The 113,799-nt window shown below is 71.0% G+C and carries 103 protein-coding genes and 1 pseudogene (2 of these 104 only partly in view); 43 read left to right on the forward strand and 61 right to left on the reverse strand.

Going from position 1 to position 113,799, the window contains the following annotated elements:
* Positions 1-315: the end of an NAD(P)/FAD-dependent oxidoreductase gene (locus HNR01_RS05820; RefSeq protein ID WP_183667078.1), read on the forward strand. It extends 594 nt beyond the left edge of the window; the window shows 315 of its 909 coding nt (coding positions 595-909); its start codon lies off the left edge, out of view; its stop codon occupies positions 313-315.
* A 244-nt stretch (positions 316-559) separates the two neighbouring features.
* On the opposite strand, the gene HNR01_RS05825 is transcribed toward HNR01_RS05820, so the two are convergent.
* The 7 genes from HNR01_RS05825 to HNR01_RS05855 form a co-directional block, all read right to left on the reverse strand.
* On the reverse strand, positions 560-2,011 hold the full coding sequence (locus HNR01_RS05825; RefSeq protein WP_183667079.1) for a diguanylate cyclase domain-containing protein: 1,452 nt from the start codon (positions 2,009-2,011) through the stop codon (positions 560-562).
* A gap of 312 nt (positions 2,012-2,323) precedes the next feature.
* Positions 2,324-4,681 (reverse strand): PAS domain-containing protein, encoded by a 2,358-nt coding sequence (locus HNR01_RS05830; protein WP_183667191.1) that lies wholly within the window; start codon positions 4,679-4,681, stop codon positions 2,324-2,326.
* A gap of 107 nt (positions 4,682-4,788) precedes the next feature.
* Positions 4,789-5,517, reverse strand: coding sequence for a glutathione S-transferase (locus HNR01_RS05835; RefSeq protein ID WP_183667080.1), 729 nt, complete (start codon positions 5,515-5,517; stop codon positions 4,789-4,791).
* Between the two features lie 25 nt (positions 5,518-5,542).
* On the reverse strand, positions 5,543-6,211 hold the full coding sequence (locus tag HNR01_RS05840) for a YidB family protein (RefSeq protein WP_183667081.1): 669 nt from the start codon (positions 6,209-6,211) through the stop codon (positions 5,543-5,545).
* Between the two features lie 178 nt (positions 6,212-6,389).
* Positions 6,390-6,704, reverse strand: a complete 315-nt coding sequence (locus HNR01_RS05845; protein WP_183667082.1) for a hypothetical protein — start codon at positions 6,702-6,704, stop codon at positions 6,390-6,392.
* A gap of 155 nt (positions 6,705-6,859) precedes the next feature.
* Positions 6,860-9,619, reverse strand: a complete 2,760-nt coding sequence (gene uvrB, locus HNR01_RS05850) for an excinuclease ABC subunit UvrB (RefSeq protein WP_183667083.1) — start codon at positions 9,617-9,619, stop codon at positions 6,860-6,862.
* A gap of 103 nt (positions 9,620-9,722) precedes the next feature.
* Positions 9,723-10,655: a LysR family transcriptional regulator gene (locus HNR01_RS05855; protein ID WP_183667084.1), complete on the reverse strand. Its 933-nt coding sequence runs from the start codon at positions 10,653-10,655 to the stop codon at positions 9,723-9,725.
* A gap of 159 nt (positions 10,656-10,814) precedes the next feature.
* On the opposite strand from HNR01_RS05855, the gene HNR01_RS05860 reads away from it, so the two are divergent.
* The 9 genes from HNR01_RS05860 to HNR01_RS05900 all read left to right on the forward strand — a co-directional run bounded on the left by HNR01_RS05860 (position 10,815) and on the right by HNR01_RS05900 (position 19,151).
* On the forward strand, positions 10,815-11,216 hold the full coding sequence (locus HNR01_RS05860; RefSeq protein WP_026105461.1) for a DoxX family protein: 402 nt from the start codon (positions 10,815-10,817) through the stop codon (positions 11,214-11,216).
* A gap of 23 nt (positions 11,217-11,239) precedes the next feature.
* Positions 11,240-11,722, forward strand: a complete 483-nt coding sequence (locus HNR01_RS05865; RefSeq protein WP_183667085.1) for a VOC family protein — start codon at positions 11,240-11,242, stop codon at positions 11,720-11,722.
* 78 nt (positions 11,723-11,800) lie between these two features.
* Positions 11,801-12,454: a hypothetical protein gene (locus tag HNR01_RS05870; RefSeq protein ID WP_153874259.1), complete on the forward strand. Its 654-nt coding sequence runs from the start codon at positions 11,801-11,803 to the stop codon at positions 12,452-12,454.
* Entirely contained in the window at positions 12,441-12,863 is a 423-nt protein-coding gene (locus tag HNR01_RS05875; protein ID WP_153874260.1) for a transcriptional regulator, read from the forward strand. The genes HNR01_RS05870 and HNR01_RS05875 overlap by 14 nt, the downstream gene beginning before the upstream one ends.
* Positions 12,864-12,927: 64 nt before the next feature.
* Positions 12,928-13,638 (forward strand): di-trans,poly-cis-decaprenylcistransferase, encoded by a 711-nt coding sequence (locus tag HNR01_RS05880; RefSeq protein WP_017484101.1) that lies wholly within the window; start codon positions 12,928-12,930, stop codon positions 13,636-13,638.
* A gap of 373 nt (positions 13,639-14,011) precedes the next feature.
* Complete coding sequence (locus tag HNR01_RS05885; protein ID WP_183667086.1) at positions 14,012-14,530, forward strand: ankyrin repeat domain-containing protein; 519 nt, start codon at positions 14,012-14,014, stop codon at positions 14,528-14,530.
* Positions 14,531-14,622: 92 nt separating this feature from the next.
* On the forward strand, positions 14,623-16,128 hold the full coding sequence (gene glpK, locus HNR01_RS05890) for a glycerol kinase GlpK (RefSeq protein ID WP_183667087.1): 1,506 nt from the start codon (positions 14,623-14,625) through the stop codon (positions 16,126-16,128).
* Positions 16,128-17,300, forward strand: coding sequence for an alpha/beta fold hydrolase (locus tag HNR01_RS05895; RefSeq protein WP_183667088.1), 1,173 nt, complete (start codon positions 16,128-16,130; stop codon positions 17,298-17,300). Before glpK ends, HNR01_RS05895 begins: the two co-directional genes overlap by 1 nt.
* 165 nt (positions 17,301-17,465) lie before the next feature.
* The gene (locus tag HNR01_RS05900) at positions 17,466-19,151 is read left to right on the forward strand and encodes a methyl-accepting chemotaxis protein (RefSeq protein ID WP_017484097.1); all 1,686 of its coding nucleotides are present in this window, start codon (positions 17,466-17,468) and stop codon (positions 19,149-19,151) included.
* A 55-nt stretch (positions 19,152-19,206) separates the two neighbouring features.
* On the opposite strand, the gene HNR01_RS05905 is transcribed toward HNR01_RS05900, so the two are convergent.
* The 4 genes from HNR01_RS05905 to HNR01_RS05920 all read right to left on the reverse strand — a co-directional run bounded on the left by HNR01_RS05905 (position 19,207) and on the right by HNR01_RS05920 (position 23,993).
* Positions 19,207-19,968, reverse strand: a complete 762-nt coding sequence (locus HNR01_RS05905; protein ID WP_183667089.1) for a glycerophosphodiester phosphodiesterase family protein — start codon at positions 19,966-19,968, stop codon at positions 19,207-19,209.
* Positions 19,965-20,438: a RidA family protein gene (locus HNR01_RS05910; RefSeq protein ID WP_017484095.1), complete on the reverse strand. Its 474-nt coding sequence runs from the start codon at positions 20,436-20,438 to the stop codon at positions 19,965-19,967. The genes HNR01_RS05905 and HNR01_RS05910 overlap by 4 nt, the downstream gene beginning before the upstream one ends.
* 79 nt (positions 20,439-20,517) lie before the next feature.
* A complete protein-coding gene (locus HNR01_RS05915; protein WP_153874266.1) occupies positions 20,518-22,689 on the reverse strand; it encodes a peptidase domain-containing ABC transporter in 2,172 nt (723 codons plus the stop codon).
* Positions 22,686-23,993 carry an HlyD family secretion protein gene (locus tag HNR01_RS05920; RefSeq protein ID WP_017484093.1) on the reverse strand — a complete coding sequence of 436 codons (1,308 nt, stop codon included), beginning with the start codon at positions 23,991-23,993 and terminating at the stop codon, positions 22,686-22,688. Before HNR01_RS05920 ends, HNR01_RS05915 begins: the two co-directional genes overlap by 4 nt.
* A gap of 476 nt (positions 23,994-24,469) precedes the next feature.
* On the opposite strand from HNR01_RS05920, the gene HNR01_RS05925 reads away from it, so the two are divergent.
* The 4 genes from HNR01_RS05925 to argF all read left to right on the forward strand — a co-directional run bounded on the left by HNR01_RS05925 (position 24,470) and on the right by argF (position 28,437).
* Positions 24,470-24,688, forward strand: coding sequence for a hypothetical protein (locus HNR01_RS05925; RefSeq protein WP_017484092.1), 219 nt, complete (start codon positions 24,470-24,472; stop codon positions 24,686-24,688).
* A gap of 379 nt (positions 24,689-25,067) precedes the next feature.
* Positions 25,068-26,009: a helix-turn-helix domain-containing protein gene (locus tag HNR01_RS05930; RefSeq protein ID WP_183667090.1), complete on the forward strand. Its 942-nt coding sequence runs from the start codon at positions 25,068-25,070 to the stop codon at positions 26,007-26,009.
* Between the two features lie 176 nt (positions 26,010-26,185).
* Positions 26,186-27,376: an aspartate aminotransferase family protein gene (locus HNR01_RS05935; RefSeq protein ID WP_183667091.1), complete on the forward strand. Its 1,191-nt coding sequence runs from the start codon at positions 26,186-26,188 to the stop codon at positions 27,374-27,376.
* A gap of 110 nt (positions 27,377-27,486) precedes the next feature.
* Positions 27,487-28,437, forward strand: a complete 951-nt coding sequence (gene argF, locus HNR01_RS05940; protein ID WP_183667092.1) for an ornithine carbamoyltransferase — start codon at positions 27,487-27,489, stop codon at positions 28,435-28,437.
* A 49-nt stretch (positions 28,438-28,486) separates the two neighbouring features.
* Here argF and HNR01_RS05945 read toward each other — a convergent pair whose 3' ends face one another.
* Together HNR01_RS05945 and HNR01_RS05950 are read right to left on the reverse strand one after the other, a co-directional pair.
* Positions 28,487-28,957 carry an SRPBCC family protein gene (locus tag HNR01_RS05945; protein WP_183667093.1) on the reverse strand — a complete coding sequence of 157 codons (471 nt, stop codon included), beginning with the start codon at positions 28,955-28,957 and terminating at the stop codon, positions 28,487-28,489.
* A 32-nt stretch (positions 28,958-28,989) separates the two neighbouring features.
* Positions 28,990-29,416 (reverse strand): annotated as a pseudogene (locus HNR01_RS05950) (VOC family protein).
* Positions 29,417-29,686: 270 nt separating this feature from the next.
* Here HNR01_RS05950 and HNR01_RS05955 point away from each other — a divergent pair.
* The 4 genes from HNR01_RS05955 (at position 29,687) to HNR01_RS05970 (ending at position 35,294) form a co-directional block, all read left to right on the forward strand.
* Positions 29,687-30,493: an SDR family NAD(P)-dependent oxidoreductase gene (locus HNR01_RS05955; protein WP_183667094.1), complete on the forward strand. Its 807-nt coding sequence runs from the start codon at positions 29,687-29,689 to the stop codon at positions 30,491-30,493.
* Positions 30,494-30,496: 3 nt separating this feature from the next.
* Positions 30,497-31,873: a dihydrolipoyl dehydrogenase gene (locus HNR01_RS05960; protein WP_183667095.1), complete on the forward strand. Its 1,377-nt coding sequence runs from the start codon at positions 30,497-30,499 to the stop codon at positions 31,871-31,873.
* Between the two features lie 228 nt (positions 31,874-32,101).
* A complete protein-coding gene (locus HNR01_RS05965) occupies positions 32,102-34,729 on the forward strand; it encodes a histidine kinase dimerization/phosphoacceptor domain -containing protein (protein ID WP_183667096.1) in 2,628 nt (875 codons plus the stop codon).
* A gap of 7 nt (positions 34,730-34,736) precedes the next feature.
* Positions 34,737-35,294, forward strand: a complete 558-nt coding sequence (locus HNR01_RS05970; protein WP_183667097.1) for a biliverdin-producing heme oxygenase — start codon at positions 34,737-34,739, stop codon at positions 35,292-35,294.
* A gap of 107 nt (positions 35,295-35,401) precedes the next feature.
* On the opposite strand, the gene HNR01_RS05975 is transcribed toward HNR01_RS05970, so the two are convergent.
* A complete protein-coding gene (locus tag HNR01_RS05975; protein ID WP_183667098.1) occupies positions 35,402-36,538 on the reverse strand; it encodes a lysylphosphatidylglycerol synthase domain-containing protein in 1,137 nt (378 codons plus the stop codon).
* Positions 36,531-36,992: a (2Fe-2S) ferredoxin domain-containing protein gene (locus HNR01_RS05980; protein ID WP_183667099.1), complete on the reverse strand. Its 462-nt coding sequence runs from the start codon at positions 36,990-36,992 to the stop codon at positions 36,531-36,533. Before HNR01_RS05980 ends, HNR01_RS05975 begins: the two co-directional genes overlap by 8 nt.
* A 268-nt stretch (positions 36,993-37,260) precedes the next feature.
* Here HNR01_RS05980 and HNR01_RS05985 point away from each other — a divergent pair, with 268 nt between their 5' ends.
* The 3 genes from HNR01_RS05985 to HNR01_RS05995 all read left to right on the forward strand — a co-directional run bounded on the left by HNR01_RS05985 (position 37,261) and on the right by HNR01_RS05995 (position 40,265).
* Positions 37,261-38,607, forward strand: coding sequence for a KpsE/RkpR family capsule polysaccharide export protein (locus HNR01_RS05985; RefSeq protein ID WP_183667100.1), 1,347 nt, complete (start codon positions 37,261-37,263; stop codon positions 38,605-38,607).
* A 118-nt stretch (positions 38,608-38,725) separates the two neighbouring features.
* Entirely contained in the window at positions 38,726-39,010 is a 285-nt protein-coding gene (locus HNR01_RS05990) for a hypothetical protein (RefSeq protein WP_017484079.1), read from the forward strand.
* Positions 39,011-39,452: 442 nt separating this feature from the next.
* Positions 39,453-40,265 (forward strand): phosphatase PAP2 family protein, encoded by an 813-nt coding sequence (locus HNR01_RS05995; protein WP_246417399.1) that lies wholly within the window; start codon positions 39,453-39,455, stop codon positions 40,263-40,265.
* A 35-nt stretch (positions 40,266-40,300) separates the two neighbouring features.
* Here the strand turns inward: HNR01_RS05995 and flbD are convergent, their stop codons facing one another.
* The 8 genes from flbD to HNR01_RS06035 form a co-directional block, all read right to left on the reverse strand.
* Entirely contained in the window at positions 40,301-41,671 is a 1,371-nt protein-coding gene (flbD, locus tag HNR01_RS06000) for a sigma-54-dependent transcriptional regulator FlbD (RefSeq protein ID WP_183667102.1), read from the reverse strand.
* A 150-nt stretch (positions 41,672-41,821) separates the two neighbouring features.
* On the reverse strand, positions 41,822-42,169 hold the full coding sequence (fliN, locus tag HNR01_RS06005; RefSeq protein ID WP_017484076.1) for a flagellar motor switch protein FliN: 348 nt from the start codon (positions 42,167-42,169) through the stop codon (positions 41,822-41,824).
* A 5-nt stretch (positions 42,170-42,174) separates the two neighbouring features.
* Complete coding sequence (locus tag HNR01_RS06010) at positions 42,175-42,801, reverse strand: FliH/SctL family protein (protein ID WP_183667103.1); 627 nt, start codon at positions 42,799-42,801, stop codon at positions 42,175-42,177.
* Positions 42,798-43,853, reverse strand: coding sequence for a flagellar motor switch protein FliG (gene fliG / locus HNR01_RS06015; protein WP_183667104.1), 1,056 nt, complete (start codon positions 43,851-43,853; stop codon positions 42,798-42,800). Before fliG ends, HNR01_RS06010 begins: the two co-directional genes overlap by 4 nt.
* Positions 43,854-43,896: 43 nt before the next feature.
* A complete protein-coding gene (gene fliF, locus HNR01_RS06020) occupies positions 43,897-45,519 on the reverse strand; it encodes a flagellar basal-body MS-ring/collar protein FliF (protein WP_017484073.1) in 1,623 nt (540 codons plus the stop codon).
* Positions 45,520-45,758: 239 nt separating this feature from the next.
* On the reverse strand, positions 45,759-46,034 hold the full coding sequence (sciP, locus tag HNR01_RS06025) for a CtrA inhibitor SciP (protein ID WP_009865968.1): 276 nt from the start codon (positions 46,032-46,034) through the stop codon (positions 45,759-45,761).
* Between the two features lie 141 nt (positions 46,035-46,175).
* The gene (locus HNR01_RS06030) at positions 46,176-46,847 is read right to left on the reverse strand and encodes a flagellar hook assembly protein FlgD (protein WP_017484071.1); all 672 of its coding nucleotides are present in this window, start codon (positions 46,845-46,847) and stop codon (positions 46,176-46,178) included.
* Between the two features lie 9 nt (positions 46,848-46,856).
* The gene (locus tag HNR01_RS06035) at positions 46,857-48,236 is read right to left on the reverse strand and encodes a flagellar hook-length control protein FliK (RefSeq protein WP_183667105.1); all 1,380 of its coding nucleotides are present in this window, start codon (positions 48,234-48,236) and stop codon (positions 46,857-46,859) included.
* A 334-nt stretch (positions 48,237-48,570) separates the two neighbouring features.
* Between HNR01_RS06035 and mnmA the strand changes: the two genes are divergently transcribed.
* The 6 genes from mnmA to HNR01_RS06065 all read left to right on the forward strand — a co-directional run bounded on the left by mnmA (position 48,571) and on the right by HNR01_RS06065 (position 53,747).
* On the forward strand, positions 48,571-49,728 hold the full coding sequence (gene mnmA / locus HNR01_RS06040; protein ID WP_183667106.1) for a tRNA 2-thiouridine(34) synthase MnmA: 1,158 nt from the start codon (positions 48,571-48,573) through the stop codon (positions 49,726-49,728).
* Between the two features lie 110 nt (positions 49,729-49,838).
* On the forward strand, positions 49,839-50,495 hold the full coding sequence (locus HNR01_RS06045; RefSeq protein ID WP_003606502.1) for a class I SAM-dependent methyltransferase: 657 nt from the start codon (positions 49,839-49,841) through the stop codon (positions 50,493-50,495).
* 38 nt (positions 50,496-50,533) lie between these two features.
* Positions 50,534-51,373, forward strand: coding sequence for a TVP38/TMEM64 family protein (locus HNR01_RS06050; RefSeq protein WP_017484068.1), 840 nt, complete (start codon positions 50,534-50,536; stop codon positions 51,371-51,373).
* 123 nt (positions 51,374-51,496) lie between these two features.
* Entirely contained in the window at positions 51,497-53,053 is a 1,557-nt protein-coding gene (locus HNR01_RS06055; protein WP_183667107.1) for a sensor histidine kinase, read from the forward strand.
* Positions 53,054-53,160: 107 nt separating this feature from the next.
* A complete protein-coding gene (locus HNR01_RS06060) occupies positions 53,161-53,448 on the forward strand; it encodes a type II toxin-antitoxin system RelE/ParE family toxin (protein WP_183667108.1) in 288 nt (95 codons plus the stop codon).
* Positions 53,448-53,747, forward strand: coding sequence for a helix-turn-helix domain-containing protein (locus HNR01_RS06065; protein WP_183667109.1), 300 nt, complete (start codon positions 53,448-53,450; stop codon positions 53,745-53,747). Before HNR01_RS06060 ends, HNR01_RS06065 begins: the two co-directional genes overlap by 1 nt.
* 7 nt (positions 53,748-53,754) lie before the next feature.
* Here HNR01_RS06065 and HNR01_RS06070 read toward each other — a convergent pair whose 3' ends face one another.
* Together HNR01_RS06070 and HNR01_RS06075 are read right to left on the reverse strand one after the other, a co-directional pair.
* The gene (locus HNR01_RS06070; RefSeq protein ID WP_183667110.1) at positions 53,755-55,332 is read right to left on the reverse strand and encodes a DHA2 family efflux MFS transporter permease subunit; all 1,578 of its coding nucleotides are present in this window, start codon (positions 55,330-55,332) and stop codon (positions 53,755-53,757) included.
* 206 nt (positions 55,333-55,538) lie between these two features.
* Positions 55,539-56,771: an HlyD family secretion protein gene (locus HNR01_RS06075; RefSeq protein ID WP_183667111.1), complete on the reverse strand. Its 1,233-nt coding sequence runs from the start codon at positions 56,769-56,771 to the stop codon at positions 55,539-55,541.
* Between the two features lie 134 nt (positions 56,772-56,905).
* On the opposite strand from HNR01_RS06075, the gene HNR01_RS06080 reads away from it, so the two are divergent.
* A complete protein-coding gene (locus tag HNR01_RS06080) occupies positions 56,906-57,580 on the forward strand; it encodes a TetR/AcrR family transcriptional regulator (RefSeq protein ID WP_183667192.1) in 675 nt (224 codons plus the stop codon).
* Between the two features lie 6 nt (positions 57,581-57,586).
* Here HNR01_RS06080 and HNR01_RS06085 read toward each other — a convergent pair whose 3' ends face one another.
* Positions 57,587-59,350, reverse strand: coding sequence for an acyl-CoA dehydrogenase (locus HNR01_RS06085; protein ID WP_183667112.1), 1,764 nt, complete (start codon positions 59,348-59,350; stop codon positions 57,587-57,589).
* Positions 59,351-59,458: 108 nt separating this feature from the next.
* Between HNR01_RS06085 and HNR01_RS06090 the strand changes: the two genes are divergently transcribed.
* Positions 59,459-60,448, forward strand: a complete 990-nt coding sequence (locus tag HNR01_RS06090) for an L-threonylcarbamoyladenylate synthase (protein WP_183667113.1) — start codon at positions 59,459-59,461, stop codon at positions 60,446-60,448.
* Positions 60,449-60,618: 170 nt separating this feature from the next.
* On the opposite strand, the gene HNR01_RS06095 is transcribed toward HNR01_RS06090, so the two are convergent.
* From HNR01_RS06095 to kaiC, 4 genes are read right to left on the reverse strand one after another with little or no spacing between them, the layout of a single operon-like run.
* Complete coding sequence (locus HNR01_RS06095) at positions 60,619-62,376, reverse strand: ATP-binding protein (RefSeq protein ID WP_183667114.1); 1,758 nt, start codon at positions 62,374-62,376, stop codon at positions 60,619-60,621.
* Complete coding sequence (locus HNR01_RS06100) at positions 62,366-62,731, reverse strand: circadian clock KaiB family protein (RefSeq protein ID WP_183667115.1); 366 nt, start codon at positions 62,729-62,731, stop codon at positions 62,366-62,368. The genes HNR01_RS06095 and HNR01_RS06100 overlap by 11 nt, the downstream gene beginning before the upstream one ends.
* Complete coding sequence (locus tag HNR01_RS06105; protein WP_183667116.1) at positions 62,728-63,075, reverse strand: circadian clock KaiB family protein; 348 nt, start codon at positions 63,073-63,075, stop codon at positions 62,728-62,730. The genes HNR01_RS06100 and HNR01_RS06105 overlap by 4 nt, the downstream gene beginning before the upstream one ends.
* Positions 63,072-64,772, reverse strand: a complete 1,701-nt coding sequence (gene kaiC / locus HNR01_RS06110) for a circadian clock protein KaiC (RefSeq protein ID WP_183667117.1) — start codon at positions 64,770-64,772, stop codon at positions 63,072-63,074. Before kaiC ends, HNR01_RS06105 begins: the two co-directional genes overlap by 4 nt.
* A gap of 477 nt (positions 64,773-65,249) precedes the next feature.
* Here kaiC and HNR01_RS06115 point away from each other — a divergent pair, with 477 nt between their 5' ends.
* Positions 65,250-65,636: a response regulator gene (locus tag HNR01_RS06115; protein WP_183667118.1), complete on the forward strand. Its 387-nt coding sequence runs from the start codon at positions 65,250-65,252 to the stop codon at positions 65,634-65,636.
* Positions 65,637-65,658: 22 nt separating this feature from the next.
* Here HNR01_RS06115 and HNR01_RS06120 read toward each other — a convergent pair whose 3' ends face one another.
* Genes HNR01_RS06120 through HNR01_RS06130 form a run of 3 tightly spaced genes read right to left on the reverse strand, consistent with a single transcriptional unit; the run spans position 65,659 to position 68,030 of the window.
* Positions 65,659-67,017, reverse strand: coding sequence for an ATP-binding protein (locus HNR01_RS06120; protein ID WP_183667119.1), 1,359 nt, complete (start codon positions 67,015-67,017; stop codon positions 65,659-65,661).
* On the reverse strand, positions 67,014-67,688 hold the full coding sequence (locus HNR01_RS06125) for a response regulator transcription factor (RefSeq protein ID WP_017484055.1): 675 nt from the start codon (positions 67,686-67,688) through the stop codon (positions 67,014-67,016). The genes HNR01_RS06120 and HNR01_RS06125 overlap by 4 nt, the downstream gene beginning before the upstream one ends.
* 24 nt (positions 67,689-67,712) lie before the next feature.
* Positions 67,713-68,030 (reverse strand): PepSY domain-containing protein, encoded by a 318-nt coding sequence (locus tag HNR01_RS06130; RefSeq protein ID WP_017484054.1) that lies wholly within the window; start codon positions 68,028-68,030, stop codon positions 67,713-67,715.
* Positions 68,031-68,178: 148 nt separating this feature from the next.
* Here HNR01_RS06130 and HNR01_RS06135 point away from each other — a divergent pair, with 148 nt between their 5' ends.
* The gene (locus HNR01_RS06135; RefSeq protein ID WP_183667120.1) at positions 68,179-68,805 is read left to right on the forward strand and encodes a thermonuclease family protein; all 627 of its coding nucleotides are present in this window, start codon (positions 68,179-68,181) and stop codon (positions 68,803-68,805) included.
* On the opposite strand, the gene HNR01_RS06140 is transcribed toward HNR01_RS06135, so the two are convergent.
* From HNR01_RS06140 to HNR01_RS06165, 6 genes are all read right to left on the reverse strand, one after another.
* Complete coding sequence (locus tag HNR01_RS06140; RefSeq protein WP_183667121.1) at positions 68,789-69,103, reverse strand: hypothetical protein; 315 nt, start codon at positions 69,101-69,103, stop codon at positions 68,789-68,791. The genes HNR01_RS06135 and HNR01_RS06140 overlap by 17 nt on opposite strands.
* Positions 69,103-69,453, reverse strand: coding sequence for a DUF3325 domain-containing protein (locus HNR01_RS06145; protein ID WP_017484051.1), 351 nt, complete (start codon positions 69,451-69,453; stop codon positions 69,103-69,105). Before HNR01_RS06145 ends, HNR01_RS06140 begins: the two co-directional genes overlap by 1 nt.
* Before the next feature lie 7 nt (positions 69,454-69,460).
* The gene (locus HNR01_RS06150) at positions 69,461-71,074 is read right to left on the reverse strand and encodes a PepSY-associated TM helix domain-containing protein (protein WP_183667122.1); all 1,614 of its coding nucleotides are present in this window, start codon (positions 71,072-71,074) and stop codon (positions 69,461-69,463) included.
* Complete coding sequence (locus tag HNR01_RS06155; RefSeq protein ID WP_183667123.1) at positions 71,071-71,373, reverse strand: iron transporter; 303 nt, start codon at positions 71,371-71,373, stop codon at positions 71,071-71,073. The genes HNR01_RS06150 and HNR01_RS06155 overlap by 4 nt, the downstream gene beginning before the upstream one ends.
* A 10-nt stretch (positions 71,374-71,383) precedes the next feature.
* Positions 71,384-73,726 (reverse strand): TonB-dependent siderophore receptor, encoded by a 2,343-nt coding sequence (locus HNR01_RS06160; RefSeq protein WP_183667124.1) that lies wholly within the window; start codon positions 73,724-73,726, stop codon positions 71,384-71,386.
* Positions 73,727-74,104: 378 nt separating this feature from the next.
* Positions 74,105-74,374: a hypothetical protein gene (locus tag HNR01_RS06165; RefSeq protein WP_017484047.1), complete on the reverse strand. Its 270-nt coding sequence runs from the start codon at positions 74,372-74,374 to the stop codon at positions 74,105-74,107.
* A 554-nt stretch (positions 74,375-74,928) separates the two neighbouring features.
* Between HNR01_RS06165 and HNR01_RS06170 the strand changes: the two genes are divergently transcribed.
* The gene (locus HNR01_RS06170) at positions 74,929-75,120 is read left to right on the forward strand and encodes a hypothetical protein (RefSeq protein ID WP_183667125.1); all 192 of its coding nucleotides are present in this window, start codon (positions 74,929-74,931) and stop codon (positions 75,118-75,120) included.
* 37 nt (positions 75,121-75,157) lie between these two features.
* Here HNR01_RS06170 and HNR01_RS06175 read toward each other — a convergent pair whose 3' ends face one another.
* A complete protein-coding gene (locus HNR01_RS06175) occupies positions 75,158-75,829 on the reverse strand; it encodes a class I SAM-dependent methyltransferase (protein WP_183667126.1) in 672 nt (223 codons plus the stop codon).
* A gap of 267 nt (positions 75,830-76,096) precedes the next feature.
* Between HNR01_RS06175 and HNR01_RS06180 the strand changes: the two genes are divergently transcribed.
* The 4 genes from HNR01_RS06180 to HNR01_RS06195 all read left to right on the forward strand — a co-directional run bounded on the left by HNR01_RS06180 (position 76,097) and on the right by HNR01_RS06195 (position 86,260).
* Positions 76,097-80,821: a malectin domain-containing carbohydrate-binding protein gene (locus tag HNR01_RS06180; RefSeq protein WP_183667193.1), complete on the forward strand. Its 4,725-nt coding sequence runs from the start codon at positions 76,097-76,099 to the stop codon at positions 80,819-80,821.
* Positions 80,822-80,898: 77 nt separating this feature from the next.
* Entirely contained in the window at positions 80,899-82,422 is a 1,524-nt protein-coding gene (locus HNR01_RS06185; RefSeq protein ID WP_153874297.1) for a phosphomannomutase/phosphoglucomutase, read from the forward strand.
* A gap of 572 nt (positions 82,423-82,994) precedes the next feature.
* The gene (locus tag HNR01_RS06190; RefSeq protein ID WP_183667127.1) at positions 82,995-84,461 is read left to right on the forward strand and encodes a calcium-binding protein; all 1,467 of its coding nucleotides are present in this window, start codon (positions 82,995-82,997) and stop codon (positions 84,459-84,461) included.
* Positions 84,462-84,829: 368 nt separating this feature from the next.
* Positions 84,830-86,260, forward strand: coding sequence for a calcium-binding protein (locus HNR01_RS06195; protein WP_183667128.1), 1,431 nt, complete (start codon positions 84,830-84,832; stop codon positions 86,258-86,260).
* 136 nt (positions 86,261-86,396) lie between these two features.
* Here HNR01_RS06195 and HNR01_RS27495 read toward each other — a convergent pair whose 3' ends face one another.
* From HNR01_RS27495 to HNR01_RS06225, 6 genes are all read right to left on the reverse strand, one after another.
* Positions 86,397-86,717, reverse strand: coding sequence for a hypothetical protein (locus HNR01_RS27495; RefSeq protein WP_246417401.1), 321 nt, complete (start codon positions 86,715-86,717; stop codon positions 86,397-86,399).
* Positions 86,717-88,945, reverse strand: a complete 2,229-nt coding sequence (locus HNR01_RS06205; protein ID WP_183667129.1) for a GumC family protein — start codon at positions 88,943-88,945, stop codon at positions 86,717-86,719. The genes HNR01_RS27495 and HNR01_RS06205 overlap by 1 nt, the downstream gene beginning before the upstream one ends.
* A 76-nt stretch (positions 88,946-89,021) precedes the next feature.
* Complete coding sequence (locus tag HNR01_RS06210) at positions 89,022-90,557, reverse strand: exopolysaccharide biosynthesis polyprenyl glycosylphosphotransferase (RefSeq protein WP_183667130.1); 1,536 nt, start codon at positions 90,555-90,557, stop codon at positions 89,022-89,024.
* Positions 90,558-90,606: 49 nt separating this feature from the next.
* Positions 90,607-91,617 carry an NAD-dependent epimerase/dehydratase family protein gene (locus tag HNR01_RS06215; protein WP_183667131.1) on the reverse strand — a complete coding sequence of 337 codons (1,011 nt, stop codon included), beginning with the start codon at positions 91,615-91,617 and terminating at the stop codon, positions 90,607-90,609.
* Between the two features lie 180 nt (positions 91,618-91,797).
* Entirely contained in the window at positions 91,798-92,592 is a 795-nt protein-coding gene (locus tag HNR01_RS06220; RefSeq protein WP_183667132.1) for a WecB/TagA/CpsF family glycosyltransferase, read from the reverse strand.
* A complete protein-coding gene (locus tag HNR01_RS06225) occupies positions 92,589-93,590 on the reverse strand; it encodes a UDP-glucuronic acid decarboxylase family protein (RefSeq protein ID WP_183667133.1) in 1,002 nt (333 codons plus the stop codon). The genes HNR01_RS06220 and HNR01_RS06225 overlap by 4 nt, the downstream gene beginning before the upstream one ends.
* Before the next feature lie 398 nt (positions 93,591-93,988).
* On the opposite strand from HNR01_RS06225, the gene HNR01_RS06230 reads away from it, so the two are divergent.
* The 3 genes from HNR01_RS06230 to HNR01_RS06240 are packed head-to-tail and all read left to right on the forward strand — an operon-like array spanning position 93,989 to position 97,352.
* Positions 93,989-95,431 (forward strand): polysaccharide biosynthesis/export family protein, encoded by a 1,443-nt coding sequence (locus tag HNR01_RS06230; RefSeq protein WP_183667134.1) that lies wholly within the window; start codon positions 93,989-93,991, stop codon positions 95,429-95,431.
* A gap of 59 nt (positions 95,432-95,490) precedes the next feature.
* Complete coding sequence (locus HNR01_RS06235) at positions 95,491-96,900, forward strand: mannose-1-phosphate guanylyltransferase/mannose-6-phosphate isomerase (protein WP_153874305.1); 1,410 nt, start codon at positions 95,491-95,493, stop codon at positions 96,898-96,900.
* An 11-nt stretch (positions 96,901-96,911) separates the two neighbouring features.
* Positions 96,912-97,352 carry a hypothetical protein gene (locus tag HNR01_RS06240; RefSeq protein ID WP_017484031.1) on the forward strand — a complete coding sequence of 147 codons (441 nt, stop codon included), beginning with the start codon at positions 96,912-96,914 and terminating at the stop codon, positions 97,350-97,352.
* A 33-nt stretch (positions 97,353-97,385) separates the two neighbouring features.
* Here the strand turns inward: HNR01_RS06240 and HNR01_RS06245 are convergent, their stop codons facing one another.
* The 14 genes from HNR01_RS06245 to HNR01_RS06310 all read right to left on the reverse strand — a co-directional run bounded on the left by HNR01_RS06245 (position 97,386) and on the right by HNR01_RS06310 (position 109,823).
* Positions 97,386-98,063, reverse strand: coding sequence for a response regulator transcription factor (locus tag HNR01_RS06245; RefSeq protein WP_183667135.1), 678 nt, complete (start codon positions 98,061-98,063; stop codon positions 97,386-97,388).
* Positions 98,060-98,620 carry an MxaH protein gene (locus HNR01_RS06250; protein ID WP_183667136.1) on the reverse strand — a complete coding sequence of 187 codons (561 nt, stop codon included), beginning with the start codon at positions 98,618-98,620 and terminating at the stop codon, positions 98,060-98,062. Before HNR01_RS06250 ends, HNR01_RS06245 begins: the two co-directional genes overlap by 4 nt.
* Positions 98,617-99,573 (reverse strand): YncE family protein, encoded by a 957-nt coding sequence (locus HNR01_RS06255; protein WP_183667137.1) that lies wholly within the window; start codon positions 99,571-99,573, stop codon positions 98,617-98,619. Before HNR01_RS06255 ends, HNR01_RS06250 begins: the two co-directional genes overlap by 4 nt.
* Positions 99,570-100,100 (reverse strand): SRPBCC family protein, encoded by a 531-nt coding sequence (locus HNR01_RS06260; protein WP_183667194.1) that lies wholly within the window; start codon positions 100,098-100,100, stop codon positions 99,570-99,572. Before HNR01_RS06260 ends, HNR01_RS06255 begins: the two co-directional genes overlap by 4 nt.
* Entirely contained in the window at positions 100,100-101,083 is a 984-nt protein-coding gene (locus tag HNR01_RS06265) for a vWA domain-containing protein (protein ID WP_183667138.1), read from the reverse strand. The genes HNR01_RS06260 and HNR01_RS06265 overlap by 1 nt, the downstream gene beginning before the upstream one ends.
* On the reverse strand, positions 101,080-101,703 hold the full coding sequence (locus HNR01_RS06270; RefSeq protein ID WP_183667195.1) for an MxaK protein: 624 nt from the start codon (positions 101,701-101,703) through the stop codon (positions 101,080-101,082). The genes HNR01_RS06265 and HNR01_RS06270 overlap by 4 nt, the downstream gene beginning before the upstream one ends.
* A complete protein-coding gene (locus tag HNR01_RS06275; protein ID WP_183667139.1) occupies positions 101,703-102,767 on the reverse strand; it encodes a vWA domain-containing protein in 1,065 nt (354 codons plus the stop codon). Before HNR01_RS06275 ends, HNR01_RS06270 begins: the two co-directional genes overlap by 1 nt.
* 4 nt (positions 102,768-102,771) lie before the next feature.
* Positions 102,772-103,695, reverse strand: coding sequence for a nonribosomal peptide synthetase MxaA (locus HNR01_RS06280; RefSeq protein WP_183667196.1), 924 nt, complete (start codon positions 103,693-103,695; stop codon positions 102,772-102,774).
* Between the two features lie 5 nt (positions 103,696-103,700).
* Positions 103,701-104,582 (reverse strand): DUF58 domain-containing protein, encoded by an 882-nt coding sequence (locus tag HNR01_RS06285; protein WP_183667140.1) that lies wholly within the window; start codon positions 104,580-104,582, stop codon positions 103,701-103,703.
* Positions 104,579-105,610 (reverse strand): AAA family ATPase, encoded by a 1,032-nt coding sequence (locus HNR01_RS06290; RefSeq protein WP_183667141.1) that lies wholly within the window; start codon positions 105,608-105,610, stop codon positions 104,579-104,581. Before HNR01_RS06290 ends, HNR01_RS06285 begins: the two co-directional genes overlap by 4 nt.
* A 93-nt stretch (positions 105,611-105,703) precedes the next feature.
* Positions 105,704-105,991, reverse strand: coding sequence for a methanol dehydrogenase [cytochrome c] subunit (locus HNR01_RS06295; RefSeq protein WP_183667142.1), 288 nt, complete (start codon positions 105,989-105,991; stop codon positions 105,704-105,706).
* A gap of 161 nt (positions 105,992-106,152) precedes the next feature.
* Positions 106,153-106,746, reverse strand: a complete 594-nt coding sequence (gene moxG, locus HNR01_RS06300; protein ID WP_183667143.1) for a cytochrome c(L), periplasmic — start codon at positions 106,744-106,746, stop codon at positions 106,153-106,155.
* Positions 106,747-106,790: 44 nt separating this feature from the next.
* Positions 106,791-107,669: a methanol oxidation system protein MoxJ gene (gene moxJ / locus HNR01_RS06305; RefSeq protein ID WP_153874311.1), complete on the reverse strand. Its 879-nt coding sequence runs from the start codon at positions 107,667-107,669 to the stop codon at positions 106,791-106,793.
* A 273-nt stretch (positions 107,670-107,942) separates the two neighbouring features.
* Positions 107,943-109,823, reverse strand: coding sequence for a methanol/ethanol family PQQ-dependent dehydrogenase (locus HNR01_RS06310; protein WP_183667144.1), 1,881 nt, complete (start codon positions 109,821-109,823; stop codon positions 107,943-107,945).
* 370 nt (positions 109,824-110,193) lie between these two features.
* Here HNR01_RS06310 and HNR01_RS06315 point away from each other — a divergent pair, with 370 nt between their 5' ends.
* Together HNR01_RS06315 and HNR01_RS06320 are read left to right on the forward strand one after the other, a co-directional pair.
* Positions 110,194-111,099, forward strand: a complete 906-nt coding sequence (locus tag HNR01_RS06315) for a S1 family peptidase (RefSeq protein WP_183667145.1) — start codon at positions 110,194-110,196, stop codon at positions 111,097-111,099.
* 159 nt (positions 111,100-111,258) lie between these two features.
* Positions 111,259-111,456: a hypothetical protein gene (locus tag HNR01_RS06320; protein WP_017484016.1), complete on the forward strand. Its 198-nt coding sequence runs from the start codon at positions 111,259-111,261 to the stop codon at positions 111,454-111,456.
* Positions 111,457-111,491: 35 nt separating this feature from the next.
* On the opposite strand, the gene HNR01_RS06325 is transcribed toward HNR01_RS06320, so the two are convergent.
* Complete coding sequence (locus HNR01_RS06325) at positions 111,492-112,229, reverse strand: DUF4336 domain-containing protein (RefSeq protein WP_183667146.1); 738 nt, start codon at positions 112,227-112,229, stop codon at positions 111,492-111,494.
* A gap of 355 nt (positions 112,230-112,584) precedes the next feature.
* Here HNR01_RS06325 and HNR01_RS06330 point away from each other — a divergent pair, with 355 nt between their 5' ends.
* Together HNR01_RS06330 and HNR01_RS06335 are read left to right on the forward strand one after the other, a co-directional pair.
* Positions 112,585-113,484, forward strand: a complete 900-nt coding sequence (locus tag HNR01_RS06330; protein ID WP_183667147.1) for an MBL fold metallo-hydrolase — start codon at positions 112,585-112,587, stop codon at positions 113,482-113,484.
* Between the two features lie 11 nt (positions 113,485-113,495).
* Positions 113,496-113,799: the 5' portion of a DUF2243 domain-containing protein gene (locus HNR01_RS06335; protein ID WP_183667148.1), read on the forward strand. Its footprint extends 230 nt past the window's final position; only the first 304 of its 534 coding nucleotides appear in the window; it begins with the start codon at positions 113,496-113,498; the stop codon falls past the right edge of the window.

Raw genomic sequence — 113,799 nt, forward strand, 5'->3', positions numbered from 1 at the left:
CTCGCGGGCGACGGCCGGGCCCTCTCGGCCCTCGTCATGGCGGATGGCCGGGCGGTCCCGCTCGATGCCCTCTTCGTCGGCCCCCGGTATCGCCTGAACAGCCCGATCGCCGAGGAGCTCGGCTGCGCCCTGGACGAGGGGATGCTGGGGCCGACCATCCGCACCGACGCGATGAAGGAAACGACGGTTCCCGGTGTCTACGCGGCCGGGGACGCGGCCCGCTTTCCCCACAGCGTGGCCTGGGCTTCGGCCGACGGCGTGACGGCCGGTGTTTCGCTGCATCAGGCGCTGGTGTTTCCGCGCATGGCGGCGTGAGACGCGAGGTGGGACCAGCAGCGGAAGGTTGAAACGCAATCAGCCTGCCCTTCTGGAAGGCTGCTGAGGATGGGGAGCGGGCCTTGATACGGTGCCCGCGAGCGGACGTTCCGCCGTCGACTCACCTGAGCCTTAGGCGTTGTCGAGGCATCGCACCGGAAGCGGACGCGCCCCCGAGATGGGCTGCTATATCGAATGACGACATGACGCGCTCGTTCACAGCATCGTCACGGCGAGGACATGCTCAACCAGCCTGCCGGTGGTCTGCACCGCCTTGATAGGTCTGCGCCGTTCCCTTCCGGGTCCGCTTGGCGGCGTAGAGCGCGGCATCGGCCTGACGAAGGAGCACGTCGCGGTCGTGCGCGGCCGCGCTCGACCACGCGATTCCGATCGTTCCCGTCACGCGACTGATTTGACCTTGTCCGTCCGCGACGATCTCGAGGTCGTGCAGGAGGCGCCGCACCCGGCGATCAAGTCCCACGCGATCGAGATCGGCAGACATCACGACCGCGAACTCGTCGCCCCCCAGCCGTGCCGGAAGACACCCGTTGTTGCAGGAGGCGCGCAACCGATCCGCGACACGGCGCAGCACCGCGTCGCCCGCTGCGTGGCCGAGGACGTCGTTGACACCTTTGAAGCCGTCGAGGTCGATCAGAAGCACCGCCACGTCGCCGTCCGCACTGCGCGCCTCGCGCAGCCGCGCATCGAGAACACGGTGGAACTCGGCTCGGTTGGCCAGTTGGGTCAGGTCGTCGGTGCGGGCTTGGTGGCGCAGGCGCTGCTCCAAGTCGTGCCGTTCGGTGATGTCCTGGATCAGACCGATGAGGGCGACGGGCTTGCCCTGGGCCAACTCGATCTCGCACGAGCACCGTACGCGCCGGGCGTTGCCCTTCGCAGTCACGAAGTCGGCGTCCATCTCGAACGGCTCACCCGTGTCCAGCGTGCGCATCACCGCATCGTTGAACGCCTTGCGGTCGGGCTCGGGGAAGTACCTCATGATCTCGCCGTTCGGCACGCCGCCGCTGACGGGCAGTTCATGGATGGCGAAGACGCCGTCCGACCAGGCGGTGGACTGCTTCGCGATGTCGTACCGGTACGATCCCATGTCGGCCATGCGCTCGGCCTGCTTGAACTGACGCCGTTCGCGCTCCAACCGCACAACGGTCAATCGGTGCTCTTCGGCGGCCTCGGCGGCGCGAAGGGCGACGGCCCGGGACTCGATCAGAGCCTCGGCGACGCTGGCCAATTCCTCTAGAACCTCCAGGTCGGTCGGCGTCGGCTCGCGCGGCCGCTCGTCGAGGACGCAGAGCGTGCCGACGGTGACCGGATCACCGTCAGGCCGCCGGACGCGAACCGGGACGCCCGCGTAGTAGCGGATGTTCGGAGCGCCTGTGACGAACGGGCTCTCGGCAAAGCGAGGGTCGAGGCGAGCATCCGCCACAGTGAGCGGCGCCTCGGTCTCGGCCACGATCGGGCAGAACGCCTGAGCCCGCGCGGTCTCCGGTGCCAGGGGCCCGCAGCGTGCCTTGAACCACTGGCGCTCTGGGGCGATCAGGGTGATCGAGGACATGCCGGTGCCAAGTATGCGTTGTGCGAGCTTTGCCAGCACATCGAACTCGCGTTCGGGCGGCGTGTCGAGGAGGGCGATCTCGGTCAACGCTTTCTGGCGAAGCGCCTCGCGCTGATTGTCCGACATGTGCCGCGCCACCCCCTATAGCCTCGCCGAGGCGAGAACACGGTGATGGCTGTATGACGATTGGGTTTAACCGCCCGTGACGTTGCCGAACGTCTCATCGTCCCCGTGACGCTCGGACGGCGCGATCACCGCTTTTTCCGTCGGTGATGCGAAGGGGCCGCTGACGCCTCACGTCCCATGGAGCTGTCAGACGACCCTCCGCCCGATCCGGATGCGCGCCTCGTCCTTATCAAGCACCTGTAGCCGGGCCTTTCCAGCGCCAGGAACGGGCCGAAGGAAGCCCGGTCCACCGTCGAACGGTTCGCGTTGCGCCTAGGCCGGCGCCGGTTCCCGTATCGGCCGCCGCCTCGCCATCTCACGCAGCACGCGCGCCAACTCCTGCGCCGAATACGGCTTCCTCAACAATTCGAATCCGTGCGCGTCGTCCTGCGCCAGCACGTGGCTGTAGCCGGAGGTGAGGACCACCGGCAGCTCCGGCCGGCGCTCGCGCAGGAGGCGGGCCAGCGCGATGCCGCCCATGCCGGGCATCACGACGTCGGAGAACACCGCGTCGAATGGCGTCTCGGTGCGGTCCAGTTCGACCAGGGCGGCCTCGGCGTTCTCGGCCCAGACCGGATGGTGGCCGAGCTCCTCCAGGATCTGCGTGCAGAAGCGCCCGACCTCGAGATTGTCCTCGACCACGAGGATGCGCAGCTGCGCCTCGGCCCCCGCCTCCGGGGCCGGCCCGGCGGGGGCGGGGGCCGCCAGCGGGGCGGCGACCTCGGGCAGGTAGAGGGTGAAGGTGGTGCCCTCGCCCGCGCGGCTCTTCACGTCCACGTCCCCGCCCGACTGCTTGGCGAAGCCGATCACCTGGGAAAGGCCGAGCCCGGTGCCCCGGCCGACCTCCTTGGTGGTGAAGAACGGCTCGAAGATGCGGATAAGGTCGGCGCTGGCGATGCCGGTTCCGGTGTCGACGACCGAGACCGCGACGAAGGGGCCGGCCGCGCCGGCATGGCCGCGGATCGGCGGCATCGGTGCGCCGCCGTCGAGGCGGAGCGTCAGCCGGCCCTCGCCGTCCATGGCGTCGCGGGCGTTGACCGCCATGTTGACGAGCGCCGTCTCGAACTGGCTCGCATCGGCGCGCACGTAGCAGGGCGTGCCGGGCATGTCGGTGACCACGCGGATGCGCGCGCCGGTCACCGAATCGAGCATCTCCGAGATGCTGCGCAGCCGCTCGCCCACGTCGAAGGTCTCGGGCTTGAGCGCCTGCCGCCGGGCGAAGGCGAGGAGCTGGCCCGTCAGCTTCGCCGCCCGGTCCACGGTGTCGGAGACGGCGTCGAGGTAGCGCGCCTTGCGCTCGGGCGCGAGGTCGGGCCGTCGCAGGAACTCCACCGAGGAGCGGATGATGGTGAGCAGGTTGTTGAAGTCGTGGGCGACGCCGCCGGTGAGCTGGCCCACCGCCTCCAGCTTCTGCGACTGGCGTAGCGCCTCCTCCGCCTGGCGCTGCTCGGTGATGTCGCGGCCGAAGCCGTAGAGCAGCCCGTCGGCGGGTACGATGGTCCAGAGCACCCGGCGGGTGCCGCCGTCCCGGGTCAGGCAGGTCAACTCGAGGTCGGTCGAGTCGCCCGCCGCGAGCCGCTCCAGCGCCGCCTCGGCGGCCGCGCGCTCCTCGGGCGCGAAGAAGTCGGGCACGCAGCGGCCCACCGTCTCGGCCGGGGACCAGCCCAGGGTCCGGCTCCACGACGGGTTCACCGCGCCGATCCGCCCGTCGGGCGAGGCCACGACCTTGAGCACCGGCGAGAGCGTCCAGACGCGGTCGCGGTCGCGCCTTTGCGCCACCACCTCCGCCTCCAGGTCGGCGGCCTTGGAATGGAGCAGGTGCTCCACCCGCCGCCGCGCCGTGATGTCCTGGAACAGCACCGCGACCTGCCGGCGCGACGGCGGCTCGATGCGGAAGGCGGCGAGTTCCAGGTAGCGCCCGGTGGCGACCAGCTCGCGCTGGAAGCGGATCGGCCGGCCGGTGCGCAGGACGTCGCCGTAGAGCGCGAGCCAGCCCTCGGCCTCCGCGCCGACGATCTCGCGCAGGCGTTTTCCCGCCACGCTCTCGATGCCGGCATGCTGGGCGTAGGCGCGGTTGGCGGTGACGTGGACGTAGTCGCTGAGCGGCCCGTGCGGGCCGTCGATGAACTCGATGACGCAGTAGCCCTCGTCCATCTGCTCGAACAGCGTGCGGTAGTGCTGCTCGCTCTCCGCGAGCACCGTGCGCTGGGCTCGCTGCTCGGTCACGTCGCGGGTCACGCCGGTGAGCCGCAGGATCGCCCCGCCCGCGTCGCGCTCGACCTCGAGGGTGCGGGCGATCCAGCGCGGCGCGCCGGTCAGGGAGTCGCGGACGCGGTAGACCGTCTCTTCGGCCGGCGTCTCGCCCGAGGGGACTGCCGCCGCATCCTCCGCCCCGAGCCGCTCGATCAGCGCGGCGAGGGGATAGGCCTCGCGCAGCTCCAGGCCGTGCAGGCGGCAGAAGGCGGGGTTCGGATGCAGGACGCCCGCCTGCAGGTCGAGGGTGAACACGCCGATCCCGGCGGCGTCCTGCGCCCGAGCGAGGGCATCCTGCGCCGTGCGCAACGGCTCCGCGACCCGGAAACCCGTCGGTTCGACGCTCGGCTCGCCGAGGGTGGGGAGGCTCTCGATGATGCTCACGCTGCCACGTGTAGCACGCCGTAGGGCGGCACAAGCGCGACCGTTTCGCCGGAAGACAGCTTTCCCGACGATGTTACAGGTCACGCGGTGAGCGTCGAGGTTCAGCCGAGATCGAGTTCCGGGTAGTGCCGGAAGATGCCCTGTTCGTTGAAGGGAAGGCACCGCTCGCTGGCACGGTAGGCCGCGATGCGCGGCAGCCTCCCGATTCGCTCCGCGTGGGCGGCGACGCGCGGCGCCTGCGCCAGGGCCCGGGCCGCGGCGTTCGGGTAAGCGTAGCGCAGGCCCGCCACGAGCTGGAACAGCGAGGTGTCGGCGTAGCTGACTTGCCCGCCTACCAAGTGCCCGGCCCCCGCCGGGTTGCCGGCCAGCACCCGCTCGAACCAGGCCAGGAACTTCGGGATCCGGTTCCGGCAGAAGTCCTCGGCCCGGCGGCGCGCCTCCGGCCGCTGGTCCTCGTAGTACAGGCCGACGCCGACGGGATGATGGGTGTCGTGCGCCTCCGCCACCATGTCGGCGATCGTCAGCTGGATCTGATGCGTCCAGATCCGGTCGGTCTCGTCCGCTCCAACGAGGCCGATGCGCGGCCCGAGATAGAGCAGGATCGCCGCGGTCTGACCGATCACCCGGTCGCTGTCCCTGAGGAAGGGCGGGGCGAAGGGCGGGCGGACCGGCTCGTCCTCCAGGCGGTCCATCATCGCCGCGATCCCGCCGCCGTCCTCTTCGGGCCGCCGGGCGACATCGACATAATCCGCCCCGGCCTGTTCGAGGGCGAGCCGCACGAACTCGCCGCGACCGGGAATCATCGGCCAGTAGTGCAGCTCGTAGGCCATGGCGGGTTCCTTCTCGCGGGAATCCTTACCAGCCGCCGCGTTCCTCGCGGCTCGGAGCGCGGCCCTGGGGCGTCAGGGCGTCGATCACGCCGGGCAGGGCCTGCGACAGCTGCGCGAGCAGATCCTCGCGCGGCAGGCCGGTCTCGCGGCCCAGCGTGTCGAGGGTGTCCGGGCCCAGGGCCTCGGCGAGGCGGTTCGGGGCGATCTCGCGGTTGGGGCCGTGGCCGATCCACGAGCCGATCACGTCGCCCAGCCCGCTGCGCTCGAAGCTCTGGATCAGGCCGTCGAGGCCGCCGGCGACCGCGCCGCTCTCGTCCTGCGGCTCCCGGTCGAGCCCGGCATAGGGCCCTTCGCCGGGCGAGCGGTGCCCGGAGGGGCCGTCCCCCGGACCGTCGAGCATGCCGGCGAGATCGCTGAAATCGCCGCCGGGATCGCCCGCTTGGCCCGGCGGTCCGCTGCGGCGGCCCTGGTTGAAGCCGCCGAGATCGCCGTCGTCGGCGCCCGGGCCGGGCAGGGGGCGACCGCCGGACCCGGGCGATCCGCGGCCGAGAATGTCGCCGAGGCCGCCGCTCGCGCCCTTGGCGAGCAGGAGCATGAGCAGCGCCTTGACCACCGGCGAGGCGAGGGCGCCGCCGCGCCCGCCCCCCAGTACCTGTCCCACGACTCCGCCGATGACCTGATCGAGCAGCCCCATCTCGTCTCCTCCCGCCGGTTCACGCCGCCTCTGGAGTCCTGCCCGAAGGCGATGCGTTCGGGCAGGACTCCAGATCCTCGCTTCGGTGCGCGCTCCGCCGAACCGGTGTTCCACTTCGGCGGAGCGCGCTCAGGCAGCCGTGCCGGTCCAACGGCGGGGGGCGGGATGAGGTTGCGGATCAGTTCTCGTAGCTCGAGCGGAACGGCTTCGAGAGATGGTCGGAGGGGTTGGTGCGCACGGTCTTCCCGCTGCTCCGGCCCTCCGGCATGACCGAGGTCGAGGAGCGGATCGCGCTCGGAAGCGACACCTCGCCGGTCGCCCGCTCGGCGGTGCGCGCGTTGCCCCGCACGGTGTCGGTGCCGGAGGGCAGGGTGCCGGCGGTGGGCTGGTCGTTGGGATTGGCCACGCTCTGGGCGAGCGCCGGCGCCGACAGGATCAGGCTGCCGAGGAGGGCGCTCAGAGCGGCCCGGCGGAGGGGAGAGGGGGATCGCATCGGTCGGCTCCTTCGAGACTTCCCGCAGGCTTCGGCCGCCGGCCGGGCTCGCGGCGGGGCCACCCGGCGGTTGCAGGATCTGAAGGGCCAATCCCAGCCGATGGCCAAGGTTCCCCTTGTCGAGCCTCCCCTCGTCGGGGATTTGCGCGGAGGCCTCAGCCGCGCTTGCGCCCGCCGCCCCCCTTGTAGCGGGGCTTCTGACCGCCGAGCCCCTGCGTCGAGCGCGCCTTCGGCCGCTCCTGCCAGGGCACGGCCCCGGCCGGCAATTCGCGGTCGGTGCCCGGCCCCATATTGTCCAGCGACGGCTTCGAGATCCGGCTGCCCTTCTGCCCGTAGCGCCCGGCCTCGCGCTCGACGTCGCTCTGGCGGGCCATGGGATCGTCGGAGACCAGGAGCTCGGTGGCCTGGAGGCGCTTGAGCTCGTCGCGCAGCCGCGCGGCCTCCTCGAAGTCGAGATCGGCGGCCGCCGCGCGCATCCGCTTCTCGAGATCGGCCATGACGGCCTTGAGGTTGTGGCCGACGGTGATCGCGTCCTTGGCCAGCCCCGTATCGACGCGGACGTGGTCGCGCTCGTAGACGCTCTCGAGGATGTCGCTGATGCCGCGCTTGACCGATTGCGGCGTGATGCCGTGCTCGGCGTTGTAGGCGAGCTGCTTCTGGCGCCGCCGCTCGGTCTCCGCCATCGCCCGCTCCATCGAGCCGGTGATGGTGTCGGCGTAGAGGATGCAGCGGGCCTCCGCGTTGCGGGCGGCGCGGCCGATGGTCTGGATCAGCGAGGTCTCGGAGCGCAGAAATCCTTCCTTGTCGGCGTCGAGGATGGCGACCAGCGCGCATTCCGGGATGTCGAGGCCCTCGCGCAGCAGGTTGATGCCGATGAGGACGTCGAAGGCGCCGAGCCGCAGATCGCGGATGATCTCGATGCGCTCCAGGGTATCGATGTCGGAGTGCATGTAGCGCACCCGCACCGAGTTCTCGTGCAGATACTCGGTGAGATCCTCGGCCATGCGCTTGGTCAGCGTGGTCACCAGGGTGCGGTAGCCGGCCTGGGCCACGGCGCGGACTTCTCCGAGTAGATCGTCGACCTGGGACCGCGCCGGGCGGATCTCGATCACCGGATCGACGAGGCCGGTGGGGCGGATCACCTGCTCGGCGAACACGCCCGCCGTGCGCTCCATCTCCCACTTGGCGGGCGTGGCCGAGACGTGGATCGATTGCGGACGCATCGCGTCCCATTCCTCGAACCGCAAGGGGCGGTTGTCGAGGCAGGAGGGCAGGCGGAAGCCGTACTCGGCGAGCGTCGCCTTGCGGCGGAAGTCGCCCCGGTACATGCCGCCGATCTGCGGCACGGTGACGTGGCTCTCGTCGGTGAAGACGAGGGCGTTGTCGGGCAGGTACTCGAACAGGGTCGGCGGCGGCTCGCCGGGCTTGCGGCCGGTGAGGTAGCGCGAATAGTTCTCGATGCCGTTGCAGGCCCCCGTCGCCTCGATCATCTCGATGTCGAAGGTGCAGCGCTGCTCCAGCCGCTGCGCCTCGATGAGGCGGCCCATCCGGGTCAGCTCCTCGACGCGCTGTTTCAGTTCGGTCTTGATGCCCTTGATCGCCTGCTGGAGGGTGGGGCGCGGGGTGACGTAGTGCGAGTTCGCGTAGACTTTGACGAACTTCAGCTCGTTGAGCTTCTTGCCCGTGAGCGGGTCGAACTCGACGATCGATTCCACCTCGTCGCCGAACAGGCCGATGCGCCAGCCGCGATCCTCCAAGTGGGCCGGCCACAGCTCGATGACGTCGCCGCGCACCCGGAACGTGCCGCGGGCGAAATCCGACTGGATGCGCTTGTACTGCAGTGCCACGAGGTCGGCGATGAGCTGGCGCTGCTCGATCCGCTCGCCGAGCGAGACGGTGAACGACATCGCCGTGTAGGTCTCGACCGAGCCGATACCGTAGATGCACGAGACCGAGGCGACGATGATGACGTCGTCGCGCTCCAAGAGGGCGCGGGTGGCCGAGTGGCGCATCCGGTCGATCTGCTCGTTGATCGAGGATTCCTTCTCGATGAACGTGTCGGATCGCGGCACGTAGGCTTCGGGTTGATAATAGTCGTAGTACGAGACGAAGTACTCGACCGCGTTGTCCGGAAAGAAGCTCTTGAACTCGCCGTAGAGCTGCGCGGCCAGCGTCTTGTTCGGAGCCAGGATCAGGGCAGGGCGCTGCGTCTCCTCGATGACCTTGGCCATCGTGAAGGTTTTTCCGGAGCCGGTGACGCCGAGCAGCACCTGATCGCGCTCGGCGGTTTTGACGCCCTCCACCAGTTCGGCGATGGCCCTGGGCTGGTCGCCCGCCGGGGTGAAGTCGGATTTCAGCGTGAATTTGACGCCGCCCTCCGATTTGGCCGGGCGCTCCGGCCGATGCGGTACCCAGGCCTCGCCGTTCTTGAACAGCGGGTTGCCCTCGGTGAGGAGCTTTTCCAGCGCCTCGACGGTGGCCGAGACGCCCTCGGTGGCGAGGGACGGCGCCTCGGGCGCGGCCTCCGGCGCCGGGCCGTCGTCGGGCGGGACCAGGCCGAGCGCCTGGGCCAGCCGCGGATCGACGTCGGCGGCATCGCCGATGGCGAAGCCCGCCTGCGGCGCCTCGGCGAAGCCGTCCTGCGCGATCCTTTTGTAGGCCTGCACCTCGCCGGGCTCGGTCTTCCGGCCACGACCCTTCCGGGCCGGCTCCGGCTGCGGCGCCGGCTCGACGGCCTTCGGGCGGTTGCGGTTGAGGGCGGGGTTGAGCAGGGCGGCGAGATGCTCGTCGAGCGGCATCAGCTCGGGCCGGTCGGCCTTCGCCGCCGTCTTCGAGGTTGCCTTCGATGTCGCCTTGGAGGCCGGCTTGGCCGTCGCCTTGGCCGGGCTCACGCGCGGATTCTTGGATGCGGGCATAGCGGCAATATGGGCCCGTCGGGCGGTCTCAGGAAGAGTTCGAACGGCCCGAGATGGCCGAGACTTGCGGCCGATCGAGGTCGGGACGCGCGTCGGGGCGTTCTCATGACGGGAGACTGTTGGCGCCCGCACTTCGCACCGCCGGCAGATCCCGTTCCCAGGCCGGCTCGCCCGCGAAGCGCTCCGCCAGGTAATCGACGAAGGCGCGGGTCTTGGCCGGGCGCCGGCCCGGCGGCATCAGGGCGTGGATCGGCAGGGTCGGGCAGGGGGCGCCGAGATCGAGGGCGACGAGGGTGCCGGCGCGCAGGGCCTCCGCCACCAGGAAGGTCGGCTGGTAGACGAGCCCCAGACCGGCCACGGCCGCCGCCACCAGGGCGGCGCCGTTCGGCGCCCGCAGGGTGCCCGAGACCGGATAGGCCTGATCGCCGAAGCGCCAGCCGCTCGCATCGGACAGGGTGTAGCCGAGGCAGTTATGGCCCTTCAGTTCCTCGGGCCGACGCGGCGTGCCATGCCGGTCGAGATAGGCCGGCGCGGCGCAGACCACGAGCCGGCTGGAGGCGAGGCGCCGCGCGATCAGCCCGGAATCGGCGAGCGACCCAATCCGCACCGCGAGGTCCCATCCCTCCTCGATCAGGTCGACCCGCCGGTCGTTGAGGCCGAGCTCGATCGTCAGCGCCGGGTGCGCGGCGGAGAAGGCCGCGAGCGCGGGCGCGATCTCCCGCACGCCGAAGGAGAGCGGCACGTTGAGCCGCAAGGTCCCGTGCGCCTCCACCCCTTCGGCCCCGACCAGGGCCTCGGCCTCGGCGATCTCGGCGAGGATGCGCTCGCAGGCCTCGAGATAGCTGCGGCCGGTCTCGGTCAGCGTCAGGCGGCGCGTCGTCCGGTGCAGGAGCCGCGTGCCGAGCCGTGCTTCCAGGGCCGCCACGTGCTTGGTCACCCCGGTCTGCGACAGGCCGAGCGCGCGCCCGGCGGCCGAGAAGCTGCCGAGCGCCGCCACCCGCGCGAAGACCTGCATTCCCGTCACGCGGTCGAGCACGGCTCACCTCACTCTCTCAGAGTGAGGTGAATGGCAGCGAACGCGGATTATCGCAATCGCCTGGGGCGGGCATGGTCCGGTCATCGCGAACGCCGCCACCGCGGCGCCGATCGAAACGACCGAACCGAGATGACCATGACCGCGACGACCCCGACCGCGATGACCTCGACCGACCCTCGCACCGCTCCCTACGCCGCCCTGCTGCTGCGGCTCACCCTCGGCGGCCTGTTCCTGGCCCATGCCGGGCTGAAGCTGTTCGTGTTCACGCCCGCGGGCACGGCGGCCTTCTTCGGCTCCCTCGGCCTGCCGCCCGCCCTCGGTTACGCGGTGATCGCCGTGGAAGCCGTCGGCGGCCTCGCCCTGATCCTCGGCCTCTATGCCCGCCTCGTCGCCCTGGCTCTGGTTCCGGTGCTGATCGGCGCCATCGTCACCGTGCACGGTGCCAACGGCTTCTTCGCGCAGAATCCCGGCGGCGGCTGGGAGTTCGCGGGTTTCTGGGCGGTGATGCTGCTGGTCCAGGCGGGGCTCGGCGACGGCCCCTATGCCCTGCGGCGCGCGTGACGCGCCAGGCGAGGAGAGAGCGCGTGAGCCAACCGATCCATCCGGGGGCCCGCATCGGCCACGTCCACCTCAAGGTGGCCGACCTCGAACGAGCGCTGGCCTTTTACTGCGGCGTGCTCGGCTTCGCGCTGACGCAGCGCTACGGTGCCCGGGCCGCCTTCGTCTCGGCCGGCGGCTACCACCACCATATCGGCCTCAACACCTGGGAGAGCGCCGGCGGTTCTCCGCCGCCGCCCGGCCATACCGGCCTCTACCACCTCGCGATCCTCTACCCGAGCCGGGCGGCCCTGGCCGATGCCCTGCGCCGGGTCGAGGCGGCCGGTCTCCCACTCGACGGTGCCAGCGACCACGGCGTGTCCGAGGCCCTCTACCTGCGCGATCCGGACGGGAACGGGGTCGAGTTGTACCGTGACCTCCCGGAGGCCGCGTGGCCGCGGAACGAGAAGGGCGACCTCGCCATGCTCACCCGTCCCCTCGACCTCGCCGGTCTCCGGGCTGAAACCTGAACCCTTCCCGCTTGACGGCTCTGTACCCGCGTGTACTTTGCAATGCAAAGCACGCCTCGATGCGGGAAGACGGACCCCATGCGTGACAGCCAGGGCGACCTCGACAAGGCGCTCGCCGACATCGTCGCGATCCGGATGCAGATCGCCCGGGACACCGCCTTCCGCGGTCTCGGCGCGGCGACCCTCGCGGCGACCGGGCTCCTCGCCCTCGTCGTCGCGGGCGCGCAAGCCCTGCTGCTCGACGATCCGACCGCGCGGCCGGTCGTCTTCTTCGGCCTCTGGGTCGCCGCCGCCGTCACCGCCTGCGCCCTGATCGGGTTCGAGGCGGTGCGCCGCTCGCGCCGGGTCCATTCGGGGCTGGCCGACGCGATGGTGTTCAGCGCCATCGAAGGGTTTCTGCCCGCGGGCGGGGCGGGGTTGTGCCTCGGGCTCGTCTTCGCCCGCTTCGCACCGGACCAGCTCTGGATGCTGCCGGGCCTGTGGCAGGTTCTGGTCGGGCTCGGCCTGTTCGCGTCTGCCCGCATCCTGCCCCGCACCGTGCCGCTGGCGGGGGCCTGGTACCTGCTCGCCGGGCTCACGGTGCTGGCGTTCGCCAGCGAGGCCCGCCACCTCTCGCCCTGGCTGATGGGTCTGCCCTTCGCGGTGGGCCAGGGGCTGCTCGCCGTCATCATCCATCGCCATTCGGGCCACGCCGACGGATCTGACGACGGAGACGCCGATGCCGACCTCTGATCGCCCTGACGCCCGCTTCTCCTACGAGGGGCTCGACCGGATCATCCACGAGCGGGCGCGGCTCTCGGTGCTGACCTCGCTGGTCTCGCATCCCCGCGGCCTCGCCTTTCCCGACCTCAAGCGCCTGTGCGGGCTCACCGACGGCAATCTCAGCCGCCACCTCGCCGTGCTGCAGGAGGCCGACCTCGTCAGCCTGGAGAAGGGCTACGACCAGAACCGGCCGCAGACCCTCTGCCGCCTGACGCCCTCCGGCCGCACCCGCTTCCTCGACTATCTCGGGGTGCTGGAGCAGGTGGTGCGCGACGCCGCGCAAGCGGCGGGCCGCTCGCAGGGTGCGGCCGGCCGGTCCCAGGCTGCCGAAGAGCGGCCCACCGGCCACGATCGCTCCGGCCTCGCCGAACCGGTCTGACGGCCGCTCCCGACATCCCATCGAACGCCCCCGCACGTCCCGCATCTCGCCCGGAGACTTTACGATGCAAAGCCCTCTCGATCGCAGATCCGGTCTGCACGCGGCGATCATCATGGACGGCAACGGCCGCTGGGCGAGCGCCCGCGGCCTGCCCCGGAGCGCGGGCCACCGGGCGGGCGTCAAGACGATCCAGCGGGTGGCGGAGGCGGCTCCCGGCCTCGGCGTCGGCACGCTGACGCTCTACGCCTTCTCCAGCGACAACTGGCGCCGCCCCGCCGAGGAGGTCGGCGGGCTGATGCGCCTGCTGCGGGCCTATCTGCGCGGCGAGACCGAGCGGCTCGCCCGCAGCGGCACCCGCCTGACCGTGATCGGCCGGCGCGACCGCCTGCCCGCGGGCATCCCGGAGGCGATCGCGCGGGCCGAGGCCGCGACCGCCGCGGGCGACCGGCTGCACCTGCGCATCGCCGTCGACTATTCCTCGCGCGACGCGATCCTCGCCGCCGCCGCCCGGCTCGGGCCGGAGGACCTGAGCCGCGAGGCCATGAGCGGGGCTCTGTGCGGGGACGGCGACGTCGATCTCCTGATCCGCACCGGCGGTGAGAAGCGGCTCTCCGACTTCCTGCTCTGGGAGGCGGCCTACGCGGAGCTGCACTTCACCGAGCGGATGTGGCCTGATTTCAGCGCCACCGACCTCGCCGCGGCGGTCGCCGACTTTTCCGCCCGCGACCGGCGGTTCGGGGGGCTGAACCCGCCCGTCCTCACCGTAGCGGCCTGATCGTCCGGCCCGCGCGCCGGGAAGAAGCCGCTCGGCGCGCGGGCTCCGGTAGCTTCGGCATGGCCTCGGCCGAGGGCATGCAATTCGTTCAGATGACCGTCCGGGTCGCGATGGTCGGGCTCCTGCCGGTCGTGCCCGTTTTCGCGATGCTTCCCGCCTTCGAGGCGGCAACGGGGTTGCGCATCCACCTTGTGCCATACGTTCGCGTCGGGATCGCCATGGCGCCGTCGCTCCGGCTCGACTGGACCGGTCCGCGCGCAGCAGGGGCCGAGGCCCGGCTGGCCGGGCCGCCGGGCAGCGCTACCTACCCGCGCCATGCACAGAGCCGCCCTGAGGCGGACCTCCCAACCATCGAAGCCGCGACGCGAAAACCATGTCCGCTGACCGCCCCGCCCTCGACGACGAGACCCTCGCCTTCGCCGCCCGCGTCTTCCAGTACGCCCGGATGGGCCATGCCGAGGAGTTGGCCGAGCTGTTCGGTCAGGGGCTTCCGGCAAACCTGCGCAACGACAAGGGCGACAGCCTGTTGATGCTCGCCGCCTATAACGGGCAGGCGGCGGCGGCCCGCGCGATCCTGGAGGCCGGGGGCGACCCCGAACTCGCCAACGACCGCGGCCAGACCCCGCTCGCCGGGGCGGCCTTCAAGGGCGATGCCGAGATCGTCCGGCTGCTCCTGGAGCACGGGGCGCAGGTCGACGGGGCCGGCGACGGCTCCCGCACCGCGCTGATGGTGGCGGCGATGTTCGACCGCACCGAGATCGTCGATCTGCTGCTGGCCCACGGCGCCGATCCGGCCCGGCGCGACGCCTCCGGGATGAGCGCCGCCGACATGGCCCGCCAGATGGGAGCCCAGAACACTCCGGCCCAGTTGGAACGCGCAGGGGCGGGCTGACCGGTTCCGGCAGGCGGCGCCTCGTGTAGGATCGCCCTCTCGCGCCGGGCGACATCACGATTCCGGACGTGAGGAACGCCGGGAGAGGGGCCATGCCGGACGCGATCGGGGCGATCGACCAGGGCACCACGAGCACGCGCTTCATCGTGTTCGACCGCCGGGGCACCATCCTGGCGCAGGCCCAGCGCGAGCACGAGCAGATCTTTCCCCGTCCCGGCTGGGTCGAGCACGACCCGCGGGAGATCTGGCGCAACACCCACGCGGTGATGCGCGAGGGGCTGGCCCAGGCCGGGCTGGAGCCGCGGGATCTGGCCGCCATCGGCCTCACCAACCAGCGCGAGACGGCCCTGCTCTGGGACCGCCGCACCGGCGAGCCGCTGCACCACGCCCTCGTCTGGCAGGACACCCGCACCGACCGGCAGGTGGCCGCGCTCGCCCGCGACGGCGGCCGCGACCGCTTCCGCGGCGTGACCGGCCTGCCGCTGGCGAGCTACTTCTCCGCCTCCAAGCTCGCGTGGCTGCTGGACCATGTCGACGGGGCGCGGGCGCTCGCCGAGGACGGAACCGCCCTGTTCGGCACGATCGATTCCTGGCTCGTCTGGAACCTCACCGGCGGCCCGGACGGCGGATTGCACGTCACCGACGTCACCAATGCCAGCCGCACGCAGCTGATGTCGCTGGCGACCCTCGACTGGGACGAGGCCATGCTCGGCGTGTTCCGCATCCCGCGGGGGGTGCTGCCGCGGATCGTCTCCTCCAGTGCCGTGCTCGGCGAGACCCGCGACCCGTTCCCCGGCGTGGCGGTCGGCGGGATTCTCGGCGACCAGCAGGCCGCCCTGTTCGGGCAGACCTGCTTCTCGGCGGGCGAGGCCAAGAACACCTACGGCACCGGATGCTTCGCGCTGATGAACACCGGCCCCGAACCCGTCGCCTCCACCGCCGGGCTCGTCACCACCGTGGCCTATCAGCTCGACGGAGGCCCGCCGGCCTACGCCCTCGAAGGCTCCATCGCCATCACCGGCGCCCTGGTCCAGTGGCTGCGGGACAATCTCGGGCTGATCGGCGCGTCGAGCGAGATCGAGGGGCTGGCCCGCAGCGCCGAGGACAATGGCGGCGTCTACGTGGTGCCGGCCTTCTCCGGCCTCTACGCTCCGCACTGGCGGGACGACGCCCGCGGCCTGATCATCGGCCTGACCCGCTTCGCCCACCGCGGCCATATCGCCCGCGCCTGCCTGGAGGCCACCGCCTACCAGACCCGCGAGGTGCTCGAGGCGATGGAGCGCGATTCCGGCTGTCCGATTCCCGAACTGCGCTGCGACGGCGGCATGACCGGCAACGACCTCCTGATGCAGTTCCAGGCCGACATCCTCGACCGGCCGACCCTGCGCCCCAAGGTTTCGGAGACGACGGCGCTCGGCGCGGCCTACGCCGCCGGCCTTGCCACCGGGTTTTGGAAAACGCTCGAGGATCTTCGCGATAACTGGGCCGTGGACAAACGCTGGCATCCGCGTATCGAGGCGGAGGAACGTCGGGCACTCTTCGCCGGCTGGGGGCGAGCGGTGGAACGCTCGTTCGGATGGGTTGAGGAGAACGCTTGATGGCTGCTCGGATACGCTCGCTTCGCACGGCTCTGCTGGTCACGACGATGGCGCTGGCCCCGCTCGCTGCCGGCCTCTCTGCGGGCCTCGCGCCGGCCCCGGTCCGCGCCGCGCCGGCCGCCTATCCGGGCCAGCAGGAGGGCGACCACGTCGTCGAGAACTTCAAATTCGCCAGCGGCGAGAGCCTGGACCGGGTCAAGCTGCACTACACCACCCTCGGCACGCCGCACCGCGGTGCCGATGGCGAGATCGACAACGCCGTGCTCGTCCTGCACGGCACCACGGGCACCGGAAAGAGCTTCCTGATCCCGACCGTCGGGCCGGAGCTGTTCGGCGAGGGCGCGCCCCTGGACGCGAAGCGCTGGTACGTGATCCTGCCCGACGGGCTCGGCCGCGGCGGCTCCTCGAAGCCCTCCGACGGCCTCAAGGCACGCTTTCCCCGCTACGGCTACGCGGATGTGGTGGAGGGCCAGCACCGGGTCGTCACCGAGGCGCTCGGGGTCAAGCACCTGCGCCTCGTGCTCGGCACCTCCATGGGCGGGATGCAGGCCTGGATGTGGGGCGAGCGCTACCCCGGCAGCATGGACCTGCTGATGGCGGTGGCGAGCCAGCCGATCCCGGTGAGCGGGCGCAACGCCCTGTGGCGGCGCCTGCTGATCGAGGGCATCCGCACGGATCCCGACTGGAAGGGCGGGGACTATACCGAGCAGCCGCGCCATTTCGGGCGCATCCTGCCGATCTTCAACATCATGACCGAGAGCGTGCTCGGCCTGCAGAAGCAGGCGCCGACCCGCGCCGCGGCCGACAAGGCCTACGACAAGATGATCGCCGGCTACGAGAACAAGGCCGACGCCAACGACTGGATGTACTGGTTCGACTCGTCCTACGACTACGACCCCTCGCCGGACCTGGAAAAGATCACCGCCAAGGTGCTGGCGGTGAACTTCGCCGACGACGAGCTCAATCCGCCTCAGCTCGACGTGATGAACGCGGCGTTCGCCCGGGTGAAGGACGGCCGCTTCGTGCTGGTCCCGACCTCGCCCGAGACCCACGGCCACCAATCCCTGCGGTTCGCCGGCCTGTGGAAGGGCTACCTCGCCGAGTTTCTGGGCCAGCCCGAGGCGACGACCGAGAAGAAGAGTTCGTCGGAGCGGCCGGAGGGCAGCCGGTAAGCCGCCGGGCGGAGGGCCGGCCCCCTTCGGTCCGGCTCTCGGCCCTGCCCGCGCCAGCACCCGACGGCAGCGGAATGTGCATTTTCTTGCAGAAATCGATAGAACCTTAAGTATTCCGGTGCAGGGTAGCGGGACTGAGCGTCTCCATCCCTTCCCGGACTCATCATGCGCGTTTCCCTCAAGGCAGCCCTGGCGGGCTCGTTCAGCCTTCTGGCCGTGGTTGCTGCGGTTCAGGGCGGTCTCAGCGTCGTCAAGCTTTCGGCCATCGACCACGAGGTCCGCGACATCGCCGACAACTGGCTGCCCTCGGTCGGACTGCTCGGCGACATCAGCACCGCGACCCGCGACGAGCGGGTGAAGACCTACCGCTACGTCGCCGCCTCGCCGACCGCCGCGCTGCGCGAGGAGAACGAGAAGAGCGTGCGCACGAGCCAGGCCGCCCTCGAGGCCCTGCGGCGGGCCTACGAGCCGATGATCACCTCGCCCGAGGAGCGGGCGCTGTACCAGCGCTTCTCCGAGACCTGGGCGACCTACACGCAGCGGGTCGAGACGATCGTCGGCCTGATGCGGGAGGGGCGCCAGCCCGAGGCCCTCGCCCTGCTGACCGGGCCGGAGGCCCTGGGCCTCGCACAGTCCGCCACCAAGGTGCTTCAGGAGAACCTCGCCCTCAACAAGCGCGGGGCCAAGGCCAGCGTCGAGGGGGCCGTCGGCAGCGCCGCCTCCGCCACGGCCGCCGCCTGGATCGCCATGGCCGTGACGCTGCTCTCCGCGCTCGCCGCCGCCCTGTTCGGCTGGTTCGGGATCTCGCGCCCGATCACCCGGATGACCGGGGCGATGGGCGCGCTCGCGAGCGGTGACGCGGCGGTCGCGGTGCCGGGACGGGAGCGCGGCGACGAGATCGGCGCCATGGCCGCGGCGGTGCAGGTGTTCAAGGACAACCTGATCCGCACCCGCGCCCTCGAGGAGGAGACGCGGGCCGCCCGCGCCGGCGCCGAGGCGCAGCGCCGGGCCGCCGCGAGGGCCCTCGCCGACGACTTCCAGCGCGCCGTCGGCGGTATCGTTCAGGGCGTGACCGCCGCCGCGACCGAGCTGCAGGCCACCGCCCAGCAATTGACCGCCAATGCCAGCCAGACCGCCGGCCAGTCCGGCACGGTCGCCGCCTCCGCCGAGGAGGCCGCCTCCAATGTCGGCACGGTCGCCGCCGCGGCGGAGGAGCTCGGCGCCTCGGTGCAGGAGATCGGCCGGCAGGTCGACGGCTCGGCCTCGCTGGCGCAGGCGGCCGTCGCCGAGGCCGGGCAGACGGCAATCCTCGTGCGCGACCTCTCCGAGGCCGCCGCGCGCATCGGCGACGTGGTGGCGATGATCTCGACCATCGCCGGCCAGACCAACCTTCTGGCGCTGAACGCCACGATCGAGGCCGCCCGCGCCGGCGAGGCGGGCCGCGGCTTCGCCGTCGTCGCGGCGGAGGTGAAGGAACTCGCCAACCAGACCGCCCGGGCGACGGAGGAGATCACCGGGCAGATCGGGCGCATCCAGGGCGCCACGGGGCAGGCGGTCGGCGCCATCGACAGCATCGCCGGGCGCATCCGCGAGATCAGCGGCGTCGCCACCGGCATCGCCGCCGCGGTCGAGGAGCAGGGGGCGGCGACGCAGGAGATCGTGCGCAACGTCGCCCAGGCTGCGGGCGGCACGGAGGCGGTCACCCGCACCATCGCCAGCGTGGCGGGTGCCGCCGAGGAGACCGGCGCGGCGGCGGCCCAGGTGCTGTCCTCGGCGACCGAACTGTCGCGCCAGTCCGAGCACCTCTCGGCGGAGGTCGCCCGCTTCCTCGACACCGTGCGCGCGGCCTGAGCGTCAGCAGGGCTCTGCCCTGCACCCGCCAAAGGACTTGCCCTTGGGGAGCCCGTTACGGGCGAAAACCCTCGAAGACCATCTGGTCGGCGTGCTCCTGCGCCAGCGCCCGCTGCGCCTGCGTGCGCACGGTCCAGGTCATCACCGGCATCTGCCCGAGCCGACGGCAGAGATAGGGGACGGGGCCCGGCAGGTCGCCGACGCGCCACGACAGGAAGTGCGGACGGCTCACATGCAGGTGGAGCAGGCCCGACAGCTCGGCCCGCACCGACGGCGCCAGCAGGGCGTAGTGCGGATCGTCCTGGCTCGCCTCCGCGACGATGCCGCGGGGCCGGTCCGGGGCGATCTCGGCGAGCGTGGCGACGATGCCCGGATCGAAGGATTTCAGGGCCACCGGCGCGTCGAGTTCGGCGACGATCTCGGCGGTGCGGCGGGTCAGGCGCCGGTCGCCGTCGAAGCGCGACTTGATCTCGACGACGACGGGGACGCGGCCCGCGACCCGCTGCAGGAACGCCGCCAGGGTCGGGATGCGCTCCGCCGTGCCGGCGACGGCGAGCGCGCCGAGTTCGGCGGCCGTGCGGGCTTCCACGGGCGCGGAGGCCTCGGTGAGGCGCCCCAGGGCCTCGTCGTGGAACACCATCGCCTCGCCGTCGGCGCTGAGCTGCACGTCGCATTCGATGGCGTAGCCGCCCGCGACCGCGGCCTCGGCCGCCGCCAGGGTGTTCTCGGGCAGGCCGGCGGCGCGATCGTGCAGGCCGCGATGGGCGATCGGACGGGCGGTGAGCCAGTCCGGCGCCCGATCCAGGATCGCGCTCACGCGACCTCGAACATCGCCTCGACCTCGACCGCGGCGTCGAGGGGCAGTTCGGCGACGCCGACCGTCGAGCGGGCGTGGCGGCCGCGGTCGCCCAGGATCTCGACCATCAGGTCCGAGGCGCCGTTCATGATCGGGGCGAGCCCGGCAAAACTCGGCACCGCATTGATGAAGCCGCCGAGCCGCACGCATTGCACGACGCCGTGGTCGAGATCGCCGATCGCCGCCTGAAGCTGGGCGAGCACGTTGAGCGCGCAGAGCCGGGCCGCCGCCACGCCCTGCTCGGCCGAGACCTCGGCGCCGAGCTTGCCCTTGTGGGCCGGGTCGAGGGTACCGTCCGGCCCGAAGCAGATCTGGCCGGAGATGACGACGAGATTGCCGGTGCGGATATAGGGCACGTAGTTCGCGACCGGGGCCGCCGCCTTCGGCAGCGTCAGGCCGAGCGCCTCCAGACGTTCCTTGACCGAGTTCATCACCGACTCTCCTTGATGCTGCGGGGCTCTGAGCACGGGCGCGGGGCGATCCGCAAGGGGGAGGGCGGCGAGGCCGCCCTCAGCCGGCGGTCTCCGTCGCCGGCGCCGCCACCCGTGGCGCGCCGGCCGAAAAGTCGTAGCGCAGGTCGGCATGGGCCACGGTCGCCGGGCGGTGGGCGACGATGACCCGCGTCATCTTCAGGTCGCGGAGCGCGGCGGCGATCACCGCCTCGGTCGGCTCGTCGAGGGCACTCGTCGCCTCGTCCAGAAAAAGAATCTCCGGGCGCCGGTAGAGGGCGCGGGCCAGGATCACCCGCTGGCGCTGACCGCCCGAGAGGGTCGAGCCCATGTCGCCGACCAAGGTCTCGAATCCCATCGGCGTGCGGGCGATGTCGTCGAGGATCGCGGCGCGGGCGGCGCATTCGCGGATCCAGCCGGGATCGGGCCGCTCGTCGAAACAGGCGATGTTCTCGGCGATCGAGCCGGCGAACAGCCCGTCATCCTGCATCACGCCGGCGATGCGAGCGCGGTAGGCGGCGAGCCCCCCGGCACGGATATCGCGGCCATCCACCAGCACCGCGCCCTCGCTCGGCGGCAGCAGGCCCATCAGGATCTTCATCACCGAGCTCTTGCCGCAGCCGGACGGGCCGGTGATCGCGAGACTCAAGCCCGGCGGCACCTCCAGCCCGAGATTGCGGAAGACCCAGGGCTCGTCGGCGCCGTAGCGCAGGGACAGGCCGACGGCGCGCAAGGCTGCTCCCCGGACCCGGGGACGGTCGCCGGCGGGGAGGAGCGCGGGGGCCGCGACCGGCTCCACCGCGGCGGGCATCGGGGCTGCGGCCTCCTCGGGCTCGGTCATGACGATGTCCGAGAGGCGCTCGGTCTGCACGTTGAGCATCCGCAGCTGGAAGCCCGACTGGATCAGGTTGCCGATGCGGGTCGAGAACTGGTCGCGATAGGCGAGGAAGGCCACCAGCATGCCGAGCGTCATCGACTGGTCGATGACCGCGCGGGCCCCGAGCACCAGCAGGATCAGCCGGTCGGCGCCGAACAGGAACTCGTTGCCGCGCCCGAACACGAGGTCGAGCCGCTGCAGCCGCAGCCGCGCGTTCAGCGCCTGGACGAACTGGTTCATCCAGGTGCCGCGGCGGCGCTCGCGCAGGTTCAGGAGCTTGACGCTCGCCATGCCGCGCACGGTCTCGATGAAGTGGCTCTGCTGGCGCGCCTCCGCGACGATCGCCTCCTCGGTGCCCTCGCGGTAGGCCTTGTAGGCGGCGATCCGTAAGCCCGCATTGAGGGCGGTGGCGGCGAGCGCCACCAGGGCGAGCCAACCGCCGTAGAGGAACAGCATGATCAGCATGCCGACCGACATGATGCCGTCGAGGAGCGCCTGGACGAGATCGGTGGTGATGCCTTTCTGGATCGTGGCGAGCGTGCCGAAGCGGGAGATCACGTCGCCGACATGCCGCTTCTGGAAGTAGTCGAGCGGCAGCCGGGAGAGGTGGTCGAACAGCGAGCCCGACCACTGATAGTTCAGCTTGGTCCCCGTGAGCATGATCGCCCAGCTCCGGGCGACGCCGAGACCGAGCTGCAGGACGAGCAGCAGGGCGAGACCGAGGGCGACGACGAGCAGCAGGTCGAGGTCGCCGTTCACGATCACCTCGTCGATGACGATCTGCGAGGCGATCGGCATCAGGATGGCGACGAGCTCGATCCCGAGCGACAGGACCATGATCTGCGCCATGGCCGAGCGGATGCCGGCCATGCCGCGGAACAGGTCGGACAGGGTCAGGCCCTGCACCGCCCGCTCGCGCACGAAGCTCTGGTTCGGGCTCACCTCCAGGGCGACGCCGGTGAACTCGCGCGAGGCTTCCGCGAGGCTCAGGGTGCGGCGCCCGCGGGCGGGATCGTGGATCACGATCTCCCTTCGCCCGACACGCGCCAGCACGACGAAGTGATTGAGCCCCCAATGCAGGATGCAGGGCAGGCGCAGGCGGCCGAGATCGGGCAGTTCTACCCTGAGCGCCCGCGTCGAGAGCCCCATCGTTCCCGATAGGTCCATCAGGTTGCGCAGGGTCATGCCCTTGAGTGAGAGGGCGTGGCGGGCGCGCAAGCTTCCGAGATCGACCCCGCGTCCGTGATAGCCCAGCACCATCGCGAGGCAGGCCATGCCGCATTCGGCGGCCTCGGCCTGGAGCACGACCGGCAGGCGCCGCCGGAAACCGAACTGAAGATCCGACAGCAGACTCAACGCTCCCCTCCTTCCGTGACGAGATCGACGCTGCGCTTGACGTGGTAGAGGGGGTCGAGGAGCCAGCGGTAGAGCGGGCGCTTCTCCAGCGCGATGTCGGCCTCGACCCGCATCCCGGCCTCGAGCCGGCGCTGCTCGCCGTAGGCCGTCACGCTGTCGGCGTCCGGCCGCACGACGATGCGGTAGACGCCGCCGTTGCCCGCATTCCTGGCCGCGCTTTTGGCCGCGTCGCGGGCCGCCTCGGGCTGGGCGCTGCCGTCGCCCTCGAGCGGCGCGCGGGTCACCTCCGTCACCGTGCCCCGGTGCAGGCCGAAGCGCTGGAACGGGAACGCGGCGTAGCGCAGCATCACGCTGGCGCCGGGCTCGATGAAGCCGATGGCCGAGGAATCGACGAATAGGTTGGCCTGCATCCGCCCGTCGCTCGGCAGCAGGGTGAGCAGGCTCGCCCCCGCCGCCACCGTCTGCCCGGCCTGCGCCCGGATCGAGGTGAGGATGCCGCGCTCCGGCGCGCGCACCTCGATGGCCCGGCGCGCCTCGCTCTCGGCCCGCTGCTGCTCGAGCTGGGCGGCGCTGCGGTCGAGTTCGGCCAGATCGCGCGCCAGCGTCTCGTCGAAGGTCGAGAGCTTGGCCTTGAGATCCCCGAGCTTGCCCTCGACCTGCAGACCGCCCTGGCGGAACTGCGCCAGCTGCGAGGTCGCCTGGAGATAGAGGTAGTTCTGGCTCTGGAAGTCGGCCGCGCGGGCAAATCCCCGGGTCACGAGGTCGGCGAGTTCGTCGGCCCGCGCCTTGAGCGGCGGCACCAGCTTCTCCTGGAGCGCGAGCTGCTCGTCGATCTTGGCGCGCTGGGCCTCCAGGTTGGCGATCTGCTCCCTCAAGCCCTCCTTCTCCGCCGCGGCCATGGCGGCGCGCGCCGCGCGCTGGCGCTCGACGCTCTCGCGCTGGCGCCCGAGCTGGGCGATCACCCGCTCCTGCGTCGGGCCGCTCGCGGAGACCGCGTCGAGGTCGATGGTGAAGAGGAGCTGGCCGCGCTCGACCCGGTCGCCCTCCTTGACGCCCGAGGCGCTGACCCGCCCCGCCAGCGGGCTCGCCACGGTGATGAGCCCGATATCGGGCGCGAGCAGACCGTTGGCATGGACCCGGCGCGTGTAGCTGCCGAGCCAGGCGTAGAGGCCGACCAGGACGACGAAAGCGAGGCAGAGGCCGACCACGACGCGGATCGAGAGCGGCTGCACCACCTGGGCCTCGCCGAGCCAGGCGCTCCGACGCGCCTCGACGACCTCGTGACGGAACAGCGGCGCGTTCACGGCGAAGCCTCCCCGGAGCCGGTCGGCCGGCCTGCGACAGTGCGGCAGGGTGCGTTATTCTGACGCATATGTGTCGTAATCCGCAATTATTTCAACTTTTTACCAGGCCGCGCGAATGAGCTGGCATCCCCGTTCCGGACCAGGGCAATTTTTGGCCCCGCGGCCTCGGACCGGCCGACGGTCCGTCCGGGCCGTGCCCGACGGCCGTCGAACGGCGTAGGACGATGGAACGATCCCGCCCGCAGGGGTCCGCCGCGACGCTGTCACGACCAATGGTGGTGATTTCGAAGGGCAAGATTTGTCCATCCGCGCGGTTTCGCTCCCATCCGTGCCGAGCCGCCAGCGCAAACCGGGTTGCCTGCCGGAATAATATCCGTACCTTATCCAGCAGAGGGGCGCAGCAACGCCGCTCTTATTCCACGGGAAGACATAAATACAGAACGATCTTCCAATATCGTACGGACTAAGGAGAACACATGCAGCAGAACATTGACACCATCCGTGAGCTGAACGCTGCGGAGCTGGATCAGGTCGGCGGCGGTCTGTCTCTCGGCGTCGGCGTGGAACTCGATCTCAGCCAGGAACTCGGTGCCGTCTCCGGCACGATCGATCAGGTGGGCGGCCTCGTCGGCGGCACGCTCGACACCGTCCTCGGCGCGGTGGGCGGCCTGCTCGGCGGCGTCCTCGGCAAGTAGCCTCCGCAAAAGTCCGGTCAGCCTCGAAACCGGGGCTGGCCGTCCCGTGGAAGCGGTCGACCCCGCCGCTTCCACGGGGCTCGCCGATCCTGCGCGCCCTCGGACGCGCGCAGGATCGGCGGGACGCGCCGCGCGAGCGCGGTGTCACGGTCGAGCGCGATCCGTGGCTCGACCGCCGCGTCTCGGCTGCCTCCGGGTCTTGGCGTGCCTCCGCGTCTTGGCCTGCAAAGGAACAGGGTCGGCCTCGCGTCGTTTGCCAAGCCGAGCGCAAGCCTGACCGTTCGATGGACCGCTCGCCCGCGTCGAGCGATCGGCCGAGACGGCGGGGACGGAGGGCGCGGCGCCGCGGGGGATACAGACCGGGAGAATCCAACGGCCGATGAGCGTTCCGTTCGTCAACGCCTCCGTGCAGGGCGAGCTCTCCGCCCCGCCCGACCAGATCTTCGGCCAGATCCCGGCAAGCGGCCTCGACGGCATCGCCTTTCTCGATTTCGCCTACGAATCGGCGGGATACAGCACGCACCGCGTGGACGGACTCCTCGTCGGTACATGGCAGGGCACGCGGCAAGGTACGCATCACGACACTCGGCACGACACTCGGCCCTCCGCCGGTCCGCACGACCGTGACGGCGACCGGGCGACCCGGCTGACCTTCTGCGAGGGCGGGGTGCCGGACGAGCGGACCGACGACGTCTTCGTGCTGCGCGGCCCCGGCTATGTCGGCAGCACGCGCTGGAGCGGCCCCTGCCGCGGGCGTTATCTCGCCTACATGCCGGCGGCGGTCGAGCGGATGATCGAGGCGCCGCTCTCCCAGACCGAGATCGCGACGCTCACCAGCGACCTGTCCGAGCGGATGAGCGTGTTCCACCTGCTCGCTGCCCTCGGGCAGGAGGCGGCCGGGCACGACACCGCCGCGGACGCGCTGCTCGTGGACAGCGTGGCGCTGGCGGTGCTGCGCGCCTCCGGCGCGCTGACGCTGCCCGGCCCGCGCCGGAGTGCGGCCCTCACCGCCCGGCAGGCGCGGCGGGTGCGCGACCTCGTCGCCGAGCGGATCGATGCCCCCCTGTCCCTGCGGGAGATGGCGCAGGCGGCGGGCCTCAGCGAGAGCTACTTCGTGCGAGCCTTCAAGGGCAGCTTCGGGCTGACACCCTATCAATATGTCCTGCGCGAGCGCGTGACCCTGGCCCAGTCGCTGATCCGCTCCGGGACGGTTTCCCTCGGCGAGGCGGCCAAGCGCGCGGGCTTTCCCGATGCGCGGCGGATGGGGCGGACCTTCCGCAAGGTGATCGGGCGCTCGCCGACGGAGGCGGCGCGACTCTAGCGGGCGCAAGGCCCGACGGCGTCCGGATGAGGCCCGCTCCGGTCCGATAAACCTCGGCCCGAGATTGACAGGAGCGCTCTCTTTCATAGTAATCGCGCGCGTGCCGCCCGTCCCCCGAGGCGGCACTTTCTTTTGGCGGCTTTGCCACTGGATCGAGCCCGAGGAGACGGACCCGCGTGACCTCCGCCCTGCTGCCGACCTATGCCCGCGCTCCGATCGCCTTCGAGCGAGGCGAGGGCGCTTGGCTGGTCGCCGAGGACGGCGACCGCTACCTCGATTTCGGCGCCGGCATCGCCGTCAACGCGCTCGGCCACGCCCATCCGCATCTCGTGGACGCGCTGACCACGCAGGCGCAGAAACTCTGGCACACCTCGAACCTGTTTCAGATCCCGGAAGGGGAGCGCCTGGGCCGGCGGCTCGTGGACGCGACGTTTGCCGACGTCGCCTTCTTCGCCAATTCCGGCGCCGAGGCCAACGAGGCCGCCATCAAGATGGCGCGCAAGTACCACGCCGCCGGCGGCCATCCCGAGCGCTACCGCATCGTCACGTTCGAGGGCGCCTTCCACGGCCGCACCCTCGCGACGATCGCCGCGGGCGGACAGCAGAAGTACATCGAGGGCTTTGGCCCGAAGGTGGAGGGCTTCGATCAGGTGCCCGTCGGCGATTTCGCCGCGCTGGAAGCCGCGATCGGCCCGGAGACCGCCGCCCTGATGATCGAGCCGATCCAGGGGGAGGGCGGCCTGCGGGTGATTCCCGGCGAGATGCTGCGGCGCCTGCGCTCGCTCTGCGACGCGCACGGCCTGCTCCTCATCATGGACGAGGTGCAGACCGGCGTCGGCCGCACGGGCAAGTTCTTCGCGCACGAGTGGTCGGGCGTCACCCCCGACATCATGAGCGCGGCCAAGGGTATCGGCGGCGGCTTTCCGCTCGGCGTCTGCCTCGCCACCGCCGAGGCCGCCCGCGGCATGACGGCGGGCACCCACGGCACCACCTTCGGCGGCAACCCGCTCGCCATGGCGGTCGGCAACGCCGTGCTCGACGTCGTGCTGGCGGACGGCTTCCTCGCGCATGTCGAGCGGATGGGCCTGCTGCTGACGCAGAAGCTCGCCGGGCTGATCGACCGCCACCCCCACGTCTTCGCCGAGCTGCGCGGGCAGGGGCTGATGCGCGGCCTGAAGCTCAACCTGCCGAACACCGAGTTCGCGGCGGCCGCCCGGGCGCGGCACCTGCTGGTGATCCCGGCCGGCGACAACGTTGTCCGCTTGCTTCCGCCGCTGATCATCGGCGAGGCGGAAGTGGACGAGGCCGTGGCCCGGCTCGAGGCCGCGGCGACTGATCTGGAGGCGCAGATGCGCGGCGCCGCCTGAGTGCCTCTCACGAATTGCCCGTCCCGCCACCGCGCCCGAATCGGGCACGGCGGGGGCTCGGGCATCTCGTGAGCCACTCTGAGCGCGGTCCCGCGAGCGAAGATTGTGAAATGACCACGACCCTGAACGGCGGCGGCCCGCATGTCCGCCATTTCCTCGATCTGAAGGACTTTTCCGCGCAGACCCTGCGCGGCGTCCTCGACGCCTCCGCCGCGATGAAGCGGGCGCGGGTGAAGGGCCAGCCCGCGGCGGAGCGACCGCTGACCGGCAAGATGCTGGCGATGGTGTTCGACCGGCCCTCGACCCGCACCCGCGTCTCTTTCGACGTGGCGATGCGCGAGCTCGGCGGCGACACCCTGATGCTGACGGGCAAGGAGATGCAGCTCGGCCGCGGCGAGACGGTGGCCGACACCGCCCGCGTGCTCTCGCGCTTCGTCGACGCGATCGTGATCCGCACCCTCGACCACGGCTTGGTGATGGAGCTCGCCGAGCACGCCGAGGTGCCGGTCATCAACGCGCTGACCAAGGCCTCGCACCCGTGCCAGATCATGGCCGACGTGCTGACCTTCGAGGAGCATCGCGGGCCGATCAAGGGCCGCACCATCGCGTGGTCGGGCGACGCCAACAACGTGCTGGCGAGCTGGGTCCACGCCGCCGCCCGCTTCGATTTCACCCTCAACGTCGCCGCCCCGAACGAGCTGGCGATGCCGCCGGCCCTCGTCGCCTGGGCCGAGCGCGAGGGGGCGCGGGTCAACGCCACCACCGACGCCTACGCGGCGGTCGAGGGGGCGGACGCCGTCGTGACCGATTGCTGGGTCTCGATGGGCGACGACGACGAGCATTTCCGCCACAACCTGCTCTCGCCCTACCGGGTCGATGCCACGCTGATGGCCGCCGCCGCCAAGGACGCGATCTTCATGCACTGCCTGCCGGCCCATCGCGGCGAGGAGGTCACGGCCGAGGTGATCGACGGTCCGCAATCGGTGGTGTTCGACGAGGCCGAGAACCGGCTGCACGCGCAGAAGGGCATCCTGGCCTGGTGCCTGGGCGAGGCGGCCTGACGAAACGGCACAACCCTCCCCCTTGGAGGGGGAGGGTTTCCGGAAGCCGTCAGCCCAGCCCCCGGACCAGCTCGGTGAGCTGGTCGGCGCAGATTCCCCATCCTTGCGCGAACCCCATCGCCTCGTGCCGGTCGCGGTCTTCCATCGTCCAGTGCCGGGCCCGGGCGGTGTAGCGGGTGCCGCCCGCCTCGTCGGCGAAGGTGAGGATCACCGTCAGGAACGGCTTGTCGGAGGGGATCCAGGCCGCGCTGTAGGCGTCGGTGACGACGAGGCGCGTGTCGGGCACCACCTCGAGGTAGACGCCCCGATTGGGCAGATCCTGTCCCTCGGGGCTGCGCATCACGATGTGGTTCGACCCGCCCGGCCGCACGTCGAGTTCGGCGACCGGCGTCGTGTAGGGGCCGGGCGCGAACCAGCGCTTCAGCAAGTCCGGCTCGGTCCAGGCCCGCCACAGCGCCCGGCGGGGAACCGGGATCAGACGGGTGAGGACAAGGTCGCGCGGATCGTCGGCGTCGCTCATGGTCTGTCTCCCGGCACGGATCGCGGATCGGATCAGGCGGCGCGCTTGGGCTGGTTCATCGCCCAGATCACGCCGAACGGGTCGCGCAGCTGCCCGTAGACGTCGCCCCAGAACATCTCCTGATAGGGCGTCACCACCTCGGCGCCCGCCGCCACTGCCCGGTTCCACCACGCGGCGATGTCCTCCACCGGCAGGAGCAGGCTGAAGGATTGCGGCGCCTAGCGGGTGGCCGTATTCGGGAAAGGCGTCGGAGAGCATCACCGAGGTGCCGTTCACGAGGAGGTGGACATGCATGGTCCGCCCCTTCTCGTCCGGGGGAACGGAGGCGAGGATTTCGGCGCCGAAGGCGTTCCGGTAGAACTCCGCCGCCCGTAGGGCGCCGTCGAGGGTCAGGTAGGCGACCACCCCGCCCCTGGGCGGCACGGCCGTGGTCGGTGGCGTCGCGTCGCTCTCGCTCATCGGGGTCTCCCTGGTTCGCTCCGGAGCCGTCGCGATTCGGAGGGTGCCGTGCGGCGATGCCCCGCGCAAAGCCTTTTTGTTTCGAAGCGGCCGCGCCGTTACGTGCGGCCCCGGCCGCTCCGTCCCGTCCCCGCGCCGGTCGGATCGACGCAGCCTCCGGTTAGGTTGGAACGATCCCCCACGCCCCCCGTTGGCCCGCGGTTTTTATCAAATGGTCGCTGCCGAAGCCGAAGGGCCGAACCGGACGCCGCCAACGAGGAGGGTCGTTTCATGGATCTCGGCATCAGCGGCCGCGTCGCGGTGATCACCGGCGGCGATTCCGGCATGGGCTACGCCAGCGCGGAGTACCTGCTGCGCGAGGGCGTCAAGGTCGTCCTCTCCGACCTGAAGGAGACGGAGCTTCACAAGGCGGCCGGGCGGCTCGCCGCCCTCGGTCCGGTAAAGGCGTGCCAAGCGGACCTCGCCACCGAGACGGGTGCGCGCAAGCTGCGCGACTTCGCCGACCAAGCCTTCGGCGAGACCCCCACCATCCTCGTCAACGCCGCCGGCGTCACCGGCGCCACCGGCGACTTCCTGGAGATCGACGACGAGGGCTGGATGTCGACGATCCAGGCCGACCTGATGGCGGCGGTGCGGGTGGCGCGCGCCTTCATCCCCGGAATGCGGGCGCAGAAATGGGGGCGGATCGTGCTGTTCACCTCCGAGGACGCGGTGCAGCCCTATGTCGAGGAACTGCCCTACTGCGCCGCCAAAGCCGGCCTGATGAACCTGACCAAGGGCCTCTCCAAGGCCTACGGCCCGGACGGGGTGCTGGTGAATTCGGTGGCCCCCGCCTTCGTCGCCACGCCGATGACCGACGCGATGATGGAGAAGCGCGCCGGGGAACTCGGCGTCTCGTTCGACGAGGCGATCGAGAGCTTCCTCGCGGAGAAGCGCCCCGGCATCGTCGCCAAGCGCCGTGGCCGGGTGGAGGAGGTCGCCTCCGCGGTGGCCTTCCTGTGCTCGGAACAGGCGAGCTTCATCACGGGCGAGAACCTTCGGGTCGATGGCGGCGCCGTCCTCACCATGGCCGCCTGAGCGATGCGGGAACGCTCCTGCGACGTCGCGGTGATCGGAGCCGGCACCGCCGGCATCGCCGCCCACCGCGCCGCCCTCGATGCGGGCGTCCGGGCCGTGCTGATCGAGCAGGGCCCCGGCGGCACCACCTGCGCCCGGGTCGGCTGCATGCCCTCGAAGCTGCTGATCACCGCGGCCGAGGCCGCGCATCAGGCCCGCGCGGCGCATCGGCTCGGCATCGATCTCGGCGCGGTGCGGGTCGACGGCCCGGCGGTGCTGGCCCGGATGCGGGCCTTGCGCGACCGCTTCGTGCACGCCGTCCTCGAGGGGCTCGACGGGCTCCCGGAGGAGATGCGCCTGACCGGCCGGGCCGTGTTCGAGGGACCGGACTCCCTGCTCATCGACGATCACACCCGCCTGCGCTTCAAGGCGGCGGTGCTGGCGACCGGCTCCAGCCCGAGCGTTCCCGAGCCGCTGCGGGGGCTCGGGAAGCGGGTTCTCACCACCGATAGCGTGTTCGAGATCGAGACCCTTCCCGCCTCGCTCGCCGTGCTCGGGGCCGGTCCGGTCGGGCTGGAACTCGCGCAGGCCATGGCCCGTCTCGGCGTGGCGACCAGCGTGTTCGATCCCGGCGACAGCCTCGGGGGCCTCGGCGACCCCGAACTGAAGCGGGCGGCCCGCGAGATCTTTTCGGGCGCCTTCGACCTGCATCTCGGCGCCAAGGTCGAGAGCGGCGCGGCCGAGGGGGAGGGCGCGCGCCTCGGCTGGAGCGGCGAGGAGGGGACGGGAGAGAGGACGTTCGATCGGGTGCTCGCCGCCGCGGGCCGTCCGCCGAACGTCTCGGGGATCGGCCTGGAGGAGACGGGCGTCGCCCTCGACGACAGGGGCGGCCCGGTCCACGATCCGCGCTCGCTGCTGTGCGAGGGCGCGAAGATCCTGATCGCGGGCGATGCCAACGCCGATCGTCCGGTGCTGCACGAGGCGAGCCGCCAGGGCCGCATCGCCGGGCGCAACGCCGCCCGGCTCGCCCGCGGCGAGGCTGCGGCGCGGCCGGAGCGCTGGGTGGCGCTCGCCATGGTGTTCAGCGATCCGCAGATCGCCGTGATCGGCGGCGGCTTCGACCCCGAGGCGGATCACCGCGTCGGCCGGGCCGATTTCTGCGACCAGGGCCGGGCCCGGGTGATGGACCGGGCGCAGGGCGGCATCCGCCTCTACGCGGAGGCCGACGGGCGCCTCGCCGCCGCCGAGCTGGTCGGCCCGGAGGTGGAGCATCTCGCCCACCTCCTCGCCTACGCGGCGCAGGACGGTCTCGACGTGCGGCGCCTGCGCGACCGCCCGTTCTACCATCCGACCCTCGAGGAGGGGCTCGAGACCGCCCTGTCCGACCTCGCCGACCGGTGAGGCGAGACGCCCTGCCGTGGGGATGCGGCACCCGTCCGGAGCGAGCGGCGCACCGACCGTCGCGGCGGCTCGGGGCGGCCCACGCACTGTGTCGCGGAGTCTGTATGGTTTCAGACAAAGCCGGGACCTGTCAGACACTTGGTGCGACTTCGCGGTGACCGGAAACGTGAGGCGAGGACTGTCCCGGCATTGCGTAACCGGAGCGCGGCAGGCATACCGGCTGCCGTAATGGTCGATCCGTCGCAGATGCACGCCGCAGGGCCGAACGCTGGTCCGATCGACCTTCCGGTCGATTTCGACACGTTGACGCCCGAGCAGCGGGACGAACTCGGCGCGGGTCTCCTGGCTCTCGACGCCGCAGGGAAGGTGCTCGCCTGCAATCGTGCGGCGGGAACGCTGTGCGGCCTCTCGCCCGAGGCGATGATCGGGCGCAACTTCTTCCGCGACCTCGTGCCGAGCGCCCACGTGCCCGGCTTCTACGGCCGCTTTCTCGCCGGCCGGCGCCGGGCCCTGGCCGGACAGGCCTTCGAGTTCGTGTTCGGCCGCATCCCGGCCCCGTTGCGGGCGCGCATCGGCCTGTGGGCGGGCGCGGACGGCTGCACGTGGCTGACGATCAGTCCCCTGGAGCAGATCGCCGCCGGCCCCTCGCGCGAGGCGGTGCTGGCCGCGATCTCGCAGCGCAGCCGCGCCGAGCCGGTCGATCCGAGCCTGTGCGAGCGCGAGCCGATCCACATCCCCGGCTCGATCCAGCCGAACGCGGTGATGCTCGCCGCCGACGCCGCGAGCCTGGAGATCCTGGCCTTCAGCGCCAACGCCGCCGACGTGCTGGCGCCCGCGCAGTTCCCGCCCGCCGGCCTCAACCTGGAGGCGGTGCTGCCGGCCTCGGTCGTCTCGGCGATTCGTGACGGGCTCGCCGCCCACACCCTGACCGACGGACGGCTCCTGCGCCGCACGCTGGTCCTTCCGCCGCGGGAGGAGCGCTTCCACCTCGTGGCGCACGCCCATCTCGGCCGGGTCATCGTCGAGCTGGAACTGGCGCCGGAGCGGCCCGAGGACTTCCTCGCCGCGAGCCCGCTCGACGCCGAGCTCGCCATGATGCGGCTGCGCGCCGCCGAGACCCTGACCGAGGCGGCGCAGATCGCCGCCCTCGAAATCCGCGCCATGACCGGCTTCGAATCGGTGCTCGTCTACCGCTTCGACGCGGATTGGAACGGCGAGGCCATCGCCGAGGACATGGTGCCGGACTGGCAGCGCCTGCTGATCGGCCTGCGCTTTCCCGCCTCCGACATCCCGGCGCAGGCCCGCGCCCTCTACACCAAGGCCAAGAGCCGCTTCGTGATCGACCGGGACTGCGTGCCGGTGCCGCTGGTCGCCGACCGCGCCGCGGGCAACGCGCCGATCGACCTCACCTTCGCGCAGAACCGCACCCTGTCGCCGATCCACCTCGAATACCAGCGCAACCTCGGCGTCGACGGCTCGATGTCGATCTCGATCATGGTCGAGAACCGGCTCTGGGGCCTGATGATCGGGCATCATCGCCGGCCGCACTACGTCGCGCCGGAGACCCGCGCCGCCGCGACCGTGCTGACCGACGGCTTCGCCATGCGGGTGCAGGAGATCGAGGGCAAGGCGCTGTGGAGCGAGCGGCAGCGCCATCTCGACGTGCAGGGCCGGCTGGTCCGCGGGCTCACCCGCTCCGACGACTTCGTCGGCTCTCTGACCCAGGGCAGCCCGACGCTGCTCGACCTGTTCGGGGCCACCGGCGCGGGCATCGTCTCGGACGAGGCCGTCTGCCTCGTCGGCACCACGCCGGAGGCGGCGAAGGTGCAGGCCTTGGCCGACTGGCTGCGGGAGAGCCTGGCCCCCGGCGAGACCACCTTCGTCACCGACACGCTGGTGCTGCATCACCCGGCGGCCGCGGCCTATACCGAGATCGCCAGCGGCCTGCTCGCGGCCTTCGTCGGCTCTTCGCGCCAGCATCTGCTGTTCTGGGTCAAGCCGGAGGTGCCGAGCACCGTGACCTGGGGCGGCGATCCCCGGAAGCCCGTCCTGCCCGGCAGCGGCCCGGTGGCGGTGCTGCCGCGGCGCTCGTTCGAGCGCTGGATCGAGGAGCGGCGCGGGCATTCCGCGCCCTGGGCGAGGTGGAAGGTGGCACTTGCCGCCCAGCTCGCCGATGCCGTCGAAGGCGTGGTGCTGCGCCAGCGCCGCAAGATCGACGAACTCACCGGACTCCTGGCCGACAAGGAGCGCCTGCTGGAGCAGAAGGATCTGCTCACCCGCGAGATCGACCACCGGGTGAAAAACTCGCTGCAGATCGTGACCGCCTTCCTGCACATGCAGCGCCGCCAGATCGCCGATCCGGAGGCGCGGCAGGCCTTCTCCGAGACCTCGGCCCGGGTGATGAGCGTCGCCCGCGTCCATGACAGCCTGTATCAGGGCGAGAGCATGGAGCAGGTCGATCTCGGCCAGACCATCCAGACCCTGTGCAGCGACCTCGCCGGCATGGCCGGCGACGAGCACAGCGTCGAGCTGACCGCCGAGCCCGGCCTGATGGTGCCCTACCGCCACGCGGTGGCGCTCTCGCTGATCACCACCGAACTCGTCACCAATGCGTTCAAGTACGCCGGCCGGCCCGACAAGGGCGCGCGGGTCAGCGTCACCGTGGCGGGCGGCGAGGGGGCGGCGGTCCGGCTCAAGGTCTGCGACGACGGCGAGGGCATGCCGCTCGGCTGGGAAAGCGCCAGGGCGCGCGGCACCGGGCTCGGCATGAAGCTGATCCGGGCCATGCTCGACCAGATCGGCGCCCGTCTCGACGTCGAGAACGCCGACGGCGCCTGCTTCACCGTTCACGCCTGAGCCCTCCTTGAGCGACAGCCTGCACGCCCGCCTGCGGGAGGCCACGGCCGCGGCCCATGAGGCACTGGAGCGCGACCTCGACTGGGAGGCGCGGGTGGCGACGCTGCCCGGCTACCGCGACCTGCTGGTCCGCCTGCGCGGCTTCCACGCCGCCTACGAGCCGGCGATTGCCGCCGCGCTCGCCGACGCGCCCTTCTTCGATCCCCGCCGCCGCCTCCCGGCCCTCGATGCGGATCTGGACGCCCTCGACGGGGCGGCGCCCGATGCCCTGCCGGCGCCCGCCGCGCCCCGGCTCGACGGGCCGGGCGCGGCGCTCGGCGCGCTCTACGTGCTGGAGGGCTCGACGCTGGGCGGCGCCGTCATCGGCCGCCACGTCGCCCGCCTGCACGGCGAGGGGGTGCCGCTGGCCTATTATGCCGGGCGAGGGCGGGCGACCGGACCGCTCTGGCGGGCGTTCCGCGAGCGCCTGGACGGCCTGCCCGAGGGGCAAGCCGCGGCGGCCTTCGCCGCCGGCATCGCGACCTTCGAGGCGATGCGGGGCTGGCTCGTGTCAGGGCCGGGCTGAACCGGTGGTCTTCCAGGGCCCTGCCCTGGTCCCCGTGATCCCGGCCCGGTGATTCCGACCCCTGTGGCAGGGGCTTGCCCATTCGAAGCCCGGGACTCGGCGGGAACTCAGCGCGGTGCCAGCACCTGCGTCCGCTTCGCCTCCAAGATCTGCCAGACGATCAGCGAGGGCAGGCCGAGGACCACGTCGGGGACGCGCTTGGCCAGTGACAGGGCGATGGCGGTGCCCGCATCGAGCCCGAACAAGGCGCCCACCACCACGAAGCCGCCCTCCTGCACGCCGAGCCCGCTCGGCACCGCGAAGGCCGCCGACTTGATCGCCTGCGACAGCGATTCCAGCACCAAGACCTCGGTCAGGCTGACCTCGACCCCGATACAGGCGAGCACGATCCAGATCTCCGCCGCGCCGAGCCCCCATGCCACGGCGTGCAGGGCGACCGACTGGGCGATGCGCCCGCGCCGGCCCCGCACCCAGACCGCGTCGAGGGCCTCCTGCACCGAGAGGATGCTCGCCGCGCCCCCCTCCGGCTTCGCCCCCTCCGGGGCCGCCGATCGCAGGAAGCGGCGGCCGAGGCCGGCGAGGCGCCGCTCCAGTCCCCGCGCCGCGCCCAGGGTCTGCAGGGCGAAGAAGGCGGCGACCGCCGCCACCGCTACCGCTGCGGCCTGCGTCGTCCACCACGCGAGCGCGGCGGCGGCCTCGCCCGGCAGCCGCCAGAGCAGGGCGGCGCCGAGCCCGGTGAAGGCCACCTGCGTCGCGACCTGGATCAGCATGTCGGCGAGCAGCGAGGCCGCCGCGAGGCTGCCCGCGACGCCCCAGAAGGTCAGCAGGCGCCCGCCCACCACCTCGCCGCCGACCGAGGCGACCGGCAGCAGCACGTTCACGCCCTCGCGCACGAAGCGCAGGATCACGAAGGCGCCCGTCTCGACGGGCGGCTCGGCCGATTCTGCCGCCGTCCGGGTTCGGCCGGAGGGGGGGATGCCGGCCAGCACGCTCGCCCAGGCGAGGCCGCACAGCAGCACGATGACGGCCCGCACCCCCACGATGGCGGCCAGGCCCGCCACCCCGATCCGCCCGAACGCCGCCCCGATCGCCGCGAGGTCGTTGGTGGTGACGAGCCAGACGCCGAGCCCCAGTCCGACCAGGGTGCCGATCAGCGGCAACCGGCGCAGCAGCCCGTGCAGGAGGCGCTGCGGCCGCGGCCGTTCGGCGGGGCGCAGGTCGCGGCGAGCAGGGGCCTCAGCCATTGCCCGCTCCGTCGTCCGGGCTCGCCGCAGCCGGCGCCGTGCTGGCCGCCTGCGGGGACAGGGGCGCGAGGACGAGGGCCTCGGCGGCGAGGGTGTCGAGCGCCGGATCGACGAGGATGACGCGGCGGCGAGCTAGGGAATCCGGCGTGGCCAGCGTCAGCATCCGCTTGGGGCAGGGCCCGAGACAGCCCGTCTCCAGCAGACGGACCTTGCCGGCCGGCTTCGCGGACCCGGTGTCGCGCACAGCCTGCTTGAGCGCCCGCTTGACGGCACGGCCGATCCGCTTGCGGTCCACGCCCTGGCGCTTGGCACATTTGCGGCAGACCAGCACGAGATCCGAGAAGCCCGCCTTCGCCGTCCTGACCTTGACCATGCCGGTTCCGGTCGCCCCGCCCCGCGCCGTCTCACCCTGGGTCTCGCGGGCCGCCCCGCCCGGATCCTGCCGCCGTCCCACATCCCCTCCCGTCGACCCGCTCGCTTCGGGCCCCGCCCCGATGTCGGGGGCGGTATCGCAGTCCCCCCGCCCGGCGCGCAATCCCGGCGGATCGCCGCGCCTTAAAAAGGGCCGAAAAGAACGTGACCTGAACCCCGAGACTGGATGCCGCCCGAGCTTGCCGAAGAGCCTTGCCCGTGCATCTTGCCCGAGCCTATCGCGAGGGGACGGGCGCGAGGCATTTCGTGCAGGCGCGCTCCGGCCGCGGATCCGTGAGGACCCCCATTCGATGAGTTCCGACGACGAGGTCAAGCAGGCGACCAGGGTCCGGCCGAGCCCGAGCGTCCAGTCGCTCATGGATCTCGCCCGGCGCTCCGTGCCGGATCTGCGGCGCAACGCCGAGACGATCGAGCCGGTCGCGCCCGGCAGGGGCCGCGCGCTCGGCGGGGCCCTGGTCGAGCGGGCGCGCCGCACCCTCGAATGGACCCGGCTGCCCGGCCTTCGGCCGCGGGAGGCGCGCCCGCCCGAGCGGATGGTCAAGCGGCTGTTCCGCAGCTACGCCCTGTTCGCGCTGCTGCCGACCGCGGTGGTCGGGCTCTACGTCTTCGTGATCGCCTCCCCGCAATACATCGTCGAATCGCAGTTCGCCGTGCGCGGCAACGTCGAGCCGATGGCCAGCGCCGATCTCGGCCTACACACCGACCTGATCTTGAAGCACAACAGCCAGGACAGCTTCATCCTGCGCGACTTCATCGGCAGCCGGCCGATGGTGGAAGCGGTCGATGCCAAGCTCGGCCTCGCGAAGATGTTCTCGGAAGGCGGGATCGATTTCTGGGCCCGCTACGACGACAGTCAGCCGGTCGAGAAGCTGGTGCGCTACTGGCGCCGGCACGTAATTCCGCAGATCGATGCGATCTCCGGCGTGATCCACCTGAAGGTGCGCGCCTTCAAGCCCGAGGATGCGGTCGCCATCTCGCAGGAGGTGATCGCCCGCTCCGAGACCCTGGTCAACGGCATCTCGCGCCGGGCCCAGGACGACATGATCACGAACGCGAAGAAGGAGGTGGAGCAGACCGCCGAGCGGCTCAAGCAGGCGCGGGTCGCTCTGCAGGAGTTCCGCAACCGATGGGGCATCATCGACCCGGTCAAGTCGGCCGAGGCCGCCGTCACCACGATCGAGCTCCTGCGCAAGGACAAGATCAAGGCGGAGAACGACCTGCGCGTCCTGCGCGACTCCAAGCTCGACGAGAAGAGCCGCAGCATCCAGGTGCTCGTGGCCACCGTCGGCGCGCTGGACGGACAGATCAAGGACCTGCAGAGCCGCCTCACCACCGACGGCATCGTCTCGAATTCCGAGCACAACCTGACCCAGGCGCTGCTCGAATACGAGAGCCTGATGGTCGAGCAGACGGTGGCGGAGAAGCTCAACGCCTCGATGCAACTGATCCTCGACCGCGCCCGGATCGCGGCGGCCAAGCAGCAGATCTATCTGGCGACCTTCGTGCCGCCCCTGCTGCCGACCTACTCGGAGTACCCGGCCCCGTTCTACGCCCTGTTCGCGGCCCTGTTCTGCTTCACCGTCCTGTGGAGTTCGGTCTCGCTCGTGGCCGCGGCGGTCAACGACAACCGGCTGTGAGCGGCGGCAGGCGAGGGGCTTCCCATCGACGGACTTGCCACCGACTGTCTTCCCGCAGACCGGCGATCATCGAACGACGTCCTCTCAACGAACGACTCCCTTTCAACGAACGACTTGCATGGCGGATTTCACCGACCTCATCGCCCGCGCCGTCAGCCCGTCCATGAGCCGGGAGGAGCGCGAGCAGGTCTACACCGTGGTCCGCCAGGCGGTGCAGCGGCTCCAGGATCGCGAGAACCTGGCCGGGGACGATCCCCGCATCCTGCTCCAGCGCCACCTGATCGAGGAGACGATCCGCGACGTCGAGTTCGACATCGTCCGCTTCCTCACCCTGCGCCGGATCGAGCAGGCGCGGGCGGCGCAGAACGCCGAGTACGAGGCGCAGTTCGCCAAGAAGCGGTGAGGCGTCGGCGGGTGTCGAGTCTTCGGTGCCGAGTCCCCAGCGCCAAAGTCCTCCTCGCCGGCGCGTCGGACACGGCGCGGCGACAGGGTTGTGCTGTCCCCTCGCGCCGGTGCTCTCGTGCCGCCCTTGGGCGCCGGAACCCCGATATTCGTTGTCCGAGCGCGTCCCCGGCGCTCTGGGCGACGGCAAAATTAAAAAATGTTACGATCCGGAAGTTGTCTTCATGTGATGGAAACGTCTCGCGCGTGGAATCCCGGGGTCCCGCGAGCGAGCGACGATGCATCTCCTGCGCACCTCTCCGATCAGGATGGTGGAGGCTACCGGCCTCTCGATACCGACCTGTGCACTGATGTGCCTATCGGTTTCCGCGGCCCTGTGTGTTCAGAGCCTGACGGGGGTCTGGATTCGTATATCTCATATTCAGTGGCTCGCGCCCGCATCGATGCTGGCCGGCGCTCTGTATTTCGGCCTCGGTCCGCAGGCACGGCCCCGCTTCAATGCGGCCATCGCGCTTTCCGCCGTGATGATCATCCAGCTTCCCGCCACCTGCGCTCTTGCTTACGGCGTGCAATCCTTCGGCCTGCCGCTGCGTGACGATGTGTTCATCGGCATCGACCGCGCTTTTGGTTTTGATTGGCTGATCCTCCAGTCTTTCATGGTCGAGATGAAAGTCGCGATGGAGATCTTGAGTCGGGCTTACGAGACCTTCTTCCTGCAACTGAGTGCGGCGCCCGTCATTCCCGCGGCCCTCGGTGAGGTGCGCCGGGCCGATCGATTCGTATCGTCCTTCATCCTCTGCGTGTTGATGACGGTGGCCGTCAGCGCCCTGCTGCCGGCCGAGGGCGCCGCAGGGCTCGTCGGGCCCGACAAGGCGCATCTGCTGTTCCAGGGCGCGACACCGCTGGCGGAGCTGCACGCTCTGCGTGACGGTACGCTGCGGACCGTCGCCCTGGAGGCGGTCGGGCCCGTGATCTCCTTTCCGTCGCTCCACTGCGCGGTCGCCTATCTCGTCACGGCCGCGTTCTGGCCGCTCAAGCGGCTGCGTTGGGCCGCCCTCGTCCTGAACGCCGTGATGACGGTCTCGGCGGTGACGCACGGCGCCCACTACGCCTGCGACTGCGCCGCCGGCCTGCTCACCGCCGCCGTCTCGTTCCATCTTGCCGGGCGGCTGAGGCCGTGGAGCGAGCGGATCCTCGCCGGCCAGCGCGGTACGGCGGTGCTGCCCACCCCCGCTCCGGCGGCACTCCTGTCATAGGGCCGGTTCGGCCGGCCGGATCGATCCGATCGGCTTCAGCCGTAGGCCGCGACCGCCCGCACCCCGCCGGGCTCGGCCACGGGCACGCCCGCATCGACATATTCGTTGAGCTTGTTGCGCAGGGTCCGGATCGAGATGCCGAGGATCTTCGCGGCATGCGTCCGATTGCCGAGGCAATGGTCGAGGGTGTCGAGGATCAGGTCGCGCTCGACATCCGCCACGGTGCGCCCGACGAGACCGCGGGTCGCCGCCTCCGCCGCGCTCGCCGCCCGCTCGACCGGGCCGGGGGCGGAGGGGGCCGCGAGCGAATCGCCTTCCGGGCTCAGGATCGCCTCCGGGCCGATCTCGGACCCCTGGGCCAGCAGCACCGCGCGGTGGATCGTGTTCTCGAGCTCGCGCACGTTGCCGCGCCAGGGGTTGCGGGCGACCAGCGCCTGCGCGTCGCGGGCCAGCGGACGCAGCGGCAGCCCGTTCAGCTCGGCGTATTTGCGGGCGAAATGGGCGGCGAGTTCGAGGATGTCGGCCAGCCGCTCGCGCAGGGGCGGCAGGCGCAGGTGCACGACGTTGAGGCGATAGAACAGGTCCTCCCGGAACGTGCCCTTCTTCACCTCCTCGGCGAGGTTGCGGTTGGAGGTGGCGAGCACGCGGATATCGACCTTGACGGGCGCGGCGCCGCCGACCCGGTCGATCACCCGCTCCTGCAGCGCGCGCAGGAGCTTGGATTGCAGCCGCACGTCCATCTCGGAAATCTCGTCGAGGAGCAGCGTGCCGCCGTTGGCCTCCTCGAACCGGCCGATGCGCCGGGCGACCGCGCCGGTGAAGGCGCCCTTCTCGTGGCCGAACAGCTCGGATTCGAGCAGGGCCTCGGGGATCGCCGCGCAATTGACCGAGACGAAGGGGCGGTTTCCCCGGTTCGACTTGGCGTGGACGTGGCGGGCGAGAACCTCCTTGCCGGTGCCGCTCTCGCCGGTGATGAGCACCGAGGCCTCCGAGCGGGCGACCTGCTCGGCGAGCCGCACCACCCGCTCCATGGACGGATCGCGCCAGACGAAGCTGCGGGCGTCGGCCGCCACCGCCTCCAGCACCGCCGCGATCATCTCCGGATCGGGGGGGAGGGGGATGTATTCCTTGGCCCCCGCCTGGATCGCGGCCACCGCGGCGCGGGCGTCGGAGGCGATACCGCAGGCCACCACCGGCGTGCGGATGCGCTCGTCGGCGAGCGCCTGCACCAGCCGGCGGATGTCGAGGCCGACATCGACCATGACGAGGTCGCCGCCCTTGGCACGCAGGGCCGCGAGGCCCTGGTCGATCCCGTCCGCGTGGGTGACCGAAGCCCCCCGGTGCATCGCGATCTTCGAGGCGGTGACGAGTTCGCCCGAGAGCCGTCCGACGATGAGCAGCCGCATGGCGTGGTGTCTCCGAAATTCTTCCGCTTCAGGTGGTCCGCCCCGGCCCGCGATGATCGCTCATCGCAGGCCGCCCCCGCGACAGCGGGGCGGCGGCCGTCCGCCGGACGTGCCGTTCCCGGCCGCGGCCGGGAACGGCACACCAAAGGATCAGTGATCGTTCTTGATGATCTCGGTCATGGTCACGCCGAGGCGTTCATCGACCAGCACGACCTCGCCGCGGGCGACGAGGCGGTTGTTGACGAAGACGTCGATGGCCTCGCCGACCTTGCGGTCGAGCTCGAGCACGGCGCCGGGGCCGAGCCGCAGCAGGTCGCCGATCGGCATGCGCGACGAGCCGAGCACCGCCGAGACCACCACGGGCACGTCGAAGACCTGTTCGAGGTCCGCCGCGCTCTTCGGGCTCGTCGGCGCGTCGCGGACGGAGGCCGCGCCGCCCTCGTCGTAGGGCAGGTCGCCCTCGTTGAGCTGGGGCAGGCTGAAATCGTCGCTCGACATCGGGCTCAGGCCTCTGGACTTGCGAAATTGGGGGAGAGGGCGGACTCAACGGCCGCCTCGATGCGGGCGCGCTCGCGCACGACGCCGCCATCGGCCCATTCGAGCCGGGCATCGCCCGGCGCCATGTCGGGTTCGCCCAGCACCACGAGGCGGCCCTCGAAGCCGTGCTCGCGCGACAGGCGCCGCATCAGCGTCTCCGCCTCGTCGACCAGGGTCTCGTTCACCCGCAATACGAGGTGAGGCACGCCGCGCAGGTGCCGCAGCGCCGAGCGGGCCGCCTCCTCCACCGCCGCCAGCGGGCGCGCGTCGAGGGCCTCGCCCGCGATCCGGCGGGCCAGCGCCTGCGCGAAGGCCAGCGCCTGCGCCTCGCGCTCGCCGTCGCGGAGGTCGGACTGGTTGAGGAGGCCGGCGGCGGCGAGCCCGACCCGGGTCAGGGCGTCGGCGAGCCGGGCCTGTTCCTGGAGCGCGGCCTCCGAGCGGCCGTCCTGGAGGCCGCGGGCATAGGCGGCCGCCTCCCCCGCCGCGCGCTCGGCCTCGGCCCGGGCCGAGGCCTCCGCGTCGGCGGGGGAGGGGCCGCGCGGGCGGCCGAAATCGGTGTCGAACAGGAAGGGGCGGGAGGCGCGCGCGCTCAATAGACCAACTCCTCCTCGCCGCCGTTCTTGGCGATCATGATCTCGCCCTTCTCGGCCAGATCCTTGGCGAGTTCCGTCATCTTGGCCTGCGCCTCATCGACCTCCTTGAGGCGGATCGGCCCCATCGAGCCCATCTCGTCGTTGAGGTTCTTGGCGGCGCGGGTCGACATCTGGCTCATGAAGAAGGCCCGCACCCGCTCGTCCGCGCCCTTCAGCGCGCGGCACAGGGTGTCGTTGTCGACCTTGCGCATCAGGGTCTGGACGGAGCCCGGATCGAGCTTCAGCAGATCCTCGAAGGTGAACATGAGCTGGCGGATCTTCTTGGCCGAGCCGCGGTTGGCCTGGTCGATCGCTGCGAGGAAGCGGGTCTCGGTCTGCCGGTCGAAGGCGTTGAACACCTCGGCCATGAGCTCGTGCGCGTCGCGCCGCGTGGTCTGGGCGATGGTCGAGACGAATTCGGTGCGCAGCGTCTCCTCGATGTGGCGCAGGGCCTCCTTCTGCACCGTCTCCATGCGCAGCATCCGGTTGAGCACGTCGATGGCGAACTCCTCCGGCAGGATCGTGAGCACCTTGGCGGCGTAGTCGGCCCGCACCTTCGACAGCACGACGGCGACCGTCTGCGGGTACTCGTTGCGCAGGAAGTTCGCGAGGATCTCGGGATCGATCTGGGTCAGGCTCGCCCAGACGCGCTTGCCCGACGCGCCCTTGATCTCCGCCATGATCGAGGAGACCTGCTCAGGGGGGAAGATCTTGAGCAGGAGCGACTCGGTGCGCTCGAAGTTCGAGGTGATGCCGCCGCCCGAGGACAGCCGCGAGACGAAATCGACGATCAGTCGCTCGACCGTGGCGGCCTCCAGCGAGCCGAGCTGCACCATGGCGTGGCTGACGAGCTTGATCTCGTCCTCGTCGAGGCGCTGCCAGATCGGCGCGCCCTCCTCCTCGCCGAGCAGCAGCAGCAGGGCGGCGGCGCGCTGCGGGCCCGGCATCTCGGCGAACGCCTTCGAGGCGTCGACGCTCTCCATGGCGGCGGTGAAGTTTACGCCCGCGGACACGAACCCTCTCCTCTCTCCCGGCTATGGGGGGTCTCGGCACTCATCAGGAATCGTGGATCCAGTTGCGCAGCACCTCGACCGTCTCGGTCGGGCTCGCCCGCACCATGTCGACCACGCGCTCCACGGTCTCGGCCTGGATCTGGCCGTTGATCTTCGCCGATTCGAGGAACCGGTTGGTGCTGTTCTCGCGCACCGCGATCTCGGCCGGTCCCTCGCCGGCCGCCCCGGCCAGCGCCAGCGCTCCCGCCGGGCCGGCCAGCGCCGCCACCGGCGCGTCCGATTCGAGCACGCGGCGCAGGAGCGGGCGCACCACCGCCATCAGCACGACCAGGGTGAGCAGGCTCAGAACCGCGAGCTCGACGAGGCGCATCACCTCCTCCTTGGTCGGGCTCAGGAACGACTGGATCAGGCCGGGCTCGGCGAGTTCGGGGGCGGCGGGCGTCTCGGCGAAGCGCAGGTTGACCACCTCGACCTGGTCGCCGCGGGCCTTGTCGTAGCCGACCGCCGTGCGCACCAGGGCGGTGATGCGCGCGATCTCGGCGTCCGAGCGCGGCTGGTAGGCGGGTTTGCCGTCGGCGCCGGGGGCGTAGACGCCGTCGACCAGCACCGCCACCGAGAGGCGCTTGAGGCGCCCGCCCTCCTGGGTCTCGACCTTGGTGACGCGGGAGATCTCGTAGTTCGTGACCTCCTCGTTCTTCTGCGAGGAATCCTTCTGCTGCGGCGGCGCCTGGTTCTGGTTGGCTCCCGGCAGCTCGTTGCCGACGGTGACCTGCCCCTCCGCCCCGCCGGTGAGCGCGTTCTCGGAGCGGGTCTGGGTGGAGCGCACGACCCGGCTCTCGGGATCGAAGCTCTCCGAGCGGCTCTCGACCCGGTTGAGATCGAGTTCGGCGGTGACCTGCACCCGGGCGCGGCCCTGGCCGACGATGCCGGCTACGATCTCCTCGATCTGCGAGCGCATCCGCCGCTCGATGCCGGCCTGCCGCTCCTCCAGGGCGCCCGCCCCCTCGGCCTCCGCGCCGCGGGCGCCGTCGGCCAGCAGCCGGCCGCGCTCGTCGACGATCGAGACCCGCTCGGGCTTCAGGCCCTCGACGGCGGAGGCGGCCAGATGCCGGATCGCCCGCACCTGGCTCGCGTCGAGATCGCCCATCAGCTTGACGACGATGGCGGCCGAGGGGGCCTCGCGGTCGCGCTCGAACAGGCGGCGCTCCGGGATGACGAGATGGACGCGCGCCGCCTGGACCCGGCCGATGGCGCGGATCGAGCGGGCGAGTTCCCCCTCCATCGCCCGCAGGTGATTGACGTTCTGGACGAAGCTCGTCGAGGAGAAGGCGTCGCCCTTGTCGAAGATTTCGTAGCCGATGCCGCCCTGGGCGGGCAGGCCCTTGCCGGCGAAGTCCATGCGCAGCTTGGCGAGGTCGGCGCGGGGGGCGAGCACGGTCTGGCCCAGGTCGCCCCTGGTCTCGTAGGTGATGCCGCGGGCGTCGAGCTCGCGGATCACGGCCGAGGAATCCTGCATCGACAGGTCGGAGAACAGCACGCCCATGTCGGGCCGCGAAACCCGCAGGATCACGAAGGCGAAGAAGCCGACCAGCGTCAGCGTCACGGCCGCCATCGCGGCGATGCGCGCGGGCCCGAGCTTCGTCACCAGATCGAGGATGGGTTTCACGGGCCGGCACGCCTGAGGACAGCGGATGCGGCCGCCAGGGATGCGCGACCGCCCGGCAAGAATTGCCCGGTGCGTGGTTAGCGAGGCGTTAACGCCGGGGCGTGCCGTTCACGACATCGCCGCCATCGGGGCCGCCGAACGGTTCCGGAAACGACGAGAGCCGCCCCGGTCTCCCGCGGGCGGCTCCTCATCCGTTGCGCGAACAGGCATGCGCAACGTACGGATCGACGAAGAAAAAATCAGTGCCGGTAATGCTGGATGCGCGTGGTGCGCAGGCCGGCCAGCCCGTGCTGGTCGATGGAGTACTGCCAGCTCAGGAATTCCTCGGTGGTCAGCGTGTAGCGCTGGCAGGCCTCCTCCAGGCTGAGCAGACCGCCCCGGACGGCGGCCACGACCTCGGCCTTGCGGCGGATGACCCAGCGGCGGGTGGTGACGGGGGGGAGATCGGCGATCGTCAGGGGGCTGCCGTCGGGCCCGATCACATACTTCACGCGGGGCCGGGGTGTTTCGGTCATGATACGCTCTACACTCGACTGACCTGTCGAGAAGGAAGCTACTTGCGTCCGCTTAAAAGTTCTTGAAGTCGGCCGTTCGAATGCGATTCGTTCGTTGTTAACGGATGTGGACAATTGCGCTGCCATCGCTGCTGCAGCGCATCAAGAGCTTGGCGCAGCGAGCGTTTTCACGCTCGAGGCGGGAACGCGGGCCGAGCCGATCGTCAGCACCGGTTCGGAGCCGCTGAGGTCGACGCCGTCCACGGTGCCGGACACCTTGGTGTCGACGTTGACCCGCGTCCCCGTCGTGTCGAGGGCATCGACGGTGATCGTGTACCGCCCGTCCTTGGCCGCGAGCCCCGAGGTCGCGGTGCCGTCCCACGCGAAGGATTGCGCCCCGGTCTTGAGCGTCGTGGTCTTGGTGGCCACCACGGTGCCGTCGCTGGCCTTGATGGTGATGACGGCCTTGGCGGCCGCCCGCTCCGGGGTCAGCGTCCAGGTCGCCTTGCCTTTCGCGAGATCGGAGGTGGCGCCGTCCGCGGTGATGTTACGGCCGATCAGGCTTGACGCGGAGGAGGCCGAGGCGGCCTTGGAGTTGGTCAGGATCGTGTCCAGCGAGGCGTTGGTCTTGAGCTGCTGCTCGACGCCCGCGAACTGCACGAGCTGCTGGGTGAACTGGTTGGTGTCGAGCGGATCGAGCGGGTTCTGGTTCTTGAGCTGCGTGGTGAGCAGCGTCAGGAACTGCGTGAAGTTGCCCGCGATCGACTTCGTGTCGGTGGTCGAGGCGGCACCGGTGGCGGTGATGCTGGTGCTGCTGGTGATCCCGGAGGCCATGGCTCTACCTTAGATTCGGATGTCGAGGCCGCTGACGGCCCGCAGGTGCCGCAGGGAAACGGGGTCGAGGGGAGGCGGCCCGTCGTCCCGCCCGGCCGGCCCTCCGCCGGAGCGCCCGCGGGACGCCGACTCGCCGTCCCGGCCGCCCTGGGATCCGGTCTCGCCGCGCAGGGACAGGTCGATCCCGCCCGCCTCCGCGCCGACATCGAAGCCCGCCTGCGCGAGGGCCTGTTGCAGGGAGCCCGCGTCGCGCTGGAGCAGGGCAAGGGTCTCGGGACGGTCCACGACGAGATGCGCCCGGGCCTTGCCGCCCGCCTTGTCGAGTTCGAGCGACACGTCGATGCGGCCGAGTTCGACCGGGTCGAGTCGGATCGCGAAGCGGTTCATGCCGGAGAGCGAGCGCAGCCCGATCGTCATCGGCACGGCGCCGAGGGGAATCGGCGGCGTTGCGGGCTGAGGCGTCGCGGCCGCGGCCTCTGCCGCCGGGGCCGCCTGCGCGGGAGCCGCGCCGCTGCTGCCGGGCGGGGTCGGGGGGGGCGCCGCGCCGACGGCCGGAGCGGGCGAGGGCGCCGCGGCCTGCGTGCCGTCGAGCGCCGCCTCGAAGCCGGCCGTGTCCGGGGCGGCGGAGGTGGGGCGTGCGGCCGGGTCCGCTTTCGCGGCATGTCCGGCTGCGGCCGTCTCGCCGGGCCCGCCCGCCACGGGGCCGCTCTCGCCGGACCCGCCCGCGGCCGGAGCCGTCGGCGCCGTGGTCGCGGCAGGGGGCGGCGAGAGCAGGGCGGTGGGATCGGCGGCCGCCGCATGATCGGTCTCGTCCTGGTCTCGGGTCTCGTCCTCGGACAGGGCGAGGGCTCCGGCCTCCTCCGCGGCGGCCCCTTCCGCGGCCGCCTCCTGCGCCGCCGCTTGAACCGCCTCGCCTTCGGCCGGGCGTTCCGGCCGCTGAGCGGGCGAATCCACGTCCCGGCCCGGCGCCCGCGCCGAATCGGCCCCCGAGCCGCCCGCCGCATGGCTCTCCGGACGCGACGTGCCGCGGGCGGAGGCGAGCCGCGCCCGGCTCTCCGCCGAAACTCCGGATCGCCAGCCCTCGGCCCCGGCGCCGTCGGTCTTCGTGGTATCAGCCTTCGCGTTTCCGGCCTTGGAGATCCTGGCCTCGGCGGCTTCAGCCCTGGCGGCCGCTGTCCTTGCCGCCCCCCACTTCTCCGCCCCGTCGGCATCGCTCCGGGCGGAGGCGGCCTCGTCGCGGCGGAGGGCGGGCCGGGTCGGGGCCGCGGGCTTCCGCTCCGCGGCCTCCAGGCTGAAGCGCGCGGCGCCCTCGCTCCCGCGCCCCGCGGGCGAGGCGGGCCGCAGGGTCTGTCTGAAAAACACCTCCGCCAGATCTGTGCGCGAAACCAAGATGCCGTCCTCATCCTGCAGGGCCGAAGCCGCGGGCGGTCAGAGCAAGCCGCGCGCCACGGGCGATATTCCGCAAGTACCTGAAATCGTGCCGGAAAATTTGATCGTAAGAGAGGCGCCGCGCCTTGGCCCGGCCGGATCTGCCGTCCGCCCGGCAGGATTTGCCGGCTGCGGAGGGAGGGCGATGCGAGCCGTCGGCCCTCTCTCGGCCGCGCCGTCCCTGGAAAGTCGGGATCGGGATCGCTATAGACACCGGACATGCGTCCGGGCTCCGCAGGCCCGCGCGCGCCCGAAGGCTCCGCCAACGGCCGGCATCCGGCCCTGATCACCGGCCATGAACTCGCTGGATCTCCCGAAGCCCCCGCACGAGACGCGCGTCGTCGTCGCCATGTCGGGCGGCGTCGATTCGTCGGTGGTCGCCGGGCTGTTGAAGCGCGAGGGCTACGACGTCGTCGGTGTCACGCTGCAACTCTACGACCACGGCGCGGCGACCCACCGCAAGGGCGCCTGCTGCGCCGGGCGCGACATCCACGACGCGCGGGCGGTCGCCGAGACGCTCGGCATCCCGCACTACGTGCTCGATTACGAGGACCGCTTCCGCGAATCGGTGATCGACCGCTTCGCCGAGAGCTATCTCTCGGGCGAGACGCCGATTCCCTGCGTCGAGTGCAACCGCTCGGTCAAGTTCCGCGATCTGCTCGGCCTGGCCCGGGATCTCGGCGCCGAGGCGCTGGCCACCGGCCACTACGTCGCGAGTCGGGCGCGGGCGGGGGGCGGGCGCGCCCTCTACCGCGCCCTCGATCCGGCCCGCGACCAGAGCTACTTCCTCTACGCCACGACGCCCGAGCAGCTCGCCTACCTGCGCTTTCCCCTGGGCGAGCGGCCCAAGGACGAGACCCGCGCGCTCGCCCGCGAACTCGGCCTCGCGGTCGCCGACAAGGCCGACAGCCAGGACATCTGCTTCGTGCCGCAGGGCGGCTATGCCGACATCATCGCCAAGCTGAGGCCCGAGGCGGCCCGGCCCGGCGAGATCGTCGATCTCGATGGGCGCCGGCTCGGCGAGCACGAGGGCATCATCCACTACACGGTGGGCCAGCGCCGCGGCCTCAGGCTCTCCGTCGGCGAGCCGCTCTACGTGGTGCGGCTGGAGCCCGAGACCGCCCGTGTCGTCGTCGGGCCGCGTGCGGCGCTCGCCACCCGCCGTATCCGCCTGGCCGACCTCAACTGGCTCGGCGACGGCGCGCCGGAAGACGTCGCCGACCGGCCGGTGGCCGTGCGCGTGCGCTCGACCCGCGAGCCGCGGCCCGCACGCCTCTCGTGGAACGCGGCCGAAGCGTGCGCCGAGGTCGAACTAGTCGTTCCCGAGGACGGGGTCTCGCCGGGACAGGCCTGCGTGATCTACGCCGATGACGGTCCGCGCGCGCAGGTGCTCGGCGGCGGCACCATCCGCCGGATCGGCGCGTTGCAGGCAGGCGCCGCCGAGGCCGCCTGATGGGGGCGCCTCACGCGCGGATTCAGATTTCCTCGAGACGGCGCGCAGAAGGGCCCGCGAAGGCGGCCGCCGGCGCTCGGGGCCGGACATGATGAGAGGGTGACTTTTACATGCTGAGCGAGCGGGCGCCCGAGGCCGGGCCGACCACCGAGCTGATGCGCAAGGCCTATGCCCGCTGGGCGCCGGTCTACGACGTCGTCTACGACAAGCTCACCGAACCCGCCGCCCGGGCCGCCGTCGAGGCGGCGGTCGCCCATGGACCGCGGGTGCTGGAGGCCGGCGTCGGCACCGGCCTGTCGCTCGGCTACTATCCCCGCGACAGCTTCGTCTGCGGCGTCGATCTCTCCGAGGACATGCTCAAGCGCGCCCGCGGAAAAGTCCGGCGCAAGGGGCTGACCCACGTCAAGGGGCTCCAGGTCATGGACGTCTGCCGCCTCGGCTATGCCGATGCGAGCTTCGACGCGGTGGTGGCGCAGTTCCTCATCACCCTGGTGCCGAATCCGGAGGCCGCGCTCTCCGAATTCCTCCGCGTGGTGCGTCCCGGCGGCGGCATCGTGCTCGCCAACCACTTCGGTCAGTCGAATGGTCCGGTGGCCCGGGTCGAGGAGATCGTCGCGCCGCTCTGCACCAAGATCGGCTGGTCCTCGGACTTCAAGGCGACCCGGATCGAGGCTTGGGCGCAGCGCAACGGCGTCGAGGTGGTCGGCCTCGCGCCGACCTTCCCCGGCGGCTTCTTCAAAATCCTGCGGATGCGCAAGCGGGGCTGAGGGCTGGCAGGCGAACACCGTCCGGCGGAGGCAGGCCGATGACGCCACGGGGCGGGGAGGGCGTCCGGCCGCATGACCGGCCGCGTGAGCAGCATCCCGAGTCCGGCGGGACGCCGGGGCCGCGCCGGCCCTGGCTGCGCTGGCTCCCGCTCCTGATCCTGGCCGCGCTCTCCGTCGGCATCCTCGCCTCGGGCGGCGCCCACTTCCTCGACCTCGACCGGCTCTCCGAATCGCGGGTCTGGCTCCAGACGCTCATCGCCGAGGACCGGATTCGGGCGATCGCGCTGGCCTGCCTCGTCTATGTCGGCTCGGTCGTGGTCTCGCTGCCCGCGACGCTGGTGCTCACGGTGCTGGCCGGGCTGCTGTTCGGCCCGGTGACCGGAGCCCTGATGGCCATCGGCTCGTCGACGACGGGCGCGGCGATCGTGTTCTCGGTCGGGCGCTACGCCGCCGGCGACCTGATCCGGCGCAAGGCCGGACCCCGGCTGGGTCGCTTCGCGGACGGGTTCCGCCGCGACGGCTTCGGCTACATCCTGATCCTGCGGCTCCTGCCGATCTTTCCCTACTGGATCACCAACCTCGCCCCGGCCGCCTTCGGCGTGTCGCTTCGCACCTTCGCGCTCGCCACCCTGCTCGGCCTGACGCCGGGCGCCTTCATCTATGCCGGTCTCGGCGCCGGACTCGAGGATCTGCTGGCGACCCGCGACGCGGCGAAGGCGGCCTGCCTCGCGGCCGGAGGAACGGATTGCTCGCAGGGCCTCGATCTTCGCGCTCTGGTGACGCCCGGCATGGTCGCGGCGCTGGCGGCGCTGGCAGGATTTGCTCTTTTGACGGTTTATCTGCGCCGACGGCTTGAGCGCCGGACGCTTCGCGCATAAGACTTGCGCACAAGCGAATGGCGCGCGTCACCTGACGGCCGTACAACCTGTGCGGCAGGGGGGAGCCGGCAAAGGGGGCGCGCCATCCGAACCGCGATTGGACGACACAACGACGGGTGACGCTTGAAACGGCCCCGCCTTCCGTTTCCTGGCCGGCCATCGGAGCCGGCGGACGCGGCGCAGAATGATCCGGCGGTCGCGGCCGCCTTGCCCTGGCATATCGAGGCACCGGCCGGCACGACGCCGCCGCGCGCGCGCGCCTTCGCCTGGCTCGGGCGGCTGGGCCTGTCGGGCCGCCTGTTCCTGCTGACGGTGGCCTTCGTCGTCCTGGCCGAGATCCTGATCTACGTCCCGGCGGTGGCGACCTACCGGCTGTCGCGGCTGTCCGACCGGGTTGCGGCAGCGCGGGTCGCCGCCCTCGTTCTGAACGCCGCCCCCGAAGGTCAGGTGCCCGAAGAGACCGCCCGGCGCCTGCTGATGGGCGTCGGCGCCCGCGCCATCGCCGTGCGGGTCGGCGAGACGTGGCGCTACCTCACCGACGGACCGGTGCCGTCCGCGGTGGCCGAGACGGTCGATCTGCGCCAGCGCGGCCTGACGGGCTCGGTCGGCGGCGCCTTCCGGACGCTGTTCCTCCACACCGAGGCGCCGATCCGGGCGATCGGGCCGGGGCAGGACGGCTTCGATGCCGTCGAGGTTCTGCTCGACGAGGGGCCCCTGCGGGCGGCTCTGACCGATTTCTCGCTTCGCCTGCTCGTCGCCTGCCTCATCATCGCGGTGCTGGCGGCCGGGCTCGTCTTCTTCGTGCTCCAGCGGGCGATCGTGCGGCCGGTGGTCCGGCTCGCCCGCGACATCGCCGCCTTCGCCGACGATCCCGAGCGGACCGACCGGCTGGCCCGGCGCTCGGCGCGCACCGACGAGATCGGGCAGGCGGAGAACGCGCTCGCCCGGATGCAGGTGGCGCTCGGCGGCGAGCTGCGCCAGCGGCGCCGGCTGGCCGAACTCGGCCTCTCCGTGAGCAAGATCAACCACGAACTGCGCAACCTGCTCACCACCGCCCAGCTGCTCGGCGATCGCCTGGAAAGCGTCTCCGACCCCCTGGTTCAGCGCGTTGCGCCGCGTCTCGTGGAGACCCTCGACCGGGCGATCCGCTTCTGCGAGGCGACGCTGGCCTATGGCCGCGCCACGGAGCCGAATCCACAGCGGCGCATGGTGGCGCTGGCGCCCCTGTTCGAGGAATTGACCGACCTCGCCGACCTGATGCCGGCGGCCCGCATCCGCGTGGAGGCGCGCGCGGCGCCGGATCTGGAGATCGACGCCGATCCCGAGCAGCTCCTGCGGGCGTTGACCAACCTCGTGCGCAACGCGGTCCAGGCCCATGCCGCGGCCAGGACCGCGGACGGCACGGTGCTGATCGAGGGCGTCCGCGTCGGGCCGCCCGGCACGGGTTCCGTCACGATCCTCGTGACCGACAACGGCCCCGGCGTGCCCGAGCGGGCCAAGTCCAACCTGTTCGCCGCCTTCCAGGGCTCGACCCGGGCCGGCGGCACCGGCCTCGGCCTCGCCATCGCCTCGGAACTGGTGCGCCTCAACGGCGGCACCCTCTGCCTCGACGAGACCGCGAACGGGGCCCGCTTCCGCATCGCCATCCCGGACCGCGCCGCGGGGGTGAAGGCGGCTTGAGCGCAGCGGCGAGCGGCCCTCAACGTTGCCGCGGTACTTGTTCGATATCTTTTTTGATATAATATCGGCCTATGCCGTAGCAGGTCGAAATTCTCAATGAGGCTGTCGTGGCCGAGCTCGACGCGTGGCCCGTGAAGGTCCGCGCTGCCCTGGACAAGATCGTGGAGCGGATCGAGACACTCGGGTTGGAGCGCCTTCACGAGCCGCACGTCAAACACCTGCAAGACAAGATTTGGGAGATGCGCCCGAGCGCGGGCGGCAACGAGGGTCGGGCGCTCTACGTGGCGGTTTCAGGCCGGCGCGTGGTGATCTTGGCTGCTTTCATGAAGAAGACCCGGAAGACGCCCAAGCGATGGTTGGATCTTGCCACGGAGAGAGCAAGAGGCGTGCTGTGATGACAATTCCGTTCAAGACCGTCCGCGAGCGCTGGAACGCTGATCCGGAATATCAGGTCGTGCGCGACGAGATCTCGTCTGAGATGGACCTTGCCTTCGCGATGGCTGAGGCCCGTCACTACGCCAAGCTGTCCCAGGCCGAGGTTGCCCGACGCATCGGCACGTCTCAGGCCATGGTCGCCCGTTGGGAGACGGGCAAGAGCGCACCGACGACGACGTCGTTGCGCCGCTTTGCCCAGGCGACCGGAACGACACTGCAGATTCGACTCGGGGGCAGGGGTACGGACGAGGCTTCGTAGGGTTGCCTCAATGCCCCGCCCCCGCGGGCGCCGCGCCGCGCGGGCGGCGGATCAGCGGCGTGCCGCAGGCCATGGCCAGGAACAGCACGGTAAGGACGAGGAACACGTCCTCGAAGCCCATCACCAGCCCTTGAATCCGCACGGTATTGTTGAGCGCCTTCAGCGCCATGCCGTTGGCGTCGCCGCCCAGCACCTCGAACTGGCGCCGCATGGCGTCGAGCCGCTCCAGCGCGGCGGTGTTGGCCCAGGTGAAGCGCTCATGCAGCCGCGCGAGGTGGAGGTCCCAGCGGGCGTTCAGGATCGTGTTGATCAGCGCCAGCCCCACCGCGCCGCCGAGGTTGCGCGTGAGGTTGAACAGGCCCGAGGCGTTCTTCATCCGCTCCGGCGGCAGGGTGCCGAGCGCGATGTTGTTGATCGGGATCATGCACAGCATCAGCGAGCAGCCGCGCAGCACCTGGGGCCAGAGCAGCTCGTAGAAGTCCCAGTCCTTGGTCAGCCCGGTGACGATCCAGGTGCCGACGGCGAATCCCGAAAACCCGATCGCCATCATGACCCGCGGGTCGAGCTTCGCCGAGAGCTTGCCGGCGATCGGCGCGGTGGCGAACATGCACAGCCCCGAGACGAACATCGTCTCGCCGATCTGCAGCGCCGAGTAGCCGCGCACCCGGGCGAGATAGACCGGATAGAGGTAGGTCAGCCCGTAGAGACCGATGCCGAGCACGAAGCTCGCCGCGCAGCCGGCCGCGAAGTTGCGGTCCGAGAAGGCGCGCAGATCCACGATCGGCTGGCGCGCGGTGAAGACGCGGGCGAAGAACAGCACACCCGACACCGCACAGACGATCGCGCAGGCGAACACCGCCTCGTCCTGCAGCCAGTCGTGGTTCGGACCCTCCTCCAGCACGTATTCGAGGCAGCCGAGGAAGCCCGCCATGAAGGCCAGCCCGGCCCAGTCGAAGGATTTCAGCAGATCGAAGTTCGGCCGGTCGAAATCGACCAGGAGGAAGGTCGAGACCGTGACGAAGATGCCCGGCACGATGTTGATGAGGAACAGCCAGTGCCAGGAGAACAGGTCGGTGAGGTAGCCGCCGATGGTCGGGCCGATGGTCGGTGCCAGCGTCGCGACGAGGCCGATCATCGGCGAGACGATGGTGCGCTTTGAGGGCGGGAAGATCGTGAAGGCCGCGGCGAAGACGGTCGGGATCATGCCGCCGCCGATGAAGCCCTGCAGCGCGCGCCAGACGATCATCTCGTCGATCGACGAGGCGGTGGCGCACATCAGGCTCATCAGCGTGAAGCCGCCGGCCGAGATCGAGAACATCCAGCGGGTCGAGAGCACCCGCGACAGGGTTCCGGAGAGCGGGATCGAGATCACCTCGGCGATGAGGTAGCTCGTCTGGACCCAGGGGATCTCGTCGCCCGAGGCCGAGAGGCCGGCCTGGATCTCGTTGAGCGAGGCCGAGACGATCTGGATGTCGAGGATCGCCATGAACATCCCGAACACCATGCACAGGAACGCCACCATGCGGCGGCGGTCGAGAGGTGGGTCGGCGGCGGGGGGAGCAGCGAGGGTCGCGGTGGCGGCCATGGGCGCCTCGGAAGGGTCGTTGGTGCGGTGCTCCCCTCACACCCTCCTCCTGAGGTGCCGCAGCGAAGCGGAGGCCTCGAAGGGTGTTCCGGGGATCGCGCGGGATCCGGAGGATCCTTCGAGGCCCGCCGACGCGGGCATCTCAGGATGAGGCTCGGGTGGAACGGGTGGTTCAGGCGGCCCGCTCCTGCGGGCCGCGCAAGGTTTCAGCGCCGGGCGGCGAGCTTCTGCACCGGCGCGTCGGCGCCCTCGCGGGTGTCGACCCGCACCACCACGGACAGGCCGGGCCGCAGCAGGCCCTCGCGGGCGACGTCCTCGGGCACGTGGACGCGCACGGGCAGACGCTGCACGATCTTGGTGAAGTTGCCGGTGGCGTTGTCCGGCGGCAGCAGGCTGAAGACCGAGCCGGAGGCGGGCGAGAGCGATTCCACCGTGCCGACGATGTCCCGGTCGGGATAGGCGTCCACGTGGATGTGAACCTCCTGTCCCGGCCGGACCCGGCCGAGCTGCGTCTCCTTGAAGTTCGCATCGACCCGCACGCTCTGGAGCGGCACCAGGGCGGCGATCCGCGAGCCGGGCGACACGTAGGCGCCGGCCTCCACCGCCTTGTTGCCGACGACGCCGTCGAAAGGCGCGCGGATCACCGCGAAGTCGAGGTCGCGCCGGGCCCGGTCGGCGGCCGTGCGCAGCTCCGCGGCGAGGTTTTCCGCCTCGCGCGTCTGCGCCCGCAGCACCTCGACATTGGCCCGCGCCGCGACGAGGGCGGCCTCGGCCGATTTCACCGCCGCCTCGGTGCGGTCGCGGTCGGCCTTGGCCTGATCAAGACGGGATTTGGCGACGTAATCGGCCTGCATCCCCGTGGCGCGGGCGTAGTCGGCGCCGGCCCGCACGGCGTCGGCCTTGGCCGCATCGATCTGGGCCGCGCTCTGCAGCACCTGCGCCTGCGCGGCCTCCGCCTGCCGGCCGATCCGGACGATGGTGCTCTCCTGGGTGGCGAGCTTGTCCTGCGCCGCCGTCACCGCGAGGCGGTAGTCGCCGTCGTCGAGCCGGGCGATGACGTCGCCCCGCTTCACCGCCTGCCCGTTCACCACGGGCACCGCCTCGAGATAGCCCGAGACCTTGGCGGCCAGAACCGAGATGTCGGCCTGCACGTAGGCGTCATCGGTACTGACGAAGAAGCGCCCGACCGTCCACCAGTCCCAGCCGGCATAGACGCCGCCGCCGAGCGCCGCGCAGAGTACGAGGCCCAGCACCGCCCGCCGCAGCGGGCGCCGGGGCTTGGCCGGTGATGCCGGCGGCATCGGCGGGCTCACGATCGCGGGCGGCGGGGCCGGAGCGCGGCCGCCCTCGGCCCGCCCTTCGGCTCGTTCTTCGGCGATGCTCTCCCCACCCGTCTCCGACCGGCCGGATTCCTCACGCAGCGACTCACGAAGCGACATGGCTGAAGCCCCAGACATCCATTGACCGAACCGTTCGGTCAGTCGGCGGGTCAGGTTGACGCCGTCGGCATTCGAGGGGTATTTATCATTGACTGAACGGTTCGGTCAACGCGAATGAGCGGCGAGTGAGTACGATGGCGGGCGCGGCAACACGGGAGCGGGAGCCGGCGGCCCCGCAGGCAGCTTCCCAGACGGTCCCTTCGAGCGAGAGCGACAAGCGCCGGCAGATTCTGGAGGGCGCGCGCCAAGTCTTCATGGCGTCGGGCTTCGACGGCGCCAGCATGGGCGAGATCGCCCGGGCCGCGAACGTGTCGAAGGGCACGCTCTACGTCTATTTCGACAGCAAGGAGGCCTTGTTCGAGGCCCTGACCACCGAGGCCAAGGCGGGGCTGGCGGAAAACCTGTTCCGGCTCGACGAGGACGACCCGGACGTGCGCGCCGTGCTGACCCGGCTCGGCACCAGCTACCTCGCGATGATGGCGCGGCCGGAGCACGTCTCGATCATCCGCATGGTGATCGGCGCCTGCGAGAAGTTTCCACGCTTCGGGCAGGCCTTCTACGAGGCCGGCCCGGCCTGCGGGGTCGGGCGGCTCAAGGCCTATATCGACGCCCAGGTCTCGGCCGGGCGGCTGGCTGCCGCCGATACCGATCTCGCCGCCAAGCACTTCCTCCAGCTCTGCCAGGCCGGGATGCTGACCCGGCTGCTGTTCAATGCCGGTGAAGCGCCCGACGAGGCCGAGATCGGCCACCGAGTCGCGGAGGCCGTCCGGGTCTTCTACGCGGGCTACGGTCCCTCTGCGGCCCGGTAGCCGGGCTCACCCGGCGAGGGCGAAGGCGGGATCGTCGGCGAAGCCGCCGCCGGAAAGGATCGCCTGCTCCAGGCCGGCCGCGGCCGGCAGCAGGTTCTCGGCGAAGAAGCGGGCAAGCGCGATGCGCGCGGCATGGGCCGGATCGGTCTCGCCGGCCTTCACCGCCGCGCTCGACGCGAGCCCCGCCGTCGCGAGGCAGGCCGCCCCCTGCACGAGACCGAACAGGCGCAAGTATGGCGTGGCGCCGGGGAGCGCCTCCTGCGGACGGTTCGAGCCGAGCGCCTTGAGCAGGAAGCTCGTCGCCCGGTCGAGGCTGCCGATGCCGTCGCGCAGGCGCGGCGCGGCGTGGCCGAAGCCGGGGGCGCCGTCTTTCAGCAGACCCTCCGCCACCCGCCGCATCGAACTGATCTGCGCCGCCACCGTGGCGCCGCCGTCGAGCGGCAGCTTGCGGGTGACGAGATCGATCGCCTGGATGCCGTTGGTGCCCTCGTAGATGCCGAGGATGCGCGCATCCCGCATGAGCTGGGCCGCGCCCGTCTCCTCAACGAAGCCCATGCCGCCATGGACCTGGACGCCCAGCGAGGTGACCTCGTTGGCGATGTCGGTGGCGAAGGCCTTGGCCACCGGCGTCAGCAGCGAGGCGCGCTCATGCGCCGCCTTTCCCTCCGGGCCGTGCGCCGCGTCGAGGGCTTGCGCGGTGAGGTAGCAGATGCCGCGGGCCGCCGCGGTGTAGGCCTTCATCGTCAGCAGCGTCCGCTGGATGTCGGCATGGGCGACGATGGCGCTGACGGGCTCGGACGCGCCCGGCGCCCGGCCCTGGCGGCGCTCGCGGGCGTAGTCGAGGGCCTTCTGATACGCGGCCTCCGCCACGCCGACGCCCTGCAGGCCGACATTGAGCCGGGCCGAGTTCATCATCGTGAACATGCAGGCCAAGCCCCGGTTCTCCTCGCCGATCAGCCAGCCGGTGGCCCCGCCCCCATCGCCGAAGGCCATGGAGCAGGTCGGCGAGGCGTGGATGCCGAGCTTGTGCTCCAGCCCTGAACAGCGAAGGTCGTTGCGCGTGCCGTCCGGCAGCACCTTCGGCACGAGGAACAGCGAGATGCCGCGGGTGCCGGCCGGCGCGTCCTTCAGGCGGGCCAGCACGAGGTGGCAGATGTTGTCGGTGAGGTCGTGCTCGCCGTAGGTGATGTAGATCTTGGCGCCGGTGATGCGATAGCTGCCGTCGCCCTGGGCTTCCGCCCGGGTGCGCAGGGCGGAGAGGTCCGAGCCCGCCTGCGGCTCGGTCAGGTTCATCGTGGCGGTCCACTCGCCCGTGACGAGCTTTTCGAGGTAGCGGCCCTTCAGGTCGTCGGAGCCGTGGGCGGCCAGCGCCTCGATGCCGCCGGCGGTGAGCAGCGGGCAGAGGCCGAAGGCGAGGTTTGCGCCGTTCCACATCTCGGTGCAGGCGGCGGCGATCAGGTGCGGCAGGCCCTGGCCGCCATGGTCGGGGTCGGCGAGCACGCCGTTCCAGCCGCCCTCGACGAAAGCGCGGTAGGCCGACACCCAGCCCGGCGCGGTGGTGACGCGCCCGTCCGAGAACGGCGTGCCGTGGCGATCGCCGACACGGTTCAGGGGCGCGATGACGTTGCCGGCGAGCCGGGCCGCCTCTTCGAGGATCGCGACCGCGTCGTCCGGGCCGATCTCGGCCGCGCTCCGCGCCAGCACGGCGTCGAGCCCGGCGACGTGGCGGAGCGTGAAGGCCATCTCCTCGACGGGCGCGCGATAGCTCATGGTCTCTTCACCGCTCCTCCCGCCGCACGTTCGAGGGCGGCGATCCCGTTTGACGGCCTGCGGCTCTAGGGTCTACGGCCGGCCGCTCATTCTCGCACCCACTCCGACATGGACGCACCACCGTCAACCGCTCCCACGCTACGCTTGGCTGCAGATGTCAACGGCCTCGCGCGGGCGGCCGCGCTGATCGGGGGCGGGCGCCTCGTCGCCCTGCCGACGGAGACGGTCTACGGGCTCGGGGCCGACGCCACCGATCCGGAGGCGGTGGCCGCGATCTACGCCGCCAAGGGCCGCCCGCGCTTCAATCCGCTGATCGCCCACGTCACCGGACTCGAGGCCGCCCTGGCTCAGGGCGTGTTCGACGCGGCGGCCCTCCGGCTCGCGGAGAGGTTCTGGCCGGGCCCGCTCACCCTGGTTCTGCCGGCCGCGCCCACCGGCACCGTCTGCGATCTCGCCCGGGCCGGGCTCGACAGCGTGGCCCTGCGCGTGCCCGCGCACGCCGTCGCCCTCGGCCTCCTGGACCGCATCGGGCGGCCGGTCGCGGCCCCCTCGGCGAACCGCTCGGGGCGGGTCAGCCCCACCAGCGCCGATCACGTCCTCGCGGATCTCGATGGCCGAATCGACGCGGTGCTCGACGGCGGCGAATGTCCTGTCGGCGTGGAATCGAGCGTGGTCGCCTGCCTCGGCGGGCCGCCCCGGCTGCTGCGCCCCGGCGGCGTGACGCGGGCTGCCCTCGCCGAGGTGCTCGGTTCCGATCCGGAGGACGCCGGTGATCCCGGTTCGCGCCCCGCGGGACCCGGCCTGCTCGCCTCGCACTACGCGCCGCGAGCCGGGGTCAGGCTGGAGGCGGAGCGCATAGAGCCGGGCGAGGCCGTCCTGACGTTCGGCACCTTCCGCCCGGATGGGCTGGAGCGCGCGGCGGCGGTCGAGTCCCTGAGCGAGCGCGGCGATCCGGCGGAGGCCGCCGCGCGGCTGTTCGGGGCCCTGCGCCGGCTCGATGCCTCGGGCGCACCGACCATCGCCGTCGTTCCGGTGCCGGAGGCCGGGCTCGGCGAAGCGATCAACGATCGCTTGCGCCGGGCCGCGGCGCCGCGCTGATCGCGTTCTGGTTTTCTCGCGAAACTTTTTTGCGGAACCAAACCGCCTCCGGCGCATTGTCCGGTTACGAAGGCCAGTTCAGCCCCCAATGGCCTTTTCCCTTCAAGGCTCGGAGCAATCCGAGCCTTTTTTCTTGGCCGCAAGCTGAGCCGTTGCGAGCCGAGGGGAAGTCACTTCGCTCGAGCGACGCGCCGCTGGATCGCCCGGCGCAGGATGCGCGAGAGATCCTCCACCGAGTAGGGCTTGTGCAGCAGCGGAAAGCCGTGGCACCCGTCCTCGGCCAGCACGTGGCTGTAGCCGGAGGAGAGCACGATCGGCATGCCCGGCTGCGTTCCCAGGATCGTGCGGGCGAGCTCGACGCCGTTCATGCCGGGCATCACGACATCGGTGAACACGACGTCGAACCGGTCCGGCGTGCGGGCGAGTTCGGCCAGCGCCTGCTCCGCATCCATCGCCCAGACGGTGCCGTAGCCGAGTTCGGCCAGGGCCTGCGTCGCGAAGGCGCCGACCTCGCGATTGTCCTCGACCAGGAGCACGCAGGTGCCGTGGCCGGGCGCCAGCGGCTCGGGCTCGTCGGCGGCCTCAGGCATCGTTGGAGCGATCTTGGCCCGGGGCAGGAACAGGGTGAAGGTCGTGCCCTGTCCCAGCACGCTCTCCACCGCGATGTCGCCGCCCGATTGCTTGGCGAAGCCGAACACCTGGGAGAGGCCGAGCCCGGTGCCCTGGCCGACGCCCTTCGTCGTGAAGAACGGCTCGAAGATCCGCGACAGGTCGGCCGGCGCGATGCCGGAGCCGGTGTCGGAGATCGAGACCGCCACGAAGTCGCCGGGCACCGCCGGATGGGTGCGCAGCGCCGGGATCTGCCCGGCATGGCCGACGCGGATGGTGAGGGTACCTTCGCCATCCATGGCGTCGCGGGCATTGACGACCATGTTGACGAGCGCGGTGTCGAACTGGCTCGGATCGGCCTCGACGAGGCAGGCGAAGGGCTCGCCCGCCGCGTCGAAGCAGGGCTCGATCAGGGTCTTCACCTGGATGCGCGCGCCGGTGAGCGTGCCGACCATGTCGGCCACCGCCGCAACGCCGCGGCCGGCATCGAACACCTCGGGCTTGAGCGCCTGGCGCCGGGCGAAGGCGAGGAGCTGGCCCGTCAGCTTGGCTGCCCGTCCCACCGTGTCGGAGATGGCGTCGACGTAGCGGCGGCGGCGCTCCTCGGCGAGGTCGGGGCGCTTGAGCAGGTCGGTTGAGGACTTGATGACGGTGAGCAGGTTGTTGAAGTCATGCGCCACGCCGCCGGTGAGCTGGCCCACCGCCTCCATCTTCTGCGACTGGCGCAGGGCCTCCTCGATCCGCTCGCGCTCGGCGACCTCGGCGCGCAGGCGCTCGTTGGTCTCGGCGAGTTCGTGCAGGCGCAGCCGCTCGGCGGTGAGGTCGGTGATCACGCCGCACAGGAGCAGGGTGTCGCCGTCGCCGTCGAGGCGGCTCAGCGAGAGGTAGGCCGGGCGCTCGATCCCCCCCTCGTCGCACAGGGCGATCTCGCCGCGGGCCGGCATCCGCGCGGCCTGGGCGACCAGGGCGGCGAGGGTCGCCTCCTGATCCCTGGCGGCGAAGCGCGCGAAGGGCTGGCCGATCAGGCGTTCCTGGGGCGTGCCCAGGGTCTCGGCGAGGCGGCGGTTGCAGTAGAGCAGCGTCCCGTCCGGGCCGAGGGTGAAGGCGCCCTCCTGGATCTGCTCGATCAGCACCCGGTAGGGCCGGTCGGCATTCTCCAGGGTATAGACCAGCCGCTCGCCGCTCGGCCCCTCCACCACGATGGCGTCGAAGTCGCCCCGGCGGATCGCCGCGAGGGTGTCCTCGACCTCCTCCAGCCGCGTCTCCAGTTCGCGGATGCGCGCCCGGGCCCCGGCGAGGGCGTCGGCCTCAGTGCTCACCGGCGCCTCCGCCCACCGCCTCGCGCGGCGCCGCGCCCGAATCCATCGGCAGGACGTCGAGCCCGAGCCCGTCGATGACGCGCCGCTCGTCGCTCAGGTCGCCGGCGATGCGCCGGGCGGGGAGGGGGGAGAGCCGCACCAGGGTCGGCGCCGCGACCACGCCGTCGGCGCCCGCCAGCGCCGATTGCTGGTAGATGTCGACCACTTCGAGGTCGCACGCCCCCCCGAGCCTGTGCTCGCACAGGCGGCGCACGCTCTCGATGCTGCGGGTCGAGCGCGGCGAGGTGCCGGCGACGTAGAGGCGCAGCCGGGTGCGCCCGCCGGCCCCGCCGCCCGGGATGGCCCCGCCGCTCAAAGCTCGTCGACCTTCGGGCGGATATCGAGGCCGACCAGCACCTTCTCGGTGTTGGAGAGGTCGCCGATGATCCGCTTGAGCGGCGCGGGCAGGCGGCGCACCAGGGTCGGGATCGCCAGGATCTGATCGCCTGCCGCGAGCTGCGGGTTCTTCATCAGGTCGATGACCTCGATGTCGTAGTGGCCGGCGAGGTGCTCCTCGCAGAAGCGCCTGAGGTTGGCCATCGCCGCCAGCGACTTGGCCGTCTGCCCGGCAACGTAGAGACGCAGGTGGTAGTGCCCGTCGTCCACGGCGCCGTCGGCTCCGGCCTCGAGCCCGTCCCCGGTCGGTCCCGGCCCGCTCATTTGGTACCTCCCCGGCGCGTGGCGAGGGTGCGCCGCTCGCTCGCCAGCACGGCCTCGCGCATCTCGTCCTCGCTCAAGAGCACCGCTTCTTCCTCTTCCACGGCTTCCAGGTTGGCGCGCAGCTCGTCGATCTGGCGCTCCAGCGACTGGCGCCGCCGCACCGCCTCGCGCTGGCGGCGGCGGCTCTCCTGCGCGCGGCGCAGGGCGGCGGCGGCTTCCGCCGCCTCCTGCACGACGCGGGCGGTGCCGGTCAGCACGCCCGCCGGGCCGATATAGGCATCGACGAGCGCGATGCCCTCGCTCGACATCGTGAACTCGCGCAACTGGTTCGAGTGGCGCATCCCCCGGGCCTTGATGACGTAGAGCGTACGCGCGCGCTCGCCGTTGGCCTCGACGTTGAGAAGCTTGATCCAGGCATCCATCAGCGAGGACACGCCGATCGCGCTGCCCTGATCGATCTCGCCGTCCTCGCGCAGGCTGGTGAACACGGCGGTGATGCCGCGGCTCTTCAGCATGTCGATCATCCGCACCATCGTCGCCTGCAGCTCGGCCGGCGGGCCGCGCAGCGCCGAGAGCGGATCGATCACCACCAGGGCGGGGTCGAACCGGTCGATGTCCCGGTGCATGCGGGCCAGATGCATCTCCAAACCGTAGAGGCTCGGACGCGCCGCCTCGAAGCGCAGAAGACCCGATTCCACGTGGCGGGCGAGGTCGAGGCCGATGGAGCGGGCGTTGCGGGTGATCTGGTCGCCGCTCTCCTCGAACACGAAGGCCATGCAGCGCTCAGCCCGCGCGCAGGCGGCGTCGATCATGCTCGCGGTGATCATGGTCTTGCCGGTACCGGCCTCGCCCGAGATCAGGATGCTGGTGCCGCGATGGAAGCCGCCGGGATCGAGCATCGCGTCGAGGCCGGGGATGCCTGTGGAGATGAAGCCCTCGGCGATCCTGTAGTCGAGGTCGGCCGAGGTGACCGGCAGGACGCTGATGCCCTCGGCATCGATCAGGAACGGGTATTCGTTGGTGCCGTGGGCCGAGCCGCGGTACTTCACGACGCGCAGGCGCCGGGTGGTGATCTGATCCTCGACCCGGTTGTCGAGCAGCACCACGCAGTCGGAGACGTATTCCTCCATCCCCTGGCGGGTGAGCTGGCCGTCGCCGCGCTCGCCGGTGATGATCGCGGTCAGGCCCCGGTCCTTGATCCAGCCGAACAGGCGGCGCAGTTCGGCGCGCAGCACCGTCTCGTCGGAGAAGCCGGCGAACAGGGTCTCGATCGTGTCGAGCACGACGCGCTTGGCGCCGATGGAATCGACGGCGAAGCCGAGGCGGATGAACAGCCCTTCGAGGTCGTACTCGCCGGTCTCCTCGATCTCGGAGCGCTCGACGCGCACGTGATCGATGGCGAGCTTGCCCTGCGCGACCAGGCCGTCGAGGTCGTAGCCGAGGGAGGCGACGTTGGCGACGAGATCCTCGGCGCGCTCCTCGAAGCTCATGAACACGCCGGGCTCGTCGAAGCGGGTCGCGCCGTTGACGAGGAAGGTGGTGGCGAACAGCGTCTTGCCGCAGCCGGCGGCGCCGCAGACCAGCGAGGGCCGCCCCTTCGGCAGGCCGCCGAAGGTGATGGCGTCGAAGCCGTCGATGCCGGTGGCGACCTTCGGCAGGACCGCGGCGCGCTCGGGCGGGCTCGCGTCGTCGGACACCGAGGATTCGGACGCCAGAGGTTCAGACGCCAAAACAGTTCTCCAGGACGGTTTCTGCCCCGGCCGGCACCGCGGGCATCCCGTTCACTCCTTCGCCCGAGCGCATGATCGCCGGGGAAGAGCGCCGCAGCCGGGAGACGAGAAGGGAGACGGGGAAGGGGGCGAGCGCCGGACGCGGCGGCGGTCGCAGGCGCCGACGGGGAGGGACGGAGGCGTCAGCGGGCATGGGCGTCAGTGGGCATGGGCGTCGTCATGAAGGCGTCATGGCGGGCCTCGAGCACCCGAATTCGGGCTCCCGTAATGCAAAGGCCGGGGGGTGGCAATACGCGGTCTGCCGGGCCCTCGGCGGCCTCGCCGGACCGCGATTTGTTGCGGATGTTTCGTGAAAACTTCTACGGCTCCGCTGAAACCAATCGCCGCACGGGCACTTTGAGGAAGACCGTTTCCGATCAACCCGCTCCAGCCCGCGCTCCACCGATGTCCACCCCGCCCGTACCGACCGATCCGTCCCGCGCGCCCCGTATCCTCGTCGTCGAGGACGAGAGCTTCGTGCGCATGGTTGCCGTGGACATGCTGGAGGATGCCGGCCTGCCGGTGGCCGAGGCGCCGGATGCCGACACGGCGCTGCAGCTTCTGGAGGGGCGGGCGCAGGCCTTCGACGCGCTGTTCACCGACATCGACATGCCGGGCTCGATGGACGGGCTGACGCTCGCCGCGCGGGTCCGGGCGCGCTGGCCGCATATCCGACTGGTCGTCACCTCGGGCCGGCTCCGGCCGGGGGCCGACGACCTGCCCGATGCCGGCTTCCTGCCGAAGCCCTACGGCCGCTCCGACCTGCTCGGCGCCCTCTGCCTGGCGGCCTGAAGGCCCTCATCCGGCGCTGATCTCAGGCGGCCGGTACGGGCCAGCACAGCTCCACCTTCAGCCCGCCGAGTTCGGAGCGGCTGAGGCGCAACCGCGCGCCGACTCCCTCGGCGAGGTCGCGGGCGATGGCGATGCCGAAGCCGGTGCCCGGCCGGGTCTCGTCCCAGCGTCGGCCGCGGGCGATGCCGGCGATCGCCGCCTCGCTCATGCCGGGGCCGTCATCCTCCAGCACGAGGCCGGCCTCTCCGCCCTCCGCGCGCGCCGAGACGCGGATGCGGCGGTGGGCCCATTTGCGGGCGTTGTCGAGGAGGTTGCCCAGAATCTCGGTGAGGTCGCCCTCGTCCCCGGGGAAGGCGAGGCCGTCGGACACGGCGATCTCCCAGCGCAGGGCCTCGCCCTCGGGCAGGCGCTTGAGGGCGCCGGCGATCTTCGCGACCGCCGGGGCGACCGGGCAGGCCTTCCGCCGCAGGCCGCCCGAGGCCGCCCGCGCCCGGGCGAGCGTGCGCTCGACCTGCCGGGCCATGGCGTGGGCCTGCTCGGCGATCTCCGCGGCGAGCGCCGGATGGCCGCCCTCCGTGCGGCGGGCCAGCGCGTCGAGCACCGCGAGCGGGGTCTTGAGGCCGTGGGCCATGTCGCCGGCCCCCGTGCGGGCCCGCTCCAGGTCGCGCTCCTGGGCGTCGAGCAGGCGGTTGAGGTCGGCCACCAGCGGGCGCACTTCCTCCGGAAAAGTCTCAGGGAGCCGCGTCCGCGTCCCGGCATGAATCGCGGCGAGATCCGCCCGCAATGTCCGGAACGGTGCCAGGGCCCGCCGCACGAACAGCGACATGGCGAGCGTCAGAGCCGCGAACAGGGCGCCGAGCGAGGGCACCAGCAGGCGCAGGAAGGTGGACCGGCTCTGAGCGAGGTCGCGCCGGTCCTCGGCCACCGTGACGGCGAGCGCCACCGGGCCGGTCCTGTCGGGAATCGTGACCCGGCGGGTGACGGCGATGAGCCGTCCGCCATCCGGTCCGGCAAGGTCGCCGACCGCCGGCTCCTGCGCGGCGTTGGGCACCGTGCCGAGGCTCCTGTCCCAGAGCGAGCGCGAGCGCAGGGCGGCGCCGCCCGCGCCCTCGACTGGCCGATCGATCTGCCAGTAGAGGCCGCCATAGGGGGTCGAGAAGCGCGAATCCGGCGGTTCGCGCGGCAGGGTCGGGGCGCCGTCCGGCGCCAGGGCGACCTGCCCCGCGATCAGCTTGGCGGTGCGGTCGAGCCCATCGGCGGTGCGGGCGTCGAGCACCCGGTCGAAGATCAGCGTCAGCCCGATCCCGGCGAGCGCCAGCGCCAGGGCGATCAGCCCGGCGGCGGCGAGCCCGAGCCGCAGGCGCAGCGAGCCGCTCCTCACGGGTCCCCGGCCGAATCGGCCGGCACGAGGTAGCCGTGGCCGCGGCGGGTCTCGATGATGCCGGGGCCGAGCTTGCGCCGCAGCCGGGTCAGCAACGCCTCCAGGGCGTTGGCCTCGCGGTCGCTGTCGCTGCCGTGGAGATGGTCGAGCAATTCGCCCGCCGCCACGACCTGCCCCTGGCGGTGGAGCAGGAAGGCGAGCAGGCGGTATTCGAGCGCGGTGAGGTCGGTCTCGCGGCCCGCCACCGAGACCGCGCGGGTGCGGGTGTCGAGTTCGACCGCGCCCGCCCGCAGCACCGGGGAGGCGTGGCCGGCGGTGCGGCGCAGGATGGCGCGCAGCCGCGCCACCAGTTCCTCCATCCGGAACGGCTTGACGAGGTAGTCGTCGGCGCCCGCGTCGATCCCCTCGACCCGCTCGCGCCAGCCGTCGCGCGCGGTGAGGATCAGCACCGGGAGCGCCACGTCGGCTCCGCGCAGGCGGCGCAGCACGCCCAGCCCGTCGAGCCGGGGCAGGCCGAGATCGAGCACCATCGCGTCGTAGGTCTCGGTCTCGGCCCGGAACCACGCCGCCTCGCCGTCGCCGACGATCTCGGCGACGTAGCCGGCCCGCTCCAGGCCCTCGCGGATGTCGGCCGCGATGCGCGGCTCGTCCTCTACGACGAGGATGCGCACGTCGTCCCCCGGATGGCACCGGCTTCAGTCATCGTCGTCCACGTCCAGAAGCTTGAGGGAGCTGGCATCGATCTTCACGTCGCGCCGCCGGCCGTCGGTGCCGAGGATGCGCAGCTTGTAGAGCCAGCGCCCGTCGTCGTGCTTGAGGTCGAGCGCCACCACGTCGCCCGGCACGGCGGCGCGGGCGGCGGCGAGCACCGCGTCGAGGGGGCGGATCTCGCCCCGCTCCAGGGCGCGCCGCGCCCGCTCGCCGTCGCTGTCGGCCCGTGCCGGGACGGCCGCCAGCGCCGGGGCGAGGGCGACGAGGGTGACGAGGAGTGGGCGGAGCAGGGGACGGAGCATGGCGCGGGCCGGGTGTGCCCGCCGCCGCCTGACACGAGGCTGACAGGCGGCGTCAGGCCCGCGCGCCATCGGGTTTGCGAGAAGGCGGCATCGACGGCGCGGCCCCGGCGGGCGCGCCCTCCCCACTCTCTCCGTGAGACCCGTTCCGATGTCGCTCACCGCCACCATCCTGCTGATCTACGCCGCCTGCCTCGTCGGCACCATCGCCAGCCCGGCCCGATCCAACGGGGATCGCCCCCCGGAGGAGCCCGGTGCCCGGCGCCTGCTGGGGGCGCTCCTCGTCCCGGCCCTGGCTCTGCTGGCCGGATCTCAGACGCTCCCGGCCCGGGCGGCCGAGATGGCGCCCCAGGCCGTGAGCGGCCCCGCCACCGTGATCGACGGGAGCACGCTCGAGATCGGCGGCCGGCGTCTGCGGCTCTACGGCATCGACGCGCCCGATCTCGACCAGACCTGTTCCGACGGACATGAGCGCGACTATTCCTGCGGCCGCGGTGCCGCCGAGGCCCTGGCGGCGCGGATCGGCGGGGAGAGCGTCACCTGCGCGCCGCGCGGCGCGGATCCGGACGGCACCGCCCGCGCCCTGTGCCGGCGCGACGGCGACGACCTCGCCGCCTGGATGGTCGCCAACGGCTACGCCATCGCCGACCGGAGCGCCTCGGCCGCCTACGAGGCGCAGGACCGCCGCGCCTGGGGCCGCCGGGTCGGGCTGTGGTCGGGCGTGTTCGAGATCCCCGCCGAGCGGCGCCGGATGCGCCGCCTCAGCGCGGCTCTGTAAGGCGGGCGTCCCGCCGGGAGAGGCCGCCCGCGAAGTCGCGCAGGGCCGCCGCGACCAGGGCGGCGACCTGCGCTTCCGTCTTCGGCGCGCGGATCACGAGGCTCGCCATCACCTCCGGATGGACCCGCCGCTGCTTCGGCGTGCGGGCGTGATTCGAGAGCCGCAGCCGCTCCGGACCCTCCCCGCGGGCGAAGTAGAGGCTGTCGCCGCGCGCATTGCGGGCGGTCTCGCGGAAACCCTGCGCGGCGAGCAGGCGGCCCGCATGGGCGAGCGCCTGAAGCGGCGGGAGCGGGCGCATCAGGCCGAGACGGCCAGGATCGAGAGGGGAAGCGCCGCCGCGACGAGGGCGGCGAGCGCGGCGGGGGCGACGTAGCGCGGCCGGTAGGACAGGAGCAGCACCAGTCCGAGCGCCGCCCCGGTGAGTGCGCCGATCCACTGCACGGGACCGAAGGCCCAGCCCTCCCACAGCCCGGCGACGAAGAGGGAGAGGGTGATCGCCGCCCAGCCGAATGCGCGCAGGCGCAGAACCGCCGCCCGCTCCGCCTTGCGGTCGAACACCTCCGCATGGTGCCGGTTCAGGCTGAGGCACAGGGCGGCGAGGGCGGCGAAGCTCAAGCCGAGATTCGCGGCGAGGACGAGGGGCGTCATGCGTGGGTCATGCGTGGGTCGGCTCCGGGCGCCGCGCGGGCGGGCGAGCGGGAGAGGCGGCGGGCGCCGTGACGGGTGCCGGCTTCGCGCCCCGCGCGCGATCCCGCTTGGGCGCCTCGTAGCGCAGCATCTTGCGGGCGGCGAGGGCGAACAGGGCCGCCAGCAGCAGCATCGCCGCGTCGAACCACGCGAAGAGCGGGTCGCCGCCGCCGAGCCGCAGCGGATGGTCCGGGATCGTCAGGAGGTCGGCCGCGACCACCGCGAGACAGAGCACCGACACGGCGGCCAGTCCCTCGCACCAGGCCCGGCGCTGCGGGCGGGCGAGCGGCACCAGGGCCGCGACGATCCATGCGCCGAAGAAGGCGCGGATCTCCCATTGCTCGCGGCCGGCGAGATCGAGGGGCAGGAGGCGGTTGGCGAGGAAATAGACCGCCACCGCCGCCGGCAGGCCGGCGATGCTGCCGACGTTGAGCGCCTGGACCAGACGAAGGCCGAGGAAGGGCCGCTCCCCCGCCTTCGGCAGACGCGCCAGCGACCAGAGCACGACGCCCGTCGCGACCATGGCGCAGCCCATCAAGCCGCACAGGAAGAACAGGAGCCGCAGCAGGAGGCCGGCGAAGTGGCCCTCGTGCAGGCCGGTCATCACCGTGAAGGTCTTGGCCGCGGGCTTGAGGCCGCCGTCGCGGACCTCCAGAATCTCGCCGCTCACCCCGTCGAAGGCGATCTGCGGATGTTCGTGCGAGAGGCCGTGCGGCTCCTCGAACACCGCCACCACGGTGGCGTTGGCATCGCCCGGATTGACGATCATGAGCCGCTCCAGCGGCTCGGGCCGGGACGCGAGCGCCCGCTCCACCATCGGCCCGACCGGGGCCAGGGCGGCGGGCCGGTTCGCGGGCGGACGCGGTGTGGTGATCCAGCTCGCCTCGCTGAAGAAGGCCTGCGCGTTGCCCTTGTAGGCGGCGGTGACGCCCCACGGCATGTAGAAGGTCGCGAGCGTGACGATCCCGGTATAGGTGATCATCAGGTGGAACGGCAGCGCCAGCACGCCGGTGACGTTGTGGGCGTCGAGCCAGCTGCGCCGGGGCGCCTTGTCGCGGCGGAAGGTGAAGAAGTCGGCGAAAATCCGCTTGTGGGTGACGATGCCGGAGATCAGCGCCACCAGCATGATCATCGCGCACAGGCCGACGACCCAGCGCCCCCAGAGCGGCGGCATGTGCAGCTCGAAATGGAAGCGGTAGAGGAAGTCGCCGCCCTGCGTGTCGCGCACGGCGGCCTCGGCCCCGGTCCGCGGATCGAGCAGGACATGGCCCGGAGGCTCGCCGGGCCGCGTGCGCCAGAACAGGTCGAGCACCGGCTTGTCCGCCTGCGGCAGACCGATGAACCACGTCCTCGCCTTGGCGGCGTGCTGGCCGAGATGGGCCACCGCGCGCTCGGCCGTCGCGCCGAGGGCGGCGGCGTCCACCGGCTCGACCTGCGTGAATTCGGGGCGCATCCAGCGGGAGATGTCCGGCCGGTAGTAGCTCGCGGTGCCGGTGACGAAGATCGCGAACAGCACCCAGCCGACGATCAGGCCGGACCAAGTGTGCAGCCACGCCATCGACTGGCGGAAGCTCGCCTTCATGGCCTGGATCCTCCCATCGCCAGCCAGAGCAGGGCGCCGAGCACGAGGGCCGTGCCGCCGACCGTGAGGAGCGCCCGAAGAAGCGTGCGCGTCGAGAAGACGAGCACGACGATGCCCGCCATCACGGCGAAGCTGAGGAGCGTCGCCGTCGCCACCGCCTCGGAGCGCGCCATCGGCAGGGTCAGCGACAGGAGCGCGGTGGCGAGCGCCGCGACGCCGTAGCCGCCGCCCGCCGCCAGCACGACCCGGCCGGCCACGGAGGCCCGCTCACGCACCGTCGTTCTGCCCTGTGCCGCCATGCGAGGCCTCCTACCAGCGGTAGCGCAGGGTTGCATAGACGGTGCGCGGAAGCCCGTAATAGCAGCCCGAATAGGAGAAGCAGCCGGTCACGTAGCGCTCGTCGAGTAGGTTCTGGGCGTTGAGCTGGACCTGGAAGCCCTGGAGCGTCGCGTCGAGATATTTCAGGTCGTAGCTCGCCACCGCGTCCACGAGCACGCTCTCCGGCACCTTGAAGGTGTTGGCCGGATCACCCCAGGAGGGGCCGAGATAGCGCACGCCGCCGCCGACCTGGAGGCCGAGGAGCGGCCCGTCGGTGAAGCGGTAGTCGGCGAAGAGCGAGGCGGTGGAATCGGGCACCAGCACCGGGCTGCGGCCGACGAGGGGCACCGGCTGGCCGGTGAGGTCGTTGGTGGTGTTGGTGATGTCGCGGGTGTTCTTGATGTCGAGGATCGAGAAGCCGCCGATCAGGGTCAGGTTCTCGTTGATGTTGGCCCGCGCCTCGAACTCGATGCCCTGCACGCCGACTTCGCCGGTCTGCACCACGAAGCCCTGGTTGTTCGGGTCCGGCTGCGTCGCGTTGGAGCGGCGGATGTCGAAGGCGGCGGCGGTCAGCAGGATGTCGGTGCCGGGCGGCTGGTACTTGATGCCGGCCTCGTACTGGTTGCTGGAGACCGGGTCCGGGATGCGCCCGACCGTCCCGAAGGTCGTGTCGAAGATGCGGCCCGTGGCGATCGGCTCGAACGCCTCGCTGTAGGAAACGTACGGCGCGATCCCGTTGTCGAACAGGTAGAGGAGGCTCGCCCGCCCCGTGAAGGCATCCGCCGGGACGTTCTGGATCGCCAGGGCGCCGGTGGCGAGCGTGCGCGTCGGGCCGCTCTGCCGGGCGACGTCGTAGCGCCCGCCGAGCGTCAGCACGAGCCGGTCGAACTTGATCTGGTCCTGGAAGTAGACGCCGGTCTGCTCGGCGGTGATTGTCGCGTCCGAGGTGAAGGCCGGGAACGCGATGTTCATGTCGTAGTTCGGATTGAGCGCGTTCAGGCCCGGCGCCGGGTTGAACGGCCCGGCCAGCGTGCGGGTACGGAACGTGCGGTGATCGACGCCCAGCAGCGCCGTGTGCGCCACCGGGCCGGTGTCGAAATTCGCTACGAAATTATTGTCGATCGTCCAGGCATCGATGCCGACCTGGGTACCGCCCACCGAGCGCGGGATGACCGGGCCGCTGGCGAAGGGACCGTTCTGCGTGTTGAAGGCGCTGTAGACGCTGCGGTAGTCGCCCTCGGTGCGCAGGTAGCGGCCGGCGGAGTGGAAGCGCAGGTTCTCGTTGAGGCGGTGGTCGAACAGGTAGCTGATCGAGGCCTGGGTGCGGTCGGAGCGCTCGATGCCTCGGTCGCCGTCGTAGAAATCGACCGGCAGGCGCCCGAACACGCCGTTGCCGAAGTTGCGGGCAAACACCGTGCCGACCGCCGGGAAGCCGCCGTAGAAGCCGGAGAACGGGTCGCGCTGGTACTGGCCGATGATCGTGAGCTGCGTGTCGGCGTCGGGCCGCCAGGTCAGGCTCGGATTGATGAAGAAGCGCTCGACCTGCGTCGTCACCGCCGGCCCGTCGCCCTTCCAGCCCAGGCCCACCACCCGGTAGGCGAACTGGTCGGCCACGCCGCCGCTGCCGTCGCCGACCGGGCCGCCGACGTCGAAGCCGCCGCGCACCTCGCTGAAGCCGCCGCCCTGGACGAAGATCTCGTTGTGGCGGACGAACTGGGGCACCTTGGAGACGAGGTTGACGATGCCGCCGGGGCCCGACTGCCCGTAGAGCACCGAGGCCGGTCCCTTGATGATGTCGACCCGCTCCAGCCGATAGGGATCGATGGTGGGGGAGGCGTCGCGGCTGCCGGGCAGCGGCAGGCCGTCGAGGAAGATCGGGGCGGTGAAGCCGCGGATGTAGAACTGCTCCAGGCGGGTCGAGCCGGCGCCGCCGCGCTGCTCCGTGGTGACGCTCGGGGTGTAGCGCAGCGCCTGGTTGATGGTGAGCGCGTTCTGGTCCTCGATCTGCTTGCGGCCGACGACGGAGATCGACTGCGCCGTCTCCAGGATCGGCGTGTCGGTCTTGGTGGCGACGGTGCTGCGGCTGGCGACGTAGCCCGGAACCGCGCCGAGGGCGCCGCCGGGACCGTAGAGCGCGCCGCCGAGCGTGGCGCCGCGGCCCTGGCCGGTCACGCTCAGTTCGGACAGTTCGATGGCGCCGGCAGCATCCTGCGCGAGGCCCGGTGCGGAGAGGCCGCAGAGGGCCGTTCCCGAAAGGACCGTCGAGGCCAGCAAGCGTGAAATCCAGCCCGCACGCGGAGACAGCCGAGCGGAAACGCCACGATCTTCGAACATCTTCTTCCGGAACGCTTTTAGCTTAGGTTATAAAACCCAAGAGGACACGACGAACTGCGTGTCGCGTATGGCAAAGGCGGAATGATGTATGCAAGATCTATGTTTTATAACTGTTATAAATACAGATACTTGGATCGATGATCTGAGTTGCGTGCAACCATTCTACTTGCACGATATTTTTGCAACCTGATGCGGTAACGCATCAGCCGGACCCGGCTTCCGAGCGAAAGGCGGCGTGACGAGGCTGCCCGAAGAGGGCGGGAACCGCACGGACGGGCAGGCCGGGCGGCGGCGCAGGATCCGAGGGCTCCGGGGGACGCCGCGCGTGACGCGGCCTCGGTCCTCGACCGTTCGCGGGAGCGGGGTTCCGGCGGGATCCTACAATCCCGGCCCGCTCAGAACCTGACGGTGGTCGACCGGGTCCCAGATGCCCTCGAAGACCGGAGCGGGCCCCTTCGGCCGCTCGCGGACCGGCATCATCGCGGCCGGAGCGATCGCCTGCTCCAGAGCGGGCGCGACGAGCAGCACGGTCACCGCCGTCCCGACGGCGCACAGCGTCGCGATCATCCAGCGCGGCATCTCCCAGCTGTGGAGGAGCACGGTCCCGGCTGCGAGGAGGGCGAGGGAGCCGACGAGCTTGGGCAACACCGGACAACCTCCTCGAACGGCACGGACTGAACCATGTGGACTCAACGACACGGGCCGGATGGGACGGACCGAACGATGCGGGGCCGCCGGTGCGAGCGGGATGCCAGCGCATTCTGTGCCGGATCGGGACATTCGGGCCGCGCACAGCTCGAATTCCGGTTGGGCGGCGCTCCCGATCGGCGCTCCACGGGACGCTGCTGCCGAGGGTAACTTGCGAAATAGTGATCAATTCGCCGGTGGATCGAACGATATTTCATGTTAGGCAGGCGCAAAGGCTCCGCGATCCCGAACGACCGGGAGCCGATCCCATGCGCCGAGAGAGGCCCAACTGATGTCGAGCATGCTGTCCGTGATCGCTCTCCTTCTTGCCCCGGTGGGGACTCTGGCCGTCGGCACCTGGGCGTTCGGCCGCCGTCGCCCCACGCCCTGATCGCCCGCTGCTGCAGGATCCGGGCGGGCGGCGCTCCGGCGCGGTGCCCTGCTGATTTCCGACACAATGCGGCATCACCGATCAGGCATCGTGGCGCGACTGCCGGCGAAGGGAGACCTTGCGCATGACGATCCTGATTCGGTCCACGCGTGACCTGGCATCCCGTGCGCGCCGGCTCATCCGTTTCCTGCCGAAGGTGGTCCCTCTGGCGCTGATCTCGATGATCGGCCTGTCGGCCGGCCGGGCCCCGAGCGCCGATCTCGACGGCGACGGCGACGAGGCGGCCCGCTCGATCGTCTACCGCCACTACATCTGAGCCTCCCGTCCTCCGTCCCGGAGAGCGGCCGAGGCGGTCAGGCATAGGCGACCCAGCCGCGGAACGCGAAGCCCGCGTAGAACAGGCTGACTCCGCCAAATCCGGCCTGCCGCAGCAGCGCCTCGTCTTCCTCCGGCGCGAGGATCGGCAGCCTCTGTGCGAGACCGGCCCGCGCGTTCCGCGCCTGCGCCGGCTCGATGCCCGAGGCGACGGCGAAGGCGGCATACCGCGAGAGCCACAGATCGAGACCGCCGTCGTCCTTCGGAATGCTGAAATGGGCGGCGACGAAGGGCGCTCCCGGCTTCAGGCGGCGCCGGATCTCTCGAAGCGTGCGCAGGCGCTCCCCCGACTCGATGAAGTGCAGCGTCAGGATGCAGCTCGCGGCATCGAACGGACCCTCCGGCGCGACGTCGATGAGCCCCCGGTGCAGGCGCGTGCGGGCCGAGAGATCCCCGAGGGTCCGTTGCGCGAGGCCCAGCATCTCGGCCGAGGGATCGACGCCGTCGAAGGACCAGTGCGGCTGTGCCTCGGCGAACGCCTTGAGTTCGAGGCCGCCCCCGGCGCCGAGCACGAGCACCCGCGCCTCGTCCGGAGCCCGTTCGGCGAGGAGGATCGTCGCCATGCGCTGCAGGCCGGCGAAGCCGGGCACCATCCGAGGAGGGCCATCGGCGTAGCGGGCGACGGCTTGCGGATCGGAAAACGGGTCCATCGCGGCGGGCTAGCATCACACGCGCGCTCTGAGAACGTCCTGACCGTCCGCACCGGAGATTTGCTTGCGGGCGCGGGAGGGCCGAGCGCGTCCTCGACGCCGCGTGCCGGCGTGTCCCGATCGGAAGGGCCCGTTTGCCGAGCGGATCTCCCCTTCGGCGGAGGCTGCGCTAGTCCGGAAGAGCGCCGCGGAATACCGCTGCGCGCATGAAGCCCGGATCGGGCGCGGATACGGTCGGCCCCGAGTTCGATGCGGGGGTTGAAGACCATGGCCGACGTGACGTTTTCTCAGTCGACACTTGCCGGTTACTCCGGACTGGCCTCCGCCCTGCAGTGGGGTCCGGACGGGCGCCTCTACGTCGCCGAGCGCTTCGGCAGCATCAAGGCCCTCACGGTCGCCCAGAACGGCAACGGCTACGTCGTCACCGCCACGGAAACGATCGACCTCATCCTGAACCTGCCCAACCACAACGACGACGGCACGCTGAACGCGAGCCTGAAGGAGCGGCAGGTCACCGGCATCCTCGCCACCGGAACGGCCGCCAACCCCGTCCTCTACGTCACGTCGAGCGACCCGCGCATCGGCGCCGGCAACGGCGGCGAGGACACGAATCTCGATACCAACTCCTCGATCATCTCCCGTCTCACCTTCGATTCCGCCAGCCAATCGTGGAAGAAGGTCGATCTCGTGCGCGGCCTGCCCCGCTCGGAGGAGAACCACTCCGCCAACGGCATGGCGATCTCGCCCGACGGCAAGACGCTCTACGTGGCGGTGGGCGGCAACACCAATGCCGGCGCGCCCTCCAACAACTTCGCCGGCCTGCCGGAATTCGCCTATTCGGCAGCGGTCCTGAAGGTCGATCTCACGGCGCTCGACGCCATGTCGATCAAGGATCCGAACGGGCTCAATCCTTACGTCTACGATCTGCCGACCCTCGACGATCCCAACCGGCCCAACAACGGCACCCCCGGCAACGAGAACCCGGACGGATCGGACGTCAGCGGCCCGTTCGGCGGGCGCGACGGCCTCAACATGGCCAAGATCACCGCCGGCAGCCCGGTCCAAGTCTACTCGCCCGGCTACCGCAACGCCTACGACGTGCTGCTGACCTCCGACGGCAAGATGTTCACCTACGACAACGGCGCCAATAACGGCTGGGGCGGACGCCCATCGGATGCCAGCGGCAACGTCGTCACGAACCAGAACCAGATCCCGCTCAACACGCCCGATCTCGACGGCGGCACCAAGCGGCTGAACTACGACCAACTCCACGAGATCACGGGACAGGGCTATTACGGCGGCCATCCCAACCTCGTGCGGGCGGTGGGCGGCCAGGCCGGCTGGCTGCTGACGCCGGGCACCGGCGTCACCGGGGCGACCTTCCTGCCGCAGGGCAGCGCCGGCCTGCCCGCCGATTTCAACTCGGTGATTCCCGCCGGCACCGCCGATCCGCGCCAGAGCGTGTTCTTCGAGGGCGGCATCAGTGACGGGGCGCTCGATACCGGCCAGGGCTCGCTCAACGGCTTGGCCGAGTACACCGCCTCGACCACCTGGACCACGGCGAATGGCGGCACCACGAGCATCAAGGGCGCGATCCTCGTCACCGATCTCGCCGGCTACCTCCACATCATCCCGCGCAACGCTTCGGGCGGGGTCGACACCACCGTCGGTGCCGCCGGCCAGATCGTCGCGGCGGGCAAGCAGGTCGTGCCGATGGGCGGCGGCGCCCCGCTCGGCATCGACGCGGTGGGCGACGGCAAGCCGTTCGCCGGCACCGTCTGGGTCACGACGCTGGCCGACGGCAACATCAAGGTGCTGACGCCGGGGCCGACCAACCCGCAGAATCTCGACCTCGACGGTGACGGCATCAACAACACGCTCGACCCCTTCGCCCTCGATCCCGACAACGGCACCGCCGGAACCGACGTGATCTCGGGCGGCGAGACGATCGTGTTCAACTTCGAATCCGGCGCGATCCCCGGCACCTTCGGCGGCAGCGGCCTCACCGGCGCGATGATCAACGGGCTCGACCCGTTCCTCGACGGCGGCCTCTACACCTCGTCCAACATCATCGCGGGCGGTGCGGGCGGCGTGATCCAGCTCAAGAACGTGCAGGAGGGCGACTTCACGGAGGGCAACAACACCCTCAAGGACGCGCTCCAGGCCGGCGTCACCTTCGACGACACCGTGGCCACCGCCAACGTCACCATGACCATGGCGAACTGGATCCCGAACGCCACCAGCGACGGCGGCTTCCCCTCGGCGGGCCTGCAGATCGGCACGGGCGATCAGGACAACTTCATCAAGCTGGTGCTGGGCGGCCGCGGCGAGAGCGCGGGCGGCAAGTACACCAGCGCGATCTTCGAGACCTCGATGGAGAATCTCGGCGTCGCGCAGACCGCTTCGGTCACCAACAACGCGCTTCTCAGCGCGACGAATGCGAGCTGGGTGCAGCTGCGCCTCGCGGTCAATCTCGAGACCAACACGGTCACGCCCTACTGGCGCTTCGGCACCGGCGCGGTCTCCTCCGCGACGGATGCGAACAGCGCGTTCACCGCCGGGGCCAGCATGAGCGTGCCGAGCGGCAGCGCGCTCCTGAAGGCGATCCAGGGCGACTACACCGTCGGCGGCAAGGCCAGCGGCATGGCGGTCGGGCTGATGGCCACCTCCAACGACGGCGCACCGTTCACGGCGGATTTCGACGGGATCACCATCACGACGACGGCGAAATCGGGCACGACGAACCCGGTGGTCGCGGCGATCAATGCCGGCGGCGGGGCGCTGACCCAGGACGGGATCGGCTTCTCGGCCGACCAGTACTTCACCGGCGGCGCCACCTTCATCGACGGCACCGGCGGCAACGGCCTGCAATCGGCCTTCACCAACACCGTCTACCAGACCGAGCGCTACGGCAATTTCAGCTACGCGATCCCCGTGGCCAGCACGACCCAGGCCTACACGGTCGAACTGCGCTTCGGCGAGCTGTGGTGGAGCAATCCGGGCCAACGGGTGTTCGACGTCTCGCTGGAGGGCCAGACCGTCCTCAACGACCTCGACATCGTCGCTCAGACCGGCAGCTTCAACACGCCCTACACCTACGTCTCGGGTCCGATCACCGCGGGCGCCAACGGGACGCTCGACCTCCAGTTCCTCAACGGCATCGACAACGCCAAGCTCAGCGGCATCGTCGTGCGGCAGGCGAACGGGGGCGGGGGCACCGACGCGACGAAGCCGACGGTCGGCCCCTTCACCGTCCAGGCACCCGTGGCGGGCGATGCCAGCGCCAGCGTGACGGTGGTCTACAACGATGCGTCCGGCATCAACCTCGCCAGCATCACCGCGGCCGACATCGCGGTGAGCGGGCCCGGCGCGGTCGGCGCGATCACGCTGCAATCCAAGACGAGCACCAGCGCCACCTCGGCCACCGCCACCTACATCGTCGCCGCCCCCACCGGCGGCTGGACCAACGGCCAGTACACCGCCACCGTCAAGGCCGGGGAAGTGGCGGATGCCAGCCCCGCGGCCAACACCAACCTTGCGGCCTCGCAGCTCTTCTCGGTCCAGACCAGCAGCGCGGGCGGGATCGTGGCGGCGATCAATGCCGGCGGCGGGGCGCTGATCCAGGACGGGATCAGCTTCTCGGCCGACCAGTACTTCACCGGCGGCGCCACCTTCATCGACGGCACCGGCGGCAACGGCCTGCAATCGGCCTTCACCAACACCGTCTACCAGACCGAGCGCTACGGCAATTTCAGCTACGCGATCCCCGTGGCCAGCACGACCCAGGCCTATACGGTCGAACTGCGCTTCGGCGAGCTGTGGTGGAGCAATCCGGGCCAGCGGGTGTTCGACGTCTCGCTGGAGGGCCAGACCGTCCTCAACGACCTCGACATCGTCGCTCAGACCGGCAGCTTCAACACGCCCTACACCTACGTCTCGGGTCCGATCACCGCGGGCGCCAACGGGACGCTCGACCTCCAGTTCCTCAACGGCATCGACAACGCCAAGCTCAGCGGCATCGTCGTGCGGCAGGCGACGGGCAGCACCGACACGACCGGCCCGAGCATCGGCTCCTTCACCGTCGCCGGGCCCGCCTCCGGCACCGGGAATGCGAGCGTGACGGTGGTCTACAACGATGCGTCCGGCATCAATCTCAACAGCATCGCCGCGGCCGATCTCGCGGTGACGGGGGCGGGCGCGGTCGGCGCGATCAGCCTGCAATCGAAGGTCGCGACCAGCGCCACCTCGGCCACCGCCACCTATCTGGTCGCGGCGCCGAACGGCGGCTGGGCCGACGGGTCGTACACCGCCACCGTCAAGGCCGGGGAAGTGGCGGATGCGAGCCCCGCGGCCAACACCAACGCCGCCGCCTCGCACGCCTTCACCATCGACGTGACGCCCGGCGGCGATACCCTCGTCCTGGCCATCAATTCCGGCGGGAGCGCCTTTACCCGCGCCGACGGGACCCTGTTCGAGGCCGACACGGCGGCGGCCCCGCACCGCTACTATGTCGCCGGCCAGGACGGGAACGCGACCTTTTCCGACGTCGATCCGATCGCGGGAACCACGGATGACGCGCTCTACCAGAACCAGCGCTTCGGCTGGGCGAGCGCTTCGACCACCGATGCCGATGACGGGCGCTTCGGCTACGCCGTCAAGAATGCGGACGGCAGCGCGCTGGCGTCCGGCTCCTACAAGGTCGTCCTGCACTTCGCCGAGATCTACAACCAGCCCGACGATCCGGGCGGACTCAGCGGAGCGGGCCAGCGCCAGTTCAACATCGGCATCGAGGGCACCACGGTCGCCAATTACGACATCTGGGCCGCGGCCGCCGGGGGCGCCACGGCGACGACCCTGACGCGGACGGTCTCGGTCACGGACGGAACGCTCAACCTCGCCTTCTGGCAGGGGACGACGGAGAACCCGACCGTGGCGGCGGTCGAGGTGTGGAAGATCGACCCCGGCTCGGCTCAGGGCGGTCTGCTGGTCTAAACTCTCAACCCGTTTTCGGCTTCACTGCCGGCGGCGCACGGGATCTCGTTCGCCCCCGCCTGCGCGAAAGGTTTGCCATGTCTTCCGATCGGCCCAAGGCCTTTCCCACGCCTCTGCCGCGGCTCGAGCCGAACACCTTCACCTTCGAGCAATGGCCGATGGTCAAGCCCACGGGCTTTCGCGAGTACGACGCCCGCTGGCTGTTCCCGCAGGAGATCAACCTGATGGGCGTCCAGGCGCTCGGGCTGGGGCTCGGCACGCTGATCCATGAGCGCGGCGTGCGCCCCGACATCGTCACCGGCCACGATTTCCGCGCCTACTCCTCCTCGATCAAGCTCGCGCTGATCGCCGGGATGCAGGCGGCGGGCCTGCGGGTGAAGGATATCGGCCTCGCCCTCTCGCCGATGGCCTATTTCGGCCAGTTCGCCCTCGATTGCCCCTGTGTCGCCATGGTCACCGCCTCGCACAACGACAACGGCTGGACCGGCGTGAAGATGGGCGCCGAGCGGCCGATGACCTTCGGCCCCGACGAGATGGGCCGCCTGAAGGAGATCGTCACCCGGGGCGAGTTCCGCTACCGCGACGGCGGCGCCTACGAGTTCGTCTCGGATTTCGCACAGGTTTACTTCGACGACCTCGTGGCCCGCGCCAAACCCGTCTCGCGAAAACTCAAGGTCGTGGCCGCCTGCGGCAACGGCACCGCCGGCGCCTTCGCCCCCGCCCTGCTGGAGCGGCTCGGGGTCGAGGTGATCCCGCTCGATGTCGAGCCGGACCATTCCTTCCCGCGCTACAATCCCAATCCCGAGGACATGGCGATGCTGCACGCCATCGCCGACAAGGTGCGCGAGACCGGCGCCGATGTCGGCCTCGGCTTCGACGGCGACGGCGACCGCTGCGGCGTGGTCGACGACGAGGGCGAGGAGATCTTCGCCGACAAGATCGGCGTGATGCTGGCCCGCGACCTGTCCAAGCTGCACCCCGAGGCGACCTTCGTGGTCGACGTGAAGTCGACCGGCCTTTACGCCGCCGATCCCGAACTCCAGTCCCGCGGCGTGCGCACCGACTACTGGAAGACCGGCCATTCCTACATCAAGCGCCGCGTCAACGAACTCTCGGCGCTGGCCGGCTTCGAGAAGTCCGGCCACTTCTTCTTCAACGCGCCGGTCGGCCGCGGCTACGACGACGGCCTGCTGACCGCGATCGCGGTGATCGAGATGCTCGACCGCAATCCGGGGCAGAGCATGGCCGACCTCTACCGGGCGCTGCCGAAGACCTGGGGCTCGCCGACCATGTCGCCGCACTGCGCCGACGAGGTGAAGTACGGTGTGGTCGAGGCGGTGACCGAGCGGTTCCGGGCGCTCCAGGCGGCGGGCGAGCCGGTGGGCGGCCACGCGATCACCAGTCTCGTGACGGTCAACGGCGTGCGCGTGACCACCGCCGACGGCACCTGGGGGCTGGTGCGGGCCTCCTCGAACAAGCCCGAACTCGTGGTGGTGGTGGAGAGCCCGGTCTCCGAGGCGCGGCTGCACGAGATGTTCGCGGCGGTGGACGGCGTCCTGCGCCAGCATCCGGAGGTGGGCGCCTACAACCAGACCATCTAGCCCTCGCATCCGATCCGGGCGGCATCGCCCGATCGGATCCGTCCCGCCGGACGATCCGCCGATGAGCGGAGCGTCCGTCTGGCTTGAGAAAGTCGCATGGGACAAACCCGTCCCTGACGGATATCACGGCGTCCCGACCGGCTACCCGGTCGGATGGGCGGCAGGGTGGCCGATCCCTGCAACCATCGCCACCGACGATCTGAGGGCGCCTTGGGCGCCGCATCCCGCCGTGGCACGCCGCGCGCACCACCGAACCGCGCCCGTGGCTCACACGCCGCCGCTGAAGCACGGCGTGGAGGCTGGCTCGCGCCCCCCTCAGGCTGAGCGGTTCGAGGCACGAACACCCCGGGGGCGATGCCAAGCGTGGCCGTTCGGCAACAGATCGTTCGTCTGTCAGAAAAATTCCGACAAGGTCTCGAAAAAAACAGCATTAAGCTGAACCGTTTTCGCGCGGCCGTACCCCGTGGGGAGTAGTCCCCACGGGGTACGTTGCAGATTTACGCAATCGATCCGCCCACTAACCTTCGTTAGTCACCCGCTCCGTTGCGATCACCGCATCTCAAGGAGCGAGCATGCCTGCGGGCCAAACCTACAGCACCACCCCTATCCGCACGACGTACGACGGACAGGTTATCGAAAATCTGGATCTCTGGGTCTCCGACGGCGACGCTATCCGCGTCGAGAACAACAACGTCATCATCCGAAACGTCACCATCCACCACGCCGACGGCAACGGCATCGTTGTCGAGGACGCCAGCGGCGTCACTGTTCAGAACAGCCTCATCGTCAATTCCGACCCGCCCGCCGGCAATGGCGGCGAGACCGATCCGGAGACCACCGGAATCCGGGTCGTGAACGCGCCGAACTTCACCGCCTCGCACGTGACCCTGCAGGACAGCGGCACGGGCATCTATCTCGGCCAGTCGCCGGGGGCGAAGCTCTCCTACATCGAGGGCCACGACTTCCACGGACCGTTCCCCGGCGGCCAGCTCGTCCAGTTCTTCCAGTCGCCGAACGGCAGCCTGTCGGACTTCGCCGTCACCAACGATCCGGGCCACTCGCATGTCGAGGACAACGTCTCGATCATCGACAGCCAGAACGTGACGATCGCCAACGGGGTGATCGACGGCAACAACTCGCCGAGCGGGGCGGGCGTGATGTTCGAGGGCAACTCGCAGGGTGGCCACGTCCAGAACGTCGACGTGATCCACATGGGCAATGGCGGCTTCTCGTCCTACTCGGACGACGTGTCGTTCGTCGACACCCGCTCCTTCGACAACGATGCCGGCGACCAGGGCCGCGGCGTGTCGCTGTCGAACGGGCTGATCTGGAACATGACGGGCCACAACGTCACGGTCGAGGACTCGACCTACACGGACCCGGGTGTGGCCAACAACATCGTCTGGGGCACCTCCTCGGCCGGCGCGGATGTGTCGGCGGCGGCCTCGGCCACGCCGATGACGCCGATCCACAACGTGTTCGACGGATCGGCGACCGGCACGGGCTCCACCGGGACGGTCGTGGGCGGTACGCCGGCTCCGGCTCCGGCTCCGACGCCGGCTCCGAGCCCGGCGCCGACCCCCGTCGCCAGCCCGTCGCCGTCCGGCACCGGAATCGACCGGGACGGCACCGCCGCCTCCGAGACGATGAACGGATCGGGCTTCGCCGACGATCTCGACGGGCGCGGCGGCAACGACACGCTCAACGGGTTTGCCGGCGACGACAACCTCTATGGCGGGGCCGGCAACGACCGGCTCGACGGCGGCAGCGGCACCGACCACCTCTGGGGCGGCGCCGGCGCGGACCACTTCGTGTTCAAGGCCGGCAACGGCGTCGACTGGATCGAGGACTTCCAGCTCAAGGGCCCCGTCCAGGACGTGGTCGAGGTGAGCAAGGCGATGTTCAGTTCGTTCAACGCTCTGCTCGCCGCAGCTCACGATGTCGGCGCCGATGTCGCCATCACCTCGGGCGCCGACACGCTGTGGCTCGCCGATGTCCACAAGGCGCAGCTCTCGGCCAACGACTTCCTGTTCGTCTGAGCCGTCTGCGCGCCGCCGCGCCGGTCCGGCGACGGACGGATCGGCGCCCGGCGCTCCGTGACGCCGGCAGGACAGGCGCGTTTGCCGGCCGGGGCCGCGGGATCTCCCGCGGCCCCGGCCGGCAACGCCGTTCCCTCGAATCAATTGATGCCGAAATAAGCGTGGCCGTTCAGCCACATCCATGGTGCGCCGCGAGAAATATCGCGCGGCGGCGTCCTCTTTAAAAGCTTCGCTGTTAATTACTTCCTGGGCCGAATAGGTCTTATGGCCTAGCCCATGCTGCCGAAGTTGCAGATTTGCCCGGTCGATCCTGCAAATTTATTCCGATAACTATTGATTTTGTTGCAATATTAACAAATGGAGTAGATATGCCTGCCGGTTTGATCGCGAGCACCACCCCCATCCGCACGACCCATGACGGTCAGATCATCGAGAATCTCGATCTCTGGGTCTCCGACGGCGACGCCATCCGGGTCGAGCACGACAATGTCGTCATCCGCAACGTCACCATCCACCACGCCGATGGCCATGGCATCGTCGTCGAGGATTCGAGCGGCGTCTCCGTTCAGAACAGCCTCATCGTCAATTCCGACCCGCCCGACGGAAACCAGGGCCTGACCGGGGAGGCGACCGGGATCCGGGTCGTCAATTCACCCGATTTCACCGCCTCGCACGTGACCCTGCAGGACAGCGGCACCGGCATCTATCTCGGCCAATCGCCGGGGGCGAAGCTCTCCGATATCGAGGGCCACGACTTCCACGGGCTCTATCCCTCGGGCCAATTCGTCCAGTTCTTCCACTCGCCGAACGGCAGCCTCACGAATTTCGCCGTCACCAACGATCCGGGCCACTCGCATGTCGAGGACAACGTCTCGATCATCGACAGCCAGAACGTCTCCATCGCCAACGGGGTGATCGACGGCAACAACTCGCCGAGCGGCGTCGGCGTGATGTTCGAGGGCGATTCCCAAGGCGGCCACGTCCAGAACGTCGACGTGGTCCACATGGGCAACGGCGGCTTCTCGTCCTATTCGGACGACGTGTCGTTCGTCGACACCCGGTCCTTCGACAACATCGCCCACGACCAGGGGCGGGGCAATCCCATGTCCAACGCCGTCATCTGGAACGCGAGCGGCGACAACGTGTCGATCGAGGATTCGACCTACACGGACCCGGCGGTGGCCAACAACATCACCTGGGGGGCGTCCGCGTCCGGCGCGGACGTGTCGGCGGCGCCCTCGGCCACGCCGATGACGCCGATCCATAACGTGTTCGACTGGGTGGCGGGCACGGTCGGCACCGTCGTCGGAGCCGTGACCGGCAACGGGCCGGCATCGCCTCCCCCGGTCGCCGCCTCGCCCTCCGGCACGGGCCTCAACCGCGACGGCACTGCCGCAGCCGAGACCATGACCGGATCGGGGGCCGCCGACGACCTCGACGGGCTGGGCGGCAACGACACGCTCAACGGGCTCGCCGGCGACGACAACCTCTACGGTGGGGCCGGCAACGACCGGCTCGACGGCGGCAGCGGCACCGATCATCTCTGGGGCGGGGCCGGGGCCGACCGGTTCGCGTTCAAGGCCGGCAACGGCCTCGATTGGGTCGAGGATTTCGAGAGTGGCGGCTCCGCTCCCGACGTGATCGAGGTCAGCCGGTCGATGTTCGGCTCGCTCGACGCCGTCCTGGCGGCGGCACAGGATGTCGGCACCGACGTCGCGATCCGCTCCGGGTCGGACACGCTCTGGCTCGCCGACACCCACAAGGCCGAATTGACCGCAGGCCATTTCCTGTTCGTCTGATCGCGCCGTCCGCCCGCTGAGGCGGATATCCGATCCTCCTCTTCAGGCTCCCGCGCCGGCGGACCTCGGAGGGCCCTCCGGATCCCGCGCTCCCGCGCGATGTCCGGAGGGCCCTGCGAGGCCGCCTCGCGGCCTTTCAGGATGAGGGCGCGGAGCGGACGAAGTCGGCTCGGCGGCCCTCTTCGATTGTCTCTTGGATCGTCTCTTGGATCGCCTCTTGGCGCCCGCTCTCAGGGTCGACCCGAAGGGGCTGACGGGCGGCCAGGATCCCCTCGATCCCGGCGCGGAACGCGGCGAGCGTGCCGAGGGGCCGGGCGCAGCCGCCGCAGGCGATCGCCGCCTCGGCGGTCGGATCCGCCGGCCAGGTGACGGCGGGGGAGCCGCAGGCCGCGCAGGCGAAGCTCCACTCGCTCACGAGGATCCCCGCCCCGAAGCCCGCTGCGGCCCGCGCGCCCATCAGGCGCTGTTCCGGTAGTAGTGCGAGAAGTCGCGGTAGAGCGTGCCGCGATCGGCGGCCCGGCCCTGGTGGCGCTTCAGGTCGACCTTGTTCAGGACGAGCCCGGCGACCGTCAGCCCGAGCCGGCGCATATAGGCGAGGCTCGCGGTGACGGCGGCCTTCTGCGTGCCGTGCCACGCCACGACGTGGACCACGGCGTCGGCGTGCTGGCGCAGGAGCGCGACGTCGCCCAGCAGCAGCACGGGCGGCACCTCGACGAGGATCACGTCGTAGCGCTCGCGCGCCTCCCGCACGAGCATGCCGAAGGTCGGCTCGGCGTAGATGTCGTGCCCGTCCTTGAGCCCGGAGACGCGACGGATGGTCGAGATGCGGCCCTCCGCCTCCTCGTCGTCGGCCGGGGTCTCGGGGCCGGTCCTGTCGAGGCGGCCATCCTCGATCGCCGCGCGGCGGGGCGAGCCGTCGAGGATGAGCACCCGGCGGCCCATGGCGGCGAGCGAGCGGGCCACCGAGCGGGCGACCACCGACTTGCCCTCGCCCGGCATCGCCGAGGTGACGAGGACGACCTTGAGCGGCTCGCGCACGGCGACGAGTTCGGCCACCGCTGCCCGCACGGCCTCGCGGAAGACGAGATCCTGCTCCTGGCGATCGCCCGCATGCTCCCCCGCCGGCCGGCTCGGCAGCAGCGCGAGGCAGGGCAGGCCGGTGTCGGCCTCCATCTCGCCCTGGCTGCGGTAGCCCCGGTCGCGGCGTTCGAGCCCGAGCGCCAGCATCGAGCCGGCGCCGGCGCCGGCGAACAGGCCGAGGCCGAGCACGAGACCGAGGCCGGGGCCGGTGGGCAGGGTCGGCACCTTGGCCGGTGCCAGCATCTGCGCCATGACCGGCTTGAGTTCGCTCAGCGCGTTGGCGGTCTGGTAGCCCTCGTCGAGGACGCGCAGGCGGTCGCGGGCGGCGGTGGCATCGGCCTGGAGCGCGCGCAGCTTGGCTTCGAGCGCCTTGCTCTCGATCAGCGAGCGTCGCACCGTCGCGACGCGCGCCTCGGCCGAGGCTTCGAGACTGCGGGCGGCGCCGAGATCGACCTCGACCAGCTTGAGCACCTCGGCCATGCGGACCTGGAGCCGCTGCTGGAGCGCGGCGATCGAGGCCTTGAGGCGCAGCACGTTGGGATGGTTGTCGCCGGAAACGGCGGTGAGCTGCTCCAGCTCCTGTCGCAGCTTGCTGTCGTCAGCCAGCATCTGCTGGATCACCGGCGAGATCGCCGTGTCGGCGGCGTTCGGCACGCCGCCGAAGCGGATCACGTCCCCGGCCCGCTGCAGCCGGGCCTCCTCCGCCAGCCGCTTGGCGGTGGCGCTGGACAGTTCGGAGAGGGCGTCGCGCAGCTGTTGCTCGCGCAGGTCCACGCCCTCGCGCACCGATTCGACGAAGCCCGTGCGCTTCCGGAAGGCGTCGATCTCGCCCTCCAGGCGGGTGAGTTCGCCGCGCGAGACCTGGATCTGCTCGGCGTACCAGCGGCTCGCCCGCTCGGTGGCGAGCGAGGCGGCCTGCATCTTGCGGGCGAGGTACTCGGTGGCGAAGGTGTTGGCGGTCTCCGCCGCCCGCCGGGGATCGCGGTCGCGGTAGCCGATGGTAATCAGATAGGCCTTGGCATCGTTGCCGACGGTGAGCCCGCGCAGGAGCTGCTGCGCCCGGGCGTCCCGCTCGGTCTCCTGCTGCGTCGTCGCCGGCTGGCCGGCCTCGCCTTGCCGCGGATCTTGCCGCGCGTCTTGCCGCGACCCCGAAGGCGCGGGCAGCGCGGCCTGGACTCGGTTCTCGAGCGCCTGGCGCAGGGAGGCGACCCATCCCGCCGCGTGCTCCTTGGCCGCATGCTCCGCTTGGCCCGCCTCGGTTTCGAGCCGGCCCGCCACGGCCTGCGCGATGGCGAAGGAGCGGATGATCCGCGCCTCGCTCTCGACGACCGAGGCCGGCTCAAGGGCGATCTGCGGGCCGGACTTGCCCGTCCCGCGCACGTCCTGGGTCTGGCCGAAATCGAACTGGAGCAGCACCTCGGCGACGTAGCTCGGCGGCAGGGCCAGCGAGGCCGCTCCCGCCGCCAGCGCCGACAGCCCGGCGATCGAGGCGATCATCAGCTTGCGCCGCCACAGCACCGACAGCGCGTGCCCGGTGACCGCCTCGTAATGGGCGGTGAGCGATCGCCCGCCGCCGGGGGGGTCGGCTTCTTGGAACGGGTCCATGGGTCACGCCTGAATCGGGGTCTGAAGGAGAGCGCGTCGAGGGGAGGAGGGGGCAGGGAACCGCCGGCCCTCCGCGTCAGCGGGCGCCTTTGGCGGTGAGCACCGCCGGCACCGTCTCGAGAAGGATGTACAGGTCGATCCAGATCGACCAGTTGCGGATGTAGAAGCTGTCCTGCTGCTCCTGGACCGCGAGGTCGCCGTCGCTGCGGGCCGAGATCTGCCACAGCCCGGTCAGGCCCGGCGGCACGCTCGCCCGCAAGGCCTGGAAGGTCGGGCCGAACCGCTCGGTGTGGTAGGCGGGGAAGGGCCGGGGGCCGACCACGCTCATATCGCCACGCAGCACGTTGAGGAGCTGCGGCAGCTCGTCGAGGCTGGTGCGCCGGATGAAGCCGCCGATGCCGGGCAGGACGCGCGGATCGTTGCGCAGCTTGCAGAACCGGTCCCACTCGCGCCGGGCAGCCTCGTCGGCGGCGAGATGATCGGCGAGGCGCGCCTCCGCGTCGCGGAACATGCTGCGCAGCTTGTACACGCGGATGGTGCGGCCATCGCGCCCGACGCGGGGCTGGACGTAGAAGGCGGGGCCCGGATCGGCGAGCTTCACCGCGAGCGCGAGCACGCCGATCAGCGGTCCGAACAGGAGGAGCGCGGGCAGGGTCACGGCGAGATCGAGCGCGCGCTTGAGGCGCAGGTTGTGCGGCAGGAAGATCGCCCGGCGTACCACGAGGCCGACCACCGAACCGAGGCACCGGGTCTGGAGGCGCACGGTCTCCACCTCCGGCGCGTGGTGCGCCACGATGACCAGCCGGAACGGATGCCGGGTCAGCCAGGCGAAGCGGTCGGGTGCGCGCTCGCCCGGCGTGCAGATGGCGACCTCGGCCGTCGCCAGCAGATCCGCCCTCTGCTCCGTCGCGCGCTCGGCAGCCTCGCCCGGCCCCGGCGGCACGGAGCGCAAGGCTTCGATGCGGAACGGTTCGACGGCCTGATCGGGGGCGCGGACGATGCCGATCGGCCGCAGGCCGAGCTCGGGCCGCGCGGCGAGGCTGCGGGCGAGTTCGGCGGCACCCTCGCCGTAGACGATGGTCGCCGCCCCCCACACGCCCCGCCGGACGAGCCGCGCACGCACGAACCCCTCCGCGTAGTGCCCGAGCGGGATCGAGAGGAGGGCGGCGATCCCGGTCGCGGTCCAGAGCCACGGCGCGGGTCCGCCGCCGACCAGAAGGGCGGCGCCGAACGCGAAGGCGGCGGCGAGGCCGCGGCGGCGCAGCCGTTCGATCGGCTCCGCCTCGATCGGCTCGTAGAGGCCGCACAGGGCCAGGGCGCCGATCTGCAGGGCGCACCAGCCGATCAGCGAGGCCGGGGTGAGGCCGGGGTGCGCTCCGGCCGTGAGGAGCAGGCTTGCCCCGCAGGCGGCCAGCACCGCGGCGACGTCGCCGCCGATGAGCGCGCCGGTGACGATCAGGCGCCGGCTCCAGGCCGCCGCCTCGGAGCGTCCGGACCGGGCCGGTCCGAGACGCTCGTGGAGACGCTCCTGAAGACGTTCCTGCGCACGCTCCTGCCAGCCCGGCCCCCCGGCTGGCAGGAGGCCGGTATTGGCGACGTCGACGTCCGGCATGGGTTCGCTCGCGCTGCAGTGCCTGCGGGGAGGGCGGAGTTCGGCCGGCCTACTCGGCGGCCTGCCTAGGGGCCGCGTCCGCCTCCCGCTGCGCCTCTTGCTGTGCCTCCTGGATCTGCTCGGCGATCCACGCGTAGGTGGGCTTCAGGCCCTCGCGCAGGTGGATGCTGGGCTCCCAGCCCAGAACCTCGCGCAGGCGGGTGTTGTCGCTGTTGCGCCCGCGCACGCCCTGCGGCTTGCTCAGGTCGAACGACTTGTGGATCGTCTTGCCGGCGATTTCAGCCACGAGGTCGACGAGGCCGCTGATGTTGATGAGCTCGTCGGTGCCGAGGTTGAGCGGCCCGTAATGGTCCGACTGCATGATCCGGTAGATGCCCTCGACGCAGTCGTCGACGTACATGAACGAGCGGGTCTGCTGGCCGTCGCCCCAGATCTCGACCGTGCCGCCCTCGGGCGTGCGCGCGACCTTGCGGCAGATCGCGGCCGGCGCCTTCTCCTTGCCGCCGTCGTAGGTGCCGTAGGGTCCGTAGACGTTGTGGAAGCGGACGGACCGGGTCGGGAAGCCGTAATCCTCGGTGAAGTACTGGCAGAGCTTCTCCGTGTAGAGCTTCTCCAGGCCGTAGCCCTCCTCGGGGGCCGCCGGGAAGGCGTCCTCCTCCTTCAGCGGGATCACGCTCGGCACGTCCTGCAGGTGCTGCGGGTAGACGCAGGCCGAGGAGGAGAACAGGAACCGCTCGACCCGCGCGTCGAAGGCGGCCTTCAGCATCTGCGCGCTGATCATCGTGTTGTTGAAGGTGATCGAGGCGTGCGCGCCGGAGATGTAGCCGATGCCGCCCATATCGGCGGCGAGGTTGTAGACCTCGTCGACGCCGTACACCGCCTTGCGGCAATCCTCGAAGGAGCGCAGATCGAGGAGTTCGAACTCGTCCGCGGTGGGAGGACCGAAATCAGGATATTTAATGTCGACGCCGCGGACATGATAGCCGTGGCGACGCAAGTACGTCACCAGATGTCCCCCAATGAAGCCGCCGGCCCCGGTAACAACTGCGCTCTTCGACATGATTTTGATGCCTTTCTGCTTCGGCGCTTCCATTCTTATTTCGCGGTTCGACTAAGCATATCTTCTCGAAGGGCGATCATACTTTCGCGCTGATCTAGCCCTTCGGAGTGCCCGCTGCGCCGTCCGATCGAGGCTCACGCTCCCGCCGGGCGCGCCGACGCGGCGGGAGCGTGAGCGCCTTCAGAAGGAGCGGTGCGGCCGCGCCGCGGTCCGCCGCGGCGGTGCGTTCAGGAGTTGGATCGAGGCGCGCAAGGTGAATTCCGGCACGATCCGTCCGTAGCGGCGCCACAGCCGGCGCGGCTCGGTGCCGAGGCGGAAGGCCCATTCGAGGCCGCGCCGCTGCATCCAGACCGGCGCCTGCCGCTTGGTGCCGGCGAGGAAGTCGAAGGCCGCGCCGACGCCGACCATGACCGGCACCTCCAGCCGGTCGCGGTGGCGCGCCATCCAGTATTCCTGCTTCGGGGTCGAGAGGCCCACCCACAGGATGTCGGGCTCGGCCGCGTTGATGCGGGCGACGATGCCTTCGTCCTCCTCCGGCGTCGTCGGGCGGAAGGGCGGCGAGAAGGTGCCGGCGACGGGAAGCGCCGGGAACTGCTCCGTCAGGCGCGCGGCCAGCCGCTCGGGCAAGCCGGAGGCACCTCCGAAGTAGTACTGACGGTAGCCCTTGCGGGCCGACAGGACCGTGAGCGCGCGCATGAGGTCGGGTCCGTAGACCCGCTGCGTGCGCGGGAAGCCGAGCCGGCGTGCCATGAAGACGAGCGGCATCCCGTCCGGCGTGACGAGGCCGGCGCCCTCGTGGATCGCCCGCAGGGTCGCATCGGTCTGGCACTCGATGACGCCGTGGGCGCCGGTGATGCAGACGTAGTGGCGCTGGCGGCCGAGGATCCATTCCTCGACCGCCGCGACCGCCTCGTCCAGGCTGATCGCGCTGACCGGTACCCCCAGGATCGAAACGCGGGGGAGGGGCGGGTTCACGATCCCGTCCTCGCCAGATCCGTCGATGCCGGCTCGAACGGGGTCACGCTCGAGGCGGAGGCGGAGAGCAGCGCGTCGAAATAGGCGATGGTCTTCATCAGCCCCTCGTCGAGCCCGACCTTCGGGCTCCAGTGCAGCATCGCCTTCGCGCGGGCGATGTCGGGGCAGCGCTGGCGCGGGTCGTCCTGCGGCAGCGGGCGGTAGACGATCTCCGAGCGCGAGCCCGTGAGCGCGACGATCCGCTGAGCGATCTCGGCGATCGTCACCTCGGTCGGATTGCCGAGATTGACCGCGCCGTCGAGCGTGCCCTCGACGTTCATCAGGCGCATCAGGCCCTCGACGAGGTCGTCGACGAAGCAGAAGGCGCGGGTCTGGCGGCCGTCGCCATAGAGCGTGATCGGCTCGCCCCGCAGCGCCTGCACCACGAAGTTCGAGACCACCCGGCCGTCGTCGCGGTTCATCCGCGGCCCGTAGGTGTTGAAGATGCGCGCCACCCGGATCGGCACGTTGTGCCGGCGCTGGTAGTCGAAGAACAGGGTCTCGGCGCAGCGCTTGCCCTCGTCGTAGCAGGCGCGCGGGCCGCTGACGCTGACGAGGCCGCGATAGCCTTCCGGCTGCGGATGCACGTCCGGATCGCCGTAGATCTCGCTGGTGGAGGCTTGGAGGATCGGGATGCCGAGGCGCTTGGCCAGCCCGAGCATGTTGATGGCGCCGATGACGCTCGTCTTCGTGGTCTGCACCGGGTCGCGCTGGTAGTGGACCGGCGAGGCGGGGCAGGCGAGATTGTAGATCTCGTCCACCTCGACGTAGAGCGGGAAGGTCACGTCGTGGCGCATGACCTCGAAGCGCGGATTGCTCAGGTGCTGCGCGAGGTTCGAGCGGTCGCCCGTATAGAAATTGTCGACGGCGAGCACGTCGTGCCCCTGCGCCACCAGTCGATCGCACAGGTGGCTGCCGACAAAACCGGCGCCACCTGTCACGAGGATACGCTTTTTCATCGCTCGACGTCTCCCTTTGTCGGTCGACCTCAGATTAGGAGACGACGCTCGCGCCCGGCATTGCTGTTTCGAGGAAGATGAAGCGCTTCGCGGTGCGAAGGCGACGTACCGCCACCGGGCGGTCGCCGCCCCTTTCGGGCCGCGGTGGGGCCGGTGGGCCGGACATCGTTCCCAACCGCGCCCGAGGGCCGGTTCCGGCCCCGTCGGACTAACCCGGTCGCGAACCGGAGCGGGCCCGAATAGCCAGGACAAAAGCGGAGGGGGCTCTGGCATTCAAGCAGGGCGCCGCGACGGTTCGGCCCCTCACCCGAGCACGGCAGGCTCCGGTGCAAGGTCGAAACCCGCCGTCCTGCCGGATGCCGGCCGGCGCCCGAACCGCGGCCTCGAGAGGCGAACGCATGCTCGATCTCAGGACATTCCGGCCTTGGAACGACGGGCGCCGCCGCGGCCCGAGGGTCGGCGCGGCCTCCGGGACGACGCTCAGGACGAGACTCGGGCCGGTCCTGGGAGCGATGCTCGGTGGAGCGCTCCTGCTCGGTCTCGCCGGCTCTCCCCTCGCCGCCGAGGCGCAGGCGCCCTCGCCGACACCCGTGCAAACACCGCAAACACCCTTGCCGGAGCCTCCGGCCGAGGCCGCGCTGCTCCTGTCGAGCGGCGACAAGCTGACGATGGTCGTCTTCGGCCAGACGGACCTCACCGGTGAGTACGTGGTCGATGCGGTCGGAGACCTCAACCTGCCGCTGGTCGGCCGCGTCCGGGTCGCGGGACTGAGCCCGGAGCAGGCGGAGACGCTGGTGCGCACCCGGCTCAACGACGGCTTCCTGCGCTCGGCCACCGTCAGCCTGCGGCTCTCCGAGATGAAGCCGGTCTACGTGCTGGGCGAGGTGCGCTCGCCGGGCAGCTACACCTATCGCTACGGCCTCACCGTGCTCGGCGCGGTGGCGCTGGCCGGCGGCGGGCGGGTCGGCGACCGCTCGATCACCGAACTCAAGGCCGAGGTGCTGACCGCGCGCGAGCGCCTGCGCAGCCTCGAACTCGCCCGGCTCGCCCAGCGCGCCCGGCAGCTCCGGCTCGAGGCGCAGCGGGACGGGCGGACGAGCTTCGTCTCGGACGAGCTGATCGGCCCGGAGGCGACGGCGCTGCTGCGCGGCGAGCAGGAGATCTTCTCGCTCCAGCGCGAGACGGAGCGCAGCGAAGTCGGCCTGCTGCGCCAGCAGGTCGAGCGTCTGGAGACCGAGCGGGCCTCGCTGACCCAGCAGCGCAGCCTCATCGACGAGCAGGTCAAGCTGACCGAGGCCCAGGTCCGCAACTACGCCCGGCTGACCGATAACGGCCACGGCCTGCAGACGATCATGGTGGACCGGCAGCGCGAGAACGCCCGCGTCCGGGCGGAACTCGCCCGGATCGACGCGGATCTGGCCCGCAACGCCACCGCCTCCGGTGAAATGACCCTGCGCCAGCGCGACACCGAGAACGGTCACCGGCGCCGGGTCGTGGCCGACCTCCAGGCCACCCGCCAGCAGCTCCTGGAGACCGAGGCGAGTCTGCCCATCGCCCGCGACCTCTTGGAGAGCCGCGTGCGGCGGCTCGCCGCCTCCGACGGCGGCAGCGAGGCCACCGGCTGGAGCGTCGAGGTCACCCGGACCCTGCGCGACGGGGCGGTGACCTTCAAGGCGGCCCTCACCTCCGTGCTGCTGCCGGGCGACGTGGTGCAGGTCTCGCCCGCCAAGACCGGCACCGCGGAGAGGCCGGCCCCAGCGCCCGCCCGCGACGGAGCGGCCGCGCCCGGTCCCGTCTCGCAGGCCGTGCCGGCCCTGCGCAGCTCCTTCGAAACCCCCTGATCCCCTCCTGATCCCTCCCTGACCCTCCTTCGAGCCCCAGCACAAAAGGACGCCCGTCGATGCCTGCACGGATTCAGCCCGTCATCCTCTGCGGCGGCTCGGGAACGCGGCTCTGGCCCACCTCCCGCTCCTCGATGCCGAAGCAGTTCGTGCCCCTGCTCGGGCCGCACTCGACCTTCCAGCAGACCCTGCTGCGGCTCCAGGGCCCGCTCTTCGCCCGGCCGATCATCGTGGCGAACCGGGACCATCGCTGCCTCGTCGAGAAGCAGGCGGCGGCCATCGACGCCGCGATCACCCTGCTGCTGGAGCCGGAGCGGCGCGATTCCGGCCCGGCGATCCTGGCCGCCTGCACCCTGGTGGCGCGCCAGGACCCGGAGGCGGTGGTGCTGGTGCTGCCCTCCGACCACATCGTCACCGAGCCGCGCGCCTTCCGGCGCGCCGTCGCCTCCGCCCTGCCGGCGGCGCGGGCGGGGCGCCTCGTCACCTTCGGCATCGAGGCGGATCACCCCAGCACAGAGTACGGCTGGATCCGGCCCGGCGCCCGCGTCGAGGCGCGCTGCCACGCGGTCCACACCTTCGCCGAGAAGCCGGACGCGGGCCGCGCCGCCACCTATCTCGCTGACCGCTGGCTGTGGAATTCCGGCAACTTCCTGATGCGGGCCGACACCCTGTGCGGCGAATACGCCGCCTTCGATCCCGACACGGCGGCGGCCGCCGCCGCCGCGGTCGAGGCCGCCGCCGACGAGGGCGGGGCGCTGGCCCTCGACGCCGAGGGGTTTGCCGGCACCCGCAAAACGTCCCTCGACTTCGCGGTGATGGAGAAGACGAGCCGCGCCGCGGTGGCGCGGATGCGCTGCGGCTGGTCGGATGTCGGCAACTGGAACGCGCTCTGGGCGATCAGCGAACGCGACGACCTCGGCAATGTCAGCCGCGGCGCGGCCGAATTGTTCGAGAGCGAGGGGTGTTTCGTGTCGTCCGAGGGGATGGTGACGTCCCTCGTCGGCGTGCGCGACCTCGTGGTCGTGGCCGAGAAGGACGCGATCCTGGTGGCCGACCGCAGCCGCTGCGGCGACGTGCGCAAGATGGTCGAGATCCTGCGCAGCAAGGGCCGGCCCCAGGCCGAGTGGCACGCCGCCTCGCACCGGCCCTGGGGCAGCTACCGGGTGCTGGAGGCCTCCGACGGCTTCCAGGTCAAGCGGATCACCGTGGCACCGGGCGGGCGGCTCTCCCTGCAGAAGCACCGCCACCGCGCCGAGCACTGGGTCGTGGTGCGCGGCTGCGCCCGGGTCACCGTGGACGACACCGTCGCCGATTACCGTGAGAGCGAGCACATCTTCATCCCGCTCGGCGCGATCCACCGCCTCGAAAATCCCGGCAACGACGATGTCGAGCTGATCGAGGTGCAACTCGGCAGCTACCTCGGCGAGGACGACATCGTCCGGCTCGAGGACGCCTACCACCGCGCCTGACGCCGGCCGCCATGACAGGCCCCGAGGAACGGATCGAGGAGCGGACGACGGAGACCGGCCCGGACGCCACGGCGTCCGAGCCGGCGGAGCGCAGCCCCCTGGCCCGGCACTGGGACAGCCTGGACCGGGAGGCCGCCGCGCTGCTCGGCGCGGTCGAGCGCGACCTCGACGAAGCGCCCGAATCGGAGGAGGCGCGGATGCGCCCGGCTCCGCTGGGCGTGGGGCGGCCGCGGCTCGGGGGACCGGGTTTTGCCCCCAACCCCCTCGCTCCCGCCCCCCGCGCTTCGGCCGTGTCCGAGCGGCCCAAGCGCTGGATCACCGCCGTCCTCGTCGCGGCGGCGCTGACGCTGCCCTTCGCCACTCCCGCGGGCGGCCCCGCCCCACGGACCGCGACGGACGCCACCCTCGCCGACCCGGCGGAGCTGCGCCTGAGTCGGGCCCTCGAGCGATGACGGGACGGGCGATGGCCCGCCCCCGGCCGGCCGTCACAGCAGCGAGTTGCGCCGGTTGACCGCGATCTGGACCAGCCCGGCGCGCGACTCGACGCCGAGCTTCTTGCGCATGCTGGAGCTGGCGTTGATCACCGTGCGGTAGCTCACCGCCATGGCGCTGGCGATGGCGTCGTAGGACTTGCCCTGGCTCAGCAGCGACAGGATCTGCAACTCCCGCGCGCTCAAGGTCGCGAGCGGGGCGGGGCGGGCGCTGCGGTTCAGCATCGCCACATCGGTGGCGAGCGCGTGCGGCAGGTAGCCCTGCCCGGCATGAACGGCGGCGAGCGCCTCCAGGAAAGCCTCCGGCCCGGCATCCTTGAGCGCGAAGCCGAGCGCGCCGCTCTCCAGGGCCCGCGACACGAGCACCGGGTCGGCATGCATGCTGAAGACGAGGATGCGCGCTCTCGGATCCAGGCCCCGGATCCGGCGGATCAGCGACAGGCCGGACAGGCCGTCGTCGCGGAAGCTCAGGTCGGCCACGACGAGGGCGGGCCGGTGCCGGTGGAACAGGCGGTAGCCCGTGACGATGTCGGGGGCCTCGTAGACCCGGGCCACGCCCGCCGCCTCGGCCAGCCGGCGCACCCCCTGGATCACGATCGGATGGTCGTCGACGACGAGGAGCGTCTCCGGCCGTGCCGGCGCTGTCCGGATCGGAGCCCGTGCGTCGCTCACGGCTGCCCTCCCGAGGATCTCTCCGGAGCGGCGATCTCCGGCCGATCCCGGGCTTCGAGGCGGGCAAGCGCCGTGGCGTGGTCGGCGCCCTGAACGCGGGTGTTGTAATAGTGCTGGCACATCTCGCCGTAGAGACTCTTGTGGCGGCCGCGCACCGACGCGACCGCGCCGAGGCCGTCGATGAGGCCGCGATAGGATTCCGTCTTGCCGATCTCGGACAGCATCTGCCCGAGCTGGACCGTACGGTTGGCGATCATGCGCTTGTCTTCCACGAAGGCGCTGCGCGCCCTGTCGAGGGATTCGCGCAGGTCCCTGACCGCGGCGGCGTCCGCGGGCAAGGGGTGTCCCGCCTCGCGGCCGGCGAGCCAGCGCGCCGGATCGGTGCCGTCGGTGGGGGAGAGCCAGTCGGGCAGGTGATCTTCGGAGGTGGAGGCCACGACGGTCCCGTCGTCGCCGCGGTCGGGCGCCGCGTTCGACGCCGCGCCGGAGGGCTCGCTGCCTCGGTCGCAGGCCGAGAGGATGAGCAGAACGGCGAGACCGGTGGCGAGCGTTCTCATCGCGGGGGTCCCTTCGCTGGGGCGGCGACGGCGAGGCTGCGCGGACCCTCGGCGACCGGCAGCCGGGTGATCTCCTTCAGCGTCGCGAGATCGAGGACGGAGACGCTGTCGGAGAACCAGTTCGCGACGTAGGCCCGGCCGCCCTCGATCACGATGCCCTCGGGATAGCGCCCGACGCCGATCGTCGCCGCGATTTCGAGCGTTCCGGCATCGAGCACGGTCACGGTGGCGGCAGGCTGGTTGGTCACGAGCACCCGCGCCCCGTCCGGGCTGACGCCGATGCCGTAGGGCATGGCGCCGGCCGGCACGGTGGCGAACGCCTTGAGCGCCTCCGTGTCGATCACGGTGAGACTGTTGCTGCGCACGTTGCCGACATAGAGGCGGCCCTCGTCGGGGCTGAGCGCCAGGGCGAAGGGCGCGGTACCGACGGGAATGGTCGCGAGACGGGTCATCCGCGCGCCGTCGAACACGCTGACCCGATGGCTCTCCCGGTCGGCGACGTAGAGCCGGCCGGCGCGGTCGAGGGTGATGTGGGCCGGATCGCGGCCGGTCTCGGCCGAGGCCTCGACCGTGCCGTCGGCGGCCGAGAGCCGGTCGACGCGGTTGCCCGACCAGTCGGCGACGAACAGGCTCTTTCCGTCCGCCGACGCGGCGAGGCCGAACGCCTGGCCCTTGTAGGGCAGGCGTCGCAGCACCGCGCCGGTGGCCGCATCGGCGACCGTGATCGCGTGTCCGTCGGGATGGGTGAGGAACACCGATCCGCCGCCCGCCGCCACCGTGGCGGGCGCCCCCGCCACGGGCGTGCGGCCCGCGACCGCCCCCGCCTCGACGCGCGTCACCTGCGCGCCCTGCTGGCTCGCGACGAAGACCGTCGCGGCCTGCGCCGGTCGGCGGGCCGGCGGGCCGGCGAGCAGGAGGAGGGCGGGCAGCGCGGCGAGGGCGGGGCGGATCATTTCGCCTTGCCGCCCTCCACGGCCGCCTTCAGGCCCTTCAGCCCTTCCGAAAAGTACGTGTTCATCGCGGCCTTGCCGGCCTCGTCGCTGAGGTTCTCCGGGGGCTCGTTGCCGGTATCGCCGCGGTAGAAGCGGCCCATCCACTCGACTTTGGAGCCGCCGCCCTCCGGGCTCACGGTGAAGGTCGCGGAGTAGGACGAGACCGGCAGCGCCTTCAGGTCCGGCTCGCCCATCCGGTAGGAATAGGTGCGGCCGTCCGCCTTGTACTCGTCGAGGCTCTCCTCGATCTTGCCGCCGTTCTTGAAGGTCAGCGTGCGGGTGCCGCCGTCCTTGGTGCCGCTGCCCTCGGCCTTCGCGATCGCCGGGTGCCATTTTCCGATGCCGGCGAAGTCGCCCGCCACCTTCCACACCGCGTCCGGGCTCGCGTTGATCGTGATCGACTGGGAGACTTTCTGGGGCGTCGGGCCGTGGGCGAGGGTGGCGGTCGCGGCGAGCGCGAGCGGAAGAACGAGAAGGGACAAACGCATCATGAGATCCTGCTGGTGGTGAAGGGGAGGGCGCCGGCGAGGAAGACGGCGAGTACCAGGGCGAGCGCCGCCGCACCGAGGAACGGGCGCAGATCGAGCCGGCCGGGCAGGGGGCGCGGCGTGGCGGCGGCGAGCAGGGGCGCACGGAGCCCATCCGGTCCGTCGAGATGGGCGTAGGCGAGGCCGGTCTGCGCGGCCAAGGCCTTCAGATGCGGCTCGCGCACGGAGGAAAGATGCTCCTCGCCGCGTGCCGCCGCGCCGCCGAAGGGGGCGTTGCGCGGGTTGTAGCCCTCGCGCGATTCCGCGTCGGCCGGCGGCGGGCCGAAGCGGTTCTCCTGCTGCACGTCCGTTTCGGCGTAGAACCCCGTCTCGCGGCCGCGATCGTTGAATTTGGGGATCGGGGCCAGGGCGTAGCCGCCCGCCCCGACGATCAGGCCGCGCACCGCGCCCGGCTTGCCCTCGAAGGGCGGAATGCCGGTGGCCGGCAGGGGCGGGGTCTCCTGGCCATCGGTGATGAACAGGAGGTCGGCATCGAGCTCGCCCGCCATGGCGATGGCCCGGTGGAGGCCCGCACTGACGCGGCTGTCGCCCTCCCAGGCCATGCGCCAGTCGAGGCCTGCGATCGCGCCGTCCAGCGGCGCGAAATCGGCGCAGACCTCGATCGGCGCGAACAGGAGGAAGGGGCGCCGCTCGGTGAACAGGGCCAGCGCGAGGCGCGACCCGCAGGGCAGTTCCGGCAGCAGGCCGCGCAGGGCCGCCTTGGCGATGTCGAGCCGGCTCGCCGGTCGCCCGTCGCGCGTGTAGTCGCGCACGTTCATGCTGCCGGTGATGTCGACCACCGCCAGCAGCGCGATGCCGGAACGGGTGAGCGGCAGAGGCGGCGCGACGATCGCCAGCACCGCGAGCCCCAGCGCCACGGCGAGCGCCTGGAAGCGGCGGTCGCGCAGGTTTCTCGCGACGGGAAGCGCGGCCCAGATGCTCACGGCCCACCCCGCGGCTGGCCGGGAATGTCGGTCCAGATCTGCTTGGGCTCGGCCTTCAGCTCGTCGCCGGACTTGCGGTCGAACTCAGGAAAATCGCGGATCAGGCGCGAGGCGACGTCGAAGTTGAACTTCGCGTCCCAGAAGTCGGGCCGCGCCTGCAGCGCCCGGCGGTAGTCCTGGCGCGCGAGCGTGACCTGAGGACCCGCCTTGTCGAGCTCGCTGCGCTCGATCAGCCGGAAGGCCTCGCGGATGCGGGCATTGGCGAGAATGTAGCGGGCGCGAGCCGCCGCCTCGGCGGAGCGCCGGCTGTCGAGGGTCTCCAGCAGCGGCTCGGTCTCGTTGAGGCGATCGCGAAAGGCCAGGAACTTGGTCCGTGCGACGAGGAGCGCGTCGGGTGCGTCCGGCGGCACGGCGATGTCGCGCCCCGCCTCCAGCGCGGCGATCGCCGCGTTTGTGCGCGCGTCCCGCCAAGCCGAGAGCGCGAAGGCGGCGGCGATGCCGAGGAGCAGGATCGGCAGCAGCGCCAGCAGGGACGGACGCAGGCTGCGCCAGCCCTGGCCGATGCCCGCACCGAGCCGGGTGCGCAGGGACGGAACCGACGCGCGGGGAAGGGAAGGCATCATGCGGCGGCCCTCTTCGGCGCGGCGGCCGGGGAATCGGCCGCCGCGGCACCCCGCTCCCGGACGGAGGCGCGCAAGAAGTCGGTCTCAGCCAGCTTGGCGAGCACGAGCAGAAGGAGGCCGAGGGCGGCGAGCCCGTAGGCCCAGCCGGTGAGGTCGCGCCGGGGGCGTTCCTCGGTATAGGGGATCGGATCGCGCTCCAGCGCCTCGATCCGCCGCACGGCGCTCGCCACCGCGTCGGCGCCCTCCGCCTCGAAGGCGCGGTAGGGCACGCCGAGGCTCTTGAAGAACAGATCGAGATGGCGCTCCGGCGCGGCCTGCGGCGTGTCCTCGCCCGCGGGCTTGTCGCTGATCGAGGGCGACCCCTTGGTGCGCAGGAACAGCCAGTAGAGGTTCGGCTGCACCCGTGCGAATTCCGCGCGCAGCTGCGCCTGGATGCGCGGATCGATCACCGCCGCGCCGTCCGAGACCAGGAGCAGCGCCCGCGACACCCCCGGCGCCCCCGCCCCGAACTGCGACAGCGCCATGCCGAGGCCGCGGGCGACGTTGGTGTAGTCGAGGCCCGGCCGGTCGATGGCGGCGATCGCCGCGCGCACGGCGTCGTGGCGGTCGGTCATCGGCACGACGAGCATCGGCGCGGTGGAGAAGGCGGTCACCGCGAACTGGTCGTGTGTCCGCTCGCCGACGAAGTCGCGCAGGATGCGCCGGGAGGCCATGGCCTTCGATTCCTCGCCCCCCGAGGGCTGCCGGCCGGCGAAGGTCTCGTTCATGCTCCCCGAACGGTCGATCAGCATCGAAATCTGCGCGCCGATGCCGGTGCGGGTCACCCGCTCGCCCGCGCGGTACGGGCCGGCGAGCGCCAGGACGAGGCCGCCGATCGCCAGCATGCCGGCGGCGGTCAGGGCGATCCGCAGCCCCGACGAGAGCGGATCCTCCGGCGCGGCGGCGACCGACGCGACCGGGCTGCGCCGGGTGACGGAGAGGAGCAGCGGCAGCCCCGCCAGGGGCAGGAGCCAGAGCAGCCAGGGCGTGGCGGCTCCGAGGGAGGAGAGGAGCGGGGTCACGGGCTCACGCGCTCCGCTCGACCGCGACGAGCCGGCGCAGCAGCGCCTCGGCCTCGGGCAGGGGAAAGGCCGTGCCGGCCCCGGCGGTGTCCCGGCCGAAGAAGGCGAGCCGCGAGGCGAAGAAGAATCTCTGGAGTCCGCCCTCCTGCTCCCGGAAGGCGGGATGGCGCCCGAGGAAGTCGGGCAGGTCGTCGGCCAGCACCCGGCGGCCGTCGGTGGCGTCGAGGCCGCGATGCAGGGCGAGCAGGGCGTCGCGGTACAGGGCCTCGCCCGCCGAGCGCCGCTTGGCCCGGCCGAGCGTCTTCAGGGCGAGGGCGAACGGCCGGCCGCGGCGCCTTCCGAAGATCCACCACGCCCGGTCGTAGGCGAGCAGCACTAGCGCCAGGGCGGCAAGTGCGAGGAAGCCGGCGGCGGAGGCCAGCGCCGGCTGCGGATCGAGCCGCGGGGCGCGCCCGTCGGGCCGCAGATACTCCGCCGGGTCGTCGCGGCGCTCGGGCTGCACCTCGCGCAGGGGCGAGACGCCGATCTTCCAGGCCGGGACCTGCGCCACCGCCGTGGTCGAGCCGTTCGGGCCGGCGCTCTCCACGGTCACGGGAAAGCCCGGCACTTCGAGGGTGCGCGCGTCGAGCGCCACGTAGAAGTCCTGATAGGTCAGGCGCAGGCGGATCACCGCCGCGCCGTCCGCGCCGCGGCTCTCCTCCACCCGCACGTCGCGCAGGTCGAGCCAGTAGGTGACCGGGCCGGGCTTCGGCAGCGAGGGGCGTTGCAGGGTGAAGCCCGGATCGGTGCGGATCTCGGCCTGCACCTGCACGAGGTCGCCCTGAAAATAGCCGAAGGCGCGGGGCGTGCGCAGTTCGACGCCGCGCAGCTGGGCGGCGGCGGGCAGGGGAGCCAGCGCGAGAACGAGGGCGAGGGGCGGCAGGCGCATCGCGCTCACGTCGTCATCAGGTGGCGGCTGAGCGCTTCGGCGTCGAAGCGGTCGGCGAGCCGGAAGGGGGGACGGGCGAACGGGGCGCAGATCCGGCGCAGGCGCTCGACGCGCTCCACCTCGCGGGCGATCCAGCGGCGGCGCAGGGACGGGCGCAGGAACACGAGGCGGCGGCCACCCCCCTCCAGGTCGTCGAGTTCGACGAGGCCCCAGGCCGGCAGGTCCTCGTCCTCGGCGGGATCGGCGAGCAGCACCGGCGTCACGTCGTGGAGCGCCAGCGCCGAGAACACCGCCTCGATCAGGCTTTCCGGCCAGCGGAAGTCGGAGACGAGGAAGATTAGCTTCGGGCGCCCGGCGAGACGGCGCGCCGCCTCCAGAAACCCCTCGGCGCCGCGTCCCTCGCAGGCCGCCTCGCCGAGGCGCGCGGCGGCGACCTGGGCGGCGGCGCGGTGGCGGGTCGCGGGGAGGAAGAGGTCGTCGCGAAGCGTCCGGTCGCAGGCGATCACGCCGAAGCCGTCGCCGATCCGCGTCGCGGAGCGGGCGAGCGCGAGGCAGAAGGCTTGCGCCAGCGCGCGCCGGTCGGCCCGGCCGCGGAAGCGCATCGAGGCGGAGAGATCGACCAGCGCCCAGGTCTCGACCGGGCTGCGCGCCTCGAAGCGGCGCACGAACACGCCCTCGAACGGATCGCGCAGGGACGCGCGCAGGTCGATGCGCCGCGCATCCGGCAGGCGCAGGAAGCTGACGGGATCGCGGAACGTGCCGAGCCCGCCGGCCTCGCGGCCGCGATGGGCGCCGACCCGGTGTCCGCCCAGGCGCCAGCGCGGCAGGTAGAGGATGTCGGCCCCCTCGCCAGCCCCCTCGCCGGCCCCGTCCTCAGGGCCGCTCACGGGGCGGGCACCGTCTCGAACACCGCGCGGATCAGGTCGGGCACGATCTGCGCGCGCCGCATCTCGTAGATCGGTTCGAGGAAGACGCGGTGGGCCATCACCTCGGGGAAGACGGCGCGGATGTCCTCCGGCACCAGCCAGTCGCGGCCCTCGAGCCAGGCGCGGACGCGGGCGGCGCGCACGAGGAAGGCGACGCCGCGGGGCGAGGCGCCGCCCTGGACGAGGCGGTCCATGTCGATCCCGGGGAGCCGGATGCCGGCGGGGCCGGGGCGCACCAGCGCCTCCCACAGGCCGACGACGTAGGCCTCGATCGCCGGCTCGGCCGAGATCGCGTGCTGGATCGCGCTGGCGATGGTGCCGATGCGGTCGTGATCGAGCACGCCGGCCGCGACCTCCTCGGTCAGCCGGTCGGTGTCGTGGAAGCGGGGATCGAACACCAGGGCGCGGCGGGCCGCCGGATCGCGGGGCGCCTCCATGCCGATCTCCATGAGGAAGCGGTCGCGGGCGGCGGCGGGAAGCTCGAAGGTCTCCTCGCGCTCGACGCGGTTGCGGTCGGCGAAGACCTGGAGATTGGGGAAGCGGTACTCCCGGTTGAAGGCGGTGACGCTGCGCTCGGCCATCAGGCGCAGGAGCAGGGCGTGGACCTGCGGCCGGGCCCGGTTGATCTCGTTGAAGAAGAAGACCGAGAGGTCCTCGGCCTGCCGCAGCACCGGACCGGGCTCGACCCGCGGGCGGCCGTCCTCGCCGAGATAGGTGTGATAGATCAGATCGGTGGGCATCATGTCGACGGTGCCCTCGACGCGCTCGTAGGCGCCGCCGAGGGCGCGGGCGACCGCGCGCAGCAGCGTCGTCTTGCCGACGCCGACATCGCCTTCGAGCATGACGTGGCCGCGGGCGAAGATCGCGATCGTCAGCAGGCGGATCGCCCGCTCCTGGCCGACCACGGCCTTGGCGATCTCGCGCTCGAAGCGCGCGGCCGCCTCCCGCCAGTCGGTGAGCATGGCGTCGCCGGGGGGCAAGGTGTTCATTCGGCGATCGGCCTTGTCGGTTCTGCTGGGCGCGGCGCGCCTTAACCCTCCCCCGCAGAGGGGGGAGGGCTCACGCGCGCTCGCGCGGGTTTGTCAGTTCGCCGAGATCTTGCTGACGTCGTATTCGAACTTGCCGGTCTTCTTGAAGTTCTCGACGCGCTTCTTGTTGCGCTCTTCCATCTGCTTGATGGAATCGGCCTGCTTGTTCAGCTCCTTGGGGTCGTGCTTGGGGTCGTACTTGGAGCCGGCGATTTTTTCCGGGAAGCCGGGCTTCGGCTCCCAGCAATTGCCCGGCGCCTTGCACTTGGTGCCGTCATAGGCGAGCGCCGGAGCGGCCATCCCGGCGAGGGCGACGACGGCGGCGATGAGAGTGGTCTTCATGGTTTCCTCCACTTTTTGAGACGTGCTCTTCTTGAGCCTTGCTCTTTTTGAGCCTTGCTCTTCTTGGGCCTTGCTCTTTCAGGGGATCGCGCCGCGGGCGGCGACGTGATCCCATCGGCCCCTCGATCGCGCCGGTCGGCCCGGCCCGAACCCCGGAAGGATCACTGCTCCAGCGGCTTGCACTGGCCCTTGGCGTCCTTCGGGATGACTTCGCCCTGCTTGTAGGGCGTGTAGGCCTTCTTCTGCTCGTCGTTGAGCCACAGCGCGTCCTGCTTCGGCCCCGTGTAGAGGTGGCGGATCCAGGCGATGGTCTGCAGCATCTCGTCGGGCGTCAGGTTCTCGTTGTGCGGGCCCATCATACCGTTGGCGCCGCCGAAGATCGTGGCGAACAGGCCGACATCGGTCGTGTTGGACGGGTAGGTCCAGTAGTTGTCGTTGAGGCCCGGCCCGAGCTTGCCCTCGGCGAGATGCCCGTGGCAGCCCGAGCAGGAGGTCGCGTAGAGGCTCTCGCCGTTGCGCAGGCAGGACTTGTCGTCGATGTAGAGGTTCTCGCCGGTCTCGAAGAACTTCTTCACCGCCGGGGTATCGCGCCCGCCCTCCTTGCCCTGCGTCACGTCCAGCGCCTCGCCGGTCACGGTGTTGCGGAACACCACGCCCGTCTGCGGTCCGGATTGGGGCTGGGCGAGCGCGGGCAGGGCGCTGCCGGCGAGCACGAGGCCGAGCAGGGCGGTTCCGATCGTTGTACGCTTCATCATTGTCTTGTTCTTGTTCCTCATCGCGGTGCCGTTCGTCCGGCGGCTCAGTTCGAGACGGGCAGCACGGGCACGCCCTCCTCCCTCAGGATCGCCTCGATCTTCGGCTTGGCCTTCTCCAGGGCGGCGTCGAGTTCCGCCTTCAGGGCGGTGTCGTCCTTGCGCACGCCCATCGACTGGTCGAAGCTCTGCGGCATCTTCTGGCCGTCGCTGCGGGTGGTGTCGTCGGGCACCGGGGTCATGCGCAGCTTGGTCGAGGAATCGCGCACGTAGCGGGCGACGTCGGGCCCGAAGGCCACGCCGACCTCAGCCTTGCCGGTGGCGACCTCGCTCACCATCCGGGCCGGGTCGATCTGCGTGTATTGATTCCGGGGCGCGCGGAAGTTCACCAGCGAGTAGAGGTAGGCCATGTCCTCCTCGTAGCGGCCGATATCCTTGAGCATCGCCTCGCCGGGGGTGCCGAAGCCGACCACCATGTGGCTGACCTGCTTGAGGCGCGGGTCTGACCAGGACCTGATGTCGAGATCCCGGTCGGCGCGGGTGAGGAAGACGTAGCCGGAGCGGTAGTACGGCTTGCTGGTGAGCACCCGGGGATCGTCGGAATCGAGCCCGACCACCACGTCGCAGGTCTTCTTCTCCAGCCCGTCGCGCACGAGGTAGATCGCCGGCTTGGCCAACCAGACGAACTGGGCCTTGCGGCCCATGGCCTCGGCGACGGCGGTGGCGATGCGGTTCTCCAACCCCGAGCCGTCCTTCATCGAGAGCGGCGGCTGCTCGGCGGCGCAGATGCGCAGGGAGCCGGCATCGGCTTTCGCGGCCTCCTTGGGCTTGGCGTCCTGCGCCAGGGCGGGCGCGCACAGACCGGTCAGGGCAGCGAGGGCGACGGCCGAGGCGACGGCCCGGCGGCGTCCGTTCACGAGCGACATCTTCGTTTCCTCTGGATTATTCTTATGAAGTCTTGGCGCGGGGCTCAGGCTCTGGATCGGGCGTCCTGTCAGGACGGTGACGGCCTGCCCACCACGCATCTCCCGTGCAGATCGCCGCCGGTGCCGGGGCATCGGCACGCCGAGAGGAGACGTCCTGCGGAGAGCGGAGCGGGATGGCGCGGACCCGGTCGCGGGTGAGGGCCCGCACCATCCCAGCCGTGCCCCTCCCCCGCGCGGCGGGGGAGGGGAGCGTCGTCGATCGGCGTTCCGGCCTTACTTGGCGGCCGACTTCCACTCGCCGACGTTCGGGTCGTCGTAGGGACCCTTGCCGTCGAGCGAGAACACGATCACGCCGCCGCCCATCTGGGTGTAGTTGGCGAGCTTCTTGAACGCGCCCACCGCACCGAGACCGGCGGTCGGGTCGGCGAGGTCGAACACGAGGCCGACGCCCGGCCAGCCGCCGACGCCGTAGTAGATGGCGACGTACTGCGTGCCCTTGTGGGTGTAGGTCATCGGGTAGCCGATGGCGCCGGACGGGATCTTGAACTTCCAGAGAAGGTCGCCCGTGTCGGAATCGCGCGCCTTCAGGTAGCCGTCGAGCGTGCCGTAGAAGACGAGGTCGCCCGCGGTCGCCATGGTGCCGCCCCACACCGCGAAGCGCTCCATCTTCTCCCACTTATAGTCGCCGGTGATCGCGTTGTACGCCTTGATCTGGCCGAGACCTTCGTAGTTCTGACGGTCGCCCTTCGGGCCCGGATACATGTTCAGCGTCGCGCCGACGAAGAACTGACCCGCACGGTAGGGCAGCATGAAGGGCTCCCAATCCATGCAGATGTGGTTGATGCCCATGAAGAACAGTTCACGCTTCGGATCGTACGAGTCGTGGCCCTGGTTGTGGTAGCCCATCGCCGAGGGGCAGATGTCCTTGGCGAGGTGGTCCATCCGGGTGCCGTACTCCGGATCCCGCACCGGCTGGCCGGTCTTCAGATCGACCGACTTGAACACGTTGACGGTGTCGTCGAGCTTGTTGGCCGAGACCAGCGAGCCGTCGGTGCGGTCGAGGGTGTAGACGATGCCGTTGCGGTCCGGGTGGGTCAGCAGCTTGCGGGCCTTGCCGTCCTTGTCCTTCTGCTCGGAGAGCATCATGACGTTGACGCCGGCATAGTCCCACTCGTCGTGCGGGGTCTTCTGGTAGCCGAACTTGGCTTCACCCGTGTCGGCGTCGCGGCCGAAGATCGTCATCGTCCACTTGTTGTCGCCCGGGCGCATGGTCTCGTTCCACGGCGCCGGGTTGCCGGTGCCGAAGTAGATCAGGTTGGTGCCCGGATCGTAGGCGTACCAACCCCAGTTGGTGCCGCCGCCGATCTTCCAGGCATCGCCCTCCCAGGTGCCGGTGCCGAGGCCCTTCTGGCCGTAATGGGGGTTCTTGATGTTGAAGTCGGAGGCCAGCAGCAGATCCTTGTCCGGACCCGTGGCGTAGGCGCGCCACACCTGCTCGCCGGTCTTGACGTCGTAGGCGGTGAGGTAGCCGCGCACGCCGAGCTCGGCGCCCGAGGAACCGATGATCACCTTGTCCTTGACGACGTAGGGGGCGATGGTCAGCGTCGAGCCGACCTTGATGTCGGAGTTCTCGACCTTCCACACCGTCTCGCCGGTCTCGGCGTTGAGCGCGGCGACGTTGCCGTCGAGCTGGGTCTTGAGGATGAGCGCCGGGGTCTTGCCGTCGCCGGGCCAGTAGGCGAGGCCGCGATTGACGAGGTCGCAGCAGGCGACCGCGCGGGCGGCCGGGTTCTGCTTCGGCTTGTCCTGCCACAGGATCGTGCCCGGATCGTCGAGGCCCAGCGCGAAGGTGTTGTTCGGGAACGAGGTGTGGATGTACATCTTGCCGTCGACGACGAGCGGCGCGCCCTCGTGACCGTTCAGCAGGCCGGTCGAGAACGTCCAAGCCGGCCGAAGCTGCTTCACGTTGCTCTTGTTGATCTGCTTCAACTCGCTGAAGTTGTTCGAGTCGTAGTTCTTACCGGGCATCACCCAGTTTTCGTCTTTCTTCGACAACTCGACCAGCTTGTCGTTGGCGTATGCGGTGCTCGACAGCGCGGCCGGCGCGAGCGCCAGCATCGCCAGGGCCGAGACCGATGTCACAAACCTGCTCATCCTGCGTCTCCTCACTGAACCGCCTCGCCTTTCGGCCTCGCGGCATCTCTCAGACATTCTTCTGAGGTTCCAGGCTCGCTTCGAAGTCCTTCGAAGTGCCGCATCGTGGAACTAAGAGGATTCTTAGATCGCTGCGGTCTTATAAAAGACTTATTAGCGCCCCTTCGCCTATATTTTCTAGGCTTTGATTGGACAAGATGTCTTTAGCTGGTCGGACATTTCTTGTCGGGACGATAAGGTAATTCTAAAAGTGCCAAGACGTAGCGTCGCAGTCCTTGCCGGTCGGCTTGACCGCCGCCGGGCCCCGTCGCACCACTAGCGTCAACGGGTCCTCGCGAAGCGGCCCGGTGCAGCGGGAGGCTTGTCGGCGATGGCGCAGGGGCGGCGCGCACGGCGCGTTCTGGCGATCGGTGGCGTGCTCGCGCTGGTCGCACTCGTGGGCCGCGGCACCTCGGCCGGAGACGATCCGACGCACCGAGCCTCGGAGGCCGCCGGGGAGGCGGCTGCGGCGGCCCAAGAGCCCGCCAGGGGTGTCAGCCGCAGCGCCGCACTCTATCCCCATGAGGGGCGCCGCGACCTGACGAGCGGCGACCGCGCCCGCTATCCGGGCGCCGGCGTCCTCTGGTGCCGCCGCTCGGACGGGGTGCCGCAGAAGGCCGCAGCCGCATGGCTGATCGGCACGGCCTCGACCGTGATGCTCAATGCCCACAACTTCCGAAACCGGCAGCTCGAGACGACGCGGCCGGTCGGCGACTGCTATTTCCAGATCGGCGGCCGCAACTACGACTTCGTCGCCGAGAGCCTGCGCCTCGGCGTGGCCGCGGACGCGACGCGCCTGCACATCACCGATGACTGGGCGCTGCTGCGCCTCGCCCGTCCCGCCGAGGCGCCGCGCCAGCCGGTGCCGGAGGCCGGCCCCGACCTGTCCACGGGCGATCTCGCGCTGCCCGTGACCCTGGTTGCCCCCGGCGGCCACCAGAACTACCGCGGCGACAGCAGCCTGGAGGCCTGCACGGTCCGGCGGATCGATCCGCCGACGGAAGGCGGCGTCCGCCGTGCCCGCCACGATTGCAACGACGGCTACGGCGGCTCGGGCTCGGGGCTGTTCGACGAATCCGGGCGGCTCGTCGCCATGCAGAGCGCCTCGCTCTCCATGAACTCCCGGCACGCCTTCGATATCGAGTTCCACTACGGCTCCGCCCTGCTCATCGAGGGCGCGTTGCTCGATGCCCTGCGCCGGGCGCAGCGGGAGGACGAGGCGCCTCGGGCGCCGTGACGCGGGTCGACGACCGCCGCGATGGAGAGGCGTTCCCGTGGACGGGACCGGTCCTCGTCCGAGTGGTGGGCGAGTGGTGAGTCAGAATGCGCCCGGAACACCCGGCGAAAACCCAGGTTGCCCGGACTTCCAGCCGAGAAACCGGGAGACGACATCCGCATGTCGAAGCATCTGAAGACGGACACGCCGAGCGATGCCGACCTCAAGGGCAATCCGGGCATCGGGCAGTCGAAGGGTATGACCGGGACGGACCCGGAGGCGATCCGGGGCGATTCCACCGTCGAGGGCGATGTCGAGAACGAGACCACACCGGAGGGCGGTGTCGATCCCGATCATCGCGGGCGCTCCAACGCCTGACGCCGTCGCTCGCCCGGAGCGGTCCCTCTCCCTTCTCAGTCGAGCAGCCAGCGGAGGGAGCGGCGCAGTGCGTCCGTGCCGTTCCGATCGAACCAGGCGCCGTGGCTGAACACGACCCGCTCCGGCGACAAGGCGATGAGGGCCGCCGCGGCGCGGGCCGCGTCCGGCTTGCGCAGACGCACCACCAGCCGGAGATAGATCGGCGCCCGTCCGTCGGGCGCGGTCGCCCCGGCGATCCGCAGGAGCGGGCGCATCAGGGGCGGCAGCTTGCCCGGTTCCAGGTTCAGCACGAGGTCGGTCAGGATCAGCGTCGCCGAGGCGGCATGGAAGAAGGCCACCTCCCGGAATCCGAATCCGCCGGGCACCACGACCTGCGTCAGGTCGCCGGCCCATTCGGGCGGGCTTTCGTCACCGAGATCGCGGTCGAGCCGTACGCCCGCCTGTCGGACCTGCCGGCGCTGGCGCAGGTTCGGGGCGGCCCAGGTCAGGGCCTGCGGGCAGTGGCGCTGCCACGCCTTCAGATAGGTCCAGTGGGCGACGTTGGGCGCGACGAGGTAGCGGATCGGCCCGAGCGCCTCGATCTCGCGGTGCAGGCCCGCGTCGTAGCGGGTCGGTGAGTGCAGCCAGACGCCGCCGTCGGAAAGCCGCACCACCGTCATGCGCACCGGCAGCGGCATCATCCCGGCGGCGTGGATCGGCCCGCTATCCACGATCCACAGGCCGAAGGCCACGGGCTTGAGCCGGTCGAGGGGCGGGTAGGTCGGATCGCTCACGGCATCGGGCCCGGATTCGAGGGTCGCGCGGAAAGCCCATCATGAAGCCGCCGCTCGGCAACGGCGTGACAGGCGCTCGGGGAGCGCGGCACGGGACGACATGTCCAGGGCGACGAGCCCCGGTGCCGCACATGCTGGTCGTCGTGCCGGCCTACAGCCTTCCAACCTGGGCTCTCTCGCGAAGGTTCTGGAAAAGGCCGAGCACCGAGCGTTTCCGGCTGGCCGACGCCCTGTCGCTGCGCGGGAACAAAAGGCTTTCGCGCCGGCCTTCCCGTGATGAGCGTTCCTGCACGGCCGGCGCCCCGGCCGGCGGCGCGTTCCACTTCGCACGTCCCATTTCGCACAGGAGAAGGCTGTGGCGCAGCAGATCCCGATCAGCCGCCAGGCCCGCGCCGACGATCCGCGGGCCGATGCCGAGCGCGACGACGGCACCCACGAATTCGCGCCCGATCTCGCCTACCGCCGCCTCGTCCTGGCCAATGTCGTGTTCGTCGGCAGTCCTGGTGCCGGCGACCGCAACTGGGTCCTCGTCGATGCCGGCATTCCCGGTTCGAAAGCCGCGATCCGCAGCGCCGCCGCCGCCCGCTTCGGCGAGGGCGCCCGGCCGGCGGCGATCGTGCTGACCCACGGCCATTTCGACCATGTCGGCGTGCTGGAGGATCTGGCGGAGGAATGGGACGTTCCCGTCTACGCCCACGGCCTCGAGCGGCCCTATCTCGACGGCAGCGCCGCCTATCCGACACCGGATCCGAGCGTCGGCGGCGGGCTGATGGCGCGCATCGCGCCGCTCTACCCGACCAAGCCCGTGGACGTGTCGGCGCGTCTGCAACTCCTGCCCGCCGACGGCAATGTGCCGCCGATGCCGGGCTGGCGCTGGCTGCACACGCCCGGGCATTCGCCGGGCCACGTCTCGTTCTGGCGCGAGGCCGACCGCAGCCTGATCGTTGGTGACGCCTTCGTGACCACCGCTCAGGAATCGGCCTACGCGGTGGCGACGCAGGAGCCCGAGGTGCATGGGCCACCGATGTACCTCACGCTCGACTGGTCGGCCGCGGCAGGCTCGGTGCGCAGCCTCGCCGCGCTCAGGCCCGAGCGGGCTGTGACCGGCCACGGGCGTCCGCTTCAGGGACCGGAGCTGCGCCGCGGCCTCGACGCCCTGGCGCAGGATTTCGAGCGCGTCGCCGTGCCGGACCAGGGCCGCTACGTCGAGACGCCGGCGCGGGCCGAGGACGGCTCCGCCTACCGCTCGCCGTGAGGCCGGCGGCGATGGCGCCCGATGAGCGGGGGTGGCCCGATCCGACGCGGCCGGATGCCGATTTTCCGGTCGCGGCGGGCGTGCTGTTCGGGCTCGGACTCGGCGGCTTCTTCGACGGCATCGTGCTGCATCAGGTGCTGCAATGGCACCACATGCTCAGTTCCTGGTACCCGATCACCTCGATCGAGAACCTCGAACTCAATACGCTGTGGGACGGCATCTTCCACAGCGCGACCTACGTCTTCGTCGTGATCGGGCTGTTCATCCTGTGGCGCCGGGCGCGGGGGCGGCATCTGCGCTGGTCGAACCGGGCGC

This window comes from Methylorubrum rhodesianum, assembly GCF_014199985.1.
GTDB lineage: Bacteria > Pseudomonadota > Alphaproteobacteria > Rhizobiales > Beijerinckiaceae > Methylobacterium > Methylobacterium rhodesianum.

Bases quoted from the DNA above. Each gene is read 5' to 3' on its own strand.
- sciP (WP_009865968.1), bottom strand. From the start codon at position 46,034: ATGACCGAAACACCCCGGCCCCGCGTGAAGTATGTGATCGGGCCCGAC.
- HNR01_RS06290 (WP_183667141.1), bottom strand. From the start codon at position 105,610: ATGAACACCTTGCCCCCCGGCGACGCCATGCTCACCGACTGGCGGGAG.
- HNR01_RS06230 (WP_183667134.1), top strand. From the start codon at position 93,989: ATGCTCGATCTCAGGACATTCCGGCCTTGGAACGACGGGCGCCGCCGC.
- HNR01_RS05835 (WP_183667080.1), bottom strand. From the start codon at position 5,517: ATGGCCTACGAGCTGCACTACTGGCCGATGATTCCCGGTCGCGGCGAG.
- HNR01_RS06295 (WP_183667142.1), bottom strand. From the start codon at position 105,991: ATGAAGACCACTCTCATCGCCGCCGTCGTCGCCCTCGCCGGGATGGCC.
- HNR01_RS05995 (WP_246417399.1), top strand. From the start codon at position 39,453: ATGCTGGCCGGCGCTCTGTATTTCGGCCTCGGTCCGCAGGCACGGCCC.
- HNR01_RS05925 (WP_017484092.1), top strand. From the start codon at position 24,470: ATGCAGCAGAACATTGACACCATCCGTGAGCTGAACGCTGCGGAGCTG.
- HNR01_RS06105 (WP_183667116.1), bottom strand. From the start codon at position 63,075: ATGAGCGGGCCGGGACCGACCGGGGACGGGCTCGAGGCCGGAGCCGAC.
- moxG (WP_183667143.1), bottom strand. From the start codon at position 106,746: ATGATGAAGCGTACAACGATCGGAACCGCCCTGCTCGGCCTCGTGCTC.
- HNR01_RS05965 (WP_183667096.1), top strand. From the start codon at position 32,102: ATGGTCGATCCGTCGCAGATGCACGCCGCAGGGCCGAACGCTGGTCCG.
- HNR01_RS05990 (WP_017484079.1), top strand. From the start codon at position 38,726: ATGGCGGATTTCACCGACCTCATCGCCCGCGCCGTCAGCCCGTCCATG.
- flbD (WP_183667102.1), bottom strand. From the start codon at position 41,671: ATGCGGCTGCTCATCGTCGGACGGCTCTCGGGCGAACTCGTCACCGCC.
- HNR01_RS06315 (WP_183667145.1), top strand. From the start codon at position 110,194: ATGGCGCAGGGGCGGCGCGCACGGCGCGTTCTGGCGATCGGTGGCGTG.
- HNR01_RS06160 (WP_183667124.1), bottom strand. From the start codon at position 73,726: ATGTTCGAAGATCGTGGCGTTTCCGCTCGGCTGTCTCCGCGTGCGGGC.
- HNR01_RS06180 (WP_183667193.1), top strand. From the start codon at position 76,097: ATGGCCGACGTGACGTTTTCTCAGTCGACACTTGCCGGTTACTCCGGA.
- HNR01_RS05955 (WP_183667094.1), top strand. From the start codon at position 29,687: ATGGATCTCGGCATCAGCGGCCGCGTCGCGGTGATCACCGGCGGCGAT.
- HNR01_RS06320 (WP_017484016.1), top strand. From the start codon at position 111,259: ATGTCGAAGCATCTGAAGACGGACACGCCGAGCGATGCCGACCTCAAG.
- HNR01_RS27495 (WP_246417401.1), bottom strand. From the start codon at position 86,717: ATGGGCGCGCGGGCCGCAGCGGGCTTCGGGGCGGGGATCCTCGTGAGC.
- HNR01_RS05945 (WP_183667093.1), bottom strand. From the start codon at position 28,957: ATGAGCGACGCCGACGATCCGCGCGACCTTGTCCTCACCCGTCTGATC.
- HNR01_RS05860 (WP_026105461.1), top strand. From the start codon at position 10,815: ATGACCTCGACCGACCCTCGCACCGCTCCCTACGCCGCCCTGCTGCTG.
- HNR01_RS06260 (WP_183667194.1), bottom strand. From the start codon at position 100,100: ATGCGTTTGTCCCTTCTCGTTCTTCCGCTCGCGCTCGCCGCGACCGCC.
- HNR01_RS06075 (WP_183667111.1), bottom strand. From the start codon at position 56,771: ATGTCGCTTCGTGAGTCGCTGCGTGAGGAATCCGGCCGGTCGGAGACG.
- HNR01_RS06140 (WP_183667121.1), bottom strand. From the start codon at position 69,103: ATGCGCCCGCTCCCGCCGCTTCAGGCGCTCGCCCATGCGGGCCGCCTG.
- HNR01_RS06085 (WP_183667112.1), bottom strand. From the start codon at position 59,350: ATGAGCTATCGCGCGCCCGTCGAGGAGATGGCCTTCACGCTCCGCCAC.
- HNR01_RS06145 (WP_017484051.1), bottom strand. From the start codon at position 69,453: ATGACGCCCCTCGTCCTCGCCGCGAATCTCGGCTTGAGCTTCGCCGCC.
- fliN (WP_017484076.1), bottom strand. From the start codon at position 42,169: ATGTCGAGCGACGATTTCAGCCTGCCCCAGCTCAACGAGGGCGACCTG.
- HNR01_RS06175 (WP_183667126.1), bottom strand. From the start codon at position 75,829: ATGGACCCGTTTTCCGATCCGCAAGCCGTCGCCCGCTACGCCGATGGC.
- HNR01_RS06270 (WP_183667195.1), bottom strand. From the start codon at position 101,703: ATGCCTTCCCTTCCCCGCGCGTCGGTTCCGTCCCTGCGCACCCGGCTC.
- HNR01_RS05880 (WP_017484101.1), top strand. From the start codon at position 12,928: ATGCAAAGCCCTCTCGATCGCAGATCCGGTCTGCACGCGGCGATCATC.
- HNR01_RS05985 (WP_183667100.1), top strand. From the start codon at position 37,261: ATGAGTTCCGACGACGAGGTCAAGCAGGCGACCAGGGTCCGGCCGAGC.
- mnmA (WP_183667106.1), top strand. From the start codon at position 48,571: ATGAACTCGCTGGATCTCCCGAAGCCCCCGCACGAGACGCGCGTCGTC.
- HNR01_RS06215 (WP_183667131.1), bottom strand. From the start codon at position 91,617: ATGTCGAAGAGCGCAGTTGTTACCGGGGCCGGCGGCTTCATTGGGGGA.
- HNR01_RS06050 (WP_017484068.1), top strand. From the start codon at position 50,534: ATGACGCCACGGGGCGGGGAGGGCGTCCGGCCGCATGACCGGCCGCGT.
- HNR01_RS05840 (WP_183667081.1), bottom strand. From the start codon at position 6,211: ATGGGGCTGCTCGATCAGGTCATCGGCGGAGTCGTGGGACAGGTACTG.
- HNR01_RS05845 (WP_183667082.1), bottom strand. From the start codon at position 6,704: ATGCGATCCCCCTCTCCCCTCCGCCGGGCCGCTCTGAGCGCCCTCCTC.
- HNR01_RS06135 (WP_183667120.1), top strand. From the start codon at position 68,179: ATGTCGCTCACCGCCACCATCCTGCTGATCTACGCCGCCTGCCTCGTC.
- HNR01_RS05825 (WP_183667079.1), bottom strand. From the start codon at position 2,011: ATGTCGGACAATCAGCGCGAGGCGCTTCGCCAGAAAGCGTTGACCGAG.
- HNR01_RS06090 (WP_183667113.1), top strand. From the start codon at position 59,459: ATGGACGCACCACCGTCAACCGCTCCCACGCTACGCTTGGCTGCAGAT.
- HNR01_RS06170 (WP_183667125.1), top strand. From the start codon at position 74,929: ATGACGATCCTGATTCGGTCCACGCGTGACCTGGCATCCCGTGCGCGC.
- HNR01_RS06030 (WP_017484071.1), bottom strand. From the start codon at position 46,847: ATGGCCTCCGGGATCACCAGCAGCACCAGCATCACCGCCACCGGTGCC.
- HNR01_RS05930 (WP_183667090.1), top strand. From the start codon at position 25,068: ATGAGCGTTCCGTTCGTCAACGCCTCCGTGCAGGGCGAGCTCTCCGCC.
- HNR01_RS06065 (WP_183667109.1), top strand. From the start codon at position 53,448: ATGACAATTCCGTTCAAGACCGTCCGCGAGCGCTGGAACGCTGATCCG.
- HNR01_RS06280 (WP_183667196.1), bottom strand. From the start codon at position 103,695: ATGCGCCTGCCGCCCCTCGCCCTCGTTCTCGCGCTGGCTCCCCTGCCC.
- glpK (WP_183667087.1), top strand. From the start codon at position 14,623: ATGCCGGACGCGATCGGGGCGATCGACCAGGGCACCACGAGCACGCGC.
- argF (WP_183667092.1), top strand. From the start codon at position 27,487: ATGACCACGACCCTGAACGGCGGCGGCCCGCATGTCCGCCATTTCCTC.
- HNR01_RS06130 (WP_017484054.1), bottom strand. From the start codon at position 68,030: ATGCTCCGTCCCCTGCTCCGCCCACTCCTCGTCACCCTCGTCGCCCTC.
- HNR01_RS06080 (WP_183667192.1), top strand. From the start codon at position 56,906: ATGGCGGGCGCGGCAACACGGGAGCGGGAGCCGGCGGCCCCGCAGGCA.
- HNR01_RS06205 (WP_183667129.1), bottom strand. From the start codon at position 88,945: ATGGACCCGTTCCAAGAAGCCGACCCCCCCGGCGGCGGGCGATCGCTC.
- HNR01_RS06155 (WP_183667123.1), bottom strand. From the start codon at position 71,373: ATGGCGGCACAGGGCAGAACGACGGTGCGTGAGCGGGCCTCCGTGGCC.
- HNR01_RS06045 (WP_003606502.1), top strand. From the start codon at position 49,839: ATGCTGAGCGAGCGGGCGCCCGAGGCCGGGCCGACCACCGAGCTGATG.
- HNR01_RS05910 (WP_017484095.1), bottom strand. From the start codon at position 20,438: ATGAACTCGGTCAAGGAACGTCTGGAGGCGCTCGGCCTGACGCTGCCG.
- HNR01_RS06210 (WP_183667130.1), bottom strand. From the start codon at position 90,557: ATGCCGGACGTCGACGTCGCCAATACCGGCCTCCTGCCAGCCGGGGGG.
- HNR01_RS06115 (WP_183667118.1), top strand. From the start codon at position 65,250: ATGTCCACCCCGCCCGTACCGACCGATCCGTCCCGCGCGCCCCGTATC.
- HNR01_RS06185 (WP_153874297.1), top strand. From the start codon at position 80,899: ATGTCTTCCGATCGGCCCAAGGCCTTTCCCACGCCTCTGCCGCGGCTC.
- moxJ (WP_153874311.1), bottom strand. From the start codon at position 107,669: ATGTCGCTCGTGAACGGACGCCGCCGGGCCGTCGCCTCGGCCGTCGCC.
- uvrB (WP_183667083.1), bottom strand. From the start codon at position 9,619: ATGCCCGCATCCAAGAATCCGCGCGTGAGCCCGGCCAAGGCGACGGCC.
- HNR01_RS05885 (WP_183667086.1), top strand. From the start codon at position 14,012: ATGTCCGCTGACCGCCCCGCCCTCGACGACGAGACCCTCGCCTTCGCC.
- HNR01_RS06070 (WP_183667110.1), bottom strand. From the start codon at position 55,332: ATGGCCGCCACCGCGACCCTCGCTGCTCCCCCCGCCGCCGACCCACCT.
- HNR01_RS06255 (WP_183667137.1), bottom strand. From the start codon at position 99,573: ATGATCCGCCCCGCCCTCGCCGCGCTGCCCGCCCTCCTCCTGCTCGCC.
- HNR01_RS06250 (WP_183667136.1), bottom strand. From the start codon at position 98,620: ATGAGAACGCTCGCCACCGGTCTCGCCGTTCTGCTCATCCTCTCGGCC.
- HNR01_RS06195 (WP_183667128.1), top strand. From the start codon at position 84,830: ATGCCTGCCGGTTTGATCGCGAGCACCACCCCCATCCGCACGACCCAT.
- HNR01_RS05900 (WP_017484097.1), top strand. From the start codon at position 17,466: ATGCGCGTTTCCCTCAAGGCAGCCCTGGCGGGCTCGTTCAGCCTTCTG.
- HNR01_RS06235 (WP_153874305.1), top strand. From the start codon at position 95,491: ATGCCTGCACGGATTCAGCCCGTCATCCTCTGCGGCGGCTCGGGAACG.
- HNR01_RS06310 (WP_183667144.1), bottom strand. From the start codon at position 109,823: ATGAGCAGGTTTGTGACATCGGTCTCGGCCCTGGCGATGCTGGCGCTC.
- HNR01_RS06225 (WP_183667133.1), bottom strand. From the start codon at position 93,590: ATGAAAAAGCGTATCCTCGTGACAGGTGGCGCCGGTTTTGTCGGCAGC.
- HNR01_RS05975 (WP_183667098.1), bottom strand. From the start codon at position 36,538: ATGGCTGAGGCCCCTGCTCGCCGCGACCTGCGCCCCGCCGAACGGCCG.
- HNR01_RS06150 (WP_183667122.1), bottom strand. From the start codon at position 71,074: ATGAAGGCGAGCTTCCGCCAGTCGATGGCGTGGCTGCACACTTGGTCC.
- HNR01_RS05960 (WP_183667095.1), top strand. From the start codon at position 30,497: ATGCGGGAACGCTCCTGCGACGTCGCGGTGATCGGAGCCGGCACCGCC.
- HNR01_RS05870 (WP_153874259.1), top strand. From the start codon at position 11,801: ATGCGTGACAGCCAGGGCGACCTCGACAAGGCGCTCGCCGACATCGTC.
- HNR01_RS05895 (WP_183667088.1), top strand. From the start codon at position 16,128: ATGGCTGCTCGGATACGCTCGCTTCGCACGGCTCTGCTGGTCACGACG.
- HNR01_RS05875 (WP_153874260.1), top strand. From the start codon at position 12,441: ATGCCGACCTCTGATCGCCCTGACGCCCGCTTCTCCTACGAGGGGCTC.
- HNR01_RS06190 (WP_183667127.1), top strand. From the start codon at position 82,995: ATGCCTGCGGGCCAAACCTACAGCACCACCCCTATCCGCACGACGTAC.
- HNR01_RS06240 (WP_017484031.1), top strand. From the start codon at position 96,912: ATGACAGGCCCCGAGGAACGGATCGAGGAGCGGACGACGGAGACCGGC.